Genomic DNA, 115,343 nt, shown 5'->3' with positions numbered 1-115,343 from the left:
CATTTACCTGCTCTTGAATATCTACATGGTGAAAGTGCTCAGCCATATCTTTTAATAATGCTGTATCACCATTTAACTTCCAGTTTGCAATGACCAGTGCTTGTCTCACTTTGACACCCCTGTCCACTTCTGTAAGCGGCGCAGATAGTACCTGACATCGTGGTCTGATACAAGCGCCGACATTGAAAAATTTACTGATTGCTCATTGCATAAGCAACGTGTTTTGCAGCTTAAAATTACTCGTTAAGCATTAAGCAGATATTGAACTCAGCTTATCGCTGATACTTCGCCAGCAATTTGCTGTGCATACGCTTTCACGGTTGCCGAATCTTTACCTTCCACCATCACTCGGATTAAAGGCTCTGTGCCCGATTTGCGCAATAACACACGCCCTTCGCCGCCTAATGCGCGTTCAACTTCGCTAACCGCTGATTTTACATTGTCTGCTGACAAAGGATCTGTATTTGGCGTATAACGCACATTAATCAATGATTGTGGAAATTTACGCATACCAGCAAGCATTTCACGCGCGCTACACTCTTCTCTCACCATTGCTGAAAGGAATTGAATCGCGGCAATGATACCATCACCAGTACTGTGATATTTAAGATTGATAATGTGGCCAGAGCCCTCACCACCAATCGACCAGCGCTTGTCTCGCAGCGCTTCCATAACATACCGATCACCTACTTGGGCTCGTACAAAAGGCACTTTCAACTTGCCTAACGCCAACTCCATGCCGATATTACTCATCACGGTGCCCACTACACCACCTTCCAGAGTGCCATCTTTCATAGCTTGTCGAACTAACGCATACACGATTTCGTCGCCATCGATAATAGCGCCATCGGCGTCCACGATCATCAAGCGATCCCCATCACCATCCAAGGCAATACCAATGTGCGCTTGTTCGGCTTTTACTTTTTTTTGTAATGCAGCTAAATCCGTTGCTCCACACCCGGCATTAATATTTAATCCGTTGGGTTCACAACCCATTTCAATCACTTGCGCACCGAGTTCACGAAACACATTAGGGGCAATGTGATACGTTGCGCCATGGGCACAATCAACAACAAGCTTCAATTTATTCAACGATAGTTCGCTTGGGAAAGCACTTTTGCAAAATTCAATGTAGCGGCCTGCCGCATCATCTACTCGAGAAGCACGACCAAGTTGCTCAGAGCTCACGCAATCAAGTTTTTGATCGAGAAAATCTTCAATTTGCGCTTCTACACTCGCCGATAATTTATGGCCACTATCAGAAAAAAACTTGATGCCATTATCGTAGTAAGGATTATGCGAAGCACTAATAACAATACCAGCGGCAGCTCGGAAGGTGCGAGTTAAATAAGCAACTGCTGGGGTAGGCATCGGGCCAAGAAATTCAACATTAACACCAGCTGCAGAGAACCCAGCTTCTAACGCCGATTCCAACATGTATCCTGATACACGGGTATCTTTACCAATCAATACGCGTGTATTACCCTCCGCTGCAAGTGCTTTACCAGCGGCCCAACCAAGTTTCAAAACAAAATCAGGTGTAATAGGGCTATCGCCCACGCGACCACGAATACCATCAGTGCCAAAATACTTTCCCATAAAGCCTAATACTCTCCTGTCAATGTTGCGGTAACCACTTTTACCGCATCCTTAGTTTCTGCCACATCGTGGACCCGTAAAACGGCTGCGCCTTTCATCATCGCAATAGTGGCTCCTGCTATGCTTGCCGCTAAACGTTCATCAACGTCCTTACCGGTTACCTTCCCTAACATCGATTTTCTCGATAATCCAATCAAGAGAGGCAATTCAAATTCTTGAAAACACTGCAACCGATGAAGCAATTCGTAATTATGCCTTACGGTTTTACCAAATCCAAACCCTGGGTCTAAAAGAATTCGCTCACGGCTAATGCCAGCGGCCTCACACGCGTTAATTCGTTCCTGCAAAAAGCTTTTTATATCCGCAACGAGGTTTTCATACTCTGGTGCCTCTTGCATGGTGCGCGGTTGCCCTATCATGTGCATTAAACATACTTTTGCATTTGTAACCGCAGCGGCGGCGAGTGCGCCAGGTTCACGCAAAGCACGGACATCGTTGATCATTTCTGCGCCAGCAGCTACTGCCTCGCGCATCACAGCTGGTTTACTAGTATCTACCGAAATGTGCACCGCGAACTCTCGCTTAATTGCCTCGATTACCGGAATCACCCGCTCCAGCTCTTCATTTTCAGCAACATCAGCTGCTCCTGGGCGCGTAGATTCACCGCCAACATCGAGCCAATCAGCTCCTGCTGTTACCATTTCTGAAGCTCGTTGTACCGCAGCTTTTATAGAGTTGTAACGGCCGCCATCAGAAAATGAATCGGGAGTGACATTCAAAATACCCATAACCTGAACAAGTTGACGCTGCTGAGCCATAGCTACTCCTAAATTAAAACCATAACAAAACTATTCGTTAAACCCTGAAACCATTGGTTTGAAAAACGCGCAAAAAAATGCCCCGATTAACGGGGCATTTTAACACTTTATTTTGCTGGGGAACCATCCGGCGTATCAAGTCCGGTTACATCGTCACCGAAACTATCACCTTCTTGTTCGTCTTTTGCCTTGCTTTCGTCAATTTTTGCACCTGAGCCCGTTGCCTTGTTCCCATCGTTATCATGCCAGTTCGATGGTTCACGCACATCACGCCGCTCCATTAGATCGTCGATTTGATCTGCATCTAGGGTCTCATATTTCATCAATGCATCTTTCATTGAATGCAAGATATCAACATTATCTTCGAGAATCTTATATGCCCGAGAATAGTTTCTATCAATAACATCACGAATTTCCGCATCAATCGCACGCATGGTTTCGTCTGATATTTGTTTACTCTGGGCTACGCCTCGACCTAAAAAGGTCTGGCCGTCGTCTTCTGCATAGAGAAGAGGACCCATCTTGCTCGATAATCCCCATTGCGTAACCATCTTACGAGCAATATCAGTAGCACGTTCGATGTCATTCGAAGCACCGGTTGTAACCTGCTCATCGCCGTAAATCAGTTGCTCCGCGATTCGGCCACCGTACAAGCTAGAAAGCATACTTTCTAAATGCTGCTTACTATGGCTTACCCGGTCCTGTTCTGGGAGGTACATGGTAACCCCCAAAGCACGGCCTCGAGGAATAATAGACACTTTATACACCGGATCATGATCTGGAACCAAACGGCCAACAATAGCGTGGCCTGATTCATGGTAGGCCGTCATCTCTTTCTCAGATTCCGTCATGACCATAGATTTACGTTCAGAGCCCATTAAGATTTTGTCTTTTGCTTTTTCAAACTCAGCCATGGACACCATCCGGCGGTTTTCTCGCGCCGCAAAGAGTGCTGCTTCGTTAACTAAGTTGGCTAAATCTGCACCGGAAAAGCCTGGTGTTCCACGCGCGATCAAGCTCGCATCAACGTCATCTGCAATAGGTACTTTACGCATGTGCACTTTCAAGATTTGCGCACGGCCACGCACATCAGGCAGACCCACCGTTACTTGCCGGTCAAAGCGCCCTGGGCGCAATAAAGCCGGATCCAAAACATCAGGTCGGTTAGTGGCTGCGATAACGATAATACCCTCGTTACCTTCAAAACCATCCATCTCTACTAACATTTGGTTCAAGGTTTGTTCACGCTCGTCATGTCCGCCACCTAAACCAGCACCACGCTGGCGGCCCACTGCATCGATTTCATCGATAAAGATGATGCAAGGCGCGGCTTTTTTCGCTTGCTCAAACATGTCACGTACACGCGACGCACCAACACCAACGAACATCTCTACGAAATCAGAGCCTGAAATGCTGAAAAATGGAACTTTTGCTTCGCCAGCAACAGCTTTGGCAAGTAAGGTTTTACCTGTACCTGGAGGACCAACCATCAGCACACCCTTCGGAATATGCCCACCCAAGCGTTGGAATTTCGATGGATCACGAAGGAAATCAACCAATTCGGCAACTTCTTCTTTCGCCTCTTCACAACCCGCAACATCAGCTAAGGTTGTTTTCACTTGGTCTTCGCCCATTAAGCGCGCTTTGCTTTTACCAAATGACATTGCACCCTTACCACCGCCACCTTGCATTTGGCGCATGAAAAAGATCCACACTGCGATTAGTAACAGCATCGGGAACCAGGAAATAAAGATAGTGCCCAACAAGCTCCGCGATTCCGGCTCCTGATAGCGAACCGTTACGTTGCCTTGGCTCAATAGCTCATTTAAAAGCTCTTGATCTTGCCCAGGCATTACTGTGCGAAACTCCTCGCCACTATTGCGGACACCCTCAATAGAACGGCTCGATTCATTAATCGTTACTTCCCGAACATCACCGCGATTCACATCGCGAACGAAATCAGAGTAGGCATAAGCTGGGCTTTCAGTGCTACCCGGATTGATCCCTTGGAACACACTCATCAGCACTACAGCGATGACTAACCAAAGAATGAGATTTTTTGCCATGTCGCTCAACGTTATTACCTCTCAACATGTTGCCGAACAAGCCGTATAGCTTATTCAAATAACTAACCACTAGGTTACTATATTTTGTAACCACTAGCTACCAGATACACTTCTCTTGACCTTGCCCGAGATGAATCAGGCTTACGTACTTTCACTGAGCTAAATGCCTGCCTCACCTCTTTCAAGAACACGTCTGAACCTTCGCCCTGAAAAACTTTGACCACAAAAGCGCCGCCAGGTTTTAAAACTTGTTTACACATTTCTAATGCCAACTCAACAAGATACATCGAACGTGGTTGATCGACTGCGTCAGTGCCACTGAAGTTCGGTGCCATATCTGATAACAACACATCAACCGTGGCCCCGCCGATTCGGTTTAGCAGCGCATTCAATACGGCCTCTTCACGAAAATCACCTTGTAAGAACTCAACGCCGGCAATCGGGTCCATTTCTAGAATATCACAAGCGATCACCTCGCCTTTCCCATCTTGCATAGCCGCAACGTACTGTGACCAACCACCGGGAGCTGCACCTAAATCTACTACGGTTTGCCCGGGCCTTAGGATCTTATCTCGTTTCTGAATTTCCTCTAACTTAAAAACTGCGCGCGAGCGCAAACCTTGCTTTTGCGCTTTTTGCACGTATTGGTCGTCAAAATGTTCTTTCAACCAGCGGCTACTGCTGGCGGAGCGTTTTTTCTTGGTCATGAAGCCTCAACTATTCTAACTCTTACTAGCTCGTATACTTAGATGGCGTTAGAATACAGCAAATTCAAGTAGCCTGCTCGTTCTCTATCGCAAAGCAATACGATTACAGCTATCATTTATTCCTATTATCGATTCAAATTCAGAATCTAAAGGCAGTTATATATGCAAGTGACCAATAAACAGAAACAATTTTTGAAAGGCTTGGCACATCCCCTCAAACCAGTGGTGTTGCTCGGTGGTAACGGTTTAACCGAAGGTGTTTTAGCGGAAATTGAAATCGCTTTAGAGCATCATGAATTGATCAAAATAAAGGTTCCGGAAGAAGATCGAGAAATGCGCCAAGCTATTTACGATGCTATCGTGAGAGAAACTGCGGGGGTTCAAGTTCAAGTGATTGGCAAAACCTTGGTGCTCTACCGGCCAGCTCGTGAACCAAAAATGAAACTACCAAAATAATGCTATAAATTTGCAGTTCAGGCGAAAAGCTGACGACATAAAAACGAGCAACCACTGCTCGTTTTTAGCTCTCACTGTGGGCTTCAAGCGTTGCCGCCATTCTTTCTAGAGTAACGGCACGCAATTCTGGCTCTATACTGAGAGATTCGTAAACCGTTAAAAATAACTGCATGTTCGCTTCATTGGCCTCAACACCGTGGCGCGCAAAAATAGCCTGTATATATTGTAGCGTTTCTGCAACTTTACTTAGTTGTATCGGCTCACCTTTATAAGCAATAGAACGCTCCTCTAAATCTTTACCTAGGTGATGCGTAAGCAAAGTTTCCGGTACCCGCAGGTGTTTCCCCGAGGCAAAAAACCAATCTAAAGAAATTCCTTTTTCTAATAAAATAGGTATTAACGTTTTATAAGGAATCGTTCCTCGCGTGCGCCAATTATTAAGCGCCGACTTTCCCAAGCCCAACCAATTTGCGACATCTACGTCTCGTGTTAAGCCCGAAGCAACACGCGCATACTGCAACACTTGCTCAATTGTGAGTCCAATATCCTTGCTTTTACTCATTTGTTGTGCTTTTATTTATTTCGCACTCAAATGAGGATTTTTGATTCTCATTTGAGTTACGTTTGAGTTTAATGTGAATCTGTATGTAAATATAAAAATGGATAGAAATCAAATAAAAAAAGCCTTAGCTGAAAAGGGATATGATTTCAGTATGCTCGCTGAGGTAATGGAGCGAAGTCCTTCATTGGTTTCAAAGGTAGCGGCGAGGCAGGCGCGATCTCGGTTAATTGCAAATGCTATTGCCAAAATTTTAGGCATGGGTATTCGCGACATCTTTCCAGATGTTCCTGAGTACCATCATCCTAAAGCCGCCACTAATTCTGAACGGGAACAACGGAAACTGCAGTTAGCGGAACTCTTACGGGACGAATAACAGGTGATGAACAGCACGTTCTAGGTAAAGTTTCCATCTTGAACATAAATCCCTTAAGTACAATTTCTCCTTAAGTACAATTTCTCCTTAAGTGCAATCTCACCCTCAATAAAACTCCAAACATAAAAAAAGCTCTACAAATAACTTTGTAGAGCTTCAAAACATATCTGATTTATGCAACCTGTTTCACAATTCGAATGATTGAACATTCGCATTTGCAACTACAAGTATTCTACCTTTACTACTTCGTATTCAACTTCTCCGCCTGGCGTATTAACCAGCGCGGAATCATCAACTTCTTTACCAATCAAACCACGAGCTAACGGCGAGTTCACAGAGATTAAGTTCTTTTTAATATCTGCTTCATCGTCACCTACGATCCGATAAGTTACCTCTTCTTCTGAAGCTGTGTTAAATACAGTAACCGTAGCACCGAATATCACCTTGCCGTTATTCTGAATTTTCGTCACATCAATAACTTGTGCATTCGATAATTTGGATTCAATTTCCTGAATCCGCCCTTCACAAAAACTTTGTTGTTCACGCGCAGCATGATATTCAGCATTTTCTTTTAAATCGCCATGCTCTCTTGCATCAGCAATTGCCTGAATAATCCGTGGCCGATCTTCACTTTTCAGGCGCTTTAACTCAGCCTGTAAAGATTCAGCTCCTGCTACTGTCATTGGAATATTACTCATTGATTTAAAATCCTCTTGTGCAGCTCCTGAACCGAGCTTACCCGCGCTCGATCATTTACTGTGTGTGCTTTCACAGCAGCAAATCCTGCATTTAAAGTAGTGGTATAACTTACATTATTTAATAACGCTTCGCGACGAATATACACCGAATCTTCAATCGCTTGGCGCCCTTCCACCGTGTTAATAATATAGCTGTATTCACCGTTTTTCACAGCATCTACAATATTCGGACGACCCTCTTGTAACTTATTAACTACGCTACAATGAATACCTTGCTCTTGCAAAATCTTCGCAGTACCGCGGGTAGCCTCTACGGTAAAACCAAGCGCAGTTAACCCGCGTGCCAAATCAATAGCGCGCTTTTTATCGCCCTCGCGCACAGAGAGCAACGCTTTGCCTTTCAGCGGCAACGCTTGCCCTGCGCCCAAGTTTGCTTTGGCATAGGCCTCTTCAAAGCTCTCTCCAACACCCATAACTTCGCCAGTAGAGCGCATTTCTGGGCCGCGGATTGGGTCAACGCCTTGGAATTTAGCGAATGGTACCACAACTTCTTTCACCGAATAATACGGCGGAATCACTTCTAACAAGCAATTTTGCGCTTTCAATGATTGCCCGGCCATAACGCGTGCGGCTACTTTAGCTAATTGAATACCTGTTGCTTTCGATACAAAGGGCACTGTCCGGGCAGCTCGAGGATTTACCTCTATCAGGTATATTTCATTATTTTGAATCGCAAACTGTGTGTTCATCAAACCACGAACATTTAGTTCGAATGCAAGTTTGCTTACCTGCTCTCGTAATTCAGCTTGCACCATATCACTTAGTGAATATGGCGGTAATGAACAAGCCGAATCACCGGAGTGCACTCCCGCTTGCTCGATGTGCTGCATGATGCCGCCAATCATTACGTTTTCGCCATCACAAATGGCATCAATATCCACTTCTATGGCATTATCGAGGAAACGATCGAGCAACACCGGCGCCGAATTCGATACTTTCACGGCATCCGTTAAATAACGGCGCAAATCGGCCTCATCATAAACAATTTCCATTGCTCGGCCACCTAACACATAAGATGGGCGAACAACTAACGGAAAGCCAATTCGAGCCGATTCAATCATGGCTTGTTCAATGTTAGTAATTGTGGCGTTTTCTGGCTGTTTCAAGCCTAAACGTTCCACCGCAGTTTGAAAACGTTCCCGGTCTTCGGCACGATCAATTGCATCTGGCGAAGTACCAATTATAGGCACCCCATTCGCCTCTAAAGCACGCGCCAACTTGAGTGGTGTTTGTCCACCGTATTGAACAATCACACCCTTGGGCTGCTCTATGCGCACTATTTCCAATACATCTTCTAAGGTGATCGGCTCGAAGTACAACCGATCAGATGTATCATAATCAGTAGAAACCGTTTCTGGATTACAGTTAACCATAATGGTTTCATAACCATCCTCGCGCAAAGCTAACGAAGCATGCACACAACAGTAATCAAATTCGATGCCCTGACCGATACGATTAGGCCCGCCGCCAATCACCATGATCTTATCGCGATTCGATGGCCGTGCTTCACACTCTTCATCATACGTGGAATACATATAAGCCGTTTCAGAAGCAAATTCCGCAGCACAAGTATCCACACGTTTGTAAACTGGGAAAATAGAAAACTCTTCACGGCGTTTACGAACCTCATTTTCATGAATATCGAGCACATCCGCCAACCGCGCATCGGAAAAGCCTTTACGCTTCAAATACCGCAAACTATCTGCGTCCAAACCGGCTAAACCAGCTTGCGCAACTTCAGCTTCTAGCAACACGATTTCTTCAAGTTGTACCAAGTACCAACGATCAATTTTAGTTAACTCAAATACTTCATCAACACTCATGCCCAACCGGAAGGCATCGCCGATATACCAAATACGCTCAGCGCCAGCCTCTTTCAGTTCACGAATAATACGCGTTCTGGCTTCATCTTTATCGGTTAAATCCAGCATTGGATCCAAACCGTTCATGCCGAGCTCTAAGCCTCGTAGCGCTTTTTGTAGCGATTCTTGCTGATTTCGGCCGATCGCCATCACTTCGCCTACGGATTTCATCTGTGTAGTTAGGCGATCATTAGCGCCAGCAAATTTCTCAAAATTAAAGCGTGGAATTTTAGTTACTACATAATCGATAGCCGGCTCAAACGATGCCGGCGTTACACCGCCGGTAATTTCGTTCGAGAGCTCATCAAGGGTGTAACCCACAGCCAATTTCGCAGCAACTTTGGCAATCGGAAAGCCCGTGGCTTTCGATGCCAGCGCAGAAGAGCGGCTCACCCGTGGGTTCATTTCGATAATTACCATCCGCCCGGTATTAGGGCAAATACCGAATTGCACGTTAGAGCCACCGGTTTCTACGCCAATCTCACGCAATACCGCCATCGAGGCATCACGCATGATTTGATATTCTTTATCCGATAAGGTTTGTGCCGGAGCCACTGTTATAGAATCACCAGTGTGGATACCCATTGGATCGAAGTTTTCAATTGAGCACACAATGATGCAGTTGTCGTTCTTATCGCGAACAACTTCCATCTCGTACTCTTTCCAACCGATTAATGATTCGTCAATCAATAATTCGTTATTTCGCGATAGTGCCAAACCACGTTTACAAATCTCTTCAAATTCATCACGGTTATAAGCAATACCACCACCACTTCCACCCATGGTGAACGAAGGCCGAATAATGCAAGGGAACCCAATCCGCTCAAGCACACCAAAGGCTTCTTGCATACTGTGCGCGATTTCTGCGTGAGGGGTTTCCAAACCAATAGATTTCATGGCTTTATCAAAGCGATCTCGATCTTCAGCTTTGTCAATCGCATCAGCCGTGGCGCCAATCATCTCAACGTTGTATTTTTCCAACACACCGTGAGCATCAAGCTCTAAGGCGCAATTCAATGCGGTTTGCCCACCCATGGTAGGTAAAATAGCATCCGGCCGCTCTCGCTCAATGATCTTTTCCACCACTTCCCAGTGAATGGGCTCGATGTAAGTTGCATCGGCCATTTCTGGGTCGGTCATGATAGTGGCGGGATTCGAGTTCACTAAAATAACTCGATAGCCTTCTTCCCTGAGCGCTTTACAAGCTTGCGCACCGGAATAATCAAATTCACAAGCCTGGCCAATCACGATTGGCCCTGCGCCGATAATCAAAATACTCTGTATGTCTGTACGTTTTGGCATAGTGACAACTCTTTCTCAATTAACGGGTGGCGGCGGAACTTGAACGGCTGGCTGTATCGAGAAGCTCAATAAAGTGATCAAACAACTCGGCAGCATCGTGCGGGCCCGGGCTCGCTTCTGGATGCCCTTGAAAACTAAACGCAGGCAATTGAGTATGATGGATACCTTGTAAAGTGCCATCAAATAACGATTTGTGTGTGGCTTTCAGATGTTCCGGTAAGCTTGCTTCTTCCACAGCGAACCCATGATTCTGGCTGGTAATCATCACACGGCTCGTAGCCAAATCTTGCACCGGATGGTTTGCGCCGTGATGCCCATGCTTCATTTTCACCGTTCGAGCGCCTAGTGCTAAGGCAAGCAATTGATGCCCCAAACAAATACCAAATATCGGTAATTTCTGTTCTAAAAACACCTTAATAGCAGCAATCGCATAATCACAAGGGGCTGGATCACCGGGGCCATTGGATAAGAAAATACCATCGGGTTGCAAGGCAAGAACATCATCGGCAGAGGTTTCAGCAGGCACTACAGTAATCTTGCAGCCTCTATCTGCTAACATTCGCAGAATATTGAGTTTCGCACCAAAATCATAGGCCACAACGTGGAACCGCGTTTCCCCTTGCGCTTGGTGGCCAACACCGAGTTTCCAAGTGCCTACTGTCCATGGATAAGCGGCACTGCACGTGGCTACTTTCGCTAAATCCATGCCCGCAAGACCGGGAAAATCATTAGCGGCGGCTAGCGCTTCCGCTATGGGCGCTTCCTCTCCCGCGGCATACGTGATGATGCACCCATTCTGCGCTCCAGTTTCCCGCAATCGATTGGTTAATCGACGAGTATCAATATCCGCTATGCCAAGAATATTTTCTGCTTTTAAATAATCACTGAGGGATTGGGTACTACGAAAATTACTAGCTATGGGGGATAAATCGCGGATCACTAAACCTTTGGCCCAAATACGTGAAGATTCTGAATCTTCGGGGGTAGTGCCGTAATTGCCAATGTGGGGATAAGTGAGAGTAACTATCTGCTCTGCGTATGAAGGGTCGGTCAATATTTCTTGATAACCTGTCATCGCTGTATTGAAAACAACTTCACCAACAGCCTGCCCATCTGCACCAATTGCTGTGCCATTAAAAACAGTGCCGTCAGCGAGAACCAGGATTGCCCTGCGTTTGGTCTTACTCGCCGAAATACTCAAGGGTACCTCCGAACATAAAAAAACGGGCAAGTTGAATACCACTCCCCCGCTTTACACCGAATCATGCACAGCCAGACCCTCATCACTTACAACTTAAAGCGTGTTGTATGCTTTTTTCACTGTAATTTGCGGATGGCTGCACCTGTGCTTGCCGGCGTTCGGCAAATTGTTCTTATGATACTAAATAAGCGGTTTTCAGTCTAGCCCGAGCATGTCCTTCATTTGATAAAATCCGGGTTTCTGCGGTTTTGCTAACCAAGCAGCAGCTCTAAGTGCCCCAGCTGCAAAAGTACTTCGCTGGGCAACCCGGTGAGTTAACTCAATGCGCTCACCCGCGACAACAAGGTAAACTGTGTGTTCACCTACGATATCGCCAGCACGAATACTAGCAAAGCCAATACTTCCCGTTCTGTGAACCTCATCTTTGCCATTGCGATCATACGCAGCCACATCTGCAAGCACTTGCCCGCGGCCTCGTGCCGCCGCATCACCGAGTAACAATGCCGTGCCCGAGGGTGCATCTTGCTTTTTGGTATGATGAGCTTCCAACACTTCAATATCTGCTTCCATGCCAAGAACTCGGCTCGCATTTTCGGTTAACGCGGCCAATAAATTGATCCCTACACTTGTATTAGCCGCGTATAAAATTGCAATAACCTTGGCTGCATCTTGCATCTTTGCTGCCGTTTCTTGCCCAAATCCAGTTGTGCAAATAACTGCGGGTACACGCAACTTTTGATACCAGGTTAACCGTTCGGGTAGTGATTCAGGTAGAGCAAAATCAATCACAACATCAGCTTTTTGCAAACACGAAAACTCACCTGAAACTGCAACACCATTTGCCTTAATCCCAGCTAACACGCCTGAATCAATGCCTTCAGCCTCCGAGTTTTCTCGGCCTAATGCCGCTACAAGGTTGAACTGCTGCGAATCAGCTAAGGCCGCCACAACCTGCCGGCCCATGCGCCCACTAGCACCTACAATTGCAAGATTTTTCGGTTTCATCACTTAACTGTTCCCTAGCTCACTCTTTCAATTCGAGGTAACTACATCTTTTTCGGTAGCTACTTTATTTTCCATACTAGCGGAGAGCACTTGCTCGTCAACCATATTCTCAGATTTTGCTACCACTAACGAAACCGCCATATCGCCGGTTACATTGGTTGCCGTGCGCATCATATCAATAATTCGATCAATTGCAGCAATAAAGGCGATACCCTCTAAAGGTAAACCTACCGCCGATAAGGTTACGGTAAGCATTACCATAGCTGAACCCGGCACACCCGCCGTACCAATTGATGCTAAGGTGGCGGTGAGCATAATAATACCGTACTCCATAACACCTAGTGGAATACCGTAAAGATGCGCAATAAAAATAGCCGCAATAGCTGGGTAAATGCCACCACACCCATCCATGTTAATGGTTGCCCCTAAAGGCAAAGAAAAACTGGCATATTTTTTCTCAACGCCTAAGCGTTCCGTTGTGGTTTTCAAGGTAGAAGGTAACGTGCCAAAACTACTTGATGTGGAATACGCAATCAGTTGAGTGGGAAATATCGCTCGAAAAAACTGCCACGGCTTCACCTTGGCTCCAAAACGTACCAAGCTGCCATACACAAATACGATATGCAGAATACACGCTAGGTAAATAGCCACAATGAATTTACCTAACGGCAGCAGCATTTCTATACCGTAGCTTCCTACTACCCATGCCATCAAGCCAAACACCCCGATCGGCGTTAATTCAAGAACATAGCGGGTGATTTGATACATAATTTCCGCGCCGCCCTGAAAGAACTGTTTCGCCGGCTCGGCTTTTTCTTTCAAGCCATTAATCGCAACCCCTAGTAGGGCCGCGAAGAAAATAATTTGTAGAACTTTTCCTTCCGCTAGCGCCGCAAACGGATTCGTTGGTATTACCGAAAGTAGAACTTGACTAAACGGAGGAATATTACGCTCTACGGTTTCTGCAGCAGTTAATTCAATACTCGGTGTTAAATCTAAAAAGGTGCCAACAGCCAATCCGATTGTAGAAGCAATAAGCGCGGTAAACAAAAATAAACCGACTGTTTTACCGGCCAAACGGCCCAAATTCGCCTGATTGCCCATACTCGTTATGCTACTTACGATAGCGAACAGCACCAAAGGTGCCACCAACATCTGAATGGCGCGCACGAAGAGCTGTCCGAGCGGCTGCATGGCAACCCCTACATCAGCAAGAAAGAAACCCAGTAAGGCGCCGAGAACGAAGCCGCCGAGAACACGCTGCCAAAAAGGAATTCGAAACCATGCTTTAATCATTCTTACCTCTGCTTCACGCATAAGATGTGCAAAAAACCGCTGAACCCGAGAGCTTAACGAGTTCAACGGTTTTTCGACAAGAATGGTTCGTTCTTACTTAGAACTTTCTGGTTGCTGGCTCAATTATTTAGGCTTCTTGGGCGCGGGCATTGAGGTAGCCGTCCAGCAGAAGCTCGGGCTTCATACAATGGCATAACACGCGGAACCTGAGCACTTAACTCACGAATACGGCTCGTGGGTGAAGGATGGGTAGAAAGCAGCTCAGGTGTGGAACCACTGCCTTGTGCAGCCATATTTTCCCATAATTTGGGTGCTTCTTCTGGTCGGAAACCTGCACGAGCCATTAAATCTAAGCCAATTTCATCCGCCTCACTTTCATGGGTGCGGCTGTAAGGCAGTGCTACGGCGATTTGCGTACCTATTCCTAATGCTGCCATGATCATTGCGCGCTGCTCCGTAGGCCTATCTGATAAGGCTAGATCAGTTCCCAGCAATGCCCCACTTATGAGTAGGTTTGTCGACATGCGTTCACTACTATGCTCAGCCATTACGTGGCCAATTTCGTGCCCCATAATCGCGGCCAACTGGTGCTCATTCTCGGCAAGTTTCATAATACCGGTGTAAAATCCGATATGCCCGCCAGGGAGAGCAAAGGCGTTAATCGCATCAGATTCAAACACGGCTACTTCCCACTCAATGCTTCGATACTGATCGGGCAAGATTTCTATAATTGCATCGGCTACACATTGAACATAACCATTTAATTCTGCGTCGTTAGATACTTTTTCTTGCTGCTTCATTTCGCTAAAAGATTGTTGACCAAGCGAATTAAGAGCACCTCCAGAGAACAAATTTAACTGGCTGCGGCCGGTAGGTGAGGTAGTGCACGCCACTAATAAAAGCGAACTAAACACAAGTATCGATATAAACCCGATAAATTTCATGGCATTTCCTTTCCGATTAAAGCGATGAACTTTTAATATAGCAAGTTCCATGTTTATTACCCATTAAATCGCAATAACTTGAACGAATATTTGCGCTTTTCTATTTATCTATCAGTATAGTTTTCGGTATTAAAAAAGGAGTGCAGCTCAATGAACATGCACTCCGTTTATGTTGCCAGCTCATGGGATTTACTCTGAGCAAATGCCGGTTAAGCTGCTTTGATGGTTCACTCGTGTTATCAATTCCGAGTTAAATCATCAAAGAATTTTTTCACACCATCAAAAAAACCGCGTTCCTTGGGCCGATATTTTGCTGCTTCATCACCGGTGCCCATGGATTCTTCAAATTCTTTCAATAATGCTTTTTGTTTTGACGATAAATTTACCGGTGTTTCTATCACCGCTTTACACACCAAATCACCAATAGCACCAGAGCGCACTGATTTAACACCTTTACCACGCATACGGAACATCCTTCCGGTTTGCGTTTCTGCTGGTATTTTTAATTTCACTCGGCCATCTAAAGTGGGCACTTCAACTTCTCCACCGAGGCCTGCTTGGGTAAAGCTTACCGGCACTTCACAGTAAAGGTTGTTACCTTCACGGCGGAAGATTTCGTGTTCACGAACGCGAACTTGAACGTATAAATCACCGCTTGGCGCACCATTCTCACCAGCTTCACCTTCACCGGTTAGGCGCACTCGGTCGCCTGTATCTACACCCGCCGGAATTTTCACATTCAGTGTTTTGGTTTTCTCTTTACGGCCCTGGCCATGGCAGCTTCCACAAGGATTCTCAACTATGGTTCCACGCCCATGGCATTGCGGACATGCTTGTTGCACCGCAAAAAAGCCCTGGCGCATTTGCACTTGGCCCGCACCATGGCACACATCACACGTTTTCGGCGTACCCTTATCGGCCGATCCGGTACCATCACAATCATCGCAGGTACTCAAACGCGGTATTTTTAACTCAACTTCTTTGCCACGCACCGCATCTTCGAGGGTCATCTCTAAATCATAGCGAAGATCGGAGCCCCGTTGCGCACGCCGGCCACCGCCACCGCGCCGACCACCACCGAAAATATCACCAAACACATCACCAAAGATGTCTGAGAAATCAGCTCCGCCACCAAAGCCGCCTGCGCCAGCGCCGCCACGAGCAGGATCAAAGGCATCATGACCATACTGATCATAAGCTCTTCGCTTCTCATCATCGATCAGCACTTCGTAGGCTTCTTTTACCTCTTTGAATTTAATCTCAAGGTCTTTATCACCTTTAGTGCGATCTGGATGCAGCTTCATTGCTAGCTTTTTATACGCTTTCTTGATATCGCGATCGGTTGCATCCTTCGCTATGCCAAGAACTTCGTAATAATCTCTTTTTGCCATAATTCTGTGTTCTCTGTCAGTCTGTCAGACACACACACGGGCGTTCCCGAAGGTAACGCCCGTGCCAAGATAGTAACTCAACGCTTCAACTTACTTTTTTTCGTCGTCGTTTACTTCTTCAAACTCAGCGTCAACCACATCATCAGCTGCATCACTGGCCGCATCTGCTGAACCCTCAGGTTGCTGCTGCTGAGCTTTTTGCTGGGCTATCTCCATCAACTTCGCAGAGGCCTCCATGAGCGCTTGAGTTTTCGCTTCCATGGCTTCTTTGTCACTCGCCGCCATGGCTTCTTCTAACTCATTGATTGCAGTTTCAATCGCAGTTTTATCATCCGCTGGTAAATCGTCACCTGCTTCCTCAACCTGCTTTCTGGTAGCATGAATTAAGCCATCAGCTTGATTTCGCGCTTGTACCATTTCTTCGAACTTTTTATCTTCTTCCGCATTTGCTTCAGCATCACGAACCATTTTTTCCACTTCATCGTCCGATAAGCCCGAAGAAGCTTTAATAGTGATTTTCTGCTCTTTGCCAGTATCTTTGTCTTTCGCTGATACATGCAAGATACCGTCAGCGTCGATATCGAAAGTAACTTCGATTTGCGGCTGTCCGCGCATCGCCGCACGAATCCCTTCAAGGTTAAATTGGCCAAGTGATTTATTATCACTAGAACGCTTACGCTCACCTTGCAACACATGAATGGTTACTGCGCTTTGATTATCTTCCGCAGTTGAGAAAGTTTGCGATTTCTTCGTTGGAATCGTTGTGTTTTTCTCAATCAGCGGCGTCATCACGCCCCCCATGGTTTCAATACCAAGGGAAAGTGGGCAAACATCAAGCAACAATACGTCTTTCACGTCGCCTTGTAATACGCCAGCCTGTACCGCAGCACCAACGGCAACTGCTTCATCAGGATTCACATCTTTGCGTGCTTCCTTACCGAAGAAATCAGCTACTAACTCTTGTACTTTCGGCATGCGAGTTTGCCCACCAACGAGAATAATGTCGTTGATTTCACCAACTTTCAGACCTGCATCCGCAAGCGCCTGTTTTACTGGTTCAAGGGTTTTCTTCACCATATCTTCAACAAGCGATTCAAGCTTCGAGCGCGTTAATTTAATCGCTAAGTGTTTCGGCCCTGAACTATCAGCCGTAATGTATGGTAAGTTCACTTCCGTTTGCTGGGCAGAAGAGAGCTCAATCTTTGCTTTCTCACCGGCTTCCTTCAAACGTTGCATCGCCAGTGGATCTTTGCGCAAATCAATACCTTGATCTTTCTTGAACTGCTCTACTAAGTAGTTGATTACACGGTTATCAAAATCTTCACCACCCAAGTGAGTATCGCCATTCGTTGCCAATACTTCGAAGGTGTGCTCACCGTCTACTTCATCAATTTCAATGATTGAAATATCGAAAGTACCACCACCTAAGTCGTATACAGCTACAGTGCGATCGCCACTTTTCTTATCCATACCGTATGCAAGCGCAGCTGCTGTTGGCTCGTTAATGATACGCTTCACTTCTAAACCAGCGATACGGCCAGCATCTTTTGTTGCTTGGCGTTGCGCATCGTTAAAGTAGGCCGGAACAGTGATTACTGCTTCCGTCACTTTTTCGCCAAGGTAATCTTCTGCTGTTTTCTTCATTTTCTTCAAGATTTCAGCAGAAATCTGTGGTGGTGCTTTCTTGTCACCTTTAATTTCCACCCAAGCGTCGCCGTTATCGGCTTTCACAATGCCGTAAGGCATGATGCCGATGTCGCGCTGCACTTCTTCATCTTCGAAGCGGCGGCCTATCAATCGTTTAATTGCGAATAAGGTGTTTTGTGGGTTGGTAACGGCCTGGCGTTTTGCCGGCGAGCCAACCAATACTTCGCCATCATCAGCGAAAGCAACAACAGAAGGCGTTGTGCGGTCGCCCTCCGCGTTCTCAATTACGCGGGCTTTATCGCCATCCATGATAGCTACACAAGAGTTTGTTGTGCCTAAATCGATACCAATGATTTTACCCATGTTTTTTTACTCCAAACGTTCAATTTGTTACCAGGATGTCTTGTAAATGGGGACGCCCTGCCTGAATTTCAATACTGATTACAAGGTCTTTCGCTTTTTTGCCGATTTTTAACCAGCGGCACGCGAAACCATTACCATGGCCGGGCGTAAAAGCCGGCCGTTTAGCAGATAACCCTTTTGCATCACATGCATTACCGTATTCGGCGGTAGATCTGCGTTTTCCTGCATACCCATCGCTTCATGTAACTGAGGATTAAATGGCTGACCTTCCGGGTTTACAACTTCCAAACCAAATTTTTCAATAGTTTGAATGAAGCCTTTATGCGTCATTTCAATCCCTTCAGCTAAATTTGCTTGGGCTGAATCTTCTCGATCGATGGTTTGCAAAGCACGCTCGAGATTATCAATCACTGCGAGTAACTCACCGGCAAATTTCTCTAAGGCAAAGTTCCGAGCCTTTTCAACTTCTTGAGCAGCACGACGGCGAATATTTTCCGCCTCAGCAGCTACTCGAAGTGCTTTATCGCGTTCTGCTTGAACTTCTGCGCGTAAAGCGGTTACTTCTTGCTGTAAGCTCTCGTTGTCGAGCTCAGGTTCCGCTGTTTCCGCAGAGCCTTCCACTTCGGTTGTAGCATCCAATACCTGTTCATCTGCACTTTCAACTTTGGTTTCTTGCTCTTTCTGTTCCGGTTGGCTTTTATCGCTCATGCCTTGCTCCATAAATTCCGAAAGTTACGTTGCGCACTGCTCACTGGCTACTTTGATATACTCAGTGATTGCATGCCCAACCTTGCTTGCTTTCGGATATGGGGTCGGTTAATTCAAATTCAAGGATAAATTTTGCAATAACAAGCTTATTGATCTATTCCACTAAAAACCGTAGCTTAAGCTTATCCTCAATCCGGAGATTTCTATGCCCAAAGCGAACGCCCCAACTAACCCGCCTTTTTCGGTAATCGGCCTACTTTGTAAGAACGATTCCGAAACAGCTTTGGAAACTCTGTTGCACATATCAAAAACGTTAGTGGCTAACGATTATCGCGTGTTAGCTGATGCTTCTGGCCCCTGTGCTAATTTGCCAGCGGCGGTTATTCGCTCTAGCCTTGCAGAAATTGGTGAGCAAGCCGAGTTAGCCATCGTGATTGGTGGCGATGGTAAAATGCTCGGGGCAGCTAGAGAGCTCAGCCTGCACAATATCGCGGTAATTGGGGTGAATCGCGGGAATCTCGGCTTCTTAACGGATTTAGCACCTGACGATGCCAGCGCTCAACTCCTTGACGTTCTCAAAGGCCACTACGATGTAGAGCAGCGGTTCCTCCTCGATGCGCGTATTGAGCAAGGCGGTAAAACAATTCATAGCGCCAACGCCATGAATGAAGTTGTGTTGCACTCGGATCAAGTAGCCCACATGTTGGAATTTGAAGTAGAAGTGGATGGCCAATTTGTTTTCAGCCAACGCTCTGATGGTTTAATTATTGCAACACCTACCGGTTCTACCGCGTATTCGTTATCTGCCGGTGGCCCAATTCTCTATCCTGGTTTAAACGCCATAACTTTGGTACCCATGTTTCCGCACACATTGAGTAGCCGCCCCATAGTAGTAGGCGGCGATAGTGCGATTCGAGTACGCGTGGCCCCAGATGATCAGCCTTTACACATAAGCTGTGATGGTCACGTAAAACTACCCGTTCCTTCCGGTGCGGAAATTTACATTACCCGGCAACGCCATGCGTTACGGTTAATTCATCCCAAGGGATATAACTACTACCATGTACTTCGAAATAAATTGAACTGGGGTAGCCGTTTGTTTTAGCCGGAATCGGCTTTTTTGCATATTTTTTCAACACCCTCTTGCACTACTGGATAACTACTGTATATTTACTGTATAAATAAACAGTAACGTATCCCGTACCTGCTCTGGGAGGCAAAAATGCTGACACAACTTCACATTCGAAACTTCGCTATTGTTGATAAGCTAACAATTGATTTTCACAACGGAATGACGGCGATAACCGGGGAAACCGGGGCTGGTAAATCAATTGCTCTCGATGCCCTTGGTTTATGCCTAGGTGCTCGCGCGGAAAGCACCATGGTGAGGCCTGATAGCGAAAGAGCCGAAGTAACCGCAAGTTTTAATGTGCACTCCCTGCCGCTAGTTATGCAATGGTTAATCGAGCACGATATGCTCGATGAGAGCGAACGAGAAGACGACAACTGCATTATACGCCGCACATTAACAGCAGAAGGCCGCTCAAAAGCATTTATAAACGGTGCTCCCGTTCCTGTTTCCTTGCTCCGCGAACTCGGTGGTATGCTCGTAAGCCTGCATGGCCAGCACGATCATCACCTTTTAATGAAAACTGAGTATCAACTGGCATTACTTGATCAATTTGCCAACCATAGCGGCCTTTTAAACAAAGTAAACAAAGCTTTTCGTGAATGGCGTGCCCTAGTGCGTGAACAACGTAAACTAATTGAACAAGAAGAGGCTCAGGAATCGCGCCGGCAACTCTTACAGTATCAAGTAAACGAACTAGATGATTTCAATTTAGCTGCCGATGAATTTTATGAGCTGGAATCTAATCACAAGCGTTTGGCTAATGCATCTGGGTTGTTAGAAGATAGCCAATTTAGCTTAAATTGCTTATACGATGGTGAACATAATAACACATACACCCTTTTGCAATCGGTAATAGAGCGGCTAAACGGTAGTGCCGAACTCGATAGCAATCTGGAACCAATGGTTGCAATGCTAAACGATGCAGCGGTGCAAATCGAAGAAGCAACTAGAGAATTACGCCATTACCAAGACGGTGTTGATTTAGATCCAGAGCTTCTGGCCGATTGTGAAAAGCGGATGGGCATTGCTATGCAACTGGCGAAGAAACATCAAACGGCTCCCGAGCGTTTATCTGAACTCCATGAAAGTTTGAAAACGGAATTAGCTGAGCTCACGGCCTCAACCGAGCGGCTAGATTCCATGGATGGGGAAATAGATAAAGCTAAAAATAACTTTGCAACACTAGCCGCTGAACTAAGCAAGAACCGGGAAAAAGCAGCGGCTAAATTGGCGGAACAAGTAACTAACACTATGCATAAATTAAATATGCCAGATGGCGAATTTTCTGTAGCAATTGAGAGTAACATTGAAGAATATGCATGCTCCCAAGGTATCGACCATGTTCGTTTTTTAGTATCTGCTAACGCCGGGCAGCCCCAACAACCGATCAATAAAGTAGCTTCAGGCGGCGAACTATCGCGAATTAGTTTAGCGATACAAGTGCTCACTGCTGGGCAAGATAACTTACCTACAATGATTTTTGACGAGGTAGATGTGGGTGTAAGTGGCCCTACGGCAGCTACCGTAGGCAAGCTACTCCGGCAATTAGGGCAAAATAATCAAGTGCTTTGTGTTACCCATTTACCCCAAGTTGCAGCGAGAGCACATCAACAAATGTTCGTGAGCAAACACACTGAAGCAGGCAAAACTATTACTTCTATGCGTGCTCTCACAGATGAGCATCGCATCGAAGAACTAGCACGTTTGCTAGGTGGTGACACGATCACTAACCATACCTTAGCAAATGCTCGTGAATTACTTGCAGGGTGATATGCTAGCACCTTCACTGATAGGGTAGAATAAACTACCGGCTTCAAAACGAAGGTATTTGTAGCAGCCTCGGGAACTTTTATTCCTTCCAGCGGACGAATAAAAGCCGTGGATGGGTGGCATCCGAGGCTCTTTTTAAGCTAAGATTCACTTCTGACACATTGTCTGAAATAGGTAATTCGGGTTTTATATGAGAATTTTATTAGCGCTTGCGCTTGCAACCGCAGTTACAAGCTGTGCAGTGATTGACCCTTTAGTTTACAAAATCGACATTCCTCAGGGAAACTACCTTGAGCAGCGTGATGTTGACGATCTTCGTATTGGTATGACCCGAGAGCAGGTTCGTTTCGTACTAGGTTCACCGGTTGCAAATAACCTATTCCGGGATGATGAATGGAACTATGTGTTCAGAATGAAGCCGGGCCGAGGCGAGATTGTTACTAGAGCGCTCACAGTGCACTTTGAAAACGATGTTTTGGCCTCCATTTCAGGCGATTTTGAGCCTCACGAAGATTTTTATACACCACTTGAATCGTAATCTGTTAGCGTTGGTATAACGGCAGTTCTGTTACTTTCCTACATTTGGTGTGCGCGAGACATAATAGAACTGTACTGAATCCCTAATTCATACCAGCGGCAATGCCGCTGGTTCGATTTGAGAGCGCTGCAATAGATGAAATCAAGCAATGCCCATCTAACACCTGAATCAAGTGCGGCAGATAACAACCGTTATCGCTACATCACTTTAGATAATGGGTTGAGGGTATTGTTGGTTCACAGCCCCACAAGCCCCCAAAGTGCAGCTTCATTTGCAGTGAACGCTGGGCACTTTCAAGACCCTGATTCAGCACCGGGTGTTGCTCATTTTCTAGAACATCTTTTGTTTCTTGGTACCCAGAGTTTCCCCGATGCTGATGCGTTTGCGAAACGAATCGATACCCACGGCGGGCATTTCAATGCATGGACGGGCACCGAGCATAGCAATTATTATTTCACTACCGCCAACGCTGGTTTTGCTGAATCTCTCATGCATTTCGCGGAGCTTTTCAAAGCTCCGTTACTCGCTGAGGAATGGGTTGAAAAAGAGCGCCAATCCATAGAAGCTGAATATCGGTTAAAACTTAAAGATGAATTACGGCGCCTTTACGAGGTGCATAAAACGCTGGCTAATCCGGAACATCCGTTTTCGAAGTTTTCAGTGGGCAACGCCATCACGCTTGCTGATAGTGCTAGCATCAAGATTCGCGAACGGCTCATGGCCTTTCATCAGCAATATTATGTTGCCAACAATGCGGCTTTAGTTCTTGCCGGACCTGATTCTTTAAATCAACTTGCGGAACTTGCCGCAAAAAGCTTCGGTGATTTAGTAACTGGCGATGCCCAACCCCCATTGCCTGATGTACCAATCTATCAAAAATCACAAAAAGGCTGCTTTATTCGGGTGAAACCGATTAAACAGGCAGCTCGGTTGATATTAACCTTCCCTTTACCGGAAATTAACAGCGATTACCTAAACAAAACAACGAGCTTTATTGCTCACCTATTAGGCTACGAGGGCCCTGGCAGCTTGTGCTACTTCTTGCGCCAAAAGCAGTGGATCAATGAACTTTCAGCCGGCGGAGGCATGAGCGGCTATAATTTCAAAGATTTTAATATCAATATGCAACTCACTGAGGAAGGTTTGCAGCAGGTAGAATCTATCATGCGTGCCTGTTATCAGTATATCCAGTTAATTGGCGCAAAAGGCCTGCAAAAGCAGCTCTACAATGAACGACAACAAATGATCTCCCTAGCTTATCAGTTCCCAGAATCGATTCGGGTAATTGATATGGCTTCTCAGCTGGCTATCAATATGCTGCATTACGAGCCAGAACACGTGGTTAGTGGCGATTACCGAATGGATGCCCTGAAAGCTAACCGAGCCCATGAGCTGCTCTTGTTAATGTGCCCAGAAAACACAAGGGCTACACTTATTTACAACGCCGCCAAAACTAATAAAAAAACTAAGTTTTACGGCGCTGAGTATAGTGTTGAAGCATTTAGCAAAAAACAAATCGCTCAATTCAAGATGCCATTTAATACCGATGAATCGGCAGAATTTACTGTGCCAACAAAGAACCCTTACATTCCAGAGCGTATTAAACCCCATGAAGTGAGTGAGGAACGCCAAGGTGGCTGTGAACGCAGTGGTTACAGCCCGAAAAAATTACGCGACGAGAATGGGGTGGCGCTGTGGCATTTACAAGATATTCACTTTCGCGAACCGCAAGCGCATATTTACCTCTCGCTGCAGCTCCCATTAGCAAATGCAAGTGCGCGCAATAATGCGATTAGTAGAATTTGGTGTGAACTCGGGCAAGAGTTATTGAGTGAGCAATTTTATGATGCTGAAGTGGCGGGAATGCACTTCAACCTATACCCGCAGCAAGCAGGAATCACCCTGCATCTCGCCGGCTTTTCCGATAGGCAACCCACGCTTTTTAAGGATTTAATGCGTTCGTTGGCGGCATTACGCTCAAGCGAGCAGCACTTTCAATCAGTGCGCCAACAAATGCAGCGGAATTGGCAGGCGATTCACCAGAACAAACCTGTGAACCATTTATTTTCACTACTCCATCACCAATTACAATACGGCTCATATACTGCGGCACAACTGGCCGAAAGTGTTGAGGATCTGGATTTCGAGCATTATTGTAATCTACTACCGGGTATGCTTCGTGACGCACAGGTGAAGTTACTTATTCATGGTGACATCCAAGCCGAAACAGCCCTTGAACTTGCACATTGGGTAGAAAATACGCTTCCGGTTGTTAGTGTGCAAAAATCAAAAGCTTTGCGTTCGGTTAAACGGCTCAGCAGTGGCATTTTCGAAACCTCATTTCATAACGAGCATAGCGATTATGCATTTGCCCTGTTTATTCAGGGGCGCAATACTTCATTATCAGAAAAAGCACTGTTTTTAATCTTAAATCATATTTTCAACCCATCTTTTTTCAATTCGTTACGCACCGAGCAACAGCTTGGTTACCTCGTAGGTTCAAGTTATATACCCATGCATGGTTTACCAGGATTACTCTGTTATGTGCAATCACCAAGCCACACGGCTGCGCAAATACGTGAGGCGATTGAAGCATTTATAGCGGATTTTATTGTGCAACTAGAATTCTTAAGCACGGAGATTTTAAACAACGCAAAAGCGGCTGTGTTAAACCATTTAACTGATTCCGCACCAAGCCTAAGGATTCGCGCGCAACGCTACTGGAGCTCCATAATTAATAACCAAGGCGAGTTCACGTTAGCCGCAGAGGTTGCTGATCAGGTACAGGCAACCACATTAGAGGAATTTCTTGATTTTTGCCGCTCCCGCTTGGGGAGCGAGATCGCAGCAATGGCTCTAGCTTCTAGCCAAGTTAAATCTTAAGCTTTGAAGAAAACTGCAGTTCGCCCTTGAGCTTGCAAGCGGCGCATGCGTTTATGTGTGCGGAACATTGGTAAAATAAAAGGCCCGAACATTAAACCTAAAAGCGCCCAGCGCCGTGGCCCCATAGCGTGCTGCCAAGCTTGAACGTAATAGAATCCGGCGGAAATAAAAGCTAGGAGCAGAAAAAATAGCATGAACTATTCTCCTTATTTCTCGAAAACCACATCTTAATGATACAGCAAACACCTAACTCCTGCATTTACACAGGTGTTATGCCACCAACACCCCTACTAACAGCAAACAAACATTTTGAGGTATTGATGGCGATATCTATTATTTACGATAAAACGTTTGCTTCTCCGCAGCCATTTCTAACAACAGATCACAAGGTTTAAAGCGATCACCTTCTTTCTCTTGATAATGCTGTAAACGCGCCACCAAATTTTCGATACCTAGGCTATCCATGTAACGGAATGGGCCACCTCGGAACGGCGGGAAGCCAATACCGAAAATAGCACCGATATCACCATCGCGGGGCGAGCGAATAATGTTGTCCTGTAAACACCATGCGGCTTCATTCAACATCGCCAGCACACAACGTTCGATCATTTCATCGCTAGCAAGCTTTGCTGCGGGGGTAATACCTACCACTTGATACACTGAACTATCTACGTTTTTACCTTTCTTTTTACCATCATACAGGTAAAAACCCTTTTTACTCTTGCGCCCTTTACGGCCATCATCAAGCAGCTTACTAAACGCATTCGGAGCACGGAAACGTTCACCCAAGGCATCCGTTAAGATTGGCGCTACCTTCCCAGCAACATCAATACCTACCTCATCGAGTAAGGTGATAGGCCCCACCGGAAAACCAAATTTCACAAAGGTTTTATCGAGTACTTCAATAGGCTCACCCGCTAATAGTAAGCGTGCCGCCTCGTTCATGTAGGGCGCTAAAATGCGGTTTACGTAAAAACCAGCCCCATCTTTAACCACTACAGGCGTTTTACCTTGGCGTTTTGCAAACTCAACTGTGGTTGCTATTGTTTGCTCTGAGGTGCCTTCATGGGTAATGATTTCCGCAAGTGGCATTTTCTCCACTGGCGAAAAATAATGCAAACCAATAACTTGCTCAGGACGCGCTGCTTTGGCGGCAATTTGCGTAATCGGTAAGCTCGAAGTATTGGTTGCGAAAATAGTGTGTTCAGCCGCATTACTCTCAATATCAGCTACCATTTTTTGCTTTAAATCGAGATCTTCAAATACCGCTTCAATTACGATATCAGTATCTTTAAAGCCACTGTAATCCACCGAGCCGGTAAGCATGAGCATTTGCTGTTGTAAATCCGTAGGCCGCAAAATCTTCCGTTTTACCTTCGGTAAAAGCAACTTATGGTGATACGCCAACGCATTTTTTATACCTTCCTGATTAATATCCTTTAATCGAACAGGCACCTTAGCTTTGCTGATAGAAACATGGGCGATACCGCCTCCCATCAAACCGCCGCCGAGTACGCCTGCTTTCTTCACTTTCTCAGGTTTTGTACCCTCAGCACCGGTTTCCTTTTTAATCTCTGTTGTGGCGAAAAATATATTCCGCAGCTGATAAGAAACATTACTCATCGCTAGTTCGCCAAACTGCTTGGCTTCATAGGCAAGGCCGGCTTGCATTCCCTTGTTCATGCCATGGGCAACGGTATCGATAATTTTATCAATCGCCGGATAATTACCATGGGCTTTCTTCTGAGCTTGTTCTCGCGCTTTCTTATAAAGAACAGAGCTCAGTGGCCCTTCTAGTACCTTGCCAACTAAATTTAACTTCGGCTTTTTAGCTTTTGGCTTCCCTTTCAGGGCCCGAGCAATGGCCGCATCTAGCAGAATACTTTCCGGCACTATCTCATCGGCTAAGCCCATTTTTAAGGCTTGCTTTGCCCGTAATTGTTTACCGGTTAACATTAGGGTTAGGGCTTGCTGCACTCCCACTAATCGCGGTAACCGTTGTGTTCCGCCAGAGCCAGGCAATAAGCCGAGTTGCACCTCTGGGAGCCCAAGCACTGTTTTCGCAGAATCAGAAACAACTCGCACATGGCACGCCAAAGCGAGTTCAAGCCCACCGCCTAGAGCTGGACCGTGGATCGCAGCAACTACTGGAATCTTCAATGCTTCCATGCGATCAAACAAGGCTTGCCCTTGGCGCGCCAAACTCTCGGCATCTGCCGCCGTTTCACAATCATTTATCATTCGAATATCAGCGCCTGCAACGAACGAATTTGGCTTACCACTGATAAACACTAGCCCTTTTAATTCACGATTGCTCTCAATGTTTTCCATCAACTCAGCAACTTCATCTGCAAAAGTTGATTTCAGCGTATTCATGCTCTCACCGGGCACGTCAATAGTGATCACGCCAATGCCGTTGTCGCGAATATCTAAAGTAAATGCACTTTTTTGATTCTGTTCCATTATTCTGTCTCCACGATTACTGCTGCACCCAGGCCACCGGCCGCACAGGCTGTGGTTAAAGCAGTTCCGCCACCGCGGCGGTTAAGTTCATGTAATACTTGGGTAAGCATTCGCGTTCCGGTTGCCGCGAAAGGGTGACCATAGGCTAATGAACCGCCCAGAACATTGAATTTCGATTCATCAATTTCGCCAATCGCGGTGCTCCGATTTAACTTTTCTTCAGCAAACTTCTTACTGGCAAACATTTTCATATTGGCCAGCGTTTGTGCTGCAAATGCCTCATGCATATCGATAATATCAAGGTCGCTCAGCACCATGCCGGCACGATCTAGCGCCAGCGGCGTAGCATACGAGGGCCCCATCAACATATCTTCGTATACATCGATAGCCGCAAACGCATAGCTACGAATGTAACCCAGCGGCTTATAGCCTAGTTCTTTCGCTCGGCTCTCTGTCATCATAAGTACCGCAGAAGCCCCATCTGTTAATGGTGTGGCATTAGCTGCGGTAACAGTGCCATGCTTTCGGTCAAATACTGGCCGAAGTTTGGCGTAGCTGGCTACATCGGAGTTTGCGCGAATATTATTATCACGCTCTAAGAATTCTTTATAAGGTGCACTGTGAGTAACCATCACTTCTTCTGCCAGCTTGCCCGACTCCCAAGCCTCGTGAGCCAGCTGATGTGAGCGATGCGCTAATTTATCTTGGTCTTCTCGGCTAATACCGTGAGTTTTCGCCATTTGCTCAGCGGTTTGCCCCATACTTAACCCTGTTGAATACTCAGCTACCGCGGGTGGTACGGGCAACAAATGTTTTAACCGCAAGCGTTTCAATATATTCAAACGCTGACCAAGGCTTCTTGCTTTATTTAAATCAACTAGTGCACGCGCCAGAGTTTTAGAAACGCCTATAGGTAAAACTGAGGAGGAATCTGCGCCACCGGCGATACCCACCGAAATATTCCCTGCTAGCATAGTTTCAGCGATATTCACCGCAGATTGAAAACTAGTAGCGCAGGCGCGGCTTACACTGTACGCATCGGTATTGACGGGCAGGCTCGTTGCTAGCACAATCTCCCGTGCGATATTTGGGGCCTCAGGCATCTGTACAACTTGGCCGTATACAAGCTGCTCAACCAAACTTGGATCGAGGTTCGTCCGTTGAATCAGTTCTTGTACCACCATAGCGCCCATATCAAGCGCTGGTACGCCATGGAAGAAGCTTGCTTGTTTTGCAAATGGCGTTCGTAAACCCGCTACGATAGCGATACGATCGCCCTTCGCAGTGCGTAAGTTTTGTTGTGAAGATGACATAGATTACCCCTGTAATTAGTGGTCTGACCACAATTTATCCCATGATTCTACTTACAAATGTAGAAAAATAAAACCATAGACGTAAGATAAGCATTTCGCACGTTAGAAATAAATGAGGGTGTTATGACAGCAGTGGTTGCATTTAAGCAGTTACAATCGTATCTCGAAACCCAAGTACTGGGCCAACCCACACTAACTGAGCATCTATTAATTGCTATTTTGGCCGATGGCCACCTCTTAGTTGAAGGCCCTCCCGGTCTGGCTAAAACACGTGCAGTTCAAGCATTAGCAAATGGTATCGAAGCGGATTTCCAACGCATTCAGTTTACCCCAGATTTACTTCCTGCGGATTTAACCGGTACCGATATTTATCGGCCCGAAAGTGGTGAATTCATATTTCAGCAAGGCCCCTTGTTCCACAACCTTATTTTAGCTGATGAAATTAACCGTGCACCTGCCAAAGTGCAAAGTGCGCTATTAGAAGCGATGTCGGAACGGCAAATCAGTGTTGGTAGCACCACCTACCCGCTCCCTGCTCTTTATACCGTAATGGCTACTCAGAACCCCCTAGAACAAGAAGGTACGTATCCACTGCCAGAGGCTCAGCTTGATCGGTTTCTCCTACACTTAAGCCTTGATTACCCGGATGCAGAAACTGAACAGAAAATCTTACGGTTAACCCGAAATGAACGTATTCAGGGTACAAGCACCTCGGCCGAACCACTTACGCAAGAAGCTATTTTCGCGGCTCGAAAGGAATTGCTGACTTTGCATATGGATGATGCCGTTGAACGTTATTTAGTTGCGTTAATTATGGCTACACGGCAACCGCAACTCTATGATGCAGAGCTTGCTACGTGGCTAGCTATAGGCGCTAGCCCACGAGCTACTATTGCTCTCGATCGCAGTTGCCGTGCGCGGGCTTGGCTTGATGGCCGTGATTTCGTTACTCCCGACGATGCCGCCGCCCTGCTACATAACGTTCTTCGCCACCGCATAATTCTGAGCTATGAAGCTGAGGCTGAAGGAATTAGTAGGGATGAAGTTATTAACCGAATTCTTGAACTCGTGCCTGCACCTTAGGTGTTAATCTCAATTTCAAGGTGGACGTTAATGCCAAAATCAGCAACAGCTGTGATTAAAGATTTCACGAGCACTAACCCAAGCACTAAAGAGCTCTCCGAATGGTTAACCCAAGCGCACAGCAATGGGGTTTATCCGGAAATGGCTGAATTACTGAAATATCGCTATCAACCTCTGGCCTTACCGGTACCCAAAGCTAGTGGTTCATCATCACAATCGGGCTTGCGATTAAGTAAAACACGGGGCCGTGGGATGGAGTTTGATGAAGTGCGCCACTATCAGGCGGGCGATGATGTGCGTGCAATTGATTGGCGAGTTACAGCTCGAACCGGGCAAACGCATACAAAACTATTTCGGGAAGAAAAAGAGCGCCCGGTGTTTCTATGTGTCGATTTTAGCAATAGCATGTGGTTCGGCTCACAGCTTCTTTTGAAATCGCTACAAGCCGCTCATGTTGCCGCTGGTATTGCCTGGCATACTATACAGCGCGGTGATCGCGTGGGCGGTTTGATTTATAACAATGCTGAACACAGCGAAATTAAGCCTCAGGGCCGGCAACACGGTGCATTATTATTTTTAAAGCAACTCATTGCCTTGCATCCAACAACAGCCCCGGGTTTTAACAAAGCCACGGCAGGCAAAGGCACTGCTGGTAAAGATATTACGGCTCACGGCACCGTGAGTAAATCAGCAAAAAGCCAACCTGTTCAGGGTAACACTACAAACAAGAAACAAACATCAGAGCCAACGAATAGCCCCGAAGCCGCACAAAACTTAGCACAGCAGTTGCGCCGACTATTAAAACTCTGTCGGCCGGGAGCTGATATTGTATTGATTAGTGATTTTAGTGAGCTCAATGCAGAAACCATAAAGCTATTACAAAGCTTACACAAACATCATACGGTAACCGCAGTGATGATTACCGATCCTTTCGAGGAGCAGTTACCACAAAGCGCTTTTCGCGATATTGATATTTATGATGGTAAAGAAACCCATCGGCTGTTCATTTCCAATCCAGAGTTTCATCGAAAATGGCAAGAACAAGCTAAACAATGGTTACAGGTGCGAGCAGAAGGTTTGCGCCGAGCTGGTGTGCGGGTTGTGCCGATTTCGGCAGGGCTACCTGCTCATGATCAATGGATTCACCGAGGTAGGAAGTAATGGACGCTCTTGCCGATTTAAATGATATTGTACCCGCCGAAAGTGCGCATTGGTGGCCTCTTCCCTGGGGTTATTGGCTGCTCGCGTTTGTAGTTGTGGCTTTTGTTATTGGCGTTACCTACCTACTTTACCAAAGGCAACAAAAACAACGAATCTATTTGGCGGCATTAAAGGAGTTGGCTAACAAGCCAATGACTTTAACCGAACTTAGTAGCTTAGCTAAGCGCGCAGCGTTACAAGTTTGGCCACAAAGTGAAGTTGCTCACTTGGCCGGTGCGGATTGGCATCGCTTCCTAATTGACTCTATGCCAAGTCATGAGCGTAATGATTTCGCGAAACGCATAGCACCTTTTGCCGAACTCATATATCAACCCGCTTCTGAGGCGCAGATAACCGAATACAGAGCCCTAGTTACGCTCTGGTTGCGGCTAGGCTTACCCAAACGGAGGCCCCATGTTTGAGTTTTTGTGGCTTTGGGCGTTCTTACTGCTTCCACTTCCGTTACTCACACGTTGGTTGTTACCCGCTACGGAAAATACTTCTGCGGCACTTTGGCTCCCACAAGCCAAGTTTTTGCGGCCCACCGATGCGGGTAAAATCAATAATCAGCGCCGATTATGGCTTCTGCCAATGCTTATTTGGTTAGCCATTGTTACCGCTATAGCCCAACCGCGCTGGTTGAGCGAGCCCATTCCAGTTAATCCCGAGGCGCGCGAAATCATGATTGCCCTGGATTTATCCGGCAGTATGGAAATGGATGATATGACCTATAACGGGCGCCGCACTACGCGTTTAGAAGCCGCGCACAAAATACTTGCTGATTTCATCCGCCGCCGCCAAGGCGATCGCATCGGCCTCATCGTCTATGCGGATTCTGCCCACGTTTATGTACCTATATCCAGTGATTTAGAATCAGTGGCGCAATTGGCCGAAGAGGCCCGCATTGGCTTAGCGGGAGAACGAACCGCACTGGGCGATGCCATTGCACTTTCGATTCGCTATTTTCAAGATCGGGAGACATCTCAGCGCGTGGTTTTAATGATGACAGATGGCATGATAAATTCTGGTGATATTACAGCAGAACAAGCAATTTACTTAGCGCAAAATCATGATGTAAAAATTCACACCATTGGCGTAGGCGCTGAAGAAATGACAGTACAAGGTTTATTTGGCGCGAGGCGAATAAATCCAAGTAGCGATCTCGATGAAAGCTTTTTAGCAACCATCGCAAATGCTACCGGTGGTGAATATTTCCGAGCCAAAAGTGAAAGTGAAATGGAAGCAATTTATAACATCATCGATGAACTCGAACCCATCGCCGCCGATGAGCAATATTTCCGCCCACATACAAGCCTAGTTCACTGGCCTCTGGGTATTGGCCTGTTACTTGCTATTCTGTATTTTATACAACGAAATTTTGGCCAATATAAATTTAGAAATCCCCTGCGACGCACAATAAATGGGGGTGATAATGAGTGAGTTTCATTTTCTTCGCCCTGAATGGCTTTGGTTGCTTATTCCATGGCTGCTAATTTTACCTTGGTTGCGTGCTCATTTTTTAAAGCGTGGAAACTGGGAAGATATACTGGCGCCGCATCTTAGCCAAATACTTTTACAAGGCGGTGCGAACAAAACACCCAAATGGCCGTTCTATGCCCTTGCAGCCGGGCTATTAATTACCATCTTGGCGCTTTCCGGCCCGAGCTGGCAACGTGTTGAGGTGCCTCTATTTAATCAAGATCAGGGTGCCGTGCTCGTGCTCGATGCCAGTATGCAAACCAGAGCTCAAGATACCAACCCCGATCGCTTTACCCGTTTAAGCTTCAAAGCTACTGATATCGTGAATCAATTCAACAGTGGCCAGCTTGGTTTAATCGCTTATGCAGGCGATGCATTTACGGTAACGCCACTTACTCGCGATGCTGAAACGATCTTACAAAGCCTAAAAGTTCTCACACCTGAGATTATGCCCATTCAGGGCCGTGATCCACTCCTTGCCATGCAAGAAGCGGATCGGTTGTTAACAGCTGCTGGCTATTCAGCTGGCGAAATACTCTGGCTTACCAGTGGTATAGACCAACGGGACATGGAGGATCTTCGGCGCTTTTTCCGTGAAAATAACCACCGTGTTTCTATCTTAGCCGCAGGCACTACAGAGGGTGCGCCAATTCGCGATACCGAGGGTGAATTGTTACGAGATAGCGCAGGCCGCGTAATTTTAGCTCGATTAGTTCCCGAATACTTAGAGCGCATCAGCGCAGAAACAGGTGGCCGTTACACCATGGCAACCGTTGATAGTAGTGATGTTGTGAGGCTGCTTGATTTTTCACAGTATCAAGGCGACGTTGCCGAATCCCTAGAACAAGGAGAGCAATGGCATGATGCTGCGCCATGGTTATTGTTATTGCTTATTCCCTTAGTGTTGCTCGCCTCGCGCAAAGGCGTTTTGTGGAGCTTTGTTTTAATTCTGTTCGTTGTACCTGAGCCAGTTGTTGCACAACAAAGCGAAAACGCCACTCAGGCGAACACTGGCGGCAATACCAGCGCCGGAGCTCAGAATAATGATTCTAGTGACTCGACCACTAACGCTACAGAAATGCGGATGGCGCCTTGGCGCTTGCCGTTTCAGAATCGTGAACAATTTGCTGATTCTGCGTTTGCAGCTGGAGATTACCTGAGCGCCGCCGCGAATTACGAGAGCCCAATGGCACAAGGTATGGCTTGGTACCGAGCCGGTGAATACGCAAACGCAGCAGCTAGTTATAGTGCTGTTGATACTCCCGAGGGAAGCTATAACTTAGGCAATGCATTAGCGAAGTTAGGCGAATTAGCAGCGGCCCTGAACGCCTACGAAGACGCGCTTACAGCGCGACCTGATTGGCCCGAAGCACGGGAAAATTATGAGCTTGTTAAAGCCCTTCTCGAACAACAAGCGGAAAATGAAAGTGGTGAAGGTGAAGAAAGTAACAACGACGAAAATGGTGAGCCTGATGCAGAGAATTCTGAGGCAAATCAGCAAAACGAGAATGACAACGAAAACGGTGAGAGCAATCAATCGGCGCAATCAGAGCAAGAAAATAACGAAAATCAAGCTGAAAATGAAGAGCGTGAAAATTCAGAGCAAGATAATGCTGACGCTGAAACCGAAGCTCGCGCGGACGAAGAATCGATGAGTGAGGCTGAAGCGCGTGCCGCACAATTAGAAGCAATGTCGGCCGAAGAAGCGGAAGAGTTAGAACAACTTCTTCGCCGGGTTGACGACGACCCAGCTCTTCTATTGCGCAATCGTTTATTGCTTGAGGCGCAGCGGCGCCGTTCAACGCGGCCACCAAGAGGCAACTAATGAACATGATCCGGCATCTAATGTGTCAGTTTAATGAGAGCTTTTTTAATAACTTGTATAGTCATTATCCGTACTTTCCGAGCCGCATTTGCTCTACCCTTACTTTTGGGAACTCAAGAATGAAAAGAATTATAACCCTGATCATATTTTTCTGGATCTCTATGCCTAGCTACGCTCAGCAAGCTACGGCAAGTATTGATAGAAACCCAGTTGTTGAATTCGGTGCTTTAGTACTCACGGTTACCACTGATGAAAGCTTGCCTCGAAATGCCTTTATCCCTGAACGCTGGATATCTGATTTCGAGATTCGTGGCACATCGGTTAACAGTAGTTCAACCATGGTTAATAACCGGGTTTCACGTTCAATTGAATGGCGCGTTTCTTTACGAGCTCCGGCGGCAGGCCGCTATGAAATTCCAGCCATCCAAATTGGCAATAGCGAAACAGCGCCCATTCAAGTAGATGTCATCGCTGCCAGTGAGCAACCACCACAAGAACGTAACTATTTCATTGAGGCCGTTTTAGATGAGGAATCCGCCTATGTGCAACAACAACTTACCTACACTGTAAAATTGTACATCGCCGATCAGTTGGAAACTGGCAGTTTGGGGTTGCCGAGTATTGATAACGTTAGTGTTGAGCAATTAGGGCAAGATCGGCAATCGCAAGAAATCATTGATGGCCGCCGTTTTCAAGTGCTCACGCGAACTTACGGCATAACCCCCCGGCGCAGCGGTAGCATCACCATTCCCGGGGTGCGTTTTGATGGTCAAGTACGGCGGATGCCTAGCTCTGGTTTTAGTGCGCTAGGCAGAATAGAGCCGGTAAGCACGCGCTCTGGGGATATCACAATCGAGGTGTTACCGCGCCCGAGTAATTATGTAGGTACCTGGCTACCTAGTGAGCAAGTGAGTATTGAAGAACAATGGGAGCCGGAAAGTTCGAGCTTCACGATTGGTGAGCCGATCACTCGAAGAGTTGCTATTACAGCAGTTGGGGTAAGGCCCGAGCAATTACCTGAACCTGAGTTTGCTTACCCCAGTGAAATTCGGGTATATCCCGATAGAGGTCAAACCGAAGTTAACGTGATTCGCGGAAAATCGGTGGCGAGAGCTACCTATACCACTGCTTTAGTGCCATCAAGCGCCGGTGAATTTATTCTGCCCGCTATTGAAATCCCTTGGTGGAATACCCGCACAAGCGAAATTGAATACGCACAACTACCAGAACGCATTATACGAGTACTGGCACCACCGGGAGGACTAACTGTACCTGGCACCATGCAAAGCCCCTCTGAAGGCGAACTGGGCCAACCTAACAATGCCTCCTCGGGTAACGGTGATTCAGAAGTAATATCTGCGGAATCTCAAGTTACCATAGCCAGATACGCCCAGATGCTCAGCTATTGGCAGTACGCCACTTTCGCTCTTTTTATCCTTTGGATAGCTACCGTTATTCTTTTTCTCCGCCAGAAGCACGTAAAAGTTTCTAAAAATACTCAGGAGCCTGTGCCACAGCAAGTAAGAAAGCCGTTACATGAGCTAAAACAAGCATGCCGAACTAATGATCCGTCGAAAGCGCGCAGTGCGATTCTTGCTTGGCATCATGCGCGCACTGGTGAGCCCGCTCGTGGCTTGTATGCTATCGCTAAAGTGCTAGCAAGCCCTGAACTGGAAGTACAAATGCAAAAATTAGAAGCGGCTCTATACAGCAGAGAACAACAGGAATGGCAATCGGGTAAAGCGCTGTGGGCTGAAATTCAAAAGCTGCACCAGCGCCAATCAAGCTCGGAAGAAGTACTGCCAAAGCTGTACCCAAACAGCTAACCGCTGATAAAGCGCGGCTGATAAAGCACACGCTAAACTTATCGCTTGAGAGATTTATGTTCGCCTAACAAAAAGCCCGATACATCTTCCTGTATCGGGCTTTTTATTTAGCTCAAAGAATTAGCAGAGCCTATAAACGACGCTCAATGTTTGCTTGCGCTTTTAATGCTTCCATTATGGCGCGATAAGCGAGTTCAGCATACTGGCCTTCAAGTTGGCGTTTTGCGCGTTCTGCGTTTTCAGCGTCAACTTCTCCCGGTTGCATGTCAGTAAGCTCGATAACCGCTGCATCGCCATTACCCAAGGTTACTGAAGCATATTCGGCGGCTCCCGTTACCGGCATTCTAAATAACTCTTGGCGCACAGCACCAGGTAGGCTATTTCCAAACCGAGATGCTGATTCGATAGCAATAAACTCAATCTCGAGAGCTTCACCCGCTGCAATCGCCGCTTGAATCTCTTGTGCTCGTTCAAAGGCCAAAACTTCGGCCTTGTCAGCACTTAGAAACGATTCAATGTCGCTACGAACATCCGCTAAATCTAGTACTCGCGGCGCAACATAATCCGCAGCGCGAACTACCAAACTGCGGCCATCAAGTTCAATGAGTTCAGAATTCAAACCGAGTTCGCGAACATCGTCAGAAAACGCTTGTTCTAGAACACTCGCATCATCGAATCCGGAAACTGGCTCAGAACGTGAGATCCACGGTGACGTTTGCACGGTCAGCCCTACTGCATCTGCTGCCTCATCGAGAGTGTGGTCTACTTCAAATGAGATGCGAGCCAACTCTTGTTGTTGCTCGAAGTAGATCCGCTCAGCTTCAGCTTGCGCAATATTCTCGCGAATATCGGCGGCTACTTCAGCGAAGCTTGAACTTTGCGCTTCGGTTAACTCCGTAAGTTTTACCAAATGAAAGCCGAATTCAGAGCGCACAACATCAGAAACATCACCCTCAGATTCAAGCGCAAAGCCCGCATCTTCCAGATCTGGATCCAACGTACCTCGTTCGAGAATGCCAAGCTCACCGCCATCTTCACCAGAGAAAATATCATCTGATTCAGTAGCAGCTAATTCAGCAAAATCTTCACCTGCTTCTAACCGAGCTTGAATTGCGCGAATACGCTCTAATGCGGCATCTTCGCTGTCGCCAAATTCCACAAGAATATGAGCGATAGAACGCATTTCCTCGGTACTAAACGCATCTGGGTTGGCATCGTAATATTCACGAACTTCCGCATCATCAACTTCAACAGTTGCCAACACATCGGCAAAGCTTAATTCAACGTAAGCCAGTTGAATGCGTTCTTCTTGACGAAACGAATCTTGATTATCATTATAGAACGCCTCTACTTCTGCATCGGTTAATTCAACCATGTCTAGATAATCGTCAGCAGAAATTAGGGCATATCGACCACTGCGGCGTTCGTTTTGCAACACTTGCATGCGCTCGCTTTCATTGTTCAAAACAAATTCGCTGGCAAAGGTACCTTGCATTAAAGCAACACGGCTCATTTGCTGTTGCAAATAATCCCGAAACATTGTTGGCGAGAAACCGGCATTACTGAGTTGACGTAAATAGGCGTCATTATTGAACGCACCATTCACTTGAAATTCTGGCATTTGGCGAATCGCACTGCGTAATGCGTCAGCCGATTGAGCTAAACCCATATCACCCGCAAGTTGAACAGCAAGCTCTTCTTCAATCATTTGTTCTAAAACACTTGCACGCATCTCTCGCATGTAGCCTTCATCGGCAGCAAGCATCTCAAACATTTCACCAAATTGCTGTTCCATTGTTGCCCGTTGGCCTTGATAAGCGCGGTCGAATTCAGCACGCGTAATTTCTCTGTCGTTTACCTTGGCGACATAGTCTTCAGTGCTACCGCCGAGATATGCACTCACGCCAGTAAACGCAAAAGCAAGTATAATTATAAACAGGATGGTTTTTACCACCGGGCCCTGTGTACCCTCACGTATCCTATCGAGCATCGTTTTACTCTTTCCAACAGCTATTGTTAAACCATCAACATGAAAAAAGCGCATCGGAAGATGCGCTTCTTGCAGTCATCTCGTCGCGAAGTATAACATAGATTTCGCGGCGGTTTTAAAATGCTTACTTCTTAGTTCACCGCATCTTTTAGTGCTTTACCCGCTTTAAACGCAGGTACTTTTGCAGCAGAGATTTGGATAGTTTGTCCAGTTTGCGGGTTCCGGCCAGTACGAGCAGAACGCTCACGAACAGTAAAAGTACCGAAACCAACTAATGCTACTTGGTCGTCACTTTTCAGAGCTTCAGTAACAGTACTGATGAAAGAATCAAGTGCACGTCCAGCAGCTGCTTTAGAAAGTTCTGCGTCTGCTGCGATTTTGTCAATTAGCTGAGACTTATTCACAGTGTCATCCCCTTAGATTGTTATTATGGAGTTTCTTAGTTCCATTAAAATAGTACAGACAAGTTTATAACAAGCTTATACCATTAGTTCAAGCATTTGAAAATGCTATTTTGAGATGCCCTACCACTCCGTATGCCTTTAAGGACAAGGGCGGGCACTAGACTCTAGGCTATCACAGTCATTTCGGATGAAAAGCATTTTTTCGCTTTAAATTAACAATTTTTACACTAGGGCTCTCAATAGAGAGCCCTTAAAACCTGCGAAATCTAACTTTTCTCTTTAGATTTCTTAGGCTTATATGGATCTTCGGCCATAGCAAGGCGAAGCACGTCGTCGATCCATTGAACAGGGTAAATTTCCAGATCTGCCTTCACATTATCCGCAATTTCCTTCAAATCACGCTCATTATCTTTTGGAATCAGTACTCTTTTTATGCCACCACGATGCGCTGCAAGCAGTTTTTCCTTTAAACCACCGATGGCTAATACCTCTCCGCGCAGGGTGATTTCCCCTGTCATGGCTACATCGGCACGCACTGGTTTGTTCGTTAGCGATGAAACTAAGGACGTCACCATAGCGATACCGGCACTAGGTCCGTCTTTAGGCGTTGCACCTTCGGGAACGTGCACATGAATATCACGTTTTTCATGAAAATCATTAGCAATACCCAAGCCCTCAGCCCGGCTTCTTACTACCGTCATGGCTGTGCTAATTGATTCCTTCATGACATCACCTAAGGAACCGGTACACACAACCTTGCCTTTACCTGTCACGTTAGTGGCTTCAATTGTCAACAAATCACCGCCTACTTGTGTCCAAGCTAAACCGGTAACCTGACCAATTTGATTTTCATCTTCAGCTTTACCGAAATCAAAGCGCTGTACGCCTAAGAAATCTTCAAGATTACCCTGCGTAATGGTTACTTTTTTCAGCTTTTTATCTAACAGAATCCGGCGTACCGATTTTCGGCAAAGCGTTGAAATTTCTCGCTCAAGGTTACGTACACCGGCTTCCCGCGTGTAATAACGAATAATGCCAAGAATCGCTTCGTCGGTAATATCCACTTCACCTTTTCGTAAACCATTGCGCTCGAGCTGTTTCTCTAACAGATGCCGCTTAGCAATATTCAATTTCTCATCTTCCGTGTAGCCCGAAAGGCGAATAACTTCCATCCGATCCAACAATGGTGCCGGTATATTCATACTATTCGAAGTGGCTACGAACATCGTATCGGAAAGGTCGTAATCAACTTCTAAGTAATGGTCGTTAAACGCACTATTTTGCTCGGGGTCGAGAACTTCAAGTAGCGCAGATGATGGATCACCACGCATGTCCGAGGCCATTTTGTCTATCTCATCGAGTAAAAACAGTGGGTTGCGTACTTCAACCTTAGCCATTTTTTGCATCAATTTGCCTGGCATTGAGCCGATATAGGTTCGGCGATGGCCCCGAATTTCCGCTTCATCACGAACACCACCAAGCGCCATGCGCACATACTTGCGCCCAGTAGCTTTAGCAATTGATTGCCCTAACGACGTTTTACCAACGCCCGGAGGCCCCACCAAACATAGAATAGGCCCGCGTACTTTTTTACTACGCTGCTGCACGGCGAGATAATCTAAAATTCGCTCTTTCACTTTCTCTAAGCCAAAATGATCCTCATTCAAAATCTTCTCGGCTTGGCTTAAATCTTTCTTAACTCGAGATTTTTTGTGCCAAGGAACACTCGTCATCCAATCAATATAACTACGCACAACAGTGGCTTCAGCCGACATTGGCGACATCATGCGAAGCTTTTGTAATTCGGCTTTTGTTTTCTCAAGCGCTTCCTTGGGCATTTGCGCATCTTCAATTTTTTTCGCTAATACCTCGAATTCATCAACGCCATCTTCACCTTCGCCAAGCTCTTTTTGAATCGCTTTCATTTGCTCATTCAAATAGTACTCGCGCTGGCTCTTCTCCATTTGTTGTTTAACTCGATTCCGAATCTTCCGCTCTACTTGCAGAATATCAATCTCGCCTTCCATTAACGCCATCAAATGTTCCAGGCGCTCTTGAATCTGGATAATCTCTAACACGCGTTGCTTATCTACAAGCTTCAGCGGCATGTGGGCCGCCATGGTATCAGCGAGGCGGTCGGCATCATCAATACCATTTAAAGACGTTAACACTTCCGGAGGCGTTTTCTTATTTAACTTTACATAGCCTTCAAATTGATTAAGGGCAGAGCGAACTAATACTTCCTCTTCCTTTTCTTCCATCGGCTCAGTAATTAATGCTTCAATATCCGCACGAAAGAAATCCCCCTTTGGTTGCCACGCTGTTACTTTTGCGCGCTGCACACCTTCAACTAACACCTTCACCGTACCATCGGGTAATTTCAACATTTGCAAAATGGTGGCTACGGCACCCACTTCGTAAATATCTTCTGCAGTTGGTTCTTCAACGCCAGCATCTTTTTGTGCAACTAGGAACACTTGTTTATCATTATCCATAGCAGCATCAAGACACCGAATTGATTTCTCTCGGCCAACAAACAATGGAATTACCATGTGTGGGTACACCACTACATCACGTAAAGGTAATACCGGAATGCCCTGACGTTTTCCGCTTTCTTCTGTCATCACTGTTCCCATATTTTAGTGTCTAAAAAAACTGATATACCCTTAATATGCGGCTTATCCGAGAAAGTTCAATGGCTAGGAAATAAAAAAGGAGCCGAACGGCCCCTTTTGCTGTTTATTCGCCCGATGCTTGGGCGTCTTCTTTTTTCGAGTAAATAAGAATTGGGTCTGATTCTCCAGTTATTACCGTTTCATCAATCACCACCTTACTCACGTTCGTCATCGAAGGTAATTCATACATCGTTGAGAGCAAAACGTCTTCAACGATTGAACGCAAACCCCGTGCGCCAGTTTTACGCTGCATGGCCTTTTTGGCAATCGCACGCAGAGCATCTTCACGAAACTCGAGTTCCACATTTTCCATATCTAATAATGCCGCATACTGCTTGGTTATCGCATTCTTAGGCTGGCCAAGAATTTGTATCAACGCATCTTCATCAAGCTCGGTTAAGCTGGCCACAACGGGCAAACGCCCGATAAATTCAGGGATAAGACCAAATTTAACTAAGTCTTCAGGTTCAACTTGAGTAAGTAAGTTTACCTGATTGCTATCAGAGCTAGATTTCAACTGCGCACCAAAGCCAATCCCTGTTCCTGTAGCCAGCCGTTGCTGCACAACTTTTTCTAGGCCTGAGAATGCTCCGCCACACACAAACAAAATCTTAGATGTATCAACTTGAACAAATTCTTGCTGCGGATGCTTTCTTCCACCTTGTGGCGGAACAGAAGCAACAGTACCTTCGATCAGCTTTAACAACGCCTGTTGCACGCCCTCGCCAGATACATCACGAGTAATTGATGGATTATCAGATTTTCGCGAAATCTTATCGATTTCATCAATGTACACAATACCGCGCTCGGCTTTGGCGGCATCGTAATCACACTTCTGTAGAAGTTTCTGAATAATGTTCTCAACGTCTTCGCCCACATAACCTGCTTCGGTGAGTGTGGTTGCATCAGCCATCGTGAAAGGCACATCAAGAAATCGCGCTAGCGTTTCTGCTAATAGAGTTTTGCCACTACCGGTCGGTCCGATTAACAAAATGTTGCTTTTGCCAAGTTCGATATTATCGTGCACGCCCGCGTTACGTAGCCGTTTATAGTGATTATAAACCGCCACAGCCAGAACCCGTTTTGCATGGTCTTGGCCGATAACATAATCATCTAAATGTTGGCGAATTTCTTTCGGTGTCGGCAACTTATCTTCACTGGCTTGCGGTGAGATGTTTTTAATTTCTTCTTTTAAAATATCATTGCACAGATCGACACACTCATCGCATATAAAGACCGAAGGCCCGGCAATGAGTTTCTTTACTTCGTGCTGGCTTTTGCCACAGAACGTGCAGTAAAGGGCTTTACCGCCGTTGCTTGTGCCCGATGTTGAATCTGTCATTCACTTCTCCAGTACAACTAAATATGTACTTTAAAACCTAACTAATATGTTTATTTTTTCGCCGTACTTTTTTCTGCACCACGATGACTCAATACTTCATCTACAATACCATAAGCTACTGCTTGTTCCGAACTCATGAAATTATCGCGGTCTGTGTCTTTCGCTACTCGTTCAATATCTTGGCCTGTATGCTCAGATAGAATGCGATTTAATTTTTCTTTGATGTACATGATTTCTCGAGCATGAATTTCAATATCAGATGCCTGGCCTTGAAAACCACCCAAAGGTTGATGAATCATAACTCGTGAATTGGGTAAGCAAAAACGTTTATCTTTTGCGCCGCCGGCCAACAAAAATGCACCCATACTCGCCGCCTGACCAATACAAATTGTAGACACATCATTACGAATAAACTGCATGGTATCGTAAATTGCCATTCCCGCGGTTACTGAACCGCCCGGCGAATTAATATATAGATAAATATCTTTTTCTGGATTCTCGGATTCTAAAAACAGCATTTGTGCCACAATCAGATTGGCCATTTGCTCTTCAACAGGCCCCACCAAAAAAATAATACCTTCTTTTAGCAACCGCGAGTAAATATCAAATGAACGTTCACCTTTTGCAGTTTGCTCAATCACCATAGGCACAAGTGCGGCCATCGGATCTGGTACTGTGTTTCCCATTAGCTAATTCACTCCTAAAAAAAATGGCTCGGATACATTCACCCGAGCCATTAAACCAATTCCTGAGAATTTCAGCAAATGCTTATTTGCCTTGTGGGTTCATCACTTCATCAAAGCTGAACTCTTTCTCAGTTACTTTTGCTTTTTCAAGTACAAAATCAATTGCCTGATCTTCCAATACTACATTTTCAACTTGCTGTTTTGCTTCAGCATTTTCTTTGTAGTAGGTAATCACTTCTTGCGGATCTTCATAAGCAGAAGCGGTATTTTCAATCATTTCCTGTACCCGAGCTTCATCAACTTTCAGCTCATTGCCGCGAATTACTTCACCAAGCAACAAACCTACTTTAACGCGCTCATCGGCTTGCTCAGAAAATAACTCAGCTGGCAATTCAGGCATATTCTGGCCATTACCGCCAAAGCGCTGCATAGCTTGTTGCCGCAGAACTTTAACTTCTTGCTCTTTCATTGCCGATGGTACTGGAACATCATCATTTGCCGCTAGCAAGCCTTTGATCACTTGCTGCTTAACTTTGTTCTTCACAGCATTTTTCAGCTCACGTTCCATGTTTTTGCGAACTTCAGTTTTTAACGCCTCAATACCGCCGTCGCCAATACCAAACTGGGTTGCGAATTCATCGTTCAGTGCTGGAAGCTTTGGAGCTTTTACTGATTTAATCACCAAATCAAACTCAGCAACTTTACCTTTCAAATTTTCCGCGTGGTAATCTTCCGGGAAAGTAACCTCGATAGTTTTTTCAGCGCCAGCTTTCAGGCCTTTCATGCCATCTTCAAAGCCTGGAATCATCCGGCCTTGACCCATTTCCAGCTCAAAGTTCTCAGCTTTACCGCCTTCAAACTCTTCGCCATCTACGCGGCCGAGGAAATCAAAGGTTACTTTATCGCCTTCTTTTGCCCCACGCTTCACATCTTCAAAGGTGGCGTGTTGCTTCTGTAAGGTTTCTAACATTTTATCCAGATCGGCATCGGTAACTGTAGCTACTGGTTTTTCTACATTTACTTTGTCTAAATCTTTTAATTCTACTTCTGGATACACTTCAAACACAGCAACGAACTCAAGGTCTTTGCCTTCTTCATCTACTTTTGGTTCAAAGCGTGGCGAGCCAGCTGGATTAATCTTTTCTTGTACCAAAGCTTCAATGTAATGACGCTGGATTTGCTCCATCACTACATCTTGGCGAATTGCTGGGCCGAAGCGCTTGGCAACTAAACTTACTGGCACTTTACCTGGGCGAAAGCCATCCATGCGGACCGTACGAGCACGCTGTTGTATTTGGCTTTTCACTTCTTTATCAATTTTCTCAGCCGGAACAGAAATGGTTACTCGGCGTTCTAAACCTTCAGTTGCTTCAACAGAAACCTGCATTGCGTTGTTACCTCAGCATCACTTAATAGTGCATTTTGTATTACCGTAGCTTTAAAGCGCCTACTTCACATTACCTGAATCTTTTCAATACTCTCTTTAACTATCACTTCTCAGCCAAGAGCGTGAAACATTCACAAAAACGTTACTAGCGCGGCGTTTAAGCTACTCCAAGAAATCTGGGGCCTGCATACTCGGAGTGTCGACTCCGCGGCCACCTAATCTTTTCGAATCAAGTGCACAATGCGCACTTCATGAAAAAATGACGCGACATTATAACGATGACAAGCCGCAGAGTCGAGCATAGCCCACCGATTTTATCAACGGATGGATAAATTAGCTGTTGTGTGCCAAACAAGCCGAATCAAAAATTGACAAACCGCGGCTGAAAAAGCAACCTTATGGGTGTTAGTGTCTATAATAAAAAGAACACCTGCATGACGGGGCACACTATGCCGGAATTCCAAGCTTCAATAAAAAATTGGCGAGCAGTTATTGATCTCCTACCTGTAGCCGTTGTTTTTGCCGCTGAATCAGAGGGCTCACAGGGTTATTCGCGCAGCTACTTCGCTAATCAAACAGCATTAGAAATGCTTAATCTAGATCCAGAATCAGCGTTAAAGCCCCAATTCGAGAGGCTTTCCTTCTACCCCGATATTCATCTAACTGGCGCCTCAGCGAATCCGGAACCAGTGCCATCTCCGATTATGGCAGCATTATCGGGGGAAGTGATTGATCGTCGAGACCTCATCGTTAAGGATATTCCTGTAAGTATCGAAAGCAACCAATTCTATGGTGATGATGAACGGATTTATGCACTCACATTGCAGCCTCGAGATCATCGCTTGTTCGTAAACAAGAACACGCCCATGGATATGTCGAGCGCTGAATTATCACTTCGAGATTCAATTGGCTTCGAAAGAATAGTCACTGATTTATCAACATCACTGCGCAATTCAACGCAAGAGCACATCAATTTAAATATTCATCTTGCACTCGAGCGTATCGGTAATTTTTGCCAAGCCGATAGAGCTTACGTGTTTTTATTTGATTTCGAACACACCACAATGAGCAATACGCATGAGTGGGTTAACGATGGAATATCAAGCCATATCGATGATTTACAACAAATCCCTAATTCACAATTGCCATGGTTTTTCCAACAAATTAGGGATCAGGGCGTATTAGCCATCGCCGATACCGCAACAATTCCTGCTGCGGGCGCACTGGAAAAAGCTGAGTTTGAGCGCGAAGATATCCGCTCTATTCTTTGTGTTGGCTTATATGATATGAACGAGCTGATTGGCGTTATTGGCCTTGACATGGTAGCTCGAAACCGCCGTTGGTCGGAGGCCGACATTCGCCGCACGCGCTTAATCGGTGAATTAATCGCTACCGCGGTAAGTAATGATCGAATTTATCAAACATTACAAACCTCACAACAACAATTGATGGCAAAGAATGACGCTTTACGTGAGCTTGTTTTGCGCGATGGATTAACAGGCTTGGCGAATCCGCAACAATTTACCGAAAGGCTGAATGAAGAAGTTGCCAGAGCGTTGCGCCAACAGCATGAACTTACCGTGGCAATGTTTGCTATCGATGATTTTAAATCACACAAAGAAGAACTCGGCGTTACTTCAGCAGACGCACTTATTTTAACGATTTCCGGCTTACTTAAACAGCATTTTCGCCGCAATGGTGAGCTTCTGTGCCGATTTTCTGAGGAAAAATTTGCAGTAGTGCTTCCGCATATTAGTTTCGCCGAGGCATGCCAACGCAGTAATGAATTTCTCCGTTTACTCGAAACCCAAGGTATAACGCAACGCGTTGAACGCTCAACTAGCAATACAACATTGCAACCTGATGAGCGCAAAATTGAGAAAAATGGCAACAAACTAACCGTTAGTGGTGGTATCGCTTGCTTATCTACGTGCGATGGGCCTGAGGATATCGTAAATCAAGCGGACAACATGCTAACGCTCGCTAAAGCAAAGGGTAGAAACCGAGTTGAGCATACTGTTCCAGATAACTCTGACAGCAGTGATATTAACTCCTAGCCTACTGAGCCAGATTTACGGCGGCACTTCACAGCACACAAAAATCGGAAGCCTTTTGTTTCCAGCAAAATGGTTTGTGTTTCGCTGATACGAAAAGAATCTTAATTCGTGGAAATATGCGGTTGCCGGTAACAAAATTATAACCTAGGATAGGAAACTAAAGGTACAGTATGTTGCGCAGAACGTGATGTATTAAAAAAGAATAAAAAACACAGAGAAAGGTAATTTAAATGCGACAGTACTTTCTTAGCCGTAAAATAATCGCGATGAGTGTTCTTTTCCTTGCCGCTTGCTCCTCACCGCCTCCCGATGATGGTGCAGAAGTGCAAGTGTCCTCAAACCATTTTACTATTGAAGGCAAGGTAACACGGGCAACTGTAGAGCAGTTAGACAACCTTGTTGGACAATATCCGGAAATTAAGCAACTGCGAATTTCCAGTGATACCTCCGACCCAATGGCGGCAATGCAGCTTGGCTACATTCTGTATCGTAATGATTTTAATTTATATGTAACAGGCATATGCAAGCGAGCATGCGCAAATTACATATTTACCGCAGCGAAAACGCGTACTGTCAATGAGGGTGCTGTTGTCGCTTGGGCCGGTGGGGCTCTGGAGCAAAATAAATTAAGTGAGTGGACATCCACATTGTTCCCCGGTGTGAGTAACTTCATTGCACAAAACGCGAATGCATATTTACGCCGCGAAACTCGATTTTTTAATCGTATCAATGTGGATCAATATATTACCGTTTACGGTTTTGATAAAAACATAGGCTGTATGACTGAGCAGTATCAGGGGTTTTACTATTCTGAGGCTGATTTACTGAGTATGGGTTTAGGCCCTGTTACTTTCGTGGATAGCAACAGCAATATGGCCCAAATGGTTGGCCAAGGACGTTACTGCCAAGTTGATTTAAGTAATCGATTGCTACTTATCAACTGAGGTTTTCAACACTCAACTGGTATTGCGCGCAAAAACCCAATAACGCTTGCGAATGTTTTTCTGGCAGCGCTAGTGAGGCAGTAACTTGAGTGTTGTAATCAATGGCTAAGATTTCACCTTCATGTGCACTGAGAAAATGCCGCAGCGGTTGCTCTAATGCGAAATCAAAGTTTAATTGCCACCTACTCGATGCAACATGAATCTCATTCGGAAGCTTTTGCATGACCGCTTCAGCCGCTTGTGAATAAGCACGCACTAACCCTCCAGCGCCTAACTTTACACCACCGAAATAACGGACTACCACAACCATAACGTTGCTTATGCCCTTGTGCTGCAGAACATTCAAAATAGGTTTTCCGGCAGTGCCACTGGGCTCACCGTCGTCATTCATGGCCGCGCTCATTGGGCTATTAATACCACCGAGCGCGTAAGCCCAACAATGATGCCGAGCATCTGGGTATCGTGTTCGCACACTTGCCAGTATTTCAAGTGCTTGCTCGCGAGTTTTCGCAGCATAAGCGTAGGCAATAAAGCGGCTTTTCTTTATTTCAATTTCACATCGCGCACTGCCGGTTGCCACATAATTAGAAGCAGACATAGTTTATTCAGAAGCACTTATTGCGGCTTCGATAGCCTGCTGTAAATCATTAAACAGTTCATCGGCATCTTCAATGCCCACCGACAAACGCAGCAAATCACTTGGTACTGGTGAATCCAAACCTTCAATACTTGCCCGGTGTTCAATCAGGCTTTCAACACCACCTAAAGACGTTGCGCGCTTCCACAACTGCGTGGCTGCAGCCACTTTTATCGCGATCGTTTCATTTGATAAGCGCACAGATAGCATCCCACCAAAACCGCCGGGCATCTGCCGTAATGCAATATCATGTCCTGGAAATGAGGGTAGCCCAGGATAAAGCACCGCTTTTACAGCGGCTAATGATTCTAACTTTTCTGCAATAATTTGAGCACTTTGCGCACTTTGGCGAACTCGTAATTCTAAGGTTCGCATACCACGTAACAATTGATTCGCATCACTCGGGCTAAGCACTGCACCGCCCTGCTTTCTAACCATCCGGATACGTTGCCAAAAATCGTTATCTTCGGCTGTGATCAGTGCACCGGCAATCACGTCTGAATGGCCGTTTAAATACTTAGTGGCTGAGTGCATTACGATATCAGCCCCCAGGGAGATAGGAAGGCTCAGAACGGGCGTAGCGCAGGTTGAATCCACCGCCACTTTAGCTCCAGCGGCGTGCGCTAATGCGCTTATGGCCTGAATGTCCGAAATGGTCCACAGGGGGTTTCCCGGAGTTTCTAACCAAACTAGCTTAGTTTTACCCGCAACCAAGGCCTTTTCAATCGCTGCGAGGTCATCCATATCCACCAGCTCGATTTGCAATCCCCATTCGGTTCCGAGCGTTAACAGCCAATTCCGCAATGCCCAATACATCACCTTTGGAGCGAGAACATGATCGCCCGGCCGCAATGCCTGAAAAACAGTAACCGCAGCGGCCATACCGGATGAAAATAGAAGCGCATCGGCGCCCTCTTCGATATCCGCAAGCACACTTTCAACAATGCGATACGTTGGATTATCCGCTCGTGAATATACCAAACCAGAACGATATTGATTATCGGCATCTCGCAAATAAGTTGTAGAATTATACGTAGGCGGCACTAACCCCTGAGTATTCGGTTCTACATAACTTAACGCCTGAGCAACACGGGTTTGTAATGAATAACCCGAAGAACGTTTTACACTCATTTATAATCCTTGCATGTTTAAACTGAGAAATAACTCATGGAATCAATGGCCGATAATCGTTTTCTAATTGGGTAAAGGAGAAATCACCGAGGAAACGGCCAACACTCAACCAAGTTGCTAAACCCCGCAGGTCTTTAAAGTGTGGTGGAACAAAATCAGGTTGCGCAATCATCCCAGAATCAGCCAGCTCACAAATCAGACGAAAATCATCAATGGCTATTTTTCCAGTTAGCAGTAAAGGTAATCGATCTATTTTACCCAGTTGTACCGCAACCCGAATCAAGTTATACACCAACACAAAACCACGAATGTAGGCTAAATCTTTGGTAAATGGCTTACCGTTTGCAGTACTTCCGCGAAACACTCGTTGGGTTAGGGTATAGCTCTCTTCGGGCCGCATGCCTTGCTCTAAACAGTTCCGATAAACCTCTACAAACTCTGCCCCATCAGCAGCCAAAGCAACGGCATGAATGCGCTGTACTAATTTGGCTAAGCGCCTAGGTGTTGAGCGCAAAGTGATAACCTCAGTTAAAACTGCAAGGCCCTCTTGCGTAATAGTGGCACTCGGCGTTCCTTTACTTAAGCACGTAAGGTAGGGCTGTTTCAGGCCATTTTGCGTTGTACCCACATGAATCCAACCTTCATGTACCTCTAGAATGTCTAGCTCCCGCTGAGAAAACATAACATCCTGATTTAGCTTTATCCGATCGCTGCCAGCCGCCGCATCGCTAACGATACCATCGGAAAGCATAACCTGAACATCAACACTCGGCATGCTGTGATCTAATTGCGCCTGTAAGCGTGAAACGGCTTCACTCGCTTCAATACTTTTCTTCTCTTCAGGTAGCGCATCACTCGCTAGCAAGCTATCGAGCGGGCTCTGTAGCATGGTTGCCAATTCTGATAAAGAGGGTTCATTAGCATGGAAAACGTCATCCGGGTGACCAAATAACTCTACGGATAACTCATGAAATTCGGCTGTGCCGCGTGCCTCAATCATGCGAACAACATCACGATACTCGCGGCAGGCACGAATCATCAGCTGTGATGCGGGGCTTAATCGACCAAGTTGGCGAACAATATCGCGCTGTAACTCAGCTAGGCCTTGGCGTAAGGATTCTGGGTTGAAGCCTAGGTTTTTTTGTTGGTAATAACTGCGGGAAATATTTGGATTCTGTTGAGCATCTTGGCGAAAAAACTCCTCCCTTATGCTTCTATCCCAATTTACCGCGTCGAGAATGCGAATCGGTGCTTGCAGCTGCACTAAGCGATCGGAAAGTTCGCGGGTATTGGCCATTAATTGCTTATCAAGCATATTCAATCTCTTTCAAATTAATCGTTCTTTCGAAACTCTAGCGATATCATACGCAATAATTAATTTTGATACAGTGAAATTGAGAATTGTTGCTGACAATCTAACGGCGAACACTTTTGGAGGATATAACTTATTTGAATAGAGCTTTGAGCAGAAGTGGTCGGCGATGCAGGATTTGAACCTGCGACCCCTTGGACCCAAACCAAGTGCGCTACCAAGCTGCGCTAATCGCCGACAATACTGGAACTGTAAATCTTGGGAAATGGGGTGGATGATGGGACTCGAACCCACGACAACCGGAATCACAATCCGGGGCTCTACCAACTGAGCTACACCCACCACTGTTTTAAACTCTATGCTAAGTGCTAACACCCTTCTTTTCACTTTAACTAATAGTGAAACTGGCGCGCCCGGCAGGATTCGAACCTGCGACCGACGGCTTAGAAGGCAGTTGCTCTATCCAGCTGAGCTACGGGCGCGTTACTCTTCCTACGGTTTAGCATAAAGAAAAAATGGTCGGCGATGCAGGATTTGAACCTGCGACCCCTTGGACCCAAACCAAGTGCGCTACCAAGCTGCGCTAATCGCCGACAGTTGCTTTCCTGAAAAAACACAGGAGCTCAACGGGGGCGAATATTACCTATCTGCTGGCACCTCGTCAAACAATTTTTCAGAATACTGTGCTGTATGCCTATTTTTACGGCAGTTATCTGGTAATTGCAGAAAATATGCTTAAACTTCGTGCGTTTCATTGTTCTCATCTTCGTTTTCCGCGACAATAACCATGTTCTCAGTAATTTATTCTTTTCGGAATCGAAACTATCATGACCTCCCAAAACATCGCACAACTAATTGATGGTAAAGCCATAGCTCAAACAATTCGCAATAACGTAAAACACGGCGTTGCTGAGCGCCTGGCCGGGGGCAAACGCGCGCCGGGATTAGCTGTTGTTTTAGTCGGCCAAGATCCAGCTTCACAAGTGTATGTTGGGAGCAAGCGCAAATCTTGCGATGAAGTAGGTTTCATATCGAAAGCCTTCGATTTACCCGTAACAACGAGCCAAGAAACCTTAGAACAACTCATTGATACCTTGAATGAAGATAAAGAAATAGACGGAATTTTAGTACAACTACCTCTTCCTGCAGGATTAGATTCAACGCGGATTTTGGAGCGCATTAACCCAAAAAAAGACGTAGATGGCTTTCATCCATACAACATTGGCCGCCTTTCCCAGCGTTTACCTGTACTTCGCCCCTGCACGCCTTACGGTGTTATTAAATTACTAGAGAGCACGGGCACTGATTTGCACGGTAAGCATGCAGTTATCGTTGGCGCGTCGAATATTGTTGGCCGACCAATGAGCCTAGAGTTCTTGTTAGCAGGTGCTACAACAACTGTGTGCCATCGCTTTACTCAAGATCTTTCAAAACATGTAAAACAGGCGGATGTTCTTGTTGTTGCGGTTGGTAAGCCAGGCTTTATTCCTGGCGATTGGATAAAGCCCGGTGCTATCGTAATCGACGTTGGAATTAATCGCCGCAGCGATGGAACACTATGTGGCGATGTTGAGTTCGATGTTGCGCAACAGCGTGCTAGTTTTATTACTCCGGTTCCCGGTGGTGTTGGCCCAATGACGGTAGCAATGCTAATGGCCAATACATTGCAAGCATGTAATGATTTTCAGCAAGACAATTAATGCTAATTTTTGATCTCTAGGTTAGTGCTAGGTGGTAACTTCATGAGCACTAGTAGTAGTCAGATGATTTAAATCTTAAGATCATTTTCAAGAGGGACCGTTGCTCGGGTTTGAATACTCATTACTGGGTGGCGCCGCGGTTGCGTTTGGCAATAAGCGTCGGTTTCCACGATAGCATTGATGAATGCGCCGGCTAACGGTACTTGCAACGGAAAGCAGTAAATTATTTCAACCTGAAGTACTCGCAGCTTTAAATATCTCTCTTGTTCCTCCCGCCCTAATAGTGAAAGGCTCACTGCCGGGAACTCCGTGGGCAACCGGTATTCTTGAGTACTTTTGTTAAAACGGCCATATTGCTTTATATCGCCGTCGCTTGGCGCTAATCGAGTTATCTTAGGTAAATGTAGCTCCATACCAGGTATCGATTGCATGCGGCTCTGTACCAGCAACTGCATAGCCGCTTTATCCATATTAGAACGAGCGCCCACGCGGGTGGCACTTAATGTAGTTGCCTGCAACATTTGTTGCACCAATAGCAACCAGATTAGCTGAACTAATGCTGCCAAGAATAGGAAAAACAAACCTAAGGTAATCGTGCCTTCCACTGTACTTTGCCCAAGCATTGGTTTTACCAGAAAACGATGAGCATTCACTGGCAACCTCCGCTGTTAATGCAATCTCGCCATAACGAATCAAGAGCCGCCGCCTGTTGAATAACTGCATTCAAAGAGCTTGATGGCGTAATAAAATCAAAGGCGAAAATGTTTCCAGCGCTCAACTCTGTTACTTGCAAGCTTCCCAACACCTGCATTTGGTTAGCACTGAATTGGTTAGCGGTAACCGAATCGGCAGTAATAGTACTCGCATTCAATGATTGTGATTCAATACTCTGAATGGTGGCATTTTCTGCAAACAACTGATCTATGTTGATATAATCAACCTCACCATTATTGGCATATAAGGTTCCATTTACAGAGAGTTGATTCACTACCGACAGTTGCTCAGTAAATAAATTACTACCCTGTAAATCATTAACTTGTAGTAGTTGCACCGTAACGCTAGGGGCACTGATCTGCAAATTTTCCGCGAATAAATCACTAACAAGTAACTCATTTACCTCAAGAACATTACTATCCAACTCGTTGATTAGTGCGTTTTCACTACTTAAAAAATTTGCCGACAATTCGTCGAATGTTGCATCTTCGGCAACTAAGTTATCAAACCAAGCTAAGTTAGCGTTGCTGTTCAGGAAATTAGCTTGTTCTGCAGCTAACTCACCAACATTAGCGATGTCATTAGCATTCATATCTAAATTTGTATTCATTTGATTAAGATATGGCCTTTGCTCATCAAAATCCCGATGCAAAAATTGTTCTTCATCGAATTGTGGATTAGGCCGGTAGACAAAGACTTTCACCCAACTTGCCTCGAAATCTGCAGCTGCTAATTTGTTAACTGCAAGCTCGGCCAATTGTTGATTTTCAGCATAACCGCTTACAAATACCCCCTCTTCATTCTCTACAATGGCATAAGGTTCACCCCATGGGCTCACTTCCGCACCAAAGTAATGTTTCCCGGCAATGAGATTAGTTACCGATAATTCTTCGGCAGTAACTTCCCGAGCCGCGTATACAGCATTCTTTAAGTCATTTAATTCGGCAACAAATAACTGTATTCTTGCTTGCCGTTGTTGTGTTGTGGAAAACTGGATCGCAAAAGTAAGTAATGTCCCTAAAAAAGCTAAAACAATAAGAAGTTCCAGCAAAGAGTAACCAAACTGGTTACTCTTTCTTGCTGATTGCTTTCCGGCCGCCGCTTGGTTTGTCGCCCGGCCATCCACCATAACCTCGTTAGTGCTTGGGTCATTTGCCGCAATCTTGTTTACCGTTACAGTTTTCGCCAGAACGTCCTTCGACAACACCTTACTAGACACAGAAAAGCTCTCCTTTTTCAGAAAACCAATAGTTTTCTTCTTGATGTCGGTGAGTTACACCCTGTGAGCTGGTGCAGATATTTTGAACTGAATGTTGCAACGGCTTTTTCAATTCAAAAACTTGCCAAGATTGCGCTTGCCAAGCAAAAATCCCGGCTGAAATGCCCAGCACTAGGGTGAGCTCGAATAAGGAAAAGCCCGACATAAATTAGCCTTGGAAAGTTATTTCGAAGGTGCCGGCAGCGTAGTTCACCGCTTCCGCGATATCAGCGAAGTCTCGCTGCAGCCGCATACCCTCCTCTTCCACACGAATATTGGTAAATCGTACTTGGTAACGTGTTGCATCTGCTGAATCAACCGTTACTTCTATATCGCCGCCCCAAGGATTAATGCCGGTACCATCAGCCCAATCTATGGGCAGTGAAGCTACGCTACTAAGGCTACTCACAGAAATACCAGTGTAGACGCCATTACGAGGACGCCATTGTTGAACCCCCGATTGTATTGTGGCTACTTGGGATTTCACCTCGGCAATACGTGCGTTGCTTGTTGCCCAATCGCGTAAACTCAAGACACCCACCGTAGCGAGAGCAATAATACCCAGTACTGCTAAAACCTCGATAAACGTAAAGCCAGCATTTCGCCGATTGTGTTCTCCGAGATTAGGTTTAGCGGCTGAACTTATCTTGCCAATGTGCAAATCTGATTTATCAATTCCATTTGTCATGTAGAGCTCCTTGCTTGGTTTATTGAGATAATTAAGAGCATTTTTTAACAACATCTATGCCCATTGCTGTGCTAATTCGGTGAACAACTGCCCTAAACCGAATATGATTAAAAGTATGAGTAAGATTGCAACTGAGTAACAAAGGTATGCCATTGTTCGTTGCCGAGTGATTACCAAACGTTCAGTATCAAGCATAATTCGGTCCGCCAAGTGAGCAAACAAAATACGCTTTGACTGACGCGTTGCTGCACCCACTTCCATGCGGTACAGCACTGCTGGGTTGAGGAGGCCAGTAGCAAACACCTTAGGCATTCTCGTTTCACCCCGTCCTAGAGATTTGCGCATTGCTTTAACGTGTTCCCGCAAGTAACTCGAGCATCGCGCTTCGAAAAGTCGTAGCGAGTGCTCGAGGCTTATGTTGCAAGCTAAAAACAGGCTCAAACCTTGTAGTAAATAAATAGCGTGATACGCATTAATAACTGTGAGAATAAATATATTTTGAAAATGATGGGGAAGCCGTTTTCTATACCTTGGTAACCCAATAACCATCAACGGAATGCTTAAAACGATGGTTAGAATGACCAGTGGCCCCACTTGCACAATCGCTATGCCAAGTGTTTGTAACATACCACTGAATAAAGGAAGGCCGCTCAGGGTATCAATACTTTGAAATTTTGGTAATACCACAGCTCCTATAAAAGCAACAGCGATTATTGCCGCAAGAAGTAACACTAAAGGATAAGTTAGCCCCTGCCCGACACGCTTTAAGAGTTGTCTACGACGATCATTAAATACTTGATGGCGCGCTATTAATTCAGGCAAGCAACCAGCCCTTTGGCCAATATCAACAAGTACTTGGAGCTCTTTCGAAAAATCATTCTGCATTCCAACAGCTACAGGTTTTCCCTGAGCCAAAGCACTACGCAATTGTTTAATAACCTGATACTGATGGCGATCCTTTCTCTCTTTAGCAAGCAACTCCATGCCTGCTAAAGCAGCATCGGGAGCTTGTCCATCAGCTAACCACTGGCTAAAATCAACGAGAAACTCTAGCTGCCTTCTGTGATTCAAACGCCTACGAATTCGCGGCATGGGTAAAACTGACATCATGAGAATCATCCTTGCTAATGTTTTCCTGGGAAATGTGTAAATGCATATTAGGTACTATTTCACGAGCATCCTGAAGCGATACCAACCCTTGAGTAACCAAGCGCTCCGCTTCGCTCGCCATACTCCGCCAGCCCTGTTTCTGAAGTTGATTTCGCCAACCGTAAAAATCTTGATCGCGAATGTAGCCGCCTGCATCTAAGCCAGGCACTAGAACTTCACTCACTACAATACGACCCATGACACCTCGGTAATGACAATGCGCACAGCCACCCTCGTGACGGGTCCAATATACTTTTCCGTTATTCTGTTTTCCGTTTTTCTCCAAAACACGGCAGCGAGGGCACAAATGCGGTAACAATCGCTGTGCGATGAGCCCCGCTAACAATCCTGGCTGGCTCAATTGCGTTGCACTTAAGCCAATATCAAGCAATCTGGGTAGAATACCGATAGCATCGTTCGCGTGAATAGTTGATGCCACTAAATGACCGGTAAGTGCTGCACTGATTGCTGATGTTGCGGTGGCTAAATCGCGAACTTCACTGACTTCAACGACATCTGGGTCTTCGCGTAAAACCACCTTTAACATTTCCGAAAATGCGTTATTCTCCGGTGTATTTGGTACAAACTTTTGCTCGATCGCCGGTTGTACGATTTCAATCGGATCTTCAAGTGAAATAACTTTTCGAGTTTCTGGCAACAATCGATTCATTGCTGCGAGGGTCGTTGTTTTACCGTGTCCGGTTGGACCAGATATCAATATCAGGCCCATAGAGTGCTGCATCAGTTTCTCTAACGCTACAATAGTGCTAGTTGAAAAACCAAGCGACGAAAGATCTGGCAACTCTTTCTGACCACTTTTTTGCAATCTTAGCGTCACCGTAAAGCCATCACGACATGGGGATTTTTGCGCCCTAATTCGCACTTCACCATGAGGCTCTGGTAACGTTAAGGAAATGCTTGCTGAAGATATTGTTCGCTCATCAAATACATCGGAACAGTCGTCAGATTGAGTATTTAAAGCGGCTGCAACCACTTCAGTGACAAATATTCGGCTTCGGTTGCCTTGCCAACATAGCAAACCATCGATTCGAAATGAGATTCGAGCATCTTGACCACTCATCCGTAAGTGAATATCAGTAGCACCCATAGCCAGCGCCTCCGATACAATATCGCTGAGCGTTTGTTTCGCTAAGTTCTCCTCGTATTGGGCCAATCCAGCTTGAACCTCAAGCGCTCGGCGCTGCCCATCTGCATCAGTTAGAATTTCCCGAATTGTTGCCGCCGGCCCTTGGCAAAGTTTACTCACAGGACAAGCATTTCGAGCAACAAAAACCAACTGCTGCAACGCTAAGAATTGAGTTCTCCAAGCTTTCTCCGATGCCAACAACCGCCCATCTTCTAATACAACCGCAACAACTTCTGGGTCATTCCATTGATTGAAGAAATCCAAACAAGGCTGCAGTAGTTGCGAGGAAACGTGGACATAACCTAAAGCCTGAGTGTCATTGATAACTTCCATATCTACCCCATAATTTCTACGTATGCACTTCGTATGCGCTACATAGCTATCTCATGCTGCCAACCCTTTCCTATCAAGCGCACGCGATTTCGTTGAATACGCGCCTCTACACCCGGTTTAAATTCACGGCCATCATGAACTGTGAATACCTGATGGTCATTCCCGATTTTAGCTATCCATTGATCGCCTTGTTTGATCATGGCAAGTATGCGATAGCCACTAACTTCCTCCCTCTCGGCGCTATATATTTCAGCAACTGTTGTTCCCTCTACCTCAGTGTTACTTACAGCATTTACCTTTACGCCTAAGCGTTGAATTGCAGCCCAAGCTTCAGCTGCTTGCAACTGAAAAAGAAGTTGCTTAGCTCTAGATTCCGCTTGCTGCTCCAATAACTTTTGATTCCGTAAAGAAAGTGCTAGCTGCTGGTGCTGATTCACCTCCTCAGCATTAAGAATTGGCTTTATCTCCACCTTTTCTTCTGAAGAGGATTTTGCATAGGAAAAACCTGAATTGGTAATTGCGATAACTGCAATAAGCGACATAAATACGCGAAACTTCATCCGTTATGCTCCCCATAAATATCAATGGATAGGTAACCATATAGCTGATGATCTCGAACTCGATAATTTACATCTATTAAACGAATCGGTAAGCCATCAATTAATCCTGATAAGGTCAGGAGATCCTCTTGGAAATACCCTTCAAACCTGACCTGCGCACGCCTTATTCCCCAAGTGTCGTTAACGTTAAGAACTTGAAATTCAGGCTCTCCGCCGGGTAAAAGCGTGCGAATACTATCGTTCAAATGATCTTCAAGATGAATCAGTGGCTGTAATTGCGTGCTCTCCGATAGCTGGGTAAGAGCCGGTGGCAAAGTGACATTCCTTTGTAACCAAACATCATTACCTTGCACCAATAACTGAGTATGAAAGCGCTCCGAAAAACGGCGTAGCTCACTGAGATGCCCAGTAGTTCTTAAAAGACGGTACCGCAACACGCCTTGTTTATACTCCATTGCAGCAACTTGCCAGCCAGGTAGCTGAAAAAGTAAAGCCTGAAATTGAGCGTCAAGTTCAAGTAGTGGCGCTACCGCTCCGGGAGTTTCAGCGAGAAGAGTAATTAAATTAGCTCTCGGCGCTTCTGGGGCAATCGGCGCATGCTCTAATTGCGGCTCATTCGGCCACAGCAAAAAAACGAGAACGAAACACACCGCACTCACTAAGCCCCAACTCAGTGGCTGCTTAAATTGTGAGCGAATGAGCTTTAATTCTGGTATCGTTTTTAGTAAATCTGGCCAATCAGTTAGCTGCTCAGCATCAGGCCATTCATTTTTTAAAGAAGTGAGAAATGCTTGGTCGTAGATAAAATAAAAAACTTTCGGGTCGTAGCCCTCAATATTTTTTATGCAAGCAACAAGTTTCGGTAGCTCCTCATAGTTCACTCGCTGATTACACACAGCTTCTTGCTGATCCCAAGCAATTACGAGATAGCTGCTATCAAGTTGGCAAATTAAGAGCACGGATGAATAACGAAAATATGCCAACGCCCAAGACATATAATTCGGCTCCGAGCTATCTGTTAATTGTACCCAATTCTGGCCACCAATCTTCAGAACACTGCCGTACTCTGCCGAGTGCGTGATTGCTAACTTTCTAAGCGCTAAAGGCGGGAAACGATTACTAATCTTTGCCATGTAAATAATATTGCTCATAACATGGCTCCAGCAGTTAAAATGCGCGGCGTGAGTAATAACAAGGTTTCCGAATGCTGCCGGCTGTTTTGCCGTTTACCTCCTAACAACCACGATCCGAAAGTTTTATCCTCTTGCCATTGTTGCCGGCTATTTTCTAAACCAGATATCAGCAAAGTTTCTTGGTTTGCCACTATGGCTTTCATAAAGAATTTCTTTCTACTCGTTTGCGGCGTTTGAATGATCATTTCCCCAGAACGCACTTCGTCAATACTGCGCAAATCTGAGAGCGAAGTAGATAGCTGCAAGAGAACTTGCTCATTCGCAACTTTCGGCAACACATAGAGTTCAAAACCTGTTCGAACGACTCCGGGTATCAAAAGATCGCTAGTACCCACATTTGCTGTGGAACTTGTTCCTGCTGATGCTAAGTAAGTAACGTTATCTTCGAGGATGATTTTTGATATTTGATTATTTAAAGTAACCAAACGCGGATGATTACTAACCTCTACTACACCTTGCTGATTTAATGCGCTGATTAAAGCGTTCGCGCCAGCCATTGGCCCACTTTGCCGTTGATAGCCTATCCCTGAAACGCCGTCAGAGAGTTGATTATTATTACCTGATAAAAGGTTAATTACGCCAGAACCACGGGTGTTCTGATAAATCAAATCCCAATCGATACCTACTTGTTTGGAATCATTAAAGGTTACTTCAATTACTTGTACATCAATGGCAACTTGCCGAGTTAAACGTTCATTCTGCTGGATTAAGTACTCTCTCACTTGCGCCACATGTTGTGGTAAATCTCTTACAAGTACCGATGTTGAGCTTTGATTCACTGCAATTTCACCATGTTCCGAGAGAAGTAAGCTCAAAGCTCGCTCTAAATCGTCCCACACGGATAGGGATTCACTTGCAAAATTAAGATACTGGGATGATTCGTCACTCAAGCCACTATTGAATGACATTTGTGAAGAACTTGAAAAGTTCTGACCTTGCCCTTGCTCCTGCCCATCCGCACCAAGAAAAAAGTTGGTAGCACCTGCCAAGAAGGCGACATCAAATTCAGCCATCTCGAATTGACGCCACGTTACTAAGCGTTCCTCGGCTACAAATGATAAGCCTGTTAATAACCCTATTTGCTCAATGGCTGCACCCACGTTGCCATTGTGGCGCATCGTAATGGGTGTATTCGGATCTATGTTATCTAACAAACGTACACTTACTCCCAAAGGGGCCGTGATATCCTGTAGGGCTTGTTTCAACGGGTAGTTATCGAAGGAGAATTCCAAATTTAAATCAAACCAACCTGGTCCATCTTGCTCGGGTAACTGCAGGGGTGGCACGAAATAGCCCTGTTCGCGAACAATTCGGCTCACCGTTGCGCTTTCGCTTGGTAATTCATAAGCCGCCTGCAATCTGGCCTCTGCCAAAGTCCGCCGAGATTCGTAACTTTCTAAACCACTACACGCAAACAACATAGGAAATAAAGGCAGCAAGAATAATGCGCGCATGATTAGCCCCCCTTCTTATCAAAAAGGTAATCAACAACCGCGGTATGATTTGCATGCAGGGTAACTTTTAGATGGTAGGGCGCGATTAGAGTATTGAGTAATTCATCCCAGGTGGCGGCACGCATCGCGTAGCGAGTTGGCCAGTAGTGGCCATCCTCGGCATACCAAACGATATTCTGAATGCCCCAGTGCTCTTTCAGCAATTGCTCCAGTTGTGGCCGTAAGAGACCCGGTTTGAGCTCAATCTCGGCCCACTGGCTGTTTTCAAAAACCGAATTTGCACTTTTACTAAAGGCTTGAAGGTTTAGCGGTGGACAATCAGGCAACGAAAACGCCAATGCATCAACGTTGCCGAATAATAATAAGAAACAAGATGAAGCCGAAACCTTGCTAAGATTCAGATGCATAGCAACTCCTTTTGCTAGTAGCCGACATCCTGTCGGCTTATTTCATGTCTTAGGTTGTTCTATTTAGATATTCACTCTGACTAAGAGCTTTTCCTAGTTGTACGCTTTTTAACAACCCGTTTTGTTGTTTTCGTTGGCGCTTTCTTGGTGGTTTTCTTTTTTCCTGAGGCAGTTGCTTTACCTTCTTCCTCAACCCAACGACCACTCTCATAGTGTGCTTGCCATCCAGTCGCTTTGCCATTTTCTTCAGTCATCACGTACTGAATTTTATTTTTCCGACTATAACGAACAACCGCATCACGGCCTGCTTGATCCTCTGCCGGCGCATCCGCTAAATAATGGAATTTAGCAGGCAGGCGATCACGAAAACGTTGCAATTCTTTCACGGTTACAGCGCGAGTTTCCCGCGATTTCGGGAACGTACTTGCAGACATAAAAATACCTGAAGCACCATCGCGCAGTACGAAGTACGCATCGGATTTCTCACAAGGCAATTCTGGTAAGTGTACTGGGTCTTCCCGCGGTGGAGCGGCTTCACCATTTTTCAGAAGTTTTCGAGTGTTCTTACACTCATCGTTGGTGCAACCAAAATACTTGCCAAATCGCCCAGCCTTGAGTTGCATATCACTACCACATCGATCGCACTCTATAAGAGGACCATCATAGCCTTTGATTTTGAAGGTTCCTTTTTCGATGAGATATCCATCACACACAGGATTATTACCACAAACATGTAATTTTCTTTCTTCATCAAGAAGATAAGAATCCATTGCAGTACCGCACTTTTGACAACGTTTCTTAGCACGCAAAGCTAAAGCTTCTGCTTCACCATCGTCATCGTCAGATACTTTCACAGCCTCATCACCAGGCACTAAATTCAAAGTCTGTGTGCAACGTTCTTTAACCGGCAAGTTGTAACCTGAACATCCCAAGAACACACCCGTTGATGCCGTACGAATACCCATATTGCGCCCGCATTTTGGGCATTCAATATCAGTTTCTACCATCTGATTGCTGCGCATTCCGCCTGCATCTTCCGGATCTTCAGCCAGTTCAAGCTTATCTTTGAAATCGCGATAGAATTCATCGAGCGCCGTTTTCCAATCCTGCTTTCCTTCGGCGATGTCATCTAGGCGCTGTTCCATTTCAGCTGTGAAATTGTAGCTCATAAGATCACGAAAATTTTCCGTAAGCCGATCGGTTACAATTTCGCCCATTTTCTCGGCATAAAAACGGCGGTTTTCAACACGCACGTACCCTCGATCCTGAATGGTAGAAATAATAGAGGCGTAGGTTGAAGGCCGACCTATGCCGCGTTTCTCTAATTCTTTTACCAATGAAGCTTCACCGAATCGGGCCGGTGGCTTGGTAAAATGTTGTTGCGGATCAAGCGCAATCAACTTTAGTTCTGCTCCCTCTTTTAAATCAGGCAAATGCGTATCTTCGGCGCCTTTACGGCTCATTGGCGGTTGCACTCGGGTCCAACCATCGAAGCGCATGACTCGGCCGCGAGCTTTCAACTCATATTCACCAGCTTTTACGGTGATGGTGCTTGCATCATATTTTGCTGGCGTCATTTGACAGGCTACAGTTTGCCGCCAAATTAGCTCATACAAGCGCTCAGCGTCACGCTCCATACCACTCAGTGCCTTTGAGCGTACTTTCACATCGGTAGGCCGGATCGCCTCATGAGCCTCTTGTGCATTCGCTTTAGCACCATAGAAATTAGGTTTTTCAGGCAAATAAGGCTTACCAAATTCTTTTTCGATAAACCCACGCACACTGGTTAATGCATCTTGCCCTAAATGCGTTGAATCTGTTCGCATATAAGTAATATAGCCTGCCTCATAAAGGCGCTGCGCCATCATCATGGTTTTCTTAACACCGAAGCCCAACCGGGTGCTAGCGGCTTGTTGCAAAGTTGAAGTAATAAAAGGTGCTGATGCTCGGCTTGAAGTTGGTTTATCCTCACGGGAAACCACTTCATAACGAGCATGCTCAAGCGCTTGCACCGCGGCCATTGCCTGTTCTTTATTCACAGGCTTGAAATTCTCGCCTTGATAACGGCTCACAGCGAAGCGCACTTCTTCTTTTTGTGCACTCAAATCAGCATGTAAATCCCAAAACTCTTCGGGTACAAAGGCTTTAATTTCACGTTCACGTTCAACCACTAATCGAACGGCTACCGATTGCACTCTTCCCGCTGAGAGCCCGCGTGCTACTTTCTTCCACAATAATGGCGAAAGCATAAAACCAACCACACGGTCGAGGAACCGACGAGTTTGCTGCGCATTTACTCGAGATACATTAAGTTCTGTGGGTTCAGAGAAGGCTTGTTGAATCGCTTTTTTGGTGATTTCGTTGAATACCACACGCTGATAACGGTCATTATTGCCGCCGATAAGCTCACGCAAATGCCACGCAATCGCTTCCCCTTCCCTATCCAAATCCGTTGCGAGATAAACTGTATCGGCTTTTTTTGCCAATGACTGTAATTCTTTTACAACCTTTTCTTTACCGGGTAGCACCTCATAATGAGGCTCCCAACCATGCTCCGGATCTATACCCATCCGCGATACAAGATTTACGTAATCACGCTCACGCTTGTATTTAGCTTTCTGTTTCTCAGACATTTTCCGAACTTCGGCGGGTGATTTAGTTGGTGCTTTTGCTCCGCTCTTAGTTGGCAGATCGCGAACGTGGCCGATGCTTGATTTCACAATAAAATCGGAACCGAGGTACTTATTAATCGTTTTCGCCTTTGCGGGGGATTCGACAATTACTAGTGCTTTACCCATGAAATCCAATGTCTCTTTTTAGTGGTGCGAATGATTATGCGAACTATTTGGGCTTCTGTATAAACCTTCAAATATAAATATTCAAGGGGATTCAGCGATTCACCCTTCCTTTTTAAGATATATAGGGATTAGCGCTAAGAAACAACCCGAAAAATGAAATCAGCTTAAATACAATGATTAAGTGAATAGTTAAGCAATACTAGCTTCCCCTCACGGAAACCATTGGCAAAACGGGCTTTTAACCCGCGTTAGGTTGCGTATAATGATACTCAAACAAAGCATTTTTGGATGCTGAAAAAATTAGGAGCAACAGTAAATCATGCAGCACTTTGAAGTTAATTTCGATGGTTTAGTAGGCCCAACTCACAATTATGCTGGGTTATCTTTTGGTAACGTAGCCTCATTGAGTAATGCAAAAAGTGCCTCTAGCCCGAAATCAGCAGCCAAGCAAGGCTTACAAAAAATGAAGGCGCTACAAGAAATTGGCCTCGTTCAAGGCGTATTAGCGCCGCAAGAACGGCCAGATATTTATGCACTTCGGCGCCTTGGCTTCAGCGGCAGCGATCAGGTTGTTCTAGAGAAAGCCGCGAAAGAAGCACCTGCTATTTTTCGAGCCTGTTGTTCGGCATCGAGTATGTGGACAGCAAACGCGGCTACCGTATCGCCAAGTGCCGATACTCGCAACGGTAAAGTTCATTTCACACCTGCCAATCTAACGAACAAATTTCATCGCTCACTAGAGCCGGAAACGAGTGGCAGAATCCTCCGTGCCATGTTCGCAAATGAGCGCTTTTTTGAGCATCATCAACACCTGCCAGACAACGAACACTTTGGCGATGAAGGCGCCGCAAACCACACTCGATTCTGCAGCGATTATGGTAATGCCGGCGTAGAGCTTTTTGTTTACGGCCGTCATGCATTTGATAGCAGTAAGCCGGCGCCACAAATTTACCCAGCCCGGCAAACGTTTGAAGCCTCGCAGGCGATTGCGCGGCTGCATGGTCTCGCTGACGATAATGCGGTGTTCCTACAACAAAACCCGGCGGTAATCGATCAAGGCGTGTTCCACAACGATGTTATTGCTGTAGGTAACCAAAATGTTTTGTTCTATCACGAGCAAGCTTTTTTAAACGAAGCCCCAGCCTTTGCTGAATTAGAAGCGAAGCTTGGTCAACCTATGCATTTTATTAAAGTGCCCAGCGCGGCTGTAAGTGTGGAAGATGCCGTGCGCACGTATTTATTTAATACTCAATTGGTTACGCTTAAACCTGGGCATATGGTTATTATTGCTCCAACTGAATGCGAAGAGCATGCGGGCGTGAAAGCCTATTTAGAGCAACTCGTGCAAAGTAATACCCCCATCAAAGAAGTGCGCTACTTTGATGTAAAACAGAGCATGCGTAACGGCGGTGGCCCTGCTTGTTTGCGGCTTCGGGTAGCCCTGAACGATCAAGAACTAGAAGCGGTGAACCCCAATGTCATTTTAACTGACCACTTATTTGCGCGTTTAAATCAGTGGGTTGATAAACATTACCGTGATGAGCTTGCGGTTCGTGATTTAATCGACCCCAATTTGTTAGATGAATCAAGAACGGCTCTCGATGAACTGACTCAAATTCTTAACTTGGGTTCGGTATACCCGTTTCAACGAAACGCCCTTTAAATTAGGCTCATATTTCAATATGAAAAAACAAAAAAACGGCCTCGGCCGTTTTTTTCTATGAAATCTGTTTTTTCACCCAATTGCCACCCAACGAGAACTACCCTACTTAAGCATTTCGGTGTTGGAATAATTGGTTATCGTGGCACCTTGTGCGGCAAATAATTCAAGTAAGCCTTGTTCGGCGCCTAAATGCCCCGCGCCCACTGCAATGAAATGAGTGTTCGTATCTTCAGCATCCAATAAAGGCGTTAGTTGTTCCATCCAGGCATGATTACGGCGCCATAACAAAGCAGTTAACTGTTGTTCCGTCATCGATTCTAAGATTAAGCCGGTTAACCCATCTAGATCGCCCTGAACCCACATTTCCGCCAAACTATCGGTATCCAGAGCGCCATCATCCATTTGCTCTAAAAGACGCGTGAGGAACTCGCTATCGGACTCCACAGCACCATGACGCAACGATTCGATTTGTTGTTCGGCGGTTTCTAAACCAGAAAACTCGATGTTCTCCTCGGCAGCCCATGCCATAAGCTGCATTTCCGAACCTTGCTCTGCGTTGAAGCCCTGAGCCATCGCTATTTGTACACTTACCATAAGTTCAAACAACCAGGGCCGCATGTTATCCAATTGCGCAGCCGCTATATCGTATTTCGCAAGCGCTGTTTCCACTCGCTTCCACAGAGAGGGTTCAACCTGAGCAGACATTTTTTCGCTACGAAAGCCATATTGAAGCAACAAAGGCCCGGCTTTATCTAGCTCTTCCGGTGTAAGTTCCAACCAATGTGTTTCACTTTCAGAGAAGGCATTCCGTGCTTGCGATGATAATTCTGTTTCTTCACCACCCACATGTATGGTGCCGAGTAACCACCATGTTTGTTCACCGTATTGTGCACGGTACAAAACCTCGGCTGAGCTGCTTCCAACAGCCGAAAAAAACAAACATACAATGAGTAGTAAACGTAATCCTTTCATTAATCCCCCTCGTTGTATAATTCTGGGTTAGTACTATCCTGATCGTCATCCGCCCGTGCGCTATCGTTGCGTGCGGCATCAAGGCGGTCTAAATAGGCCTGATTAATATCACCGGTAACATATTCACCGTTAAACACCGATGTTTCGAATTTTTCTAGGCTCTCATTTTCGCTTTTAACAGCAGCGATTAAATCGTCCAAATCCTGATAAATCAAGCCATCAGCTTTAATAATAGCACCAATTTCATCGGCTTCTCTGCCAAAGCCAATAAGTTCATTCGCGCTCGGCATATCTATGCCATAAACATTTGGATAGCGGATCTCTGGCGCCGCAGAAGCAAAATACACATTCTTAGCACCGGCTTCGCGAGCCATTTCAATGATCTGCTCTGAGGTAGTGCCCCGCACAATCGAATCATCAACGAGGAGTACATTTTTGCCTTTAAACTCAGCACTAATCGCATTCAGCTTACGGCGTACTGATTTCCGCCGTTGCGTTTGCCCCGGCATAATGAAGGTTCGGCCAATGTAACGATTCTTTACAAACCCTTGTCGATATGGAATATTCAGCACACGCGACATCTCAAGCGCGATATCACAGGCGGTTTCAGGAATGGGTACTATCACATCGATGTCAATATCGGCATATTCCCGTTGAATTTTCTCGCCAAGTTTACGCCCCATGTTAATGCGGCTTGCATAAACCGAAACACCATCAATAGTTGAATCTGGGCGCGCAAAGTAAACATATTCAAAAATACACGGATTATGTACTGGGTTGGCGGCGCACTGCTGGTTGAAAAATTCACCCTGCTCGCTGATATAAATTGCTTCACCAGGCTCAACATCGCGCTCGTAGGTAAACCCAGTTCCATCAATCGCCACACTCTCAGAAGCCACCATGTATTCGGTACCCTGAGGTGTTTCCCGTTTACCCAAAGCCAAGGGACGAATGCCGTGCGGATCGCGAAAGGCCACTAAACCATGGCCAATAATCACGGCTACCACCCCGTAAGCACCACGAACTTGTTCGTGAACGCGAGCTACCGCTGAAAAAATTTCATCTTTAGATAATTCGAGTTGCTTACTTTCCATTAATTCGTAGGCAAAAATGTTAAGTAAGATTTCTGAATCTGAAGATGTGTTAATGTGCCGGCGCGCTTTTTCAAAAAGCGCCGCTTGCAGATCAGCCGCGTTTGTTAGGTTGCCATTGTGCGCCATGGCGATTCCAAACGGAGAGTTCACATAGAAAGGTTGAGCCTCCGCTGAACTGCTGGTGCCGGCGGTAGGATAGCGCACATGGCCAATCCCCATGTTGCCGCTCAAGCGGCGCATGTGGCGAGTGTGAAACACATCTCGTACTAACCCGTTTGATTTTCGTAGCCGTAATGTTTGCCCATCAATTGTCATGATACCAGCAGCATCTTGCCCACGATGCTGCAGCATCGTCAGTCCGTCGTAGAGCGCCTGGTTAACTGGTTGATTCCCTACGATTCCGACAACACCACACATGCACAAACCTCTCGTTGATTATTCCGGCTGTAAAAAGCTGGATGTATTTTGTAGATATTCAAAAAACCACTGAATGTAAACACTAAAATGGGGGATTAAAATAGAATTCTGCCACCATGGATTTTGCGCCATGGGTGTGAAGGTGTCCGCCGCAAACAACAACGCACTGACAATTAATACACCACGCAGAGCACCAAACACGGAACCCAAAACCCTATCGGTTCCGGAGAGCCCTGTTTTTTGCACTAATTGGCTAACAAAGTAAGTGACAAGGGAGCCCACGATTAAGGTGGCAATGAATAACGCTGCAACCGCTGCTCCGTTGCGAAGCATAGTATCTTCCATGCGGGTAAAATAAGCGGCTAATTCCAGATAGAAATGGCTAGCGATAAAGAAGGCGGCGATCCAAACGCCCAAGGATAAAGCCTCTTTAACAAAGCCGCGGACGAGGCTGACGATGACAGATAGCGCTATCACCCCGATAATTGCATAATCGATCCATTCCATAATTTAGCCCGCCATAGTGGAATTTTCGCGCATTCTAACAGAAGAGATGCGCGCTTGCTCGAAGTTTATTTCAGCTAAAATCACTCAACAGGGCGGTACTCAACAACGCGCCCAGATAAACCTGATATTTCTTCTAACTGCGCCAATTGAGCCTCTAAACGAGCCGCATTAACATCAGGCCCCACCATCAACAAGGTAAGTAAATCGCCATTACTGTTACGCGTATTTCTACTGTATGCGGAATAACCCTCTGCGCGAAGCTCAGTAACAATTTCACTGACGCGCTCAGCATTTCGAAATGCGCCCAGTTGTATAACCCAACCTTCATTCATAACTTCGCTGCTAACACTTTCGGTATCGCCGGCGGTGGTATTATTTAACCCAGCTTCTTGCGGTTCAGGAATGGCAAAGCCATCATCTTCGGCAAACACCCGAGGTTCACGCTGGGCACGCTCGGAAAAATCTTCAGGAAATTCTGGTGCATTCATTTCCGCGCTTGTTTCTGGACGTAGCGGACTTACTTGGAAATCATCGTCGGGGTTGTAATTTTTACCAGATAACAAATCAGGCAAAATAATAACCGCAAGTGCAACCACGATTAATGTGCCCACGATTCGGTTTTGTAATTGACTCGCCACCTATGCTACCTCGTTATATTTTCTATGCTTTACTGTGTGCGCTTTTACTAGCACTAATCTTGCTATCTTTCCTAATAGTATCAAACCTTTGTGTTTGCTTGCCCGGAAAGATGTTGCTGCAATGCCGCAACAGTCAGAAAAGATCCAAAACATACTATAACATCATCGTTGCTAACGTCAGCCTTGGCTTGTGTAAATGCCGCCACCGGATCTGAATAGCAACCTATTTCGCCAGCTAATTCACTGTCTATTTTTGCAGTTACTTGCGCGTTTGCCACAGCGTGAGGAACTAACGCTTGCATTAGGTGTTCGGCACTCGTTCCTCTATCGCCAGGAAGTGATGCTAAATACCAATGCTTGATGGTTGTTTTTAATGGCGCTAACGTGGCTCGGTGCTCTTTATCTTTGAGCATACCGCACACCGCAACAACTCGCCGATTTGCAAACAACGCCTGCAAGCGTTGTGCTAAAAATTCAGTAGCGTGTGGATTGTGGCCAACATCAAGTATCACTGTTGGCTGAGTTTGCACTATTTCGAAGCGGCCAGTTAATTGCGCTCGGCTTAAACCTGCCGCTGCATGATTAGCATCAACAGCTAAGCCACTCAGTTGCACCGCGGCTAGCGCCGTTAGCGCATTGGCAAATGGCAAACTTGGCAGCGGCAACCCGAACCAATTGCTAACAGGCCCGAAGAAATCAAAGCTCTCGTTCGTTTGTGTCGCGTAAAAATCGGTACCCACACAATAAAGTTCTGCTTGAATAGCTCTTGCGTGCGCAAGCAAAGGCTGCGGTGGTTTTGGATCGCCACAAATAGCGGGTTTATCACCACGATAAATACCGGCTTTCTCAAAACTAATTTGTTCACGATCTGAGCCCAGAAACTCAATGTGATCAACACCTACACTGGTAACTACGCTTACATCCGGATCGATTATGTTTACCGCATCAAAGCGACCACCCAAGCCCACTTCAAGAACAATAACCTCTGGTTTATATCTTTGGCACAACCAAACTGCCGCAAGGGTGCCGAACTCAAAATAAGTTAAGCTAACGTCTGAGCGTGCTTTTTCAATCGCACAAAATGCCTGCACGTGATCCGCTTCGCTAAGCTCATAACCGTTTACCCGAACTCGCTCGGTATATTTCACTAAATGAGGTGATGTGTATGTGGCAACCGTAATGCCAGCGGCTAAACACATTTGTTCGAGATAACGCACGGTGGAACCTTTACCGTTCGTTCCGCCAACTGTTATTACTTTCGCCGTGGGATGGAGTAGATCGAGAGTTTCAGCAACCGCTCTAACACGTTCTAGGCCCATATCAATGGGCCGATGATGAATGCCTTCTAAATATTCAAGCCATTGCTGCAGGCTCCATTTAGCCTGCATTTCCAAAGTTGCTTTCAAGGCTTTAGCTCACTCAGAAGGTGTTTGTACTTCGGGGTTAACGGTTGGTAAATTCTGCATTTTTGCTAGCAAACCACCGATACGATCACGCATTTCACGGCGATCTACAATCATATCAATCGCACCGTGCTCGAGTAAGAATTCAGCCCGTTGAAATCCGGGAGGTAAGGTTTCGCGCACCGTTTGCTCGATAACACGAGGGCCTGCGAAGCCGATTAACGCATTCGGCTCTGCGATATTCACATCACCTAGCATTGCTAAGCTGGCAGAAACACCACCCATGGTTGGATCAGTAAGTACAGAAATGAAAGGTAATCCTTCCTCACTCATGCGGGCCAAGGCTGCGGAGGTTTTCGCCATTTGCATTAACGATAGCAACGCCTCTTGCATGCGGGCGCCACCGGAAGCAGAGAAACACACTAAAGGAATTTTCCGTTCTAAACAAACTTCTGCCGCTTTCACGAAGCGTGCGCCCACCACCGAAGCCATGGAGCCGCCCATAAATTTAAATTCGAAAGCCGTTACGCAAACGGGAATACCTTTTAAGTTACCGCTCATAGCTACGAGAGCATCTTTTTCTCCCGTGGCTTTTTGCGCGGCTACTAAGCGGTCTTTATACTTTTTAGTATCTTTAAATTTCAAGCGATCTTGTGGCTCTAAATCAGCCCCTAGCTCTTCTTGATTACCCGGGTCTAAAAATGCTGCCAAACGCTCCCGTGCCGACAAACGCATGTGATGTCCGCACTTTGGACACACAGAAAGGTGGCGCTCGAGGTCAGCGCGGTACAAAATAGCTTCACAACCTTCGCATTTACTCCACACGCCTTCCGGAATGTTTTTCTTTCTACTTGATTGTGGCTTAGCAAGAATTCGTTCAATCCAGCTCATAAGAACCTAATGTCTCCCGATACTTTCTGTATCGTCTATTTAAAATCACCGGTTAAGGCTACATTAAAGCACAAATGCGGGCGATAGTGCAGCAAGAAGTGGTCTAAACACTAACCTTGGGGCTTTAGCCACGCCACTACAATTTAGATAATTCAGTTGCACTGATCACAGCGTTGTTAATTGTTCCGGTAAAAACAACGGCCCAATCGGAGCTCTTGGAATCGCCCATTCCTCAGGATAAATCACGTCAACCAAATACAATCCATTCGGTTTCGCCGTAGCCGCCGCCAATGTGCGATCTCTAGCAGCCAGCAAATCTGCCATCCAGCTTAACGGTTGTTCACCCTGCCCAATGATGATGAGTGAGCCCACAATGTTACGTACCATATGGTGCACAAAAGCGTTTGCCTTAATATCAACCACAATAAAATCACCTAACCGCTGCACAGTGACAAAGTGAATATTTCGATACGGGGTGTTGGATTGGCAATGTGAGGCCCGGAACGAGGTAAAATCATGTTCACCACAAATGGCCTGTGCCGCTGTATGCATTCGTTCAGCATCGAGCGCGTGATAAACGTGGGTAATACCGTGCTTTAAAATACCAGGCCGTACCGGCGAATTATAAATGATATACCGATAACGCCGAGCCGTAGCACTAAACCTAGCATTAAAATCTTGAGTTACTTCTGCATACCAACGAATCGCGATGTCGTCCGGTAGCATTGCATTAACGCCTAAGGTCCACGCTCGGTCATCTCGCACATTCTGCGTGTCAAAGTGAACTACTTGTCCTGTTGCGTGTACGCCCGCATCCGTGCGGCCCGCACAGGTTACCACTACTGAATGATTGGCAACTTTGCTAATCGCTTTCTCTAAACATTCTTGTACGCTAGGTACTGCTTGTTGACGTTGCCAACCAAAGTATCGATGGCCATCATACTCTACTCCGAGCGCTATTCGCATTGCCTATTTCTGTTCCTTTATTTTTGCTAGTAATTGCTCGGCTTCAGCTTGTAACTCAGCATCCGCGATTGGCATCACTTCCTCAAGTGCCGCAATACCCTCATCGAGCTCGCCCATCTCTAAATAAGCTCTAGCCAGATCAATTTGCGCCGCTAATTCTTCACGCTGAGCCTGCATCGCCTCTTCTTTCGTTTGCCCGGCATCTACATCACTATCGTCATCGGCATCCGCCTCAGCTTCATCCAAAATCTCAGATATTTCTCGATAGTTTTCTACCTTTTCGTGCGTTTGCGCAGGCGCTTCTGTTTCCACTCCGGCTTGTGTTGCTTCAGGCACTTCATTCCCAGTTGCTTCATGCGCAGGCGCTTGTGCCTCGCTTTCCGAAGCTTCGGCTAAGTGTGCGGCCGTTGCCACCTTATGCGGTGAATTCGATTTTTCATCGCTGGTATTTTTGCGAAAAACGAGAATTAGGAACGCCAAAATTAAGCCAATAAAGGCCACCGGAATAAGAACACCTGGCCAAGCTAAGAACCAAGCTAAACTCGGCTCATAGTTTTCTTCGATAACCACTTCTCGCTGCAGTGTTTGCGGCGCAGCGGCTTGTTCCACATTAACCGATTCTGCAACGCTCAAAGCAGCTTCCAAGTCACTTACTTGCTCGCTAAGCTCCCGATTGCTGCGCTGTACCGTCCGTAACTCTCGTTCAGTGTCCGCAAGTTGTTGTTGCAACTCACTTAACCGAGCTTCATGTGCGGCCTGTAACTCATCAATTCTTGCTTGTTCTGCACCGGCGGTTGCGCCCTGAAAATTCGCGCCTTGAACACGGGCTTCTCGAGCCATTTCCGCAGCTACGAACTCGCCACCCAACAATGGAATCATGCGCGTTCTGGCTAGCTCAGCATCTTGTGCTCGAATATCGCTCGCCGATGGCACGAAGAGCGTAACGCCGGTAGATAAACGGTTAATATTATCTTCGGGGAATAGCTCTGGATTAGCATCTACCAGAGCCGCCATCGTTTGATAAATACTAACACTGCGATCCGGATGAATACGATTAGCAATAAACCACATCGTGTCCTGTTTAGTAATCGGACCATAGGTTTGCTGGCTTGATTCTTGCGAGCTCGAATTAGAAGTGGGCTCTGCTTCATCGGCAAAACTTACTGATACGAACAAAAGCACCGCGGTCAGTAAAATCATGTTTGCAATCGACCGCGGGTTGAACCAACGAAAAGAAGCGCGAGAATGAGTTGTTGTTTGCATGCTTATCATTTTTATTTTCCTGCTTGCTCATGGAGCCCGCTCTGATGCTAATACTTTGCACCGAATTCAGCTTGCCGCTATCTAGTTAATTATCAGTTTTATAGTTTTCAAGGTTTTGGTGAACGCTAAAATCACCAGTAATCTCGAAGCAAATGCTCGGCAATTTGCACACTATTTGTGGCTGCGCCTTTGCGAATATTATCGGCTACTACCCAAAGATTTAAACCATTCGGATGGGTAAAATCTTTTCTTACTCGACCCACGAATACGGTATCTTTTCCTGATGCATCAGAAACCTGGGTAGGAAACTCATCATTCAATTCCCGTAACTCTACGCCTTCAGCTTGCTGTAGCAAAGCCTTAACACGTTCAACATCTACCGGCAGCCGAGTTTCTAAGTGAATCGCTTCAGCATGACCAAAAAACACTGGCACCCGAACCGCGGTAGCATTCACCATAATGCTTTCATCCCCAAAAATCTTCTGGGTTTCCCAATGCATTTTCATTTCTTCTTTGCTGTAATCATTATCAAGAAAAACATCAATTTGCGGGATGGCATTAAACGCAATTTGCCGGCTAAACGCTTCCGGCTCAGCGGGTAAACCATTTAAGAGCTTTGATGTTTGTTGTGCCAGTTCATCCATTGCTGAAGCGCCAGCGCCTGATACCGATTGATAAGTGGCTACATTAATGCGCTCAATACCGAACTCATCGTGAATAGGCTTTAACGCAACCAACATTTGAATCGTTGAGCAATTCGGATTCGCGATAATGTTGCGATTTCGAAATTCTGCAATAGCGTGCGCATTTACTTCCGGAACCACCAAAGGAATATCAGGTTGGTAACGAAATTGGCTGGTATTATCAATTACAACACAGCCGGCATCAGCGGCACGTGGTGCGTAGATTTCAGAAATACTGCCGCCAGCCGAGAAAAATGCAATTTCAACTTGGCTCCAATCAAAATTTTCAGCATCTTCAACAAGCAAATCTTCACCACGGAAGCTTACTTCAGTGCCCGCTGAACGGCTGCTAGCAAGCGGAAATAATTGCTTTACGGGAAAACCGCGTTCTTCAAGGCATTCCATCATTTGTTTGCCCACCAAACCAGTGGCACCCAACACAGCAACATTTACTTCAATGCTCATTAATAACCCTCAAAACTTAAGCCCGTGGCAAAAACCAAAGGCTGTGAATTTGTTATCGAATAATTTACGCTTATTCTACGCTGCTCGCACAGTAAAACCCAGCGCGCGTAACTGATTCTGCTGCTCAATGGAGCAAGATTGGTTACAAATTAACACTTGGCTCCACATTTCACGCCGTAAACGATACTCTTTTCGTAATCTATCAAACCCTTGGGTTGTTCGTCCATTTTCCCGAAAATTCCGATCATCCTGCAGAATCGGATAAACATTTTGTACCCACTGGTTAATGTCAGTTTCGCTAAAGCCATGTGCTATCAAAGTGGGATCGCCGTTTGTTTGTGGTAAAACCGCAGCTTCAGGAATAAGCTCTGATGTTGAGGAAAAAAACTGATGCAGTTGGGTATATAAGCGATATGTACCCCTAATCTTACCTTCAATGCTATGTCCGGCAATGTGCGGTGTTGCAATGTCAACAAGAGAAACTAAGCCATCAATGACCTGCGGTTCACCTTCCCAAACGTCCAAAGCGACATGTAAAGAGGGTCCGTTTTTCAAGCGCTGATGTAGCCCTTGGTTATCAACCACAGCGCCACGGCTGGCGTTTATTAATACGGCATTCGCTTGTAACTCGTTGATCCGATTTGCGTTTAATAGATGCCATGTAGCATCGGGCCCTTCCATGTTCATAGGTACGTGGCAAGAAACTAAATCATAGCTTGGCAAGCTTTGCCAATCACCAAAGGGTAATTCGGCTCCCGCTCTTTGTTTTATCGGATCAATGTATTCAACATGCATTCCTAATGCGGCTAAACGCTTTCCTGCCTCACTGCCTGTGTTCCCGGCACCCACAATGAGGGCGCGTTTATCACGCCAAGAGAAACCTTCTCGTTGGGCAATAGCGAGGGCAGCACAAAGTACATATTCACCCACTGCCACTGCATTGCAACCTGCTGCACTAGCAAATTCAATATTTCGCGCAGCTAGTGCTTGAATATCAACATGATCAACGCCAATAGTGGCAGTGCCAACAAATTTCAACTTCGGCGCTTTCGCCAATACCGCTTCATTTATTTCTGTAACCGAACGAATCAAGAGTATTTCAGTATCGGCAAGGTGTTCCTCAGGAAGCTCCCGGCCTTGGTAGAAGCACAACTGCGATGTTTCAAAAAGATTAGAGAATAAGTACTCTGAGGCAGGCAGATTCCTGTCGATCAAAAATTTCATCGCTTTTTCCCTCGTTGATCCACACTAACGATAATCTGAGCGTTTAGAATAGCTTCTAGTAACCAGCCTTGCATTAAAAAAGCCGCTCCAGTTGGAACGGCTTTCTGTTAAACCTTATCTAAACGCCCTTTTCAGGCGTTATAAGGGTAATGAATTACTGATATTTGCGAAACACCAATGAAGCATTAGTGCCACCAAACCCAAAACTATTCGACATCACAAGATTTAAGTTTTTCGGTGTGGCCTCGCGCACAATGTTCATGCCAGCCGCTTTTTCATCCAGTGTTTCGATATTTATGGATGGGGTAACGAAGCTTTCTTTCATCATCAATAATGAGTAAATAGCTTCATGCACACCCGCAGCACCTAGGCTGTGTCCTGTCATTGCTTTGGTAGCGCTGATTAATGGTGTATTTTCTGCAAATACTTCGCGAATAGCTTCTAGCTCTTTCACATCACCTACCGGCGTGCTTGTTCCATGGGTATTCAAGTAATCGATAGGTGCATCTAAGCCTTGCATCGCCATCTTCATACAGCGCACGGCGCCCTCACCAGATGGCGCAACCATGTCGAAGCCATCCGAAGTGGCACCATAACCTACGATTTCGCCGTAGATCGTTGCGCCACGAGCCAACGCAGTTTCAAGCTCTTCAATCACCAACATACCGCCACCACCTGAGGGCACAAAGCCATCGCGGTTGGCATCATAGGTGCGCGAGGCTTTTTCCGGCGTATCGTTATATTTAGTGCTCAAGGCACCCATGGCATCGAATTCCATGCCTAAGGTCCAGTGCAGTTCTTCACCACCGCCAGCAAATACACGATCTTGCTTGCCTAACTGAATCAATTCCAATGCATGGCCGATACAATGCGCACTCGTTGCGCACGCCGAGCTAATAGAATAGTTCACGCCTTTAATTTTCATTGGCGTTGCTAAACAAGCTGAGGTTGTGGAGGCCATGCAACGTGGAACCATATAAGGCCCAACTCGCTTCACGCCTTTTTCTCTTAGCGTATCAGCGGCGGCAACTTGATGCTCGCCGGAAGCACCACCTGAACCTACTACGAGGCCAGTGCGCTCGTTAGAAACTTCCTCTGCAGAAAGGCCAGCATCAGCAATGGCTTGTTCCAGAGCAATGTAGGCATAAGCTGCGGCATCACCCATAAAGCGATAGGCTTTACGATCAATGTGCTCACTTGCATTGATTTTCAAATCACCCCAAACCTGGCAGCGCAAACCCATTTCGGCAAATGGTTCCGAGCGAGTAATACCTGAACGCCCTGTTTTCAAAGATTCCAACACTTCCTGCTGATTATTGCCAATGCTTGATACAATTCCGATTCCGGTTACGACTGCTCGTCTCATTGAATCTATCCTATTAATAAATTTCCGGTATCATACATTGAACCGATGAAAACGAAAATGCACTCTTTAAGTGGTCTGCTGACTAACATTCTCGAATAAGGCTCAATATGACATCTGCTAACGCCAATCCATCTTTGCATTATGCCGATATCGAGTTCGACCAACAAGGTATACCCGAATCAACTCTATTTGCTGATATCTACTTTTCACGCAAAGATGGTATTGCCGAGAGCAACTACGTGTTTATTCAGCACAACGATCTCCACAAACGTTTTGCCGCAATTTCCGAGTACGATTCATTTGTGATTGCAGAAACCGGTTTTGGTACCGGATTAAACTTCTTACTCGCCGCTGATTTATTTCTTCAGAAGGCACCTAAAAATGCGCATTTATATTTTACCAGCTTCGAAAAATATCCTATTCGGCATGCTGATCTCGTTAAAATTCATCAGCATTGGCCACAATTTAGCACCCTTAGTTCCCTGTTGCTGGCACGCTACCCCGCTCTCTTGCCGGGTTTACAACGAATAGAGATTCACCCGCAAATCACGTTAGATCTCTATTTTTCAGATGTAAACGACACCCTTCGCGAATGGGCGGAAGAACACCCTCGCACAGTTAATGCATGGTTCCTAGATGGCTTTGCTCCGAGTAAAAACCCACAAATGTGGGATTCTAAGCTATTTAACGCCATTGCTTTGAGCCTGGCTAACCATGCAACTTTTGCTACTTTCAGCGCTACTGGGAATGTGCGCCGGCAAATGCTAGAAGCAGGGCTAAACGTTAAAAAAGCAAAGGGGTTTGGGCGCAAACGAGAAATGTTGTTCGGCGGAATTCAAAAGATGGGGAAACCCGCACAACCGGCCGCGCAATCTATTGCTATTATTGGCGATGGCATTGCCGCCGCCACTCTTGCTTATGAATTGCGCAATTCTAACAAACGCATTCACATCTTTGCGGCAGCAGAGGCAGCAGCTGCCGGCGCTTCAGGAAACCCCCAAGGCGCTGTATATCCGCTACTGCAGGCGCAATGGACGCCCTCTTCCGATTTCTACAGCCATGCCCATGAGTTCGCGCGCCAACTCTACCGAAGTGCCGTACCAAACTGTTGGCATGAAAGTGGGGTGCAGCAACTCAGTAAGAGTACTCCCCAGTTACTGAAAATTCGCAGTATTCGGAGCCTAAATCTCTATCCAGACCCCTATTGGCAACCGCAAACGCAAGCACAGGCTTCAGTAAAGGCTAATGTGCCGCTGCCTACGCCAGCGGTTTTACTGCCAACCGCTGGGTGGGTGCCCGCTAAACAACTGGTCAATGAATTACTAGAAAAGGTTGCCTCACATCGGAAACAATCGAATTTAGAATTCAGTGTGCATTTTTCTTGTCAGATTTTGGATATCCAAGCACTCAACGCCTGTTCATCGGCAAGTTCCCACCAGCAGTGGCAGCTTTTACTAGAGAGCACGTCCAAGGATTTCGTAGCAGAGAATCTGTGCTTTGATCAGGTGATTATTGCCGGTGGTGAGAAAAGTACGCAATTACTCCCGCAAGCTTTAGTACCTATTCGCCCTGTACGAGGGCAAATTACGCAGTTGGCGGTTCCAGATAACCACCAACTAGCAAATTTAAACCAAGTACTCTGTGGGGGTGGCTATATTACACCCGTGCATCAAGGTTTATGTTGTATTGGTGCAACCTTCGATAAAACTAGAACGGACGCTATTATCGACCCAAACGACGATGAACAAAATTTACGCCAACTGCGTGATGATTTTTCGTTTTCTGCGCCTCAAAGCTGGGTGGTTGCCAATCGAGCGAGTGTTAGGGCAACCACGCCAGATCACTTACCCCTAGCAGGGCGTGTGCCTAAATTCGTGAATGGCCAGCTTCAGGAATACTCGAATCTTTGGCTTCTCAGTGGGCTTGGTGCGCGGGGCCTTACTAGTGCTCCGTTAGCCGCGGCACTGGTGGCGGCACAAGTTGAAAACCGACCTCTGCCGGTTACCGCGCGGATTAATGCGGCATTGAAACCAATTCGTTTTGCCGAACGCGCGCGCTTGCGAAACAAATCAATCTGGGTATATTAGGTGCTGTTTCGAACAGATGTTTTCTGTTTCGGGCTCTTTTTAGCGCTGAAGGCTAAAAACGTTTTAGGCTGCGGCAATTAGGCGCTCCAACATGTTTTGTACGTGCTGTTGATCTTGCGGGTTTAACTCATCTTTGCTGCGTTTCAAAGCCGATCTAAGCTCTTCCCACAATAATTCCGGCGATTCCTCACCCCGTAACTCCAGCTGAGCAACCACAAGATCGAAATGCCCGCGTAAATAGCCACTGGCAAAAAGCTCGTTATCATCACCATTAACTACCGCCTCATCGAATACACTTTCTAATGAATCAGCCAAAATTGTTAATTTATTCGCCATAAGACCTCTATTGTCACTAATACCACGTGTTTTAATGTAAGAAAAAGCGTCGTTATTGTAGCTGATCTCGCCATCCCTCTCTAGCGTACTGATATTTTTATTCGTACCCTCTTGATGAGTTCAATCGTGGGATCTGCTATCCTCTCGCAGCTTAATTTTAGTCTCGAAGGTTTTGTTCACCGCATCGTTTAGGAAAGGTATTTTATGAGTGATTTCCGCATTGGATTATTTTATGGCTCCACAACATGCTATACAGAAATCGCCGCTGAAAAAATGCGCGATATCATCGGTGCTGATATCCTCGAACTTCACAACATTAAGGACATCCCATTAAAAGATGCTGAGCAATACGATTATCTAATTTTTGGCTTATCCACGTGGGATTTCGGTGAAATTCAGGAGGATTGGGAAAGCCACTGGGACGAAATTGCCGACCTCGATTTGCGCCACAAAACTATTGCACTTTTTGGCATGGGTGATCAGCAAGGATATGGTGAATGGTTCCAAGATGCGCTTGGTATGCTCCATGATGCGATTGCCGAAGTTGATACTGGCAAAACCATTAATCGAATTGGCCTATGGCCAACTGAGGGTTATGAATTTATCGCCTCGAAAGCGCTCACTGCCGATAAAACAAAATTTGTGGGCTTAGCGCTTGATGAAGATTCTCAATATGAATTCTCAGATGAAAGAATTCAAACTTGGTGCATGCAAGTACTTGAAGAGATTGCTCAAGGCATTGAGTAATTAAGCTTCGAAATCAGAATCATCGAGCGCTAAACCGCCGAATTCGGCCTCGGGAGCCCGATAATTCAGCAACCTCGCTTCAATGAGGCCTATTCGTTTAGCCGCATCTTCTACCGAATAATGCTTTGCCGGCAATCTCCCCCACACCGGGGCTGGCCAACTCGCATCGTATTGATTGCGCACAATGTGATGCAGGTGCAACTGGGGAACCATGTTTCCAAGCGCTCCGATATTTAATTTCTCGCCGTTGAAAACATCCATAATCATTTGCCCAAACCAACTTGATTCGTGCCAAAGTGCGGCTTGATCGGCGCTCGAAAGCTGAAAAATTTCACTGACATTCGGCCGCCGCGGCACCAAAATAAACCATGGGTATTGCCGATCATTCATCATCAATACCTGACACAGGGGCAAGCGCCCAAGATTGAAACAATCGGCTTCTAATTGTTTATGTAACATAAAGATGCCGGAGTATACTCCGGCATCTTTCGCTGCATCATTTACCATGCAATTAATCTCTAACGGTTGAATCGGAGGCGAAGATTTTTCCAAAATAACTATCCGGCAACCAATACGGGGCTTCGTCGGCGTTCGCTATCTCCACACCAATTTGAAAGTTTATATCAGTAAATAACGCGCCGAAATCATAACGAATGCCGCCATATTGTTCCGTTAATGTGGGCAAATCATCACCTGGACGATGATAGTTTTCAGCAAAGAAACGCCCCCAAACTTCACCGCCATCTTCATCTTCATCTTGCGAGGTGAAGCCTGTCATCAAGAACACTGCTGGGATACCTTGACGCACTAGTGTGTAATGGTCAGAACGAGTGAATATCGCTTGCTCAGGCATCGGGTCTGGGCTCAGGGCGATATCATGCTTGCCTGCTGCACGAGCCACGATTTCACCTAGGTTTGAATGGTCGGCGCCAAAGGCCACGATATCAGCAAATGGATACAAAAGTACCGGCATATCCAAGTTTACGTTTGCTACGATGCTCTCAATTGGAACAGTAGGATTGTGAGCAAAGTAATCAGCACCAAGTAAGCCTTTTTCCTCAGCAGTTACCGCCGCAAATAGAATTGAGCGCCGCGGAGGGTTACCCGCAGCAGCTTGCTCTGCATACATGCGCGCCGTTTCCAGCATTACCGCAACGCCTGCTGCATTATCAAGGGCACCGTTATTCACTTTTGATGATGTGGTGAAATCGCGAGCTAAACCGATATGATCTGAATGCGCCGTATAAATAACATACTCATTTTTTAATACTGGATCTGCACCTTCAATCATCCCAATAACATTAGGGCTATCAATTTCCGTGAATACCGATTCGCGGCTCATGGTAGCCGTAGCATCGAGTTCAAAAGCAGCGGGCCGCTCACCCGCCTCTAACGCGGCAAAGATACTATCTAATGAATATTCCGAATCAGCAAAGAACACTTCTGCCGCACGATAATCTAGGTAAGCACTACCTTTTAATTGGCCATCTTCGCCATGGGCATTGCCATCTGTATCGAGCCAGCGCATACGTGGGCCTGAACCGAATAGCACAGCGCGTTCAAAAGGCCGAACAGCCTCACGCTCTGGCGTATGTAAAGTAATAAAACCAACGGCACCCCGTGCAACTGCTTGCTTTTGCTTTTGTGCGCCTAAGTGAGCCGCCTCTTCACTCGGAAGCCCCTCGGTACCGCCACTTACCGCAATAACAATCTTATTTTCAACATCAACACCGGCATAATCATCAATACCGAAGGTTTCTGATACCAAGCCATAGCCAACGAACACAAGCTCTGCAGATACTTCCGAAACTTCTTCTGCAGTGTTAGCGCCGGTAGTAAAATCTTTGCGATATTCAAAATCATAGGTTCCGCTGGCTGTTTCCACACTAAACGTGGGCTCTTGTTCGCTTAACTGGGCGCTGCGAAAAGATACTCGCTGGTAGTAGCCATCGGTGCCGGCTTCTTCCAAACCCATGAGCTGAAATTGCGCAGCAATATAATGTGAACTAATTTCGTGTCCGCGAGTGCCAGTGTCGCGGCCCTCAAGCAAATCGCTCGCTAAAAATTCTAAATGAGCTTGCACTGCTGCTGGATTCGCAGCAGGTGCCGGAGCATGAACTTCACTGGTGTCCTGTTCGGGTGCACATGCACTAAGCAATGTAACAACAGCAACGGCACTCGCCAACCCCGTCATTTTTCCGGCATTGCTTAAAAAACGTTTCTTCATAATGGCTTCCATTTTCTTTTTAAAATTATCATATTGCTGACGCAAAAAGCTAAGCTCTGGCTAATTAGGGCTCAATTACTTTAAATCAGAACACGTCATCTAGTAAGCCAAAGTTATCATGATCATCGCAGTTTATCTGCCTCTTATCGCAGTTATTTAAAAAAACAGTTGTGACCACTAAATATTTTATGTAATGTTATATTATTACATAAAACATAACCACTTGAGCACAGCTCACTGAATTGAAGCCAAATAACTGAGAGCGCTTATTGCAACTACAGAGCGCTTGCCAAAATGATTACCGTTAACTAAACGATGAGTGAAAAAAAGATGTTCAGAAAAGCACCATTAGCATTGGCGATAGCTGCACTACTTAACCCCTACACACTCAGTGCGCAAGAAGCGGAAAGCGATACAAATACGCAAACAGAGGAGCCGGTTGCTGAGCAAAACGTTGATGAAAATCAAAATGCACAAAGAGCCACCGAGCACAGTTTTGAACGCATCATTGTAACGGCTTCACCGTTGCAACGCACTGTATTAGAGAGCGCCCAACCGGTACACATCTTATACGGCGATGCATTACGTGAGAGCGAAGCCGCAACACTTGGTGAAACACTCCGCGGTTTGCCTGGGGTGCAAGCTACTTATTATAGCCCGACATCGAGTAGCCCAATCATTCGTGGTTTAGATGGGCCGCGCGTTAAAATCGTGCAAAACGGCCTTGATGTGGGTGATATATCTCGAGGAGGCCCCGATCATGCGGTTTCTACTGAGGCTTCTACCGCTGAACAAATCGAAGTACTTCGCGGCCCTGCTACACTTCTTTTTGGCAGTGGCGCAAGCGGCGGTGTAGTTAACGTAGTTGATAACCGTGTGCCACGGCAACCTATCGACGGCCTCGAGGGCTCTTATGGCGCTCGCTACAATAGTGTTTCTGATGAGCGTAGTGGTAGCTTTGATTTAAATGCCGGCCAAGGTGATTTCGCGCTTCATCTTGATGGTTTTTATCGCAAGGCAAACGATACTCGAGTACCCGAGTTTCATACTCCCGATGGCGAGCACGCAGAAAAAATCGAAAACAGCTTTACCGACGATAAGGGTGCAACCTTAGGCGCCAGCTATTTCTTTAATGATGGCTTCGCCGGCTTTTCATTTGGCCGCTTAGAACGCGAATACGGTATTCCAGGTCACTCCCATGGTGAGGATGAACATGGTGAGGATGAACATGGTGAAGATGAGCATGAGCATGATCACGACCATGACCATGACCATGAAAGTGGCCATGCTCATGAGGACGGCGTTTATGCTGATATGGTGCAAGATCGGTTCCAATTTATCAGTAGCTTCAATAACCCTTTCGCGGGCTTCGAGAGTATCGATTTCAATGTTGGCTACACAGATTTAACACATCAAGAAATTGAAGACGAATATGTGGAAACCGGCTTTAATCTTGAAAAAACGGAACTACGCGTAATTGCTCGCCACAACCCGATTGCGGGCTGGCGCGGTGCTATTGGTACGCAAATATCTCAGCAAGAATATAGTTCATTTGGTTCAGAAGCCTATACGCCAGCTACCGATACAGATAGTGCAGGTGTATTTTGGATTGCCGAACGCGGGTTTGGTGATATCACTTGGGAAGTGGGGGCGCGCATTGAGCAAGTTGAACTCGATAGCGAAAATTTTAATAAAATCGATTACACACCGTTGAGTGCATCAACCGGGATGAATTGGCGAGTAAGTGATGGATTAAAATTAGCGGCGAGTGTGAGTTATAGTGAGCGAGCGCCAACTGCCAATGAGTTATTTGCTAACGGCGCGCACTTTGCAACTCGAACCTTTGAAGTGGGCGGCGTATACAATATTCACCACCTTGATGGCCATGAGGAGGAGGGACATGACGATCATGGTCATGATGACCACGGCCATGATGACCATGGTGACGATCACAGCGATCACGGCCACGGTGAATACGCTTATGAACTAGAAATAGCTGATTTTGCTCTTGCCAAAGAACGCTCGATGAACATTGATTTCGGTATGCATTTTGAGGGTGATAGATGGCATCTTGATGCGAATTTATTCTTCAATAAAATCCACGATTTCATTTATCTCGATAACAAAGGCTTCGCCAGCGAATTGTTAGATGCGGATATCTTCCACAGCGACCATAGTGAGCATGGAGAAGGCGAAGAGCATGATCATGAGCACGATTTTGGCGAGCTTCCTGTTTATCAGTATGCCCAACAAAGTGCTGAGCTTTACGGTTATGAATTATCAGGCCGTTATGTATTCAATCAAAACTGGAGCTTAGAGGGCTTTTCTGATTATACCCGTGCCGTATTCACCGATGGCGGCAATGTTCCTCGTATTCCAGCGCAGCGGTTTGGTGTAAGCGCATCCTATAACCAGGAAAACTGGGACGCTACCTTGGGTTACACCCATTATTTTGCCCAAAATCGAACGGCAGATAACGAAGAATCAACCGATAGTTTTGGCTTGGTGAACCTGCACTTTAATTACTATCCGGGCTACTTTGCTGGGCAAGATGTGGCAGTTTACTTAAAAGCTGAAAATTTAACGAATGAATTGGGTTACGCCCACAGTTCGTTTATCCGCAACTATGCGCCGCTACCAGGCCGTGGCTTTGGTTTTGGTATTAGAGCAAGCTTCTAATTGCACTGATATCAACGGTTAATCCTTATCGAAGAAGGGAGTACTTCAGTTGCGGTACTCCCTTTTTTATTGCTCCCTTTTTTAGTATCGATATTCCAAGCCTTTTCCCTTGAATGTCTTTTAGCGCTTAACGGCGAGTTCGTTTATACTGCGGTACTAACAACTACTCATGTTTTTATGCAAAGGAGAGCCCATGCGGTTTTTATCTCGACGCTTAGTAATGCCGAATGATTTGAATTTTGCCGGTTCGCTATTTGGTGGCCGAATTCTTGAATGGATAGATGAGGAAGCCTATATTTACGCGAGCTGTCAACTCGATCAAAAGAGCTTGGTAACTAAGCATATGGGCGCAATAACCTTTGAAGCATCTGCTTTTCAAGGTGATGTAGTTGAGTTCGGATTAGAAACAACTCGAGTTGGCCGAACATCGTTAACCGTGTGTTGTGTGGTGCGCAATAAGGGAACCAAACAGAATATCTGCGTGGCGGATGATATCGTATTTGTACATATTGATAACGTTTCGCGGAAACCTCAAGCGCACGGCAAAACTAAAGAAGAACTCGATTTATTGCCAATTGAGCCCCCCGGATACAAGTAAACTTAGGCAAGAGCAAACTTTAGATATTAAAAGGCGGTGTGATATTGCACACCGCTTTTATTCAACAAGTTAAGTAATGCGTAGATTAGTTTCGCAAAAACTTACCAGCAAAGGTTAATACCGGTGTAGCTGTTGGTTTACCGTGCTGCCAATCACCACCCTCAACACCACTACCCGCAATATCAACATGAATATACGGTAATGGTCTTTCACTGTTATTTCCGTGTTTTTCTAAACCTGCTACTTCAGCTAAAAATGCCATTGGGAACTGATGCCCACGCTTGGTCGTTGCTGATGGCCCATTGTTTGATGATAACAAATCATCAGCTTTAGTGCGGCCACGCACAAAATCAAAATCTTCGCGCCGACTTGGCGATAGCTCTGCCGGATCCGACCAAGTTTCACTCGCCAAAAGCAAATCATGGGCTAAACCACTTTTTACTGCCGGCCCATTCGGTACAAAGGCCGAATACGGTCCTTTTGCCAGCGCAGCGTGGCCAGTTAAAGTTGCTACGGTATACAAACTTGGATTGATTTCGTTTTCCGCAAGCTCGGTAAGATGGGCTAAACAATCAGCCATCACTAATCGACCTTCGGCATCGGTGTTGCCAATTCGAACTCGTTTGCCAGAACGGCCGGTTATAATTTCATCAGCTACGAAAGCCAGAGCATCGATGTTATTGCGCACTACAGCGAGCTCGGCGATTACTTTTAAGCCCTGAGGTTTAACACCTGCCACAGCTTTCAGAAAACCAGCCACACCAGCCGCGCCGCCTTTATCTCGGCTCATGCCTGCCATATGGCCACCGGTTTTTAAATCGGCGCCACCCGTATCATAAGTAATTCCCTTACCCACCATCATAAGAGTTTGATTCACATCTCCTTCCGGAGAATATTCTAAACGAATCACGCAAGGGCGTTGGCTAGTTCCGAATGAAGCACGGCCCACAGCTGCAAGTAAAGGATATTCATGCTCAAGCTCTGGCTTATCATCGATAATTTGAACTTTAATTGCGGTGCCTGCGAACGCGTGTTGGCAGTATTCAGCAAACTTCATTGGCGCCATGCGTTCCGGCTCAGTGCCGCATAAATCTCGGGCTACTCGGCGCCCCTCTTCAACCGCGTGAAGCCATTCTGCACTTTCTGCACTTTGTGCATGCTCTGCAATCAACGTAACCGCGTTTATCGGTTCAACACTCTCTCCAAAATGCTCCCGAGCCTCTAAGGGCTCATATAAACCCTGGCAAAAGCCAAACCAGGCTGCTTCAACAGCTTTCTCAAAGCTTTCACCCGTTGGCATTTCCGGAATCCACAGCGCGGGTGCAATAGCGCCCGAATCGCGCAACAAGATGGCGGCGTTCCGAGCCGCATCAAAAAACCGGCGCACATCATCGTAATCGCGATCCAAACGCCCAGTGGGCGCCAGCACTAAGCGCTTACCTGGTGCTTCTTCGCAACGAACAATTGCGGTTTTATGCATCGCTTGCGCATCTACTTGTTGCAAGCCCTGCACAGCTTCGCTGTATGGCCGCGGTATGTGGGCAATGTCGTGGCTGAGTACAACAAGTGCATCACAAGCTGCATTTGCCAATTCATTCGGTGATGTTACAAAATTTAATTTCGGTGTCGCCATAAATCTATTTCCCCTTTTTATTCGGGCCTAAGGTTTAACTATGAAAGCTCGCCACTACCTCATTGACGCCGCCAGAGTGTGCCATCGGCCGTATCTTCGAGGACAACTCCCATCGCTTGCAATTCATCGCGAGCGGCATCAGCACCTGCCCAGTCTTTAGCTTTACGAGCAACATTGCGTTGTTCGATCAAACCTTCAATCTTAGCAATTTCCGAATCACTCTCAGCACCTTTTAAAAATTCATCCGGCGCTTGCTGCAAAATGCCCAAAATCGCACCGTACTCCCGCAGCAAAAACACTAATTCACAAGCTAACGGTTTATTATCTTGGCGCTGACGGTTTATTTCGCGGGTAATATCAAACACCACAGACATCGCTTCCGGCACATTAAAATCATCGTTCAATGCTTCACGTATACGCGCCTCGTAGCCGGAGCGCACGGCATCAGAAGCTGCTTCTGGGGTTAATCCTCGCATGGCGGTATAAATTCGTTCCAAGCTCGCATGCGCTTGATTTAGGTGCGCCTCTGAATAATTCAATTGGCTACGGTAATGCCCCGATAACAAGAAAAACCGAACGGTTTCAGCACTATAACTGGCCAACACATCACGTATAGTGAAAAAATTCCCTAATGATTTCGACATCTTTTCTTGGTTCACTTGCACCATACCCGTATGCATCCAGTAATTCACATAAGGTGTATCGTGAGCACAGCACGACTGCGCAATTTCATTTTCGTGGTGTGGGAACATCAAATCAGAGCCCCCACCATGAATATCGAAGTGTTTACCGAGATGCTTACCATTCATGGCCGAACACTCAATGTGCCAGCCCGGACGCCCTGGCCCCCACGGCGATTCCCAACTCGGTTCACCAGCTTTCGCTCGTTTCCAAAGTACAAAATCCATTTGATCTTGTTTACCTTCGGTTACGGCCACTCGCGCGCCGGCTTGTAACTGCTCCAAGTTTTGCCCACTCAAACGGCCATATTCTGGAAAGCTAGAAACATCGAACAACACATCACCCGAAGAGGCTACGTAAGCGTGTTTTTTCTCAATCAACTGACCGACCAAATCAATGATTTCTTGCATATGGGTGGTAACGCGCGGCTCGATATCCGGCTCTAATAAATTAAGAGCTTTAAAATCGTCATGCATGTAGCCCAAGAAACGCTCGGTTATAGCATCAATACTTTCGTTATTTTCTGCTGCGCGCCGTATAATTTTATCGTCGACATCCGTAACATTGCGCACAAAGGTTACCTTGTAGCCTAAATACCGTAGGTAACGCACTATCACATCAAATGCCACGTACGTGCGCGCATGGCCGATGTGGCACAAATCATAAATGGTAACGCCGCACACGTAGAGCTTCACTTCACCCGCTTGAATTGGTTTAAATTCTTCTTTGGTTTGGGTTAGGGAATTATAAAGCTTTAGCATTATTTAAACTCTCGCAGTGATTTTAACGTTACGGATAGTCGTAAGGCTGTATAGAAAGGCTTTATACTACCAGTATCACACCGGAGTTTCAGCACAGAATTACGCACAGTTGAAAAGGACCCATACATGACGAACAGTGAATTTGGCGGCCTAAAAGAGGTTAACGAACCCGAATTATCAATTGCTGAAGATACGCAAAATACTGAAATGCAACGCGCAGCGCATTTAGCGAACGAATGGATGTTGGCGGAAGAAACCTTTAACGGTGAAGATGTTCTCCATACTATTTCTATATTTGGTAGCGCACGGATTCCTGCTCCAGAAAAGGTGCCGCAGCAAAATCCATGTGAATCGCTCGCTCATTTTTATCAACAAGCGCGGCAACTCGCTTTTCGCATAGGCCAGTACATCGAGGCCGAGGGTTTAAGCCAAACTCGCCTGATCACAGGTGGAGGCCCGGGAATAATGGAAGCTGGGAGCCGAGGTGCAAATGAAGCTGGCCATGCAAGTATCGGCCTGAACATCGCATTGCCCCACGAGCAGCGCCTAAACCCTTTTATCGCCGCTAAACACAGCATTAACTTTCAATATTTCGCCCTGCGCAAAATGCACTTTTTAAAACGTGCTCAAGCGTTAATTGTGTTTCCAGGGGGCTTCGGCACGCTCGATGAGCTATTTGAAACCCTTACTTTGATTCAAACGGGTAAGATGCCGAGAATTCCAGTTTTCCTATATGGCAAAACATTCTGGAACGGGCTGATAAATCTTGAATTACTTGCTGCCCATAACCTAATCGACCCGGAAGATTTAGCACTCTATCATCTTGTTGATTCGGTAGAGGAAGCATGGCAAGAGATACAGCCAATTCTTTTAAGGTTAAAAAATGAAACTCTCGTTCCCTCAGAAAAGGCAACTCAGCGGAAAACTGATTAAGTAGTGCGCGCTGGCTATGTTCTGCGCGTTGGCTATGTTCTGTGCACTGGCTATGATACGGCGTTTTTTATTGGCTAATTTCCGCTGCCTGAGAATTTCCGTTACAATAGGCACCTTTCATGTAGCCGCCACGGCGGCTCAATTCATCGATAACATTGGAAAAGATCATGAACGTAACTCTACATACCACAATGGGCGATATTGAAATTACCTTATTCGCCGATAAAGCACCGGAAACCGTAGCGAATTTCGTTTCCTACGTTGAAGATGATTTCTATGCGAATACTATTTTTCACCGCGTGATTGATGGCTTTATGATTCAAGGTGGCGGTTTCGAACCCGGCATGAATCAAAAAGAAGTGAAGGCACCGATTAAAAATGAAGCCAATAACGGCGTGAGCAATAAGCGCGGCACCATTGCTATGGCTCGTACCAATGATCCACATTCGGCAACTGCGCAGTTTTTCATTAACGTTCGTGATAACAGCGGTTTAGATTTTACGGGCGAAAATCCATATGGTTGGGGCTATTGTGTGTTCGGCGAAGTAACATCAGGGCTTGATGTGGTTGACGCCATTCGTGTGGTAAAAACAGGTTCAGCGGGCTTCCACCAAGATGTGCCTGTTGAAGATGTTATCATCACCAAAACCACGCTTAATAAATAGATATCGATGACAACACGATTCATCTCCGATTTACACCTAAGCGCTGAACGTCCGGATATCACTGGGCTGTTCATCCAGTTTTTACGCTCTGAAGCGCGTGAAAGTGACGCGGTGTATATCCTAGGTGATTTGGTCGAGTACTGGATTGGCGATGATGATGACAATAGTTTTCATCGCCAAATTCAAACCGAGTTAAAAGCGCTCACCGATAGCGGTGTGCCCTGCTACTTTATTCATGGCAATAGAGATTTTTTGATTGGCGAGCAATTTGCTGAAAAAACCGGTGTGATTATTTTACCTGAGCCTTCGGTTATCGATTTATACGGCCGCAGAACAGTGATTTTGCATGGCGATACTTTGTGCACTGATGATGTCGGCTATCAACGCTTCCGGAAAATCATCCGCCACCCATGGCTGTTGGCTGTAGCCCGAAATATGCCTCTGGCATGGCGGCGCTGGTTAGCCGAAAAGCTGCGTGATACTAGTGCGGGGAATAAGGTTTTAAGCGCTGAGGAGTTAGCGAAATACGACGCTAAAGACAAAGCCGTAGGCCAAGTTCTTGCTGAGGCATCTGCTGATTTGATGATTCACGGCCACACACACCAGCCCAACATCCATCAGCACATGGTAAATAACAGCTTAAAAACACGGATTGTGCTGGGCGATTGGTATGAGCAAGGCTCTATACTGGAAATCGACGCTGAACACTTCGAACTAAAAAGCCAACCTTTAGCAGCAGCCCCGAATTAACATCTCAGCGTAAAAGAGCAACAACAACGCCCCTTCACACGCTATTGTGCTCCAAAACAGTAATGCTTCGTTGCTTTTGCTTCTGTTCAAATAGCAAAAGCCGGATGAGTAATACTAGGCCACTGGGCCGCTATGAAAACGTAGCACTTTATCAGGGCTTTCAATTAGGTTTTGCTCTATACCCAAGAACATCTGCACCCGCGGTGCGATATCCTCCTCGCCCGCTACCAATTCGGCCAAGCTTAAGTAATCTTCAAAGTGCCGCGCCTCTGAGCGTAGCAATGATACATAAAAACGCGCTACTGATTCTGGGAGATGCGGCACAAGCGCCGCGAAACGTTCACATGAACGCGCTTCAATAATGCCCCCAATGATCAGTTTATCCACTAAACCACCCACTTCTGAACCTCGAATGTGGCGCAGCATACCCGCCGCATAGCGCGCAGCAGTGGTTGGCTGCAATTCAATATTATTCGCTTCCATAATAGTGAACACTTGGTCGAAATGATGGAGCTCTTCTTTCATCAACAGCACCATTTTACTCAATAACTCATCTTGCCAAGGCTCACTTTGCGCTAACTCAAGTTTTGGTGCCTGTTTATTTTTTCCTGAAAGTTGCGTATTTGTCTCGTTTTCGGTAGCCAACAAATGCCCCCGATAAACTCGAGTTTCATAAGGCTCTAGCCATTGCAAAATCTGTTGCGCGGTGGCCTCATCAACAACATAGCGGCGTAATAACAAACCGGCACTTTGCGCGGCTTTCAGCTCACAATGCAGATGATCGGTGAGAAGTAGCGAAAGATTACATGGATCTGAAGCTTGCTCAATCCACAAATCAGGCGTTTTACAGAGCAAAAAATTGTTTATCGGATTTAACAAACCCTGATAATTGTTTAATAAATTCACGGGCACCACGCTAACTACTTTATAACAAAAGAATCTGAGCAGATTTTACTCAGAACCTTTCATTCTTGATTTAAATACGAACTCCGTACGTATAATGCAGCATAACCATTGTGGTTTTGCAGACATCCGGAGCCAAGGCTCCCAAGGAGAAAGAAAAATGATATTAAATCATATCTGGGGTCTCTACGCTCATCCAGTAGAAGAATGGAAAACAATCGACCAACGCCACGAGAGTTTGCGCTTCTCGCTCTCACATATTCTATTTGTTGCACTTATCCCATGTTGTGTTGCCTATTATGCCTCGGCTCATCTCGGCTGGAGCATCGGTGCACGGGAAAGTATTTACTTAACACAAAATAGCGCAGTTGCCATGGCAATCGCCATGTACATCGGCATCATTGGTGGTGTGTTTGCGCTATCTTACCTAATTCATTGGATGGCAAAAACCTTTGGTGCTAGCCCCACACTAACCCAATCTTTGGAGCTCGCGGCTTATACTTCAACGCCTGTTCTCATGTCGGGCGTGGCGGCATTTTACCCTGAGCTTTGGTTTGTTTCTATGGTGTTTTTAGCCGGGGTGGCGTATTCGGTTTATCTCCTTTATTCCGGTGTTCCGATCTTGATGCACATCCCCGAAGAACGTGGTTTTATTTACGCTAGCTCGGTGGTTACCGCAGGCTTAATATTAATGGTTATTTTGATGGCCGGAACAGCAATCGTTTGGACCAATGGCTACTTCCCTACATTTGTAGGCTAAATCCTTGGGCGTTCTTTGCAGCATTTACTTACTGCCGTGTTCAACGCTCTGTTTAATTTAGCAGGATTTCCTACTGTAATTTGGAATAAGCAAAAAGAGGAGCAAATGCTCCTCTTTTTTTGGCCTTTCAGCGCGCTACACTTTGGCATTAAGCGCTTCTCTGGTAGGCTTACCAAATATAAAAATAACTTTCAGGATATTCCCATGCAATCTAAAAAAATTGGCCTCACCGGTAAGATCGTTATCGGTATGTTCGCTGGTATTTTATTTGGCCTACTTCTTAACACTCTAATCAGCGGCGCTGCAGATTCTTGGCTAAAGCTGGTTGTAGTTGATGGGGTTCTTCGCCTTGTTGGCGAATTCTTCATTACCAGCTTGATGATGCTCGTTGTTCCTCTGGTTTTCGTTTCTCTGGTTGTGGGCACTTGCTCAATGAGCGATCCCAGCAAGCTTGGACGTATCGGCGGTAAGGCCCTACTTCTCTATCTCATCACTACGGGAATTGCTGTGAGTATTGCCCTCACCGTAGCATCGATTGTGAAACCTGGTAGCGGCGGCTCAATGGCCGAACAAGATGTAACTTTCGAAGCCCAAGAAGCGCCAAGTTTTGTAGATGTTCTTATCGATATGGTGCCGCGTAATCCAATTAACGCCCTAGCAGAGGGCAACATGTTGCAAATTATTGTATTTGCACTGTTATTCGGTATTGCAATGGCTTTGGTTGGCAAACCGGGTGATCGCTTAAAGAACTTTTTTGAAGATGTAAATTCAGTGATCATGAAGTTGGTGATGATGCTTATGCAAGTAGCGCCTTACGGCGTTTTTGCGCTGTTGGCCCGCACCTTTGCCGATTTAGGATTAGGTGATTTACTCGGTGATTTGGCAGTTTACTTTATAACCGTTCTAGTTATCCTGTTGGTACATGGTTTCGTGGTGTACCCCGCGATATTAGGTGCAGTAACGCGCTTGAGCCCCGTTATCTTCATTCGCAAAATGTTGAGTAACCAAATTTTTGCTTTCAGTATCTCGAGCAGTAATGCCGCCATTCCAGTAACCTTGCGCACCACCACTAAGCGTTTGGGCGTAGATAGCAAAATTGCTTCTTTTACCGTACCGCTTGGTGCAACCATTAACATGGATGGCACTGCCATTATGCAAGGTGTTGCCACGGTATTTATTGCACAGCTATACGGTATCGATTTAACCATGCAGCAATATTTGATGGTTATCCTAACGGCAACCTTAGCATCGATTGGAACCGCAGGCGTGCCCGGCGTAGGCTTAATCATGCTCGCTATGGTATTGCAGCAGGTGGGGCTTCCGGTTGAAGCGATTGGTTTAATTATCGGTGTTGATCGATTACTCGACATGACCCGAACCGCTGTGAATATTACAGGCGATGCGATGGTGACAACGATAGTGGGTAAATCAGAGAATCAATTTGATATTGATACCTACAACGACCCTGATGCCGGTTTAAACCCAGATGGTAGCTTGAAAGGTGGCGATGATGATAATCGCACTTAATAAAGCTATGCCAATTTAGTTAAACTTAAATTTTAAACTTCAAAGAAATCTGGGCGTACTTGCATGTACAAATAGAAGTGAATAAATATAGCTAAATAAAAAGCCCGGCAAATTTGCCGGGCTTTTTTTATTAAGGCGCAAGGAATCGAAATTCAATGCGTTAGAGAGCAAATTTAAGCCTCACCAGCGCCATAACTTGCTGCGCTGCACCCATTGCATTATAGAACGATCAATTACGCTCTGTGCGCTTTGTGTGAAGCGCTCGGAAAGCTTTGCTTTCTCTTTGTAGGTTACTTTAAAGAGCTGGGCGTACTCGTTCGCTTCCAACAATAAATCATCGCTGGTTTTTATCTCATCAATAAGGCCTTGCTCAAGCGCCGCCTGCCCGTACCACACCTCACCCGTTGCCACAGCATCGATATCTAAAGCGCTGCGATGAGTTTTCACGAAATCTTTGAAGAGGCCGTGGATATCTTCGATATCATCTTTAAATTTCTTCCGCCCTTTATCCGTATTTTCGCCAAACAAGGTAAGTGTGCGTTTGTATTCGCCAGCAGTTATTTGCTCAAAATCAATATCATTTTTCTTTAGCAGCCGATGAAAATTTGGAATTTGTGCCAGTACACCTATCGAGCCTACAACCGCGAAAGGAGCGGCTACAATACGATCACCAATACAAGCCATCATGTAACCACCACTCGCTGCCACTTTGTCTACTGAGATGGTGAGCTTTATGCCTTTATCGCGTATGCGCTTCAGTTGAGCGGCGGCTAAGCCATACCCGTGAACAACGCCGCCTGGGCTTTCTAAACGAAGAATTACTTCATCTTTGCTAGCATCAGCTACAGCCAATATCGCCGTAACCTCACGGCGCAGGGATTCGGTTTCGTGAGCATCCATAGAACCATTAAAATCAATGATAAAGGCGCGCTTATCGGAAGGTTCCTTAGCCTTAGCCTTTTCTTTCTTCGCTGCTTTTTTTGCTTTTTTGCGTTCTTTATCGCTAAGCATTTCTGCTTTAATTTGCTCGCGAATCGTTTTTAAGCCCTCACTGAGATTCTGAATTTTCAGCTCTCCAGAACTGCTCTTCTGCCGCGTTGCAGCATTTATTATCATGCCCAGAATTAGCATGATACCAATTACAATTGTGGCGGTTTTTAATAGAAAAACCCCATATTCAGCAAGAAGCTCTAGCATTATATTTTAACCCTTCTGTGTGTATCAAAGATGTATTTTATGCGTTATCACAACAAAGCAAAAGGCCAGCTAAAAAGCTGGCCTTGTTCTTTTTATGCAAATGTTAGTGGGTACTACTCGGTACCCTAACATTCTGCCTTTCTGCGGTGTAGTACTAATTCACTAAATCAGCAGAAATGTTCAATACACGCCCACGGCTTTCGAACCAGAAACCGATAGATTGCTGCATGTCTTGAGTGATAGCAGCGCCAAGTGCTGGGTCTGCATCAGCGTCCGCAGGGTTCAGAAGTGACGAGTGGCCTGCGCCCTCATAGCGAGCAGCCGCACTAATCGCATCTTCAGACATCATCGGGCCACTTGCAATAGCTAAACCAAGTTCACGAATCAATGGCGCAGTGCCACCAAGTGGGTGCGGTGTGCTATTCGGTACCACTTTATCGCCATTCGCTTGAATGAGATAAACCGGTGTTTCCGTCGCTTCCACACGTGCCGCAAAGTTAATTGGGTCACCTGAATCTACCACCGTTTGCGCGGCAAATTGGAATTGAGCCAACGTGGCTTGCAATTGCGCTTGATCCGTTGCCGAAGCTACCCCATTTTCATAGAAGCTCACATAAGCTACCGATAAGAAATCGAGGAACGCTGGTGATTGTGGATCAATACCACTTGAAATTGCTTCTTGTACCGCAAAATCTTGGAACGCTGGGAAAGATTGGAACGCAATCTGACCACCAATAACCGGCCCGAAACGCTCTGAAGCAACCAAGAAAGGTGCAATCCCGCCACCTGGCATACCAAGTGCTGCTTGCTGAACTTGGAACAGGCCTTGCGCTTGAGCTAAATCACCGGTTAGTGGTGTGTTCGCAACAGCAACAAAGTTGGTTCCCGCAATCGCGCCTAACGAGTGGCCAACAAATTTCACGTCAGTTGGGTTAATCATGCCTGCCGCAGCTGCCGATGAGAAATTAAGCCCAACACGCAGGCCAAGTAAATCAGCCACAGATTGGCGTAGGTTATCACGTGCTGTTAATAAGCTACCTAGGTTCAGGTAATCAGTAGGCGAACCACCTTTACCCGTAGAAGCGTTGATAACTCGCACAACATCACCGGCGGCATTTTCAATTTCAAAACCACGATCGCCATGCAATGGATGGTCGATGGCTACTACAGCGTGCCCTGAAAGTGCTAGGGTACCGGCAATAGGTAGGAAGTTAGTTTTCTCGCCGGTAATACCGTGCTGGAAAATAACAACCGGCCAACCGCCTTGCGGCATGCTAATAGCTTCTAAGCCGAGTTGCGCACGCACTGCATTCACCGTATTCACATCAGGTACCGACATCATCAATGGAACCTGATTAACCGTAGTTGGGCGTGGAATTGGGTTAAATTTAGTTAAGTGGCGGAAGCGATCTAATTCTACTAACGCAGTATCAGCTGCAGCTTCGTAAGGCACTTGCCCGGCCAAACTTGCTGGATTCGCAAGATTTGCAGGATCGACACCAATGGCTACTAAATCTTCAACCGATACCGCACCAGATTGAACGCCCAAAATAATAGAGATTGGGCTGACAAACCCTGCTTTCCAGCTCTCAGATAAAGGTGCTGTAGGATTCTCAGCTGTTGGTACACCACTGTAGTATGGCAACGTTACTTGCCCAACATGAATTTGCGCTGCACTAGCAACAAAATATTGTTGGCCTGCTTCTTGCGGAATACCAAGTAGATCAGCAGCTGTTTGGCCGATCGGATTAGATGTCATCGTTGGGCGTAAATCATCACGTAACAATAACTGCTTAGTGACATCAAGAACGTCGCCAATCGATTGAGTAGTGAAGCCAGAACTATAAATTACGCTCTCAGTATCTACACCACCTTGCGCTAACACATTTAAGTGGCTGTTAATGATACCCTGTAATTGCTGTTCTTGCGCGCCACCGATTGGGTCGGTTGCGATAGGCTTACGTAAAAGGAAATATGTAGATGATGGACGAACCGGACGACCTAAGCTGTCGCTGATTTGATCCGTAAGTACTGCGATGTAGCCAGTTTTTGGTTCGTATGGTGTTAATGGAATTACCTGTAACTGACCGTCGCTGTAAGTAACGGTGAAATCTTGCCCATTTTGTAATTCGCCAACGAACTTACAAGCAGTGCCTGCAGGCGCAGTAGCACAATCTGGATCGCTAGTATCAGCACCCATAATTACTTTAAACAGACGAACAGAGCCGGCAGCAGATACCGAAGCAGCATCGATGCCAACATCATTTGGCAATGTGAACGTGAAACTTAACGGCATGGCAGTCGACCAGCCATCAAGTGCGTTGATAGCATTTTGAGGGTCACTAAAATCAGTGATATCGTCTACTGGAATATTTAGTGTGCCGTCAGTTGTCCCACCAAGCAAGATATCACTCGGAACTGCTAAGTTACCGTTACCCGGGTCGAAAGTAACCCGGGCAAAAGGTACCTGTACATCTTCTTGAGTTACTGGCGCATCTTCGCCGTCGGGCGTACACGCTGCAAGCCCAAGCGTTGAAGTAATTGCTAATGTCAGAAACAGTTTTTTCATGAGGTTTCCCCAATCCTTGTTGTTCTAATTCTAAGCTACTCTTTGCGGAAGCTAGAGTTTAGCCGATGGTTCACAAGACGTTAACAGAAAGTTATACACTTCTGCTAATAATAATTAAAGAATTTTCGTTGTGTTTTAGATCTTCTACTGAGTTAATTTACAATAACAGTTAAACTTAGGGAACATCCCAACCAACTTAAAGTTGCAAATATGTTGAATACGCAAAATTTTGATGCACCTCAGAACGCTTTAGAAAATAAAGTTATCTTAGTTACCGGAGCCGGTGATGGCATTGGCCGCGAAGCGGCGCTTACCTTCGCAAAACACGGTGCTACCGTGATCTTGTTAGGCCGGACTACAAAAAAATTAGAAACAGTTTATGATGAAATCATAGCACAAGGCGGCCCAGAGCCAGCTATTATTCCATTGGACATGAAAGGCGCAACAGAAAATCATTACCGAGATATGGCGGCAACGATCATCGATCAGTTCGGTAAGCTCGATGGTTTACTGCATAACGCCTCAATTCTCGGCGTTCTTTCACCCTTTGCACATATCGATTTGCCAACTTGGAACGATATCATGCAAGTGAATGTTACGGCTCAATTTATGATGACAAAAGCCCTACTACCGGCACTATTGGCTGCACCGAACGGCTCCATTGTTTTTACCTCTTCCGGCGTAGGCCGAACTGGCCGTGCCCATTGGGGGCCTTATGCAGTATCGAAGTTCGCTACTGAGGGCATGGCTCAAATCCTTGCCGATGAATATGAGAACTCAACATTACGCGTAAATGTAATCAACCCGGGGGCAACACGAACTGCTATGCGCTCGCGAGCATATCCTGCAGAAGACGTCACGAAACTGAAAACTCCTGCTGATTTAATGCCCACGTATTTGTATTTTATGGCTGATGATAGTATCGGCACCACAGGAGAATCGGTAGATGCGCAAACTCGTTAGTATTATCTGTATCGGCCTCGTGCTAATAATTCCAGCGCGGGTTATGAGCTGGGGTTTTCAAGGCCATGAATATATTGGAGCTTTGGCTTGGGAGTATTTAACTCCAGAAGCAAAAATGTGGGTAAGTGAGCGCTTACAAAAAGTGAATGAGCCCTCCCTTTCGGTTGTTACCACTTGGGCAGATCGCGTTCGTGGAAGTGAAGAAGGCCAATTCCTCGGCCCGCTTCATTACGCAAATATTCCGCCCGAGGAAGCACAGCTTGATATGCAAAGGGATTGCCCAAACCGCCGCTGTGTTGTTGGCGCGGCAATGAATGACATTGAAGTAATGTTCGATACAAACCAAAGCTTACAAGTGCAAGGCGAAGCACTCCGCACCTTTTCTCATTGGATAACGGATATGCATCAGCCTTTGCATCTTGGTTATCAAGAAGATCGAGGCGGGAATGATATTCGAGTTACATTCTTTGGTGCGGAAATGAATCTACATCGGCTTTGGGATAGCATTATGATTCGGGGCATGGATTTAATGCCAAACCCTAGCGAGCAAGCGGCATTGCATCCACTACCAACGGTTACTTCCAGTGATTGGCATGCGGCTTTGATTGATTGGGCAAATGAATCCTATCAACTAGCTCGCCGCCATGCCTATGCGGACTTAGAGAACAATGCTGAGCTGGGCGAAATCTATTTCAATCAAGCGCGGCCCATTGTTGAGCAGCAGTTAATTCAATCTGCCCAACGGATGGCTCTAATCATTAATGCGGCAGCAGCTCAGCAATAGAGTTTGCCACCGATAACTGGATGCGCAACCGTTCGCTGGTTGCGCGCCACTTACCATCGCCTTGGTATTCCATCTCTTCTGCAAAAAACGGTTCATCCTCGGTTTGTCGATACAGCCGTAAAAGTAATGTCTCTGGTTCCTGCAAATTACCTATCAACTGAATATCATGACCAAGAAATAATCCATCTTCGCCGCTCATCAAGGGAATTCTCTGTTCGTGGTCATGTAAAGGCCTTTGCGGTAGTGCCACCATCCACTGGCTTAAATCTTCAGCCTCCGCACCAGCTGGCAGGTAGCCTATTTCAGCTTGAAAAAAGCGAATGCGATTCAACACCAAGCCCGTTCCCTCGATATCACCTAACACTTGCTCGCCATCATCTGTAAAAGCCATATCAGCCACATTGTAATTCGTAGCGTTCAATCGAAGGTGGGTTGTCCATGAAACCACCTGATTATTCTCATTTCGGAACGAACATCGATTACCATCTCGGTAGCCCTCGAACTCATTGGCTTTCACTTGCCAACGAATACTGCAGCCTGACATCAAATCAAGCTCTGCTGAAAATCCATCCTCACTTATAAACGACCCAGCGAAGTTATTCGGCACTACATATACCTCTTGTATAATGTCGTCACTGAAACGCGGTTGTCGAAAACGATACAAATGTCGGCGATAAATCCGCTCAGGCGCCGCTAACCAACTTTGTTCAACCAACACCCCGTATTCACCATCCATTAAGGGCACTCGCTGCTGCTTCAACAATAATGGTGGATAACCACCTACTGGTCCAAATTCAAAAACATATCGTAAATTTGAGAACTCACCAGTTAGCCAATCTATCAATCGTTCTTGTTGTGCCTCTGGTGTTAAATCCTGCAACGATTGCGAACTTTGCGCCAACTGAGTAGTTGCTTCGTTAGCTCCAGCGTCCGTTAATTCAAAGCTAGCTACGGGTACTGCAGCCATAGTGGCTATCGAGTAACTGGAAAGGTAAACAAACACTGCCAGGTGAAAACAAAGAATAGACAGATTAAGGGCACTTAATTTCACATTACAGCCTTTTTGATTCGGTGTGTTGAACAGTATGAAACAGTTTTCTATGGTATCTTGGTGACATCATAACACAGGCACCTTTTGTCTCTGTAACAGGAATTAAAAGCAATTATGGCGATTCGAAAAAGAAAGTATTGGTTATTTTCATTAATGTTCGCAACGTTATGTGCGCCAACTCTAGCAACCGAAAGCAGCGAACTTCCAACTGCTGATTGGTCAAGCCTTTATGTTGTAGATTCCGATATTATTTGGATAGGCAGCCACGATGGCCAAATCGCAGTAAGTAGCGATACTGGCCAAACCTGGAATGTATCAACACCCGGAGGCCGCAGCAGCAACCTTAATATCCGACAAATTATTGCCTATGATGAACGGCATGCTTTCGCCCTCTCCAGTGGAAGAGGTGAACGCAGCCGACTCGTGCGAAGTAGAAACGGAGGTTTCAGTTGGAGCACTCTACATCGGGGCAATGGTGATGAGTTTTTACATTGCTTCGATATGATTCCCGAGGGAGAAGGTTGGATTCTTGGGGAAACAAACCTAGATGATTGGCACGTTATTCGAAGCTCTAATAGCAGTAATTGGATAGGCACCCGCAGCGGATTCTCTGAGCGTGCCCTTATGAATGAAAGTGGGAGCGAATTCGGCAACTGCGTTGTTCATGACAATAATTTTTGGGTAATGGGGACAAAAGGCGCAGATCAGGCTCGTTTGATATATAAAAGTGCTGCGGGACTTCGTTTTCAGGTGGTTGAAACGCCATTAACCGCTGGTTCCGGCAATGGAATACACTCGGTAGCGGTATTAGGGATGGAAGATTTTCTCTTGGCAGGAGGCGCTGAAAATGGAGCTCCAGAATTTTACCGTTATCAGCGCGGCGAGTTTACCGAATTATCAGCTCCGCCGGTAAACGGGCCACTGACATTGATGATAACCGTTGGTGATTGGGTTTTAGCAGGCAATGAAACTGGCGTGCACAAATCTAACGATTTGGGAGCTGATTGGCTTCCCGCTCTTGATAACGGTGCGATTGCGCTTTCTTGCAGCAGTGTTGATAGCTGTTGGTTAATTACACCAGACCATGAGTTGAAATCGTTCACTCTATAACGATCTCAACTCATTGTTATCACTGCTGAAAGCTTTAACTGAAGCTACTTTTCAGCGAGTAGTTGGAAGATGTCGGTTGCGCCATCTGAGCAAGAGTACACTTTCGCCCTACTCGCCGCATGGATAAGCGCGGCTGCTTTCAAACTCCGCCCACCAGAGCGACAAACCGTTATCGCAGCCTCAGTTGCCTTATCATGGGTATAACTAAGCGCTAACCTGCACCAATCATGCCGTTCACTTTCGATAACCGAATACTCGGTATCGGTTAAGCTCTGCATGGTGAATTCAAGGCGTTCACGCACGTCGATTAAAACGAAATTTCGGCGGATAACTTCTTCTGCTGATATGATTTCAACATCTTCACATTGTTTCTCTGTGATCACCACGCCTCCACTTGTGAAAGCGAGCGCATTACCGGTGTAGTTATGACCAATAGTGAAATGGTTTGCATCAGCAATCTTAAAAAAGAAATCGCCGAATTCATGTTTACCCGCCTCTAACTTGGTTAATTGCCACTCAGAGTTCGAAAATCTCTGTTGAAGATACTGCTCTACTTGTAGAATATCGCCTGCGTAATAAAGTGTTTTATTAACGTTATCAGCAAACCCTGCAAACCCTAGCGCAAATGGGTCTGGCACCCAAAGTTCATTGTTAGTAGGTGTTGCTGTTGCGTTTCGGCGCTTTGCCATCTCTTCGATTCGCTGGGTAACTTGCTGAATAAATTCCGGGCTCGAAGCCGGCCCAAATGATAATCGAATAGCGCCCTCGCATTGCCAGCTTGGAAGCCCCATGGCTTTTAAAACGAAACTTTGTGGGCGTCCTTTGCTGCATGCAGAGCCTGCACTAACGCGAATGCCAGCAGCATCAAACATAGCTATAAGCTGTGAAGAATCAAACCCAGGAACCGCAAAGTTAAGTGTAGTTGGTAAACTCCCCGGGTAAGGTTGATTAAGCACTAGATCTGGGAACAGGTGGCGTAAAGCACTCAATATCTGATCTCGATAAGCCAAGAGTTGATTCATGTCCTGAAAAGGGCTAGTGCCAGGTGCTTTTAACCACTGAAAAATTCTTCCAAGCGCGGCAATTCCCGCCATGTTTTCCGTACCACCGCGTTCCCCACATTCTTGCCCTCCTCCTTGCTGTAAGGGCGTGTAAGGCGCGCTATCGCGGACAAATAAACAACCGGTACCTTTTGGTCCATACAACTTATGGGCAGAAAATGTAGCGTAATCAATCGCTAGCTTACCAAGATCAAGCGGCACTTTACCGAGAACTTGTACACTATCCACTAGCCAAGGCACTTTGCTACTGTGGTTCAGCAGGCTGTTTACTTCTTCTAAGTTTTGCACAACGCCAGTTTCGTTGTTAGCGCCCATGGTGCAGAGCATTAGGGCCTTACTAAGGTTTTTTTCTATGAACTCTAGATCAAGCTCACCGAACTGATTAGTAGGAATTTCTAATAGCTGAGCCTTCAGGCCTAATACCTGATTCCAATGCTTCAAGGCCTCCGGTACGGCTTTGTGCTCAGTTGCTCCATAGAGCAGGCACTTTCTGGTTTGTTCACTCCCAGTGTATGGTGCTAGAGCAGAGAGAACCGCGGTGTTGATTCCCTCGGTAGCTCCACTATTAAAAATAAAACGACCATCGTTAACATTGAATAATTCAGCGGCTGCCGTGCGTGTATCAGCAAGAATCTTCTTTGGTTTAGTGCCGGCAAGGTGGGAGCTACTTGGGTTACCATATTGAGAACAGCACACATTCTGCATTACTTCGAATATTTCCGGTAAAACAGGTGTAGTTGCATTAGCATCGAGGAAAATTTCGGGCACACAAAGGTAAGGCACTTAACACTCCAAAGAAGAATAACTTATAGAAATTTATTATATAGAATTGCGGGCAATAAAAAAGGCGCTATGCGCCTCTTTTAAAAACTAATGAATTCTGTTCTGTTGCCAAGCTGCTTCTTTTTTCTTGCGTTCTTGTTCAGCCGCTAACCGCGCTTTTTTGTCATCGCAGGGATCATCGCAATCACATGCTTTTTCCATACCTAAAGCACCAATCCCACCGCAGCTACCGGAAATGGTTTTTCGTTGTAGGAGAAATCCGATCGACATACCAGCGATAATAATCAGCATCAGCACAAAGGCTAAAATTAATGTTTCCATTCTCACCACCTCTCGGTAAACACTTCACGAATAGGTTATATTATAACGCGTTTTAACAAAGTTTTCATTGTTCCTTCATTAAGGCTCGTTCGTTGTTTTTAAATATAAAAAAGCTAGCCACATGGTGGCTAGCTTTTCAGTGAGTTAGATTTGGTAATCTAAATGTGTTTGCTATCGCAATGTCACATTAACCGCCGAAGTCGTCCAACATGATGTTTTCGTCTTCTACGCCTAACTCTTTTAACATGTTAATAACCGCAGCATTCATCACCGGCGGCCCACACATGTAGAACTCACAGTCTTCAGGAGCTGGGTGGTATTTCAAGTAACGCTCATAAAGAACGTTGTGAATGAAACCTGTATCCCCATCCCAATTATCTTCTGGAGTTGGATCCGACAAAGCCACGTGCCAATCGAAATTCTCATTTTCGTCAGCAAGCATATCGAAATCTTCTACATAGAACATTTCACGCTTCGAACGCGCACCATACCAAAACGACATTTTACGTTTCGTGTTGATTCTGCGAAGCTGATCGAAGATGTGTGAACGCATTGGCGCCATGCCCGCACCACCACCAACGAATACCATTTCAGCTTCCGTTTCTTTCGCGAAGAACTCGCCAAATGGACCAGAAATTGTTGCCTTATCACCTTTCTTCAAGCTGAAAATGTAAGAAGACATTTGCCCAGGTGGCAAGCTCATATCATTTGGCGGCGGCGTTGCAATACGCACGTTAAGCATAATGATACCGAATTCTTCTGGGTAGTTAGCCATCGAATACGCACGAATCACTTCTTCATCTACTTTAGATTCTAAATCAAAGAAGCCGAAACGTTCCCAATCGCCACGGTATTCTTCATCAACTTCAAAGTCTTTGAATTTCACATGGTGTGCTGGTGCTTCAATTTGAATATAACCACCTGCACGGAACGGCACTGATTCGCCATCCGGTATTTCCAATACCAACTCTTTGATGAAGGTAGCCACGTTATCGTTCGAACGAACTGTACAATCCCATTTCTTGATCCCGAACACTTCCTCTTCGAGTTCAATTTTCATGTTTTGTTTAACGTTCACCTGACACGACAAACGGGCACCCTTACGGGCTTCACCGCGTGAAATGTGATCGCGCTCGGTTGGCAGAATATCGCCGCCACCCTCTTTAATGTGCACGATACACTGACCACATGAACCACCACCACCACAGGCAGAAGATACGAAGATACCTGCATTCGCAAGAGCACCCAGTAACTTAGTACCTGGTTGGGTTGTAATCGTTTTATCTTCATCGTCGTTAATGACGATCTGGACATCACCTGATGGTACTAACTTAGATTTTGCAAAAATAATTACAACAACTAATGCTAATACGATAACGGTGAACATGCCCACGCCGAGATATATTTCTTGCATCGACTCGTTCCTTATATTCCCACTACTTCTTTAAACTGAGGGGTTACAGGGATACGCCGGAAAACGACATAAAGCCCAAACCAATCAAACCCGTGCTGATAAAGGTAATTCCTAAGCCACGCAGACCATCAGGAATATCCGCATATTTCAGCTTCTCACGCACTGCAGCTAGCAGCGTAATTGCTAACGCCCAGCCAACACCACTACCCACTCCGTAAACGATACTTTCAGTGAAGTTATAATCACGTTCCACCATGAACAACACCCCACCAAAGATCGCGCAGTTCACGGTAATCAGTGGTAAGAAGATACCGAGCGCGTTGTACAACGATGGTAGGTACTTATCTAACGTCATTTCCAAGATTTGGACCAACGCAGCGATAATTCCGATAAAAGTAAGGAACCGTAGGAAGCTCAAATCAGCATTCGGAAACCCTGCCCAATGCAATGAACCCGGCGAGAGCACAAAAGTGTTCACAAGGTTACTGATTGGCACTGATATCCCCAGTACTACGACAACCGCAACACCTAGGCCAATTGCCGTGGTAACTTTCTTCGATACCGCAAGGAATGTACACATCCCAAGGAAGAATGATAATGCAAGGTTCTCAATGAACACTGCACGGACGAACATGCTTATATAGTGTTCCATGAGCTTACTCCTTCGCTTCTACTTGTTCTGGGCGGAAAGTACGTAGTACCCAAATAAAACCGCCAATGATAAAGAACGCGCTTGGTGGCAATACCAACAAACCTACCGGTGTGTACCAGCCACCCTCGGTAACTAGCGGCATTATTTGTAAACCAAATAAGCTACCTGAACCGAAGAGTTCACGGAAAAACGCAACAGTTAACAGCACAACCGAATAACCTAAGCCATTCCCTAAACCATCGAGAAAAGCCATGCCCGGCTTCTCTTTCATGGCGAAGGCTTCAGCTCGGCCCATTACGATACAGTTGGTAATAATCAAACCAACGAATACTGAAAGCTCTTGTGCAATATTGTAAGCATACGCTTGCAATAATTGGTCAACCACAATTACCAAGCTGGCGATAATTGTCATTTGTACGATAATTCGCACACTTGAAGGAATGTGATTGCGGATAATTGAAATCGATACGTTTGAAAGAACTAATACAAACGTAAGTGCAATACACATTACCAGCGTATTTTCTAGCTTTGAAGTTACCGCTAGTGCCGAACATACGCCGAGTATCTGCAGTGCAATAGGGTTATTGGCTAAAATAGGCCCAAATAGCACCGACTTCATTTCTTTTGCGCTAGCCATTAAATTACTCCCTCTTCACGCAGCGTTGCTAAAAACGAGCCATAAGCTTTGTCACTTAACCAGAACTGGAAGGTGTTATCTACGCCATTGCTGGTAATAGTGGCTCCAGAAAGCGCATCTACTTGATTCTTATCAGCTTGGGCGCCTTTAACAACACTGATCGCTACGTTGCCGTTATCATCTACGGCTTTTTTACCTTCGAAACGCCCAGCCCAACGAGGGTTTTGGATTTCTCCCCCCAAGCCTGGTGTTTCTGAATGATCGTAAAAGTTTAAGCCTTGAATCGTTTGCCCATCTGCCGAAAGAGCAACGAATCCATACATCATTCCCCATAAGCCTGCGCCACGTACATCAATAACGTATGATTGCACGCTGTCATCACCCTCGCCTTGGATAGCAAATACCGGAAGTTCAGAACGCATATCACGAACACCGGCATTGTTCTGTACAGGTGAAGCACTCGCCTCAGCAAGAGCGGCTTCCATATTAACTAGGGAATCATAAGAAGTTACTTCACCCGTTTCATGATTGAAGCTAAGCACTCTTACGCGCTCGGCAAATACGGTTTCAGCACCTTGGCTAGCAAAATCGATGCCTGCCGAAGCCAAGATATTACCTTGTTTTGCCAACGCAGCATTCGCTTCTTGCCGCTCTTTCAAACCAACAGCAGCACCCGACACAACAATCGAACACACCAAGCAAAGCGCGATGATCACTGTAAAGGTTTTGCTAATCGTATCATTTTTACTAGCCATGGCGTAACGCCCTCCGCTTCACGTTGGCTTGTACAACAAAATGGTCAAACAGTGGAGCAAAAACGTTCGCGAATAGAATCGCAAGCATTATGCCTTCAGGGAACGCTGGATTAATCACCCGAATCATCACTGTCATAAAGCCGATTAAGATACCGTATGCCCATTTACCTTTATTGGTAAATGCCGCGGATACTGGATCGGTGGCCATAAAGAACATACCGAACGCAAATCCGCCGATAACCATATGCCAGTACCAAGGCATGGCAAACATTGGATTAGTTTCGCTACCAACCAAGTTCAACAGCCCAGAGAACGCCACCATACCAATGAACACACCACCGACAATGCGCCATGAGGCAATGCGGAAATAAATCAACGCTAAACCACCGATAAGAATAGCAAGGGTTGATACCTCACCTACTGAACCCGGAATTCGGCCGATGAAAGCATCCATCCAGCTCCAAGTTCCCTCAACAACACCATTAATATTGCCGTAGTCCATGTCGCCGTTAAACGCTTGGCTCAATAATGTGGCACCCGAGTGACCATCAACAGCGGTCCATACTTGATCGCCAGAAATAGCAGCCGGGAATGAGAAGTAAAGGAATGCACGTCCAGTTAAGGCTGGGTTCAGGAAGTTACGGCCAGTACCACCGAAAATTTCTTTACCAATAACAATACCGAAAGTGATACCTAAGGCTACTTGCCATAGCGGTATAGTTGCAGGCAATATCAACGCGAAGAGCACGGATGTTACGAAGAAACCTTCATTTACTTCGTGCTTCCGGATGGAGGCGAAGAGAACTTCCCAGAAACCACCTACAACGAAAGTTACTGCGTAGATCGGAAGGAAGAAACAGGCGCCATAAAGCATCATGGTGCCCCAACCTGCATCTGGAGTGAACTCACCACCTAGCAATTGGAACAAGCCCACTTGCCATGCATCGCCAAGCTCTAATCCACCTGCCAACGCAAGAGAGGCTTGATAACCCACATTGTACATACCATAAAACATTGCTGGAAACGTCATCATCCATACAAAGATCATAATACGTTTCAGGTCAATGTTATCGCGAACGTGGGTAGAACCTTTGTTTGTTTTACCAGGGGTATACAAAATGGTAGCTACCGCTTCATACAAAGCGTACCATTTTTCATGTTTTCCACCTGGCTCAAACTGTGGCTCTAAACGTTCGATGTAATTTTTTAAGCTCATGTTTAGCCCTCTTTCTCAATCGTGGTTAGGCAACTACGTAGAAGTGGACCAAAATCATATTTACCCGGGCACACGTATGTACAAAGGGCTAAATCTTCTTCATCCAATTCCAAGCAACCTAAAGCTTGTGCACTTTCGATATCGCCTGAACACAAATCACGTAACAACAGAGTTGGGATAACATCCAATGGCATCACACGCTCATAGTTACCAGTTGGTACCATGGCACGATCTGAACCATTTGTTGAAGCGTTCATATTAAACAACTTCTTCGGACGTAAATGCCCGGTATAGGCACGGGTGATTGAATGCATTTCTTTGCCTGGCCAAATCCAACCAAACAAAAGCTTCTCTTCACCTTCTTCAATTACCGATACTTGGTTATGGAAACGACCAAGATACGCATGTGGCCCCGATGCTTTATGCCCGTTAAGTACAGAACCAGAAACGATGCGGAGGCCATCAGCAACTAGCTCACCTGAAGTGAGCTCATTTAAATTTGCACCCAAACGGGTGCGAAGTAACCGTGGGTTCTTAACACCCGGGCCACCAATCGCTACAACACGATCAGTAAACAATTCGCCAGTTGTGAATAGTTTGCCAATTGCAATCACATCTTGTGGGTTCAAATGCCAAACCTGGTAGCTCATATTCACGCCTTCTAAGAAGTGAATGTGAGTACCCACGTTACCAGCAGGATGCACGCCTTTGAACGTTTCATGAGTAACTGGTGCTGAATCAAAATCAATTTTTGCATCCGGCGCTGAACATACGTAAAGCTTACCTTCAGTTAAGCGGCTAAGTACTTTTAATCCGTTACTGAAAGCTTTTGGCTGCTCTTCGATCGCCAATAAAGGATTTCCGGCTAGTGGGTTAGTATCCATAGCGTTTACGAAAATCGCTTTCGGCTCGGAATCTAACGCTGGAGATTTTGAATAAGGGCGGGTACGCAAGGCTGTCCACAAACCTGAATCAACGAGGTTTTGCTGAACATTTTCGCGGCTTAGTTGCAACAACTTGCCTTCATCGTACTGAGCAAAAGTTTCCTGCTCATCGCCGTCAATTTCAATAACGACAGATTGCAGAACTCGTCTTGCTCCCCGATTAATTTCTTTCACTACACCAGCGGCGGGAGCTGTGAATTTTACGCCCGGATTCTTTTTATCTTCAAAAAGAACCTGCCCTTTCTTGACCCGGTCATCGACCTGGACAGACATGGTTGGACGCATACCCACATACTCTTCACCAAGGATAGCAACGGTTTTGATGGCAGGGCCATCTTCAATGATTTGCTGTGGAGCTCCCGCAATAGGGATATCCAAACCTTTCTTTATCGTAATCATACGCGTTTGCACTACTCAATTTAAGGAAGATTGAAAGCTCAATTCGTTTTTTGATAACCGCGTATGTGCACTAAAACCCTGATTCTCGGGTGATTTTCAGCTCGATACGCAGTGTATCTCGGGATTTATCCGGTTCCTACTGATGTTACTATTATTCTTAGAAATGTTACCTAGTAACTTCCAGCGCCATATTGTACAGTTTTTTGTTAATACAGGCCACGCCAATCGAAAAATTTAATTGGCGCTAGGTACAATTTAGTAACTTAAATTTTATCGCTACCAGTTTACTTGCGGATCAACATCAGCATCATAATCAACACCTTGAATCGCAAAACCAAATAGGCGCAGAAATTCGGCATGGTAGCCTTCATAATCAGCTAATTCATGAAAGTTCTCTTGGGTAATTTGATCCCATAAAGCTTCGATTTTAGCTTGAGTCGCCTCGTTTGTTTCTAAGCCGTCCATGCGTAAGCGGCTGTTATCATCAAGCGTTGGTGTTTCAGTGTAGAGCCCTTCGGTGAACAAACGGTAAATTTGCTCAATACAGCCTTCGTGCGTACCTTCTTCCTTCATTACTCCATATATAAGTGAAATATACAAAGGCATTACCGGAATTGCAGAGCTCGCTTGCGTTACCAAAGCTTTCAGCGAGGAAACCCACGCACTTAAATTAATATCTTTATAAGTACTACGTAAACTAGCTGCAGCGCGATCTAAATCTTCCTTCGCACGGCCAATGGTTGCGTGCCCGTAAATTGGCCAAGTTAGTTTTTTGCCTATATATGTGTAGGCTGTTGTTTGGCAATCAGGTGCGAGCACACCTGCTTCATGCAATTGTGCTATCCAGCGTTCCCAATCTTGCCCCCCCATTACTTTAATGGTCTGTGCAATTTCATCCTCGGTTGCCGGCTCTAGGCTAATATCATGCACTTTGTCTTTATCGGTATCATAAGTTTTTGTGGTATAGGATTCGCCAATAGGCTTCAACGTAGAGCTGTACACCTCCCCAGACTCTGGGTCCTTACGTTTAGGTGAAGCAAGGCTATACACCACCAAATCAACTTGCCCCAAATCTTCCTTAATTTGTGCAATCGTTTGCGCCTTAATCTCATCAGAAAAGGCATCACCGTTAATAGTATGGTAGTAGAGGCCATCAGCTTTTGCGAATTCATGAAATGCGGCTGTGTTATACCAACCCGCGGTGCCAGTTTTGCGCTCGGTTGGTTCTTTCTCAAAACACACGCCTAAGGTTTTAGCTCCAGAAGCATAAGCGGACGTTATTCTTGAAGCCAAACCATAGCCGGTAGAGCAACCGATAATCAAAACCCGCTTCGGGCCATCTGATATTGGAGTTTGTTTCTTGATATATTGAATTTGTTGCCGTACGTTCTCTGCGCATCCTACCGGATGAGCGTTAGTACAAATAAAACCGCGAATCTTTGGATGAATAACCATGGCCGGATTCCTATTCTATGATCCTATGAAATTTGCCTGTATTCTAACTGATTAGTAGGCACTTCACACATCAGATGTGCTTGCTACCGCCACGGCAATCGGGTGAATCAGGTGCTTTACCAACATTTCCCCACTGTTCTGGCGTGTATGTGTGCATGGCCAGGGCATGTATGGCGCCATCGAGTTCTTCGCGTAAAACTTGATTTACGAAACGATGGCGCTGCAGCAAGGGCATTTCAATAAATTTTTCACTGACGATAGTAACCTTGAAATGTGATTCGCTTGCACTTCCACCGTGCATATGGCTCTCATTTTCTACTTCTAAATATGTGGGAGTAAAAGTTGAGTTTAGTTTATGTTCAATAAGGCTTTGTATAGGCCCCATAAATAATGCTCCTTTTTTACTGCAAGATGAAAGAAGTTGGTACGCCGTAGAATAACGTAATGCAGAAAATTAAATAAGGCCTCAAAACCACAAGCTATCGAATAAATAAAAAAGTTTTACGTGATGATAGTTCGAAACGTTAAATTGATGCGGGGGCTTTTCTCTCGCTTTCTCTGCGGCAGTTGGTGTTGCCAAAATTTCTGCGTACTGCCCTTCATAACGAGCAAGCTACCATGCTCTAGAGAAATTCGATGCGTAGTTTTCGTTTTTTTGTGCCTTAAATCAAAATCGCGCACGGCACCAAAACTTAAACTGAGAATCACCGGCTGCTCTCCAAGCTCTGGCTCATCATCACTGTGCCAACCCATTTTATCGCTACCATCTCGATATTGGTTAGCCAAAACCGCGTTAGGAGCAAAGCCGGCAGCCTCTAAACGCGAGCGAACTTCGATTAGGGTTTTAGTCCAGGGCTCAGTTGTAAGAGCTTTACCCGAATAACGATAAACTAACGAATTATCACCATGCCAAGCCTGCAACCTCGGTGTTTTATACCATTTACCAAAAACATGAACATCACCTTGATGCCAAGATAACTCATCCAACAACGCCGTATATATGCGATCAGCTTCGTCGTTGGAAAAGAAATCAGCTATGTAGGCTATTTCTGCATCAACAAGGGGTAGTTTCAAGCTCTTGCATCCATCCATTACTTGTTCATGTTTGTTATTTCATAATTATTATAAAATCAAACATCATTCGGAACCATGTAAGGCTTTTCATCAACATCGATGAACCTCTTCTAACCAACTAGTTACTTCATCAATAATATTGCGGTCACCAAGGGCTATATCTGGCTCGATACCATTTCTATAAACTTTGCCTTCACGATCAACAAAGTAGCCATTTGCTACGCCGAGAATAGCGCCGTCGGTCATGTACATAATGTGAATATTACTACTCGCACCGCTAGTTCGCGTTCCAAAAGTCTTTGTATTTGCTCGACCTAAAAACTGAACTAATGTAGCTTCGCCTGAGCTACCTGTATTTCTATCAATCAAAACAGCTACCGGTTTATCTTTCAAAGCGTTAGGAAAACGTTTCGACAAGCTAAATAGATATGAAAACGAACTATGTTCCGCAAAGCTTCTACTGTAAAGATAACTCACGCCGCTGGTAGGCGACCAAATATAACTATCTAGCCCAGATGGAAGAAACGGCGCTAAACTAATAATCATAGGGCCTTGATTTCCGCCTCGGTTTCCACGTAAATCAATAACCCATCCGCAAGAGCCAACAACTTGGCGTATAAAGTGATGTGCAGCTGAAATATAGCTACGTGACACTTCATCTGATTGATCAACGTGAGTTGGGATCGCTAATAACGATATACCGTCCGTTAACTTTTCGCCTCTTGGTAAATTTACTATCTCTCGATTCCGCTGTATATCCCAACTGGTATGTAAATAACTATGCTGATCATTAAGATGGGCTATAGCAATTCTCAAAGCCGGATATGTGTCTTCTGCTTCTTGAGCCCCTTGAGCTGCAGTAAATACTTCCTCTCGCAAAACAATCCAGTCTATAGTTTCCTTATCTATCGCTGTTTGCTGAATAAAATCAAATCCAGTAGATAAGTATGAGAACGCCTTTTCGGACATCTCGTAGGCTTGTGCATTGGTATGGGGTGAGTTACTTTGAGTTTGTGTTACTTGACAACCAGAGATACTGAAAGCTATGGCTATTCCCAGCCATCTTAATGATTTAAGCATTAATTTAATCCACACAAAATTCAATGATAGATCCTAACGGATATCTAAAACATATTCGATCTTTAGTTTTAGTCGTGATGGGACTGTGGGATCGTTAGGCGAATCTTCAGCACATTTTGCACATTGCTTAAAAAAAACTTAGGGACATGACAACGCATCTAAATTAGAGTTACAAAAAAGCCCCTCGCTTACGCGAAGGGCTCTTCTATTTAATAGGCGCCTGGCGGTTTGCCAGGGGCTCGCAGAGCTCACCCCGCTTCGCAGGGTGAAGCCAAAAGGTTGGCTTCACCGGGAACCTGCTCCGCCCTACTCGAGAGTAGAACACCGCTCTTTGAATACGAAAAAACCCCAGCCTTTCGGGCTGGGGTTTTTGTCGTAATAGGCGCCTGGCGGTGTCCTACTCTCGCATGGGGAGGCCCCACACTACCATCGGCGCTGACATGTTTCACTTCTGAGTTCGGAAAGGATTCAGGTGGTTCCACGTCGCTATGGCCGCCAGACAA

Annotated in this window: 98 protein-coding genes, 4 tRNA genes and 1 rRNA gene (1 of these 103 running past the window's edge); 28 read left to right on the top strand and 75 right to left on the bottom strand. The window is 45.8% G+C overall.

Annotated features, from left to right (window positions below):
* The 5 genes from tpiA to rlmE form a co-directional block, all read right to left on the bottom strand.
* On the bottom strand, positions 1-109 hold the beginning of the coding sequence (gene tpiA / locus CWE08_RS06205) for a triose-phosphate isomerase (protein ID WP_126766801.1). Its footprint begins 638 nt before the window's first position; the window shows 109 of its 747 coding nt (coding positions 1-109); it begins with the start codon at positions 107-109; the stop codon falls past the left edge of the window.
* Positions 110-267: 158 nt separating this feature from the next.
* The gene (gene glmM / locus CWE08_RS06200; protein ID WP_126766799.1) at positions 268-1,599 is read right to left on the bottom strand and encodes a phosphoglucosamine mutase; all 1,332 of its coding nucleotides are present in this window, start codon (positions 1,597-1,599) and stop codon (positions 268-270) included.
* A 5-nt stretch (positions 1,600-1,604) separates the two neighbouring features.
* Positions 1,605-2,417 (bottom strand): dihydropteroate synthase, encoded by an 813-nt coding sequence (gene folP, locus CWE08_RS06195; protein ID WP_126766797.1) that lies wholly within the window; start codon positions 2,415-2,417, stop codon positions 1,605-1,607.
* A 107-nt stretch (positions 2,418-2,524) separates the two neighbouring features.
* The gene (ftsH, locus tag CWE08_RS06190; RefSeq protein WP_126766795.1) at positions 2,525-4,492 is read right to left on the bottom strand and encodes an ATP-dependent zinc metalloprotease FtsH; all 1,968 of its coding nucleotides are present in this window, start codon (positions 4,490-4,492) and stop codon (positions 2,525-2,527) included.
* A 68-nt stretch (positions 4,493-4,560) separates the two neighbouring features.
* On the bottom strand, positions 4,561-5,190 hold the full coding sequence (rlmE, locus tag CWE08_RS06185) for a 23S rRNA (uridine(2552)-2'-O)-methyltransferase RlmE (RefSeq protein ID WP_126766793.1): 630 nt from the start codon (positions 5,188-5,190) through the stop codon (positions 4,561-4,563).
* Between the two features lie 162 nt (positions 5,191-5,352).
* Here rlmE and yhbY point away from each other — a divergent pair, with 162 nt between their 5' ends.
* Entirely contained in the window at positions 5,353-5,646 is a 294-nt protein-coding gene (gene yhbY / locus CWE08_RS06180) for a ribosome assembly RNA-binding protein YhbY (protein WP_126766791.1), read from the top strand.
* Positions 5,647-5,710: 64 nt separating this feature from the next.
* On the opposite strand, the gene CWE08_RS06175 is transcribed toward yhbY, so the two are convergent.
* Complete coding sequence (locus CWE08_RS06175) at positions 5,711-6,208, bottom strand: helix-turn-helix domain-containing protein (protein ID WP_126766789.1); 498 nt, start codon at positions 6,206-6,208, stop codon at positions 5,711-5,713.
* 97 nt (positions 6,209-6,305) lie between these two features.
* On the opposite strand from CWE08_RS06175, the gene CWE08_RS06170 reads away from it, so the two are divergent.
* Positions 6,306-6,581 (top strand): XRE family transcriptional regulator, encoded by a 276-nt coding sequence (locus CWE08_RS06170; RefSeq protein ID WP_126766788.1) that lies wholly within the window; start codon positions 6,306-6,308, stop codon positions 6,579-6,581.
* Positions 6,582-6,802: 221 nt separating this feature from the next.
* Here the strand turns inward: CWE08_RS06170 and greA are convergent, their stop codons facing one another.
* The 9 genes from greA to grpE all read right to left on the bottom strand — a co-directional run bounded on the left by greA (position 6,803) and on the right by grpE (position 19,058).
* Positions 6,803-7,279, bottom strand: coding sequence for a transcription elongation factor GreA (greA, locus tag CWE08_RS06165; protein WP_126766786.1), 477 nt, complete (start codon positions 7,277-7,279; stop codon positions 6,803-6,805).
* The gene (gene carB / locus CWE08_RS06160) at positions 7,276-10,503 is read right to left on the bottom strand and encodes a carbamoyl-phosphate synthase large subunit (RefSeq protein ID WP_126766781.1); all 3,228 of its coding nucleotides are present in this window, start codon (positions 10,501-10,503) and stop codon (positions 7,276-7,278) included. Before carB ends, greA begins: the two co-directional genes overlap by 4 nt.
* A 19-nt stretch (positions 10,504-10,522) precedes the next feature.
* Positions 10,523-11,704, bottom strand: coding sequence for a glutamine-hydrolyzing carbamoyl-phosphate synthase small subunit (gene carA, locus CWE08_RS06155; protein WP_126766779.1), 1,182 nt, complete (start codon positions 11,702-11,704; stop codon positions 10,523-10,525).
* Positions 11,705-11,899: 195 nt separating this feature from the next.
* Complete coding sequence (dapB, locus tag CWE08_RS06150) at positions 11,900-12,709, bottom strand: 4-hydroxy-tetrahydrodipicolinate reductase (RefSeq protein ID WP_126766778.1); 810 nt, start codon at positions 12,707-12,709, stop codon at positions 11,900-11,902.
* 27 nt (positions 12,710-12,736) lie between these two features.
* Positions 12,737-14,005 carry a dicarboxylate/amino acid:cation symporter gene (locus CWE08_RS06145; RefSeq protein ID WP_126766776.1) on the bottom strand — a complete coding sequence of 423 codons (1,269 nt, stop codon included), beginning with the start codon at positions 14,003-14,005 and terminating at the stop codon, positions 12,737-12,739.
* Positions 14,006-14,124: 119 nt separating this feature from the next.
* A complete protein-coding gene (locus tag CWE08_RS06140; RefSeq protein ID WP_126766774.1) occupies positions 14,125-14,949 on the bottom strand; it encodes a M48 family metallopeptidase in 825 nt (274 codons plus the stop codon).
* Between the two features lie 239 nt (positions 14,950-15,188).
* A complete protein-coding gene (gene dnaJ, locus CWE08_RS06135) occupies positions 15,189-16,340 on the bottom strand; it encodes a molecular chaperone DnaJ (RefSeq protein ID WP_126766772.1) in 1,152 nt (383 codons plus the stop codon).
* 90 nt (positions 16,341-16,430) lie between these two features.
* Entirely contained in the window at positions 16,431-18,350 is a 1,920-nt protein-coding gene (dnaK, locus tag CWE08_RS06130) for a molecular chaperone DnaK (protein WP_126766770.1), read from the bottom strand.
* Between the two features lie 108 nt (positions 18,351-18,458).
* Entirely contained in the window at positions 18,459-19,058 is a 600-nt protein-coding gene (gene grpE / locus CWE08_RS06125; protein WP_126766768.1) for a nucleotide exchange factor GrpE, read from the bottom strand.
* A gap of 205 nt (positions 19,059-19,263) precedes the next feature.
* Here grpE and nadK point away from each other — a divergent pair, with 205 nt between their 5' ends.
* From nadK to CWE08_RS06105, 4 genes are all read left to right on the top strand, one after another.
* Positions 19,264-20,163 (top strand): NAD(+) kinase, encoded by a 900-nt coding sequence (nadK, locus tag CWE08_RS06120; protein WP_126766766.1) that lies wholly within the window; start codon positions 19,264-19,266, stop codon positions 20,161-20,163.
* 117 nt (positions 20,164-20,280) lie between these two features.
* Positions 20,281-21,960, top strand: a complete 1,680-nt coding sequence (gene recN / locus CWE08_RS06115) for a DNA repair protein RecN (RefSeq protein WP_126766764.1) — start codon at positions 20,281-20,283, stop codon at positions 21,958-21,960.
* A gap of 190 nt (positions 21,961-22,150) precedes the next feature.
* Positions 22,151-22,498, top strand: coding sequence for an outer membrane protein assembly factor BamE (locus CWE08_RS06110; protein ID WP_126766763.1), 348 nt, complete (start codon positions 22,151-22,153; stop codon positions 22,496-22,498).
* A gap of 135 nt (positions 22,499-22,633) precedes the next feature.
* A complete protein-coding gene (locus tag CWE08_RS06105; RefSeq protein ID WP_126766761.1) occupies positions 22,634-25,381 on the top strand; it encodes an insulinase family protein in 2,748 nt (915 codons plus the stop codon).
* Here CWE08_RS06105 and CWE08_RS06100 read toward each other — a convergent pair.
* The 3 genes from CWE08_RS06100 to fadI form a co-directional block, all read right to left on the bottom strand.
* A complete protein-coding gene (locus CWE08_RS06100) occupies positions 25,378-25,575 on the bottom strand; it encodes a hypothetical protein (RefSeq protein WP_126766759.1) in 198 nt (65 codons plus the stop codon). The two genes, CWE08_RS06105 and CWE08_RS06100, sit on opposite strands and share 4 nt — an antisense overlap.
* 139 nt (positions 25,576-25,714) lie before the next feature.
* Positions 25,715-27,844, bottom strand: a complete 2,130-nt coding sequence (gene fadJ / locus CWE08_RS06095; protein WP_126766757.1) for a fatty acid oxidation complex subunit alpha FadJ — start codon at positions 27,842-27,844, stop codon at positions 25,715-25,717.
* Positions 27,844-29,157, bottom strand: coding sequence for an acetyl-CoA C-acyltransferase FadI (gene fadI, locus CWE08_RS06090; protein ID WP_126766755.1), 1,314 nt, complete (start codon positions 29,155-29,157; stop codon positions 27,844-27,846). The genes fadJ and fadI overlap by 1 nt, the downstream gene beginning before the upstream one ends.
* Positions 29,158-29,280: 123 nt before the next feature.
* Between fadI and CWE08_RS06085 the strand changes: the two genes are divergently transcribed.
* The 6 genes from CWE08_RS06085 (at position 29,281) to CWE08_RS06060 (ending at position 36,570) form a co-directional block, all read left to right on the top strand.
* Positions 29,281-30,240, top strand: coding sequence for an AAA family ATPase (locus CWE08_RS06085; RefSeq protein ID WP_126766754.1), 960 nt, complete (start codon positions 29,281-29,283; stop codon positions 30,238-30,240).
* 30 nt (positions 30,241-30,270) lie between these two features.
* Entirely contained in the window at positions 30,271-31,401 is a 1,131-nt protein-coding gene (locus tag CWE08_RS06080) for a DUF58 domain-containing protein (protein ID WP_241973849.1), read from the top strand.
* Positions 31,401-31,862 carry a DUF4381 domain-containing protein gene (locus CWE08_RS06075; RefSeq protein WP_126766752.1) on the top strand — a complete coding sequence of 154 codons (462 nt, stop codon included), beginning with the start codon at positions 31,401-31,403 and terminating at the stop codon, positions 31,860-31,862. The genes CWE08_RS06080 and CWE08_RS06075 overlap by 1 nt, the downstream gene beginning before the upstream one ends.
* Positions 31,855-32,880 carry a VWA domain-containing protein gene (locus CWE08_RS06070; RefSeq protein WP_126766750.1) on the top strand — a complete coding sequence of 342 codons (1,026 nt, stop codon included), beginning with the start codon at positions 31,855-31,857 and terminating at the stop codon, positions 32,878-32,880. Before CWE08_RS06075 ends, CWE08_RS06070 begins: the two co-directional genes overlap by 8 nt.
* Positions 32,873-34,744: a vWA domain-containing protein gene (locus CWE08_RS06065; protein WP_157981234.1), complete on the top strand. Its 1,872-nt coding sequence runs from the start codon at positions 32,873-32,875 to the stop codon at positions 34,742-34,744. Before CWE08_RS06070 ends, CWE08_RS06065 begins: the two co-directional genes overlap by 8 nt.
* 119 nt (positions 34,745-34,863) lie before the next feature.
* The gene (locus CWE08_RS06060; protein WP_157981233.1) at positions 34,864-36,570 is read left to right on the top strand and encodes a BatD family protein; all 1,707 of its coding nucleotides are present in this window, start codon (positions 34,864-34,866) and stop codon (positions 36,568-36,570) included.
* 130 nt (positions 36,571-36,700) lie between these two features.
* Here CWE08_RS06060 and CWE08_RS06055 read toward each other — a convergent pair whose 3' ends face one another.
* The 6 genes from CWE08_RS06055 to tig all read right to left on the bottom strand — a co-directional run bounded on the left by CWE08_RS06055 (position 36,701) and on the right by tig (position 45,054).
* Positions 36,701-38,560 carry a SurA N-terminal domain-containing protein gene (locus CWE08_RS06055; protein ID WP_198677099.1) on the bottom strand — a complete coding sequence of 620 codons (1,860 nt, stop codon included), beginning with the start codon at positions 38,558-38,560 and terminating at the stop codon, positions 36,701-36,703.
* 131 nt (positions 38,561-38,691) lie between these two features.
* Positions 38,692-38,964, bottom strand: coding sequence for a nucleoid-associated protein HU-beta (hupB, locus tag CWE08_RS06050; protein ID WP_007419067.1), 273 nt, complete (start codon positions 38,962-38,964; stop codon positions 38,692-38,694).
* A 266-nt stretch (positions 38,965-39,230) separates the two neighbouring features.
* Positions 39,231-41,588, bottom strand: coding sequence for an endopeptidase La (gene lon / locus CWE08_RS06045; RefSeq protein WP_126766744.1), 2,358 nt, complete (start codon positions 41,586-41,588; stop codon positions 39,231-39,233).
* Between the two features lie 115 nt (positions 41,589-41,703).
* Positions 41,704-42,981, bottom strand: a complete 1,278-nt coding sequence (clpX, locus tag CWE08_RS06040) for an ATP-dependent protease ATP-binding subunit ClpX (RefSeq protein ID WP_126766742.1) — start codon at positions 42,979-42,981, stop codon at positions 41,704-41,706.
* A 50-nt stretch (positions 42,982-43,031) separates the two neighbouring features.
* Positions 43,032-43,667 (bottom strand): ATP-dependent Clp endopeptidase proteolytic subunit ClpP, encoded by a 636-nt coding sequence (clpP, locus tag CWE08_RS06035; protein ID WP_126766740.1) that lies wholly within the window; start codon positions 43,665-43,667, stop codon positions 43,032-43,034.
* Between the two features lie 82 nt (positions 43,668-43,749).
* Entirely contained in the window at positions 43,750-45,054 is a 1,305-nt protein-coding gene (gene tig, locus CWE08_RS06030; RefSeq protein WP_126766738.1) for a trigger factor, read from the bottom strand.
* Positions 45,055-45,488: 434 nt separating this feature from the next.
* Here tig and CWE08_RS06025 point away from each other — a divergent pair, with 434 nt between their 5' ends.
* Complete coding sequence (locus tag CWE08_RS06025) at positions 45,489-47,111, top strand: GGDEF domain-containing protein (RefSeq protein WP_198677097.1); 1,623 nt, start codon at positions 45,489-45,491, stop codon at positions 47,109-47,111.
* Positions 47,112-47,341: 230 nt separating this feature from the next.
* Positions 47,342-48,055, top strand: coding sequence for a hypothetical protein (locus CWE08_RS06020; RefSeq protein ID WP_126766735.1), 714 nt, complete (start codon positions 47,342-47,344; stop codon positions 48,053-48,055).
* Here the strand turns inward: CWE08_RS06020 and CWE08_RS06015 are convergent.
* The 7 genes from CWE08_RS06015 to CWE08_RS05985 all read right to left on the bottom strand — a co-directional run bounded on the left by CWE08_RS06015 (position 48,048) and on the right by CWE08_RS05985 (position 51,728).
* Positions 48,048-48,653 carry a YigZ family protein gene (locus CWE08_RS06015; protein ID WP_126766733.1) on the bottom strand — a complete coding sequence of 202 codons (606 nt, stop codon included), beginning with the start codon at positions 48,651-48,653 and terminating at the stop codon, positions 48,048-48,050. The genes CWE08_RS06020 and CWE08_RS06015 overlap by 8 nt on opposite strands.
* A gap of 3 nt (positions 48,654-48,656) precedes the next feature.
* Positions 48,657-49,823: a trans-sulfuration enzyme family protein gene (locus CWE08_RS06010; protein WP_126766730.1), complete on the bottom strand. Its 1,167-nt coding sequence runs from the start codon at positions 49,821-49,823 to the stop codon at positions 48,657-48,659.
* Positions 49,824-49,857: 34 nt separating this feature from the next.
* Positions 49,858-51,138: a flavohemoglobin expression-modulating QEGLA motif protein gene (locus CWE08_RS06005; protein ID WP_126766728.1), complete on the bottom strand. Its 1,281-nt coding sequence runs from the start codon at positions 51,136-51,138 to the stop codon at positions 49,858-49,860.
* Positions 51,139-51,295: 157 nt separating this feature from the next.
* A tRNA-Pro gene (locus tag CWE08_RS06000) sits at positions 51,296-51,372 on the bottom strand.
* A 29-nt stretch (positions 51,373-51,401) separates the two neighbouring features.
* Positions 51,402-51,477: transfer RNA gene (locus tag CWE08_RS05995), tRNA-His, on the bottom strand.
* Positions 51,478-51,540: 63 nt separating this feature from the next.
* Positions 51,541-51,617, bottom strand: a tRNA-Arg gene (locus CWE08_RS05990).
* Positions 51,618-51,651: 34 nt separating this feature from the next.
* Positions 51,652-51,728: transfer RNA gene (locus tag CWE08_RS05985), tRNA-Pro, on the bottom strand.
* Between the two features lie 234 nt (positions 51,729-51,962).
* Between CWE08_RS05985 and folD the strand changes: the two genes are divergently transcribed.
* On the top strand, positions 51,963-52,835 hold the full coding sequence (folD, locus tag CWE08_RS05980; RefSeq protein ID WP_126766726.1) for a bifunctional methylenetetrahydrofolate dehydrogenase/methenyltetrahydrofolate cyclohydrolase FolD: 873 nt from the start codon (positions 51,963-51,965) through the stop codon (positions 52,833-52,835).
* Positions 52,836-52,903: 68 nt separating this feature from the next.
* Here folD and CWE08_RS05975 read toward each other — a convergent pair whose 3' ends face one another.
* The 11 genes from CWE08_RS05975 to topA all read right to left on the bottom strand — a co-directional run bounded on the left by CWE08_RS05975 (position 52,904) and on the right by topA (position 64,536).
* Entirely contained in the window at positions 52,904-53,488 is a 585-nt protein-coding gene (locus tag CWE08_RS05975) for a TadE/TadG family type IV pilus assembly protein (protein ID WP_126766723.1), read from the bottom strand.
* Entirely contained in the window at positions 53,485-54,768 is a 1,284-nt protein-coding gene (locus tag CWE08_RS05970) for a type II secretion system protein (RefSeq protein ID WP_126766721.1), read from the bottom strand. Before CWE08_RS05970 ends, CWE08_RS05975 begins: the two co-directional genes overlap by 4 nt.
* On the bottom strand, positions 54,761-54,973 hold the full coding sequence (locus CWE08_RS05965; protein WP_126766719.1) for a hypothetical protein: 213 nt from the start codon (positions 54,971-54,973) through the stop codon (positions 54,761-54,763). Before CWE08_RS05965 ends, CWE08_RS05970 begins: the two co-directional genes overlap by 8 nt.
* A 3-nt stretch (positions 54,974-54,976) precedes the next feature.
* Positions 54,977-55,495: a type II secretion system protein gene (locus CWE08_RS05960; protein WP_126766716.1), complete on the bottom strand. Its 519-nt coding sequence runs from the start codon at positions 55,493-55,495 to the stop codon at positions 54,977-54,979.
* 54 nt (positions 55,496-55,549) lie between these two features.
* A complete protein-coding gene (locus tag CWE08_RS05955; protein WP_157981232.1) occupies positions 55,550-56,605 on the bottom strand; it encodes a type II secretion system F family protein in 1,056 nt (351 codons plus the stop codon).
* Positions 56,571-58,124, bottom strand: a complete 1,554-nt coding sequence (locus CWE08_RS05950; protein WP_126766712.1) for a GspE/PulE family protein — start codon at positions 58,122-58,124, stop codon at positions 56,571-56,573. Before CWE08_RS05950 ends, CWE08_RS05955 begins: the two co-directional genes overlap by 35 nt.
* 38 nt (positions 58,125-58,162) lie before the next feature.
* Positions 58,163-58,684, bottom strand: a complete 522-nt coding sequence (locus CWE08_RS05945; RefSeq protein ID WP_126766709.1) for a hypothetical protein — start codon at positions 58,682-58,684, stop codon at positions 58,163-58,165.
* A complete protein-coding gene (locus CWE08_RS05940; RefSeq protein ID WP_126766706.1) occupies positions 58,681-59,835 on the bottom strand; it encodes a hypothetical protein in 1,155 nt (384 codons plus the stop codon). The genes CWE08_RS05945 and CWE08_RS05940 overlap by 4 nt, the downstream gene beginning before the upstream one ends.
* Positions 59,832-61,331, bottom strand: a complete 1,500-nt coding sequence (locus CWE08_RS05935; RefSeq protein ID WP_126766703.1) for a hypothetical protein — start codon at positions 61,329-61,331, stop codon at positions 59,832-59,834. The genes CWE08_RS05940 and CWE08_RS05935 overlap by 4 nt, the downstream gene beginning before the upstream one ends.
* 2 nt (positions 61,332-61,333) lie before the next feature.
* The gene (locus CWE08_RS05930) at positions 61,334-61,738 is read right to left on the bottom strand and encodes a hypothetical protein (protein ID WP_126766701.1); all 405 of its coding nucleotides are present in this window, start codon (positions 61,736-61,738) and stop codon (positions 61,334-61,336) included.
* A gap of 80 nt (positions 61,739-61,818) precedes the next feature.
* Positions 61,819-64,536, bottom strand: coding sequence for a type I DNA topoisomerase (topA, locus tag CWE08_RS05925; RefSeq protein ID WP_126766698.1), 2,718 nt, complete (start codon positions 64,534-64,536; stop codon positions 61,819-61,821).
* Positions 64,537-64,855: 319 nt separating this feature from the next.
* Here topA and astB point away from each other — a divergent pair, with 319 nt between their 5' ends.
* A complete protein-coding gene (gene astB / locus CWE08_RS05920) occupies positions 64,856-66,199 on the top strand; it encodes an N-succinylarginine dihydrolase (RefSeq protein ID WP_126766696.1) in 1,344 nt (447 codons plus the stop codon).
* Between the two features lie 102 nt (positions 66,200-66,301).
* On the opposite strand, the gene CWE08_RS05915 is transcribed toward astB, so the two are convergent.
* The 11 genes from CWE08_RS05915 to fabB all read right to left on the bottom strand — a co-directional run bounded on the left by CWE08_RS05915 (position 66,302) and on the right by fabB (position 78,088).
* Positions 66,302-67,171, bottom strand: coding sequence for a TraB/GumN family protein (locus CWE08_RS05915; protein ID WP_126766693.1), 870 nt, complete (start codon positions 67,169-67,171; stop codon positions 66,302-66,304).
* Positions 67,171-68,682: an amidophosphoribosyltransferase gene (purF, locus tag CWE08_RS05910; RefSeq protein WP_126766690.1), complete on the bottom strand. Its 1,512-nt coding sequence runs from the start codon at positions 68,680-68,682 to the stop codon at positions 67,171-67,173. Before purF ends, CWE08_RS05915 begins: the two co-directional genes overlap by 1 nt.
* An 18-nt stretch (positions 68,683-68,700) precedes the next feature.
* A complete protein-coding gene (locus CWE08_RS05905) occupies positions 68,701-69,189 on the bottom strand; it encodes a CvpA family protein (RefSeq protein ID WP_126766687.1) in 489 nt (162 codons plus the stop codon).
* An 80-nt stretch (positions 69,190-69,269) separates the two neighbouring features.
* Positions 69,270-69,827, bottom strand: coding sequence for an SPOR domain-containing protein (locus CWE08_RS05900; protein WP_126766685.1), 558 nt, complete (start codon positions 69,825-69,827; stop codon positions 69,270-69,272).
* Positions 69,828-69,907: 80 nt separating this feature from the next.
* Positions 69,908-71,215 carry a bifunctional tetrahydrofolate synthase/dihydrofolate synthase gene (gene folC / locus CWE08_RS05895; RefSeq protein ID WP_126766989.1) on the bottom strand — a complete coding sequence of 436 codons (1,308 nt, stop codon included), beginning with the start codon at positions 71,213-71,215 and terminating at the stop codon, positions 69,908-69,910.
* 27 nt (positions 71,216-71,242) lie between these two features.
* Positions 71,243-72,121: an acetyl-CoA carboxylase, carboxyltransferase subunit beta gene (accD, locus tag CWE08_RS05890; protein WP_126766682.1), complete on the bottom strand. Its 879-nt coding sequence runs from the start codon at positions 72,119-72,121 to the stop codon at positions 71,243-71,245.
* Between the two features lie 165 nt (positions 72,122-72,286).
* Positions 72,287-73,087, bottom strand: a complete 801-nt coding sequence (gene truA, locus CWE08_RS05885; RefSeq protein WP_126766680.1) for a tRNA pseudouridine(38-40) synthase TruA — start codon at positions 73,085-73,087, stop codon at positions 72,287-72,289.
* A 3-nt stretch (positions 73,088-73,090) separates the two neighbouring features.
* Positions 73,091-74,359, bottom strand: a complete 1,269-nt coding sequence (locus tag CWE08_RS05880) for a FimV/HubP family polar landmark protein (RefSeq protein ID WP_126766678.1) — start codon at positions 74,357-74,359, stop codon at positions 73,091-73,093.
* Between the two features lie 122 nt (positions 74,360-74,481).
* The gene (locus CWE08_RS05875) at positions 74,482-75,498 is read right to left on the bottom strand and encodes an aspartate-semialdehyde dehydrogenase (protein ID WP_126766675.1); all 1,017 of its coding nucleotides are present in this window, start codon (positions 75,496-75,498) and stop codon (positions 74,482-74,484) included.
* 75 nt (positions 75,499-75,573) lie between these two features.
* Positions 75,574-76,722, bottom strand: a complete 1,149-nt coding sequence (locus CWE08_RS05870) for a 4-phosphoerythronate dehydrogenase (RefSeq protein WP_126766673.1) — start codon at positions 76,720-76,722, stop codon at positions 75,574-75,576.
* 154 nt (positions 76,723-76,876) lie between these two features.
* Positions 76,877-78,088 carry a beta-ketoacyl-ACP synthase I gene (gene fabB / locus CWE08_RS05865; protein WP_126766670.1) on the bottom strand — a complete coding sequence of 404 codons (1,212 nt, stop codon included), beginning with the start codon at positions 78,086-78,088 and terminating at the stop codon, positions 76,877-76,879.
* Positions 78,089-78,195: 107 nt separating this feature from the next.
* On the opposite strand from fabB, the gene mnmC reads away from it, so the two are divergent.
* Positions 78,196-80,175 (top strand): bifunctional tRNA (5-methylaminomethyl-2-thiouridine)(34)-methyltransferase MnmC2/FAD-dependent 5-carboxymethylaminomethyl-2-thiouridine(34) oxidoreductase MnmC1, encoded by a 1,980-nt coding sequence (gene mnmC / locus CWE08_RS05860; RefSeq protein WP_126766668.1) that lies wholly within the window; start codon positions 78,196-78,198, stop codon positions 80,173-80,175.
* Positions 80,176-80,238: 63 nt separating this feature from the next.
* Here the strand turns inward: mnmC and CWE08_RS05855 are convergent, their stop codons facing one another.
* The gene (locus tag CWE08_RS05855) at positions 80,239-80,511 is read right to left on the bottom strand and encodes a YfcL family protein (protein ID WP_126766666.1); all 273 of its coding nucleotides are present in this window, start codon (positions 80,509-80,511) and stop codon (positions 80,239-80,241) included.
* A gap of 204 nt (positions 80,512-80,715) precedes the next feature.
* Between CWE08_RS05855 and fldB the strand changes: the two genes are divergently transcribed.
* Positions 80,716-81,258, top strand: a complete 543-nt coding sequence (fldB, locus tag CWE08_RS05850; RefSeq protein ID WP_126766664.1) for a flavodoxin FldB — start codon at positions 80,716-80,718, stop codon at positions 81,256-81,258.
* On the opposite strand, the gene CWE08_RS05845 is transcribed toward fldB, so the two are convergent.
* Both CWE08_RS05845 and CWE08_RS05840 read right to left on the bottom strand, forming a co-directional pair.
* Complete coding sequence (locus tag CWE08_RS05845) at positions 81,259-81,765, bottom strand: HIT domain-containing protein (RefSeq protein WP_206750634.1); 507 nt, start codon at positions 81,763-81,765, stop codon at positions 81,259-81,261.
* A 4-nt stretch (positions 81,766-81,769) separates the two neighbouring features.
* Positions 81,770-83,485 carry a M28 family metallopeptidase gene (locus tag CWE08_RS05840; protein WP_241973848.1) on the bottom strand — a complete coding sequence of 572 codons (1,716 nt, stop codon included), beginning with the start codon at positions 83,483-83,485 and terminating at the stop codon, positions 81,770-81,772.
* Positions 83,486-83,815: 330 nt separating this feature from the next.
* On the opposite strand from CWE08_RS05840, the gene CWE08_RS05835 reads away from it, so the two are divergent.
* Both CWE08_RS05835 and CWE08_RS05830 read left to right on the top strand, forming a co-directional pair.
* Positions 83,816-86,164 (top strand): TonB-dependent receptor, encoded by a 2,349-nt coding sequence (locus CWE08_RS05835; protein ID WP_198677096.1) that lies wholly within the window; start codon positions 83,816-83,818, stop codon positions 86,162-86,164.
* A 193-nt stretch (positions 86,165-86,357) separates the two neighbouring features.
* Entirely contained in the window at positions 86,358-86,762 is a 405-nt protein-coding gene (locus CWE08_RS05830) for an acyl-CoA thioesterase (protein WP_126766659.1), read from the top strand.
* An 85-nt stretch (positions 86,763-86,847) separates the two neighbouring features.
* Here the strand turns inward: CWE08_RS05830 and CWE08_RS05825 are convergent, their stop codons facing one another.
* Both CWE08_RS05825 and cysS read right to left on the bottom strand, forming a co-directional pair.
* The gene (locus CWE08_RS05825) at positions 86,848-88,395 is read right to left on the bottom strand and encodes a M17 family metallopeptidase (protein WP_126766656.1); all 1,548 of its coding nucleotides are present in this window, start codon (positions 88,393-88,395) and stop codon (positions 86,848-86,850) included.
* Positions 88,396-88,454: 59 nt separating this feature from the next.
* A complete protein-coding gene (gene cysS / locus CWE08_RS05820; RefSeq protein WP_126766654.1) occupies positions 88,455-89,837 on the bottom strand; it encodes a cysteine--tRNA ligase in 1,383 nt (460 codons plus the stop codon).
* A gap of 126 nt (positions 89,838-89,963) precedes the next feature.
* Between cysS and CWE08_RS05815 the strand changes: the two genes are divergently transcribed.
* The 3 genes from CWE08_RS05815 (at position 89,964) to lpxH (ending at position 92,185) form a co-directional block, all read left to right on the top strand.
* Positions 89,964-90,770, top strand: a complete 807-nt coding sequence (locus tag CWE08_RS05815; protein ID WP_126766652.1) for an LOG family protein — start codon at positions 89,964-89,966, stop codon at positions 90,768-90,770.
* A 167-nt stretch (positions 90,771-90,937) separates the two neighbouring features.
* Positions 90,938-91,435 carry a peptidylprolyl isomerase gene (locus CWE08_RS05810; protein ID WP_126766649.1) on the top strand — a complete coding sequence of 166 codons (498 nt, stop codon included), beginning with the start codon at positions 90,938-90,940 and terminating at the stop codon, positions 91,433-91,435.
* 6 nt (positions 91,436-91,441) lie between these two features.
* Positions 91,442-92,185, top strand: coding sequence for a UDP-2,3-diacylglucosamine diphosphatase (gene lpxH / locus CWE08_RS05805; RefSeq protein WP_126766646.1), 744 nt, complete (start codon positions 91,442-91,444; stop codon positions 92,183-92,185).
* Between the two features lie 114 nt (positions 92,186-92,299).
* On the opposite strand, the gene miaE is transcribed toward lpxH, so the two are convergent.
* Positions 92,300-93,100: a tRNA isopentenyl-2-thiomethyl-A-37 hydroxylase MiaE gene (gene miaE, locus CWE08_RS05800; protein WP_198677095.1), complete on the bottom strand. Its 801-nt coding sequence runs from the start codon at positions 93,098-93,100 to the stop codon at positions 92,300-92,302.
* A gap of 148 nt (positions 93,101-93,248) precedes the next feature.
* Between miaE and CWE08_RS05795 the strand changes: the two genes are divergently transcribed.
* Together CWE08_RS05795 and CWE08_RS05790 are read left to right on the top strand one after the other, a co-directional pair.
* The gene (locus tag CWE08_RS05795) at positions 93,249-93,848 is read left to right on the top strand and encodes a Yip1 family protein (RefSeq protein WP_126766644.1); all 600 of its coding nucleotides are present in this window, start codon (positions 93,249-93,251) and stop codon (positions 93,846-93,848) included.
* A gap of 204 nt (positions 93,849-94,052) precedes the next feature.
* Positions 94,053-95,375: a dicarboxylate/amino acid:cation symporter gene (locus tag CWE08_RS05790; RefSeq protein ID WP_126766642.1), complete on the top strand. Its 1,323-nt coding sequence runs from the start codon at positions 94,053-94,055 to the stop codon at positions 95,373-95,375.
* 180 nt (positions 95,376-95,555) lie between these two features.
* Here CWE08_RS05790 and sohB read toward each other — a convergent pair whose 3' ends face one another.
* Complete coding sequence (gene sohB / locus CWE08_RS05785) at positions 95,556-96,572, bottom strand: protease SohB (protein ID WP_126766640.1); 1,017 nt, start codon at positions 96,570-96,572, stop codon at positions 95,556-95,558.
* Between the two features lie 154 nt (positions 96,573-96,726).
* A complete protein-coding gene (locus tag CWE08_RS05780) occupies positions 96,727-99,141 on the bottom strand; it encodes a VolA/Pla-1 family phospholipase (protein WP_126766638.1) in 2,415 nt (804 codons plus the stop codon).
* Between the two features lie 210 nt (positions 99,142-99,351).
* Between CWE08_RS05780 and CWE08_RS05775 the strand changes: the two genes are divergently transcribed.
* Together CWE08_RS05775 and CWE08_RS05770 are read left to right on the top strand one after the other, a co-directional pair.
* Complete coding sequence (locus CWE08_RS05775) at positions 99,352-100,104, top strand: YciK family oxidoreductase (RefSeq protein ID WP_126766635.1); 753 nt, start codon at positions 99,352-99,354, stop codon at positions 100,102-100,104.
* Complete coding sequence (locus CWE08_RS05770) at positions 100,088-100,888, top strand: S1/P1 nuclease (protein ID WP_126766632.1); 801 nt, start codon at positions 100,088-100,090, stop codon at positions 100,886-100,888. Before CWE08_RS05775 ends, CWE08_RS05770 begins: the two co-directional genes overlap by 17 nt.
* Here CWE08_RS05770 and CWE08_RS05765 read toward each other — a convergent pair.
* Positions 100,863-101,855: a CpcT/CpeT family chromophore lyase gene (locus CWE08_RS05765; protein WP_126766630.1), complete on the bottom strand. Its 993-nt coding sequence runs from the start codon at positions 101,853-101,855 to the stop codon at positions 100,863-100,865. The two genes, CWE08_RS05770 and CWE08_RS05765, sit on opposite strands and share 26 nt — an antisense overlap.
* Positions 101,856-102,053: 198 nt before the next feature.
* On the opposite strand from CWE08_RS05765, the gene CWE08_RS05760 reads away from it, so the two are divergent.
* A complete protein-coding gene (locus CWE08_RS05760) occupies positions 102,054-103,049 on the top strand; it encodes a WD40/YVTN/BNR-like repeat-containing protein (protein WP_126766627.1) in 996 nt (331 codons plus the stop codon).
* A gap of 44 nt (positions 103,050-103,093) precedes the next feature.
* Here CWE08_RS05760 and CWE08_RS05755 read toward each other — a convergent pair whose 3' ends face one another.
* From CWE08_RS05755 to rrf, 13 genes are all read right to left on the bottom strand, one after another.
* The gene (locus CWE08_RS05755) at positions 103,094-104,893 is read right to left on the bottom strand and encodes an aminotransferase class V-fold PLP-dependent enzyme (protein WP_126766624.1); all 1,800 of its coding nucleotides are present in this window, start codon (positions 104,891-104,893) and stop codon (positions 103,094-103,096) included.
* 87 nt (positions 104,894-104,980) lie between these two features.
* A complete protein-coding gene (gene nqrM, locus CWE08_RS05750) occupies positions 104,981-105,214 on the bottom strand; it encodes a (Na+)-NQR maturation NqrM (RefSeq protein WP_126766621.1) in 234 nt (77 codons plus the stop codon).
* A gap of 187 nt (positions 105,215-105,401) precedes the next feature.
* Positions 105,402-106,628 carry an NADH:ubiquinone reductase (Na(+)-transporting) subunit F gene (gene nqrF / locus CWE08_RS05745; protein WP_126766619.1) on the bottom strand — a complete coding sequence of 409 codons (1,227 nt, stop codon included), beginning with the start codon at positions 106,626-106,628 and terminating at the stop codon, positions 105,402-105,404.
* A gap of 43 nt (positions 106,629-106,671) precedes the next feature.
* On the bottom strand, positions 106,672-107,280 hold the full coding sequence (nqrE, locus tag CWE08_RS05740) for an NADH:ubiquinone reductase (Na(+)-transporting) subunit E (RefSeq protein ID WP_126766616.1): 609 nt from the start codon (positions 107,278-107,280) through the stop codon (positions 106,672-106,674).
* Positions 107,281-107,284: 4 nt separating this feature from the next.
* Positions 107,285-107,917: an NADH:ubiquinone reductase (Na(+)-transporting) subunit D gene (locus CWE08_RS05735; RefSeq protein WP_126766614.1), complete on the bottom strand. Its 633-nt coding sequence runs from the start codon at positions 107,915-107,917 to the stop codon at positions 107,285-107,287.
* A complete protein-coding gene (locus tag CWE08_RS05730; RefSeq protein WP_126766611.1) occupies positions 107,917-108,672 on the bottom strand; it encodes a Na(+)-translocating NADH-quinone reductase subunit C in 756 nt (251 codons plus the stop codon). The genes CWE08_RS05735 and CWE08_RS05730 overlap by 1 nt, the downstream gene beginning before the upstream one ends.
* Entirely contained in the window at positions 108,665-109,888 is a 1,224-nt protein-coding gene (locus CWE08_RS05725; protein ID WP_126766609.1) for an NADH:ubiquinone reductase (Na(+)-transporting) subunit B, read from the bottom strand. The genes CWE08_RS05730 and CWE08_RS05725 overlap by 8 nt, the downstream gene beginning before the upstream one ends.
* Before the next feature lie 2 nt (positions 109,889-109,890).
* Entirely contained in the window at positions 109,891-111,231 is a 1,341-nt protein-coding gene (locus CWE08_RS05720; protein WP_126766606.1) for a Na(+)-translocating NADH-quinone reductase subunit A, read from the bottom strand.
* A 276-nt stretch (positions 111,232-111,507) separates the two neighbouring features.
* Positions 111,508-112,686 carry an enoyl-ACP reductase FabV gene (fabV, locus tag CWE08_RS05715; protein WP_126766603.1) on the bottom strand — a complete coding sequence of 393 codons (1,179 nt, stop codon included), beginning with the start codon at positions 112,684-112,686 and terminating at the stop codon, positions 111,508-111,510.
* Between the two features lie 70 nt (positions 112,687-112,756).
* A complete protein-coding gene (locus CWE08_RS05710; RefSeq protein WP_126766600.1) occupies positions 112,757-113,071 on the bottom strand; it encodes a BolA family protein in 315 nt (104 codons plus the stop codon).
* 116 nt (positions 113,072-113,187) lie between these two features.
* Positions 113,188-113,760 carry an alpha-ketoglutarate-dependent dioxygenase AlkB family protein gene (locus CWE08_RS05705; protein ID WP_198677094.1) on the bottom strand — a complete coding sequence of 191 codons (573 nt, stop codon included), beginning with the start codon at positions 113,758-113,760 and terminating at the stop codon, positions 113,188-113,190.
* A gap of 90 nt (positions 113,761-113,850) precedes the next feature.
* Entirely contained in the window at positions 113,851-114,840 is a 990-nt protein-coding gene (locus CWE08_RS05700; RefSeq protein WP_126766595.1) for a S41 family peptidase, read from the bottom strand.
* 384 nt (positions 114,841-115,224) lie between these two features.
* Positions 115,225-115,340, bottom strand: a 5S ribosomal RNA gene (gene rrf, locus CWE08_RS05695).
* Positions 115,341-115,343 lie beyond the last annotated feature (3 nt).

Source organism: Aliidiomarina iranensis, from assembly GCF_003987135.1.
In the GTDB taxonomy this organism is placed as follows: domain Bacteria; phylum Pseudomonadota; class Gammaproteobacteria; order Enterobacterales; family Alteromonadaceae; genus Aliidiomarina; species Aliidiomarina iranensis.
Note: the sequence above shows the minus strand (reverse complement) of the source record. Positions and strands in the feature narration are given on the sequence as shown.

Bases quoted from the DNA above. Each gene is read 5' to 3' on its own strand.
- glmM (WP_126766799.1), bottom strand. From the start codon at position 1,599: ATGGGAAAGTATTTTGGCACTGATGGTATTCGTGGTCGCGTGGGCGAT.
- folP (WP_126766797.1), bottom strand. From the start codon at position 2,417: ATGGCTCAGCAGCGTCAACTTGTTCAGGTTATGGGTATTTTGAATGTC.
- rlmE (WP_126766793.1), bottom strand. From the start codon at position 5,190: ATGACCAAGAAAAAACGCTCCGCCAGCAGTAGCCGCTGGTTGAAAGAA.
- yhbY (WP_126766791.1), top strand. From the start codon at position 5,353: ATGCAAGTGACCAATAAACAGAAACAATTTTTGAAAGGCTTGGCACAT.
- CWE08_RS06175 (WP_126766789.1), bottom strand. From the start codon at position 6,208: ATGAGTAAAAGCAAGGATATTGGACTCACAATTGAGCAAGTGTTGCAG.
- CWE08_RS06170 (WP_126766788.1), top strand. From the start codon at position 6,306: ATGGATAGAAATCAAATAAAAAAAGCCTTAGCTGAAAAGGGATATGAT.
- greA (WP_126766786.1), bottom strand. From the start codon at position 7,279: ATGAGTAATATTCCAATGACAGTAGCAGGAGCTGAATCTTTACAGGCT.
- carB (WP_126766781.1), bottom strand. From the start codon at position 10,503: ATGCCAAAACGTACAGACATACAGAGTATTTTGATTATCGGCGCAGGG.
- dapB (WP_126766778.1), bottom strand. From the start codon at position 12,709: ATGAAACCGAAAAATCTTGCAATTGTAGGTGCTAGTGGGCGCATGGGC.
- CWE08_RS06145 (WP_126766776.1), bottom strand. From the start codon at position 14,005: ATGATTAAAGCATGGTTTCGAATTCCTTTTTGGCAGCGTGTTCTCGGC.
- CWE08_RS06140 (WP_126766774.1), bottom strand. From the start codon at position 14,949: ATGAAATTTATCGGGTTTATATCGATACTTGTGTTTAGTTCGCTTTTA.
- dnaJ (WP_126766772.1), bottom strand. From the start codon at position 16,340: ATGGCAAAAAGAGATTATTACGAAGTTCTTGGCATAGCGAAGGATGCA.
- dnaK (WP_126766770.1), bottom strand. From the start codon at position 18,350: ATGGGTAAAATCATTGGTATCGATTTAGGCACAACAAACTCTTGTGTA.
- grpE (WP_126766768.1), bottom strand. From the start codon at position 19,058: ATGAGCGATAAAAGCCAACCGGAACAGAAAGAGCAAGAAACCAAAGTT.
- nadK (WP_126766766.1), top strand. From the start codon at position 19,264: ATGCCCAAAGCGAACGCCCCAACTAACCCGCCTTTTTCGGTAATCGGC.
- recN (WP_126766764.1), top strand. From the start codon at position 20,281: ATGCTGACACAACTTCACATTCGAAACTTCGCTATTGTTGATAAGCTA.
- CWE08_RS06110 (WP_126766763.1), top strand. From the start codon at position 22,151: ATGAGAATTTTATTAGCGCTTGCGCTTGCAACCGCAGTTACAAGCTGT.
- CWE08_RS06105 (WP_126766761.1), top strand. From the start codon at position 22,634: ATGAAATCAAGCAATGCCCATCTAACACCTGAATCAAGTGCGGCAGAT.
- CWE08_RS06100 (WP_126766759.1), bottom strand. From the start codon at position 25,575: ATGCTATTTTTTCTGCTCCTAGCTTTTATTTCCGCCGGATTCTATTAC.
- fadJ (WP_126766757.1), bottom strand. From the start codon at position 27,844: ATGGAACAGAATCAAAAAAGTGCATTTACTTTAGATATTCGCGACAAC.
- fadI (WP_126766755.1), bottom strand. From the start codon at position 29,157: ATGTCATCTTCACAACAAAACTTACGCACTGCGAAGGGCGATCGTATC.
- CWE08_RS06085 (WP_126766754.1), top strand. From the start codon at position 29,281: ATGACAGCAGTGGTTGCATTTAAGCAGTTACAATCGTATCTCGAAACC.
- CWE08_RS06080 (WP_241973849.1), top strand. From the start codon at position 30,271: ATGCCAAAATCAGCAACAGCTGTGATTAAAGATTTCACGAGCACTAAC.
- CWE08_RS06075 (WP_126766752.1), top strand. From the start codon at position 31,401: ATGGACGCTCTTGCCGATTTAAATGATATTGTACCCGCCGAAAGTGCG.
- CWE08_RS06070 (WP_126766750.1), top strand. From the start codon at position 31,855: ATGTTTGAGTTTTTGTGGCTTTGGGCGTTCTTACTGCTTCCACTTCCG.
- CWE08_RS06065 (WP_157981234.1), top strand. From the start codon at position 32,873: ATGAGTGAGTTTCATTTTCTTCGCCCTGAATGGCTTTGGTTGCTTATT.
- CWE08_RS06060 (WP_157981233.1), top strand. From the start codon at position 34,864: ATGAAAAGAATTATAACCCTGATCATATTTTTCTGGATCTCTATGCCT.
- CWE08_RS06055 (WP_198677099.1), bottom strand. From the start codon at position 38,560: ATGCTCGATAGGATACGTGAGGGTACACAGGGCCCGGTGGTAAAAACC.
- lon (WP_126766744.1), bottom strand. From the start codon at position 41,588: ATGACAGAAGAAAGCGGAAAACGTCAGGGCATTCCGGTATTACCTTTA.
- clpX (WP_126766742.1), bottom strand. From the start codon at position 42,981: ATGACAGATTCAACATCGGGCACAAGCAACGGCGGTAAAGCCCTTTAC.
- clpP (WP_126766740.1), bottom strand. From the start codon at position 43,667: ATGGGAAACACAGTACCAGATCCGATGGCCGCACTTGTGCCTATGGTG.
- tig (WP_126766738.1), bottom strand. From the start codon at position 45,054: ATGCAGGTTTCTGTTGAAGCAACTGAAGGTTTAGAACGCCGAGTAACC.
- CWE08_RS06025 (WP_198677097.1), top strand. From the start codon at position 45,489: ATGACGGGGCACACTATGCCGGAATTCCAAGCTTCAATAAAAAATTGG.
- CWE08_RS06020 (WP_126766735.1), top strand. From the start codon at position 47,342: ATGCGACAGTACTTTCTTAGCCGTAAAATAATCGCGATGAGTGTTCTT.
- CWE08_RS06015 (WP_126766733.1), bottom strand. From the start codon at position 48,653: ATGTCTGCTTCTAATTATGTGGCAACCGGCAGTGCGCGATGTGAAATT.
- CWE08_RS06010 (WP_126766730.1), bottom strand. From the start codon at position 49,823: ATGAGTGTAAAACGTTCTTCGGGTTATTCATTACAAACCCGTGTTGCT.
- CWE08_RS06005 (WP_126766728.1), bottom strand. From the start codon at position 51,138: ATGCTTGATAAGCAATTAATGGCCAATACCCGCGAACTTTCCGATCGC.
- folD (WP_126766726.1), top strand. From the start codon at position 51,963: ATGACCTCCCAAAACATCGCACAACTAATTGATGGTAAAGCCATAGCT.
- CWE08_RS05965 (WP_126766719.1), bottom strand. From the start codon at position 54,973: ATGTCGGGCTTTTCCTTATTCGAGCTCACCCTAGTGCTGGGCATTTCA.
- CWE08_RS05960 (WP_126766716.1), bottom strand. From the start codon at position 55,495: ATGACAAATGGAATTGATAAATCAGATTTGCACATTGGCAAGATAAGT.
- CWE08_RS05955 (WP_157981232.1), bottom strand. From the start codon at position 56,605: ATGATGTCAGTTTTACCCATGCCGCGAATTCGTAGGCGTTTGAATCAC.
- CWE08_RS05950 (WP_126766712.1), bottom strand. From the start codon at position 58,124: ATGGAAGTTATCAATGACACTCAGGCTTTAGGTTATGTCCACGTTTCC.
- CWE08_RS05945 (WP_126766709.1), bottom strand. From the start codon at position 58,684: ATGAAGTTTCGCGTATTTATGTCGCTTATTGCAGTTATCGCAATTACC.
- CWE08_RS05940 (WP_126766706.1), bottom strand. From the start codon at position 59,835: ATGAGCAATATTATTTACATGGCAAAGATTAGTAATCGTTTCCCGCCT.
- CWE08_RS05935 (WP_126766703.1), bottom strand. From the start codon at position 61,331: ATGCGCGCATTATTCTTGCTGCCTTTATTTCCTATGTTGTTTGCGTGT.
- CWE08_RS05930 (WP_126766701.1), bottom strand. From the start codon at position 61,738: ATGCATCTGAATCTTAGCAAGGTTTCGGCTTCATCTTGTTTCTTATTA.
- topA (WP_126766698.1), bottom strand. From the start codon at position 64,536: ATGGGTAAAGCACTAGTAATTGTCGAATCCCCCGCAAAGGCGAAAACG.
- astB (WP_126766696.1), top strand. From the start codon at position 64,856: ATGCAGCACTTTGAAGTTAATTTCGATGGTTTAGTAGGCCCAACTCAC.
- CWE08_RS05915 (WP_126766693.1), bottom strand. From the start codon at position 67,171: ATGAAAGGATTACGTTTACTACTCATTGTATGTTTGTTTTTTTCGGCT.
- purF (WP_126766690.1), bottom strand. From the start codon at position 68,682: ATGTGTGGTGTTGTCGGAATCGTAGGGAATCAACCAGTTAACCAGGCG.
- CWE08_RS05905 (WP_126766687.1), bottom strand. From the start codon at position 69,189: ATGGAATGGATCGATTATGCAATTATCGGGGTGATAGCGCTATCTGTC.
- folC (WP_126766989.1), bottom strand. From the start codon at position 71,215: ATGCAGGCTAAATGGAGCCTGCAGCAATGGCTTGAATATTTAGAAGGC.
- accD (WP_126766682.1), bottom strand. From the start codon at position 72,121: ATGAGCTGGATTGAACGAATTCTTGCTAAGCCACAATCAAGTAGAAAG.
- truA (WP_126766680.1), bottom strand. From the start codon at position 73,087: ATGCGAATAGCGCTCGGAGTAGAGTATGATGGCCATCGATACTTTGGT.
- CWE08_RS05880 (WP_126766678.1), bottom strand. From the start codon at position 74,359: ATGATAAGCATGCAAACAACAACTCATTCTCGCGCTTCTTTTCGTTGG.
- CWE08_RS05875 (WP_126766675.1), bottom strand. From the start codon at position 75,498: ATGAGCATTGAAGTAAATGTTGCTGTGTTGGGTGCCACTGGTTTGGTG.
- CWE08_RS05870 (WP_126766673.1), bottom strand. From the start codon at position 76,722: ATGAAATTTTTGATCGACAGGAATCTGCCTGCCTCAGAGTACTTATTC.
- fabB (WP_126766670.1), bottom strand. From the start codon at position 78,088: ATGAGACGAGCAGTCGTAACCGGAATCGGAATTGTATCAAGCATTGGC.
- mnmC (WP_126766668.1), top strand. From the start codon at position 78,196: ATGACATCTGCTAACGCCAATCCATCTTTGCATTATGCCGATATCGAG.
- CWE08_RS05855 (WP_126766666.1), bottom strand. From the start codon at position 80,511: ATGGCGAATAAATTAACAATTTTGGCTGATTCATTAGAAAGTGTATTC.
- fldB (WP_126766664.1), top strand. From the start codon at position 80,716: ATGAGTGATTTCCGCATTGGATTATTTTATGGCTCCACAACATGCTAT.
- CWE08_RS05845 (WP_206750634.1), bottom strand. From the start codon at position 81,765: ATGGTAAATGATGCAGCGAAAGATGCCGGAGTATACTCCGGCATCTTT.
- CWE08_RS05840 (WP_241973848.1), bottom strand. From the start codon at position 83,485: ATGAAGAAACGTTTTTTAAGCAATGCCGGAAAAATGACGGGGTTGGCG.
- CWE08_RS05835 (WP_198677096.1), top strand. From the start codon at position 83,816: ATGTTCAGAAAAGCACCATTAGCATTGGCGATAGCTGCACTACTTAAC.
- CWE08_RS05830 (WP_126766659.1), top strand. From the start codon at position 86,358: ATGCGGTTTTTATCTCGACGCTTAGTAATGCCGAATGATTTGAATTTT.
- CWE08_RS05825 (WP_126766656.1), bottom strand. From the start codon at position 88,395: ATGGCGACACCGAAATTAAATTTTGTAACATCACCGAATGAATTGGCA.
- cysS (WP_126766654.1), bottom strand. From the start codon at position 89,837: ATGCTAAAGCTTTATAATTCCCTAACCCAAACCAAAGAAGAATTTAAA.
- CWE08_RS05815 (WP_126766652.1), top strand. From the start codon at position 89,964: ATGACGAACAGTGAATTTGGCGGCCTAAAAGAGGTTAACGAACCCGAA.
- CWE08_RS05810 (WP_126766649.1), top strand. From the start codon at position 90,938: ATGAACGTAACTCTACATACCACAATGGGCGATATTGAAATTACCTTA.
- lpxH (WP_126766646.1), top strand. From the start codon at position 91,442: ATGACAACACGATTCATCTCCGATTTACACCTAAGCGCTGAACGTCCG.
- CWE08_RS05795 (WP_126766644.1), top strand. From the start codon at position 93,249: ATGATATTAAATCATATCTGGGGTCTCTACGCTCATCCAGTAGAAGAA.
- CWE08_RS05790 (WP_126766642.1), top strand. From the start codon at position 94,053: ATGCAATCTAAAAAAATTGGCCTCACCGGTAAGATCGTTATCGGTATG.
- sohB (WP_126766640.1), bottom strand. From the start codon at position 96,572: ATGCTAGAGCTTCTTGCTGAATATGGGGTTTTTCTATTAAAAACCGCC.
- CWE08_RS05780 (WP_126766638.1), bottom strand. From the start codon at position 99,141: ATGAAAAAACTGTTTCTGACATTAGCAATTACTTCAACGCTTGGGCTT.
- CWE08_RS05775 (WP_126766635.1), top strand. From the start codon at position 99,352: ATGTTGAATACGCAAAATTTTGATGCACCTCAGAACGCTTTAGAAAAT.
- CWE08_RS05770 (WP_126766632.1), top strand. From the start codon at position 100,088: ATGCGCAAACTCGTTAGTATTATCTGTATCGGCCTCGTGCTAATAATT.
- CWE08_RS05765 (WP_126766630.1), bottom strand. From the start codon at position 101,855: ATGGCTGCAGTACCCGTAGCTAGCTTTGAATTAACGGACGCTGGAGCT.
- CWE08_RS05760 (WP_126766627.1), top strand. From the start codon at position 102,054: ATGGCGATTCGAAAAAGAAAGTATTGGTTATTTTCATTAATGTTCGCA.
- nqrM (WP_126766621.1), bottom strand. From the start codon at position 105,214: ATGGAAACATTAATTTTAGCCTTTGTGCTGATGCTGATTATTATCGCT.
- nqrF (WP_126766619.1), bottom strand. From the start codon at position 106,628: ATGCAAGAAATATATCTCGGCGTGGGCATGTTCACCGTTATCGTATTA.
- nqrE (WP_126766616.1), bottom strand. From the start codon at position 107,280: ATGGAACACTATATAAGCATGTTCGTCCGTGCAGTGTTCATTGAGAAC.
- CWE08_RS05735 (WP_126766614.1), bottom strand. From the start codon at position 107,917: ATGGCTAGCGCAAAAGAAATGAAGTCGGTGCTATTTGGGCCTATTTTA.
- CWE08_RS05730 (WP_126766611.1), bottom strand. From the start codon at position 108,672: ATGGCTAGTAAAAATGATACGATTAGCAAAACCTTTACAGTGATCATC.
- CWE08_RS05725 (WP_126766609.1), bottom strand. From the start codon at position 109,888: ATGAGCTTAAAAAATTACATCGAACGTTTAGAGCCACAGTTTGAGCCA.
- CWE08_RS05720 (WP_126766606.1), bottom strand. From the start codon at position 111,231: ATGATTACGATAAAGAAAGGTTTGGATATCCCTATTGCGGGAGCTCCA.
- fabV (WP_126766603.1), bottom strand. From the start codon at position 112,686: ATGGTTATTCATCCAAAGATTCGCGGTTTTATTTGTACTAACGCTCAT.
- CWE08_RS05710 (WP_126766600.1), bottom strand. From the start codon at position 113,071: ATGGGGCCTATACAAAGCCTTATTGAACATAAACTAAACTCAACTTTT.
- CWE08_RS05700 (WP_126766595.1), bottom strand. From the start codon at position 114,840: ATGCTTAAATCATTAAGATGGCTGGGAATAGCCATAGCTTTCAGTATC.